The 113,281-nt window shown below is 67.6% G+C and carries 114 protein-coding genes, 3 tRNA genes and 1 pseudogene (1 of these 118 only partly in view); 45 read left to right on the top strand and 73 right to left on the bottom strand.

Annotated features, from left to right (window positions below):
• The 3 genes in view from ASD13_RS14000 to ASD13_RS13990 are tightly spaced (at most 26 nt apart) and all read left to right on the top strand, a layout consistent with a single transcriptional unit that may run on beyond the window.
• On the top strand, positions 1–1,019 hold the 3' portion of the coding sequence (locus ASD13_RS14000) for a flagellar hook-length control protein FliK (RefSeq protein WP_055870316.1). 427 nt of this gene lie to the left of the window's left edge; the window shows 1,019 of its 1,446 coding nt (coding positions 428–1,446); its start codon lies beyond the left edge, outside the window; the stop codon is at positions 1,017–1,019.
• Between the two features lie 14 nt (positions 1,020–1,033).
• Positions 1,034–1,477, top strand: a complete 444-nt coding sequence (locus tag ASD13_RS13995; protein WP_055870313.1) for a flagellar hook assembly protein FlgD — start codon at positions 1,034–1,036, stop codon at positions 1,475–1,477.
• A 26-nt stretch (positions 1,478–1,503) separates the two neighbouring features.
• Positions 1,504–2,664 (top strand): flagellar hook protein FlgE, encoded by a 1,161-nt coding sequence (locus ASD13_RS13990; RefSeq protein ID WP_055870310.1) that lies wholly within the window; start codon positions 1,504–1,506, stop codon positions 2,662–2,664.
• A 57-nt stretch (positions 2,665–2,721) separates the two neighbouring features.
• Here the strand turns inward: ASD13_RS13990 and ASD13_RS13985 are convergent, their stop codons facing one another.
• The 5 genes from ASD13_RS13985 to ASD13_RS13965 all read right to left on the bottom strand — a co-directional run bounded on the left by ASD13_RS13985 (position 2,722) and on the right by ASD13_RS13965 (position 7,818).
• A complete protein-coding gene (locus ASD13_RS13985) occupies positions 2,722–3,129 on the bottom strand; it encodes an arsenate reductase ArsC (RefSeq protein ID WP_055870308.1) in 408 nt (135 codons plus the stop codon).
• 24 nt (positions 3,130–3,153) lie between these two features.
• Positions 3,154–4,146: a metalloregulator ArsR/SmtB family transcription factor gene (locus ASD13_RS13980; protein WP_055870306.1), complete on the bottom strand. Its 993-nt coding sequence runs from the start codon at positions 4,144–4,146 to the stop codon at positions 3,154–3,156.
• A complete protein-coding gene (gene arsB, locus ASD13_RS13975; protein WP_055870303.1) occupies positions 4,143–5,240 on the bottom strand; it encodes an ACR3 family arsenite efflux transporter in 1,098 nt (365 codons plus the stop codon). Before arsB ends, ASD13_RS13980 begins: the two co-directional genes overlap by 4 nt.
• A complete protein-coding gene (gene trxB / locus ASD13_RS13970; protein WP_055870300.1) occupies positions 5,237–6,217 on the bottom strand; it encodes a thioredoxin-disulfide reductase in 981 nt (326 codons plus the stop codon). The genes arsB and trxB overlap by 4 nt, the downstream gene beginning before the upstream one ends.
• Positions 6,218–6,294: 77 nt before the next feature.
• A complete protein-coding gene (locus ASD13_RS13965) occupies positions 6,295–7,818 on the bottom strand; it encodes a SulP family inorganic anion transporter (RefSeq protein WP_055870298.1) in 1,524 nt (507 codons plus the stop codon).
• Between the two features lie 176 nt (positions 7,819–7,994).
• Between ASD13_RS13965 and ASD13_RS13960 the strand changes: the two genes are divergently transcribed.
• The gene (locus ASD13_RS13960; protein WP_055871188.1) at positions 7,995–8,348 is read left to right on the top strand and encodes a MerR family transcriptional regulator; all 354 of its coding nucleotides are present in this window, start codon (positions 7,995–7,997) and stop codon (positions 8,346–8,348) included.
• 101 nt (positions 8,349–8,449) lie between these two features.
• On the opposite strand, the gene ykgO is transcribed toward ASD13_RS13960, so the two are convergent.
• A complete protein-coding gene (ykgO, locus tag ASD13_RS13955) occupies positions 8,450–8,572 on the bottom strand; it encodes a type B 50S ribosomal protein L36 (protein WP_036311902.1) in 123 nt (40 codons plus the stop codon).
• Between the two features lie 84 nt (positions 8,573–8,656).
• On the opposite strand from ykgO, the gene ASD13_RS13950 reads away from it, so the two are divergent.
• On the top strand, positions 8,657–9,667 hold the full coding sequence (locus ASD13_RS13950; RefSeq protein ID WP_055870294.1) for a GTP-binding protein: 1,011 nt from the start codon (positions 8,657–8,659) through the stop codon (positions 9,665–9,667).
• A gap of 81 nt (positions 9,668–9,748) precedes the next feature.
• Here the strand turns inward: ASD13_RS13950 and aztA are convergent, their stop codons facing one another.
• Positions 9,749–10,402: a zinc ABC transporter ATP-binding protein AztA gene (gene aztA, locus ASD13_RS13945; RefSeq protein ID WP_055870292.1), complete on the bottom strand. Its 654-nt coding sequence runs from the start codon at positions 10,400–10,402 to the stop codon at positions 9,749–9,751.
• Positions 10,403–10,456: 54 nt separating this feature from the next.
• Between aztA and aztB the strand changes: the two genes are divergently transcribed.
• The 6 genes from aztB to ASD13_RS13915 all read left to right on the top strand — a co-directional run bounded on the left by aztB (position 10,457) and on the right by ASD13_RS13915 (position 16,836).
• Positions 10,457–11,305 (top strand): zinc ABC transporter permease AztB, encoded by an 849-nt coding sequence (gene aztB, locus ASD13_RS13940; RefSeq protein ID WP_268776189.1) that lies wholly within the window; start codon positions 10,457–10,459, stop codon positions 11,303–11,305.
• Between the two features lie 55 nt (positions 11,306–11,360).
• On the top strand, positions 11,361–12,587 hold the full coding sequence (locus tag ASD13_RS13935; RefSeq protein WP_055870288.1) for a hypothetical protein: 1,227 nt from the start codon (positions 11,361–11,363) through the stop codon (positions 12,585–12,587).
• A 1-nt stretch (position 12,588) separates the two neighbouring features.
• The gene (aztC, locus tag ASD13_RS13930; protein WP_082531515.1) at positions 12,589–13,515 is read left to right on the top strand and encodes a zinc ABC transporter substrate-binding protein AztC; all 927 of its coding nucleotides are present in this window, start codon (positions 12,589–12,591) and stop codon (positions 13,513–13,515) included.
• A gap of 29 nt (positions 13,516–13,544) precedes the next feature.
• Positions 13,545–14,762, top strand: a complete 1,218-nt coding sequence (gene aztD / locus ASD13_RS13925) for a zinc metallochaperone AztD (protein WP_200935189.1) — start codon at positions 13,545–13,547, stop codon at positions 14,760–14,762.
• Between the two features lie 94 nt (positions 14,763–14,856).
• Positions 14,857–15,561: a TetR family transcriptional regulator gene (locus ASD13_RS13920; RefSeq protein WP_055870285.1), complete on the top strand. Its 705-nt coding sequence runs from the start codon at positions 14,857–14,859 to the stop codon at positions 15,559–15,561.
• Between the two features lie 12 nt (positions 15,562–15,573).
• Positions 15,574–16,836, top strand: coding sequence for a glycosyltransferase (locus tag ASD13_RS13915; protein ID WP_055870281.1), 1,263 nt, complete (start codon positions 15,574–15,576; stop codon positions 16,834–16,836).
• An 82-nt stretch (positions 16,837–16,918) separates the two neighbouring features.
• Here the strand turns inward: ASD13_RS13915 and ASD13_RS13910 are convergent, their stop codons facing one another.
• Entirely contained in the window at positions 16,919–18,220 is a 1,302-nt protein-coding gene (locus ASD13_RS13910; protein ID WP_055870278.1) for an NAD(P)-binding domain-containing protein, read from the bottom strand.
• A gap of 143 nt (positions 18,221–18,363) precedes the next feature.
• Here ASD13_RS13910 and ASD13_RS13905 point away from each other — a divergent pair, with 143 nt between their 5' ends.
• On the top strand, positions 18,364–18,645 hold the full coding sequence (locus ASD13_RS13905; protein WP_055871175.1) for an ArsR/SmtB family transcription factor: 282 nt from the start codon (positions 18,364–18,366) through the stop codon (positions 18,643–18,645).
• 35 nt (positions 18,646–18,680) lie between these two features.
• Here ASD13_RS13905 and ASD13_RS13900 read toward each other — a convergent pair whose 3' ends face one another.
• Positions 18,681–19,046 carry a cupin domain-containing protein gene (locus tag ASD13_RS13900; RefSeq protein WP_200935188.1) on the bottom strand — a complete coding sequence of 122 codons (366 nt, stop codon included), beginning with the start codon at positions 19,044–19,046 and terminating at the stop codon, positions 18,681–18,683.
• 62 nt (positions 19,047–19,108) lie between these two features.
• Here ASD13_RS13900 and ASD13_RS13895 point away from each other — a divergent pair, with 62 nt between their 5' ends.
• From ASD13_RS13895 to csrA, 14 genes are all read left to right on the top strand, one after another.
• Positions 19,109–19,507: a hypothetical protein gene (locus ASD13_RS13895; protein ID WP_055870274.1), complete on the top strand. Its 399-nt coding sequence runs from the start codon at positions 19,109–19,111 to the stop codon at positions 19,505–19,507.
• Positions 19,508–19,550: 43 nt separating this feature from the next.
• Positions 19,551–21,251 (top strand): long-chain-fatty-acid--CoA ligase, encoded by a 1,701-nt coding sequence (locus tag ASD13_RS13890; protein ID WP_055870271.1) that lies wholly within the window; start codon positions 19,551–19,553, stop codon positions 21,249–21,251.
• A gap of 142 nt (positions 21,252–21,393) precedes the next feature.
• Positions 21,394–21,642: a flagellar FlbD family protein gene (locus ASD13_RS13885; protein ID WP_055870268.1), complete on the top strand. Its 249-nt coding sequence runs from the start codon at positions 21,394–21,396 to the stop codon at positions 21,640–21,642.
• The gene (locus tag ASD13_RS13880; protein WP_017828232.1) at positions 21,642–22,451 is read left to right on the top strand and encodes a motility protein A; all 810 of its coding nucleotides are present in this window, start codon (positions 21,642–21,644) and stop codon (positions 22,449–22,451) included. Before ASD13_RS13885 ends, ASD13_RS13880 begins: the two co-directional genes overlap by 1 nt.
• A complete protein-coding gene (locus tag ASD13_RS13875) occupies positions 22,448–23,257 on the top strand; it encodes an OmpA/MotB family protein (protein WP_055870267.1) in 810 nt (269 codons plus the stop codon). The genes ASD13_RS13880 and ASD13_RS13875 overlap by 4 nt, the downstream gene beginning before the upstream one ends.
• A gap of 48 nt (positions 23,258–23,305) precedes the next feature.
• Positions 23,306–24,238 (top strand): flagellar motor switch protein FliM, encoded by a 933-nt coding sequence (locus tag ASD13_RS13870; protein WP_055870264.1) that lies wholly within the window; start codon positions 23,306–23,308, stop codon positions 24,236–24,238.
• Positions 24,235–24,894 (top strand): flagellar motor switch protein FliN, encoded by a 660-nt coding sequence (fliN, locus tag ASD13_RS13865; protein WP_055870262.1) that lies wholly within the window; start codon positions 24,235–24,237, stop codon positions 24,892–24,894. The genes ASD13_RS13870 and fliN overlap by 4 nt, the downstream gene beginning before the upstream one ends.
• Before the next feature lie 32 nt (positions 24,895–24,926).
• Positions 24,927–25,391: a FliO/MopB family protein gene (locus ASD13_RS13860; RefSeq protein ID WP_235562600.1), complete on the top strand. Its 465-nt coding sequence runs from the start codon at positions 24,927–24,929 to the stop codon at positions 25,389–25,391.
• Positions 25,388–26,203 (top strand): flagellar type III secretion system pore protein FliP, encoded by an 816-nt coding sequence (gene fliP / locus ASD13_RS13855; RefSeq protein WP_055870256.1) that lies wholly within the window; start codon positions 25,388–25,390, stop codon positions 26,201–26,203. The genes ASD13_RS13860 and fliP overlap by 4 nt, the downstream gene beginning before the upstream one ends.
• Complete coding sequence (gene fliQ, locus ASD13_RS13850) at positions 26,200–26,472, top strand: flagellar biosynthesis protein FliQ (RefSeq protein ID WP_017828226.1); 273 nt, start codon at positions 26,200–26,202, stop codon at positions 26,470–26,472. The genes fliP and fliQ overlap by 4 nt, the downstream gene beginning before the upstream one ends.
• A gap of 4 nt (positions 26,473–26,476) precedes the next feature.
• Entirely contained in the window at positions 26,477–27,238 is a 762-nt protein-coding gene (locus ASD13_RS13845) for a flagellar biosynthetic protein FliR (protein ID WP_055870253.1), read from the top strand.
• Positions 27,235–28,326: an EscU/YscU/HrcU family type III secretion system export apparatus switch protein gene (locus tag ASD13_RS13840; RefSeq protein ID WP_055870250.1), complete on the top strand. Its 1,092-nt coding sequence runs from the start codon at positions 27,235–27,237 to the stop codon at positions 28,324–28,326. Before ASD13_RS13845 ends, ASD13_RS13840 begins: the two co-directional genes overlap by 4 nt.
• Positions 28,323–30,386: a flagellar biosynthesis protein FlhA gene (locus ASD13_RS13835; protein WP_031205350.1), complete on the top strand. Its 2,064-nt coding sequence runs from the start codon at positions 28,323–28,325 to the stop codon at positions 30,384–30,386. Before ASD13_RS13840 ends, ASD13_RS13835 begins: the two co-directional genes overlap by 4 nt.
• Before the next feature lie 4 nt (positions 30,387–30,390).
• Positions 30,391–30,642, top strand: a complete 252-nt coding sequence (csrA, locus tag ASD13_RS13830; RefSeq protein WP_055870247.1) for a carbon storage regulator CsrA — start codon at positions 30,391–30,393, stop codon at positions 30,640–30,642.
• Between the two features lie 13 nt (positions 30,643–30,655).
• On the opposite strand, the gene ASD13_RS13825 is transcribed toward csrA, so the two are convergent.
• The 8 genes from ASD13_RS13825 to coaA all read right to left on the bottom strand — a co-directional run bounded on the left by ASD13_RS13825 (position 30,656) and on the right by coaA (position 39,337).
• On the bottom strand, positions 30,656–31,792 hold the full coding sequence (locus tag ASD13_RS13825) for a hypothetical protein (protein WP_055870244.1): 1,137 nt from the start codon (positions 31,790–31,792) through the stop codon (positions 30,656–30,658).
• Positions 31,789–33,387: a sensor histidine kinase gene (locus tag ASD13_RS13820; RefSeq protein WP_055870241.1), complete on the bottom strand. Its 1,599-nt coding sequence runs from the start codon at positions 33,385–33,387 to the stop codon at positions 31,789–31,791. Before ASD13_RS13820 ends, ASD13_RS13825 begins: the two co-directional genes overlap by 4 nt.
• A gap of 213 nt (positions 33,388–33,600) precedes the next feature.
• Positions 33,601–34,428 (bottom strand): response regulator transcription factor, encoded by an 828-nt coding sequence (locus tag ASD13_RS13815; RefSeq protein ID WP_055870238.1) that lies wholly within the window; start codon positions 34,426–34,428, stop codon positions 33,601–33,603.
• Positions 34,425–34,910: a tRNA (adenosine(37)-N6)-threonylcarbamoyltransferase complex ATPase subunit type 1 TsaE gene (gene tsaE / locus ASD13_RS13810; RefSeq protein WP_371861308.1), complete on the bottom strand. Its 486-nt coding sequence runs from the start codon at positions 34,908–34,910 to the stop codon at positions 34,425–34,427. Before tsaE ends, ASD13_RS13815 begins: the two co-directional genes overlap by 4 nt.
• A complete protein-coding gene (gene alr, locus ASD13_RS13805; RefSeq protein WP_055870236.1) occupies positions 34,907–36,013 on the bottom strand; it encodes an alanine racemase in 1,107 nt (368 codons plus the stop codon). The genes tsaE and alr overlap by 4 nt, the downstream gene beginning before the upstream one ends.
• Positions 36,010–36,369 (bottom strand): holo-ACP synthase, encoded by a 360-nt coding sequence (locus ASD13_RS13800; RefSeq protein WP_017828216.1) that lies wholly within the window; start codon positions 36,367–36,369, stop codon positions 36,010–36,012. Before ASD13_RS13800 ends, alr begins: the two co-directional genes overlap by 4 nt.
• A 93-nt stretch (positions 36,370–36,462) precedes the next feature.
• The gene (gene glmS / locus ASD13_RS13795) at positions 36,463–38,310 is read right to left on the bottom strand and encodes a glutamine--fructose-6-phosphate transaminase (isomerizing) (protein ID WP_055870232.1); all 1,848 of its coding nucleotides are present in this window, start codon (positions 38,308–38,310) and stop codon (positions 36,463–36,465) included.
• A gap of 73 nt (positions 38,311–38,383) precedes the next feature.
• Complete coding sequence (gene coaA / locus ASD13_RS13790) at positions 38,384–39,337, bottom strand: type I pantothenate kinase (protein WP_017828214.1); 954 nt, start codon at positions 39,335–39,337, stop codon at positions 38,384–38,386.
• A 28-nt stretch (positions 39,338–39,365) separates the two neighbouring features.
• On the opposite strand from coaA, the gene ASD13_RS13785 reads away from it, so the two are divergent.
• The gene (locus ASD13_RS13785; RefSeq protein WP_055870230.1) at positions 39,366–40,310 is read left to right on the top strand and encodes a Ppx/GppA phosphatase family protein; all 945 of its coding nucleotides are present in this window, start codon (positions 39,366–39,368) and stop codon (positions 40,308–40,310) included.
• A gap of 123 nt (positions 40,311–40,433) precedes the next feature.
• Positions 40,434–41,363 (top strand): helix-turn-helix domain-containing protein, encoded by a 930-nt coding sequence (locus tag ASD13_RS13780; protein ID WP_055870224.1) that lies wholly within the window; start codon positions 40,434–40,436, stop codon positions 41,361–41,363.
• A gap of 36 nt (positions 41,364–41,399) precedes the next feature.
• Here the strand turns inward: ASD13_RS13780 and glmM are convergent, their stop codons facing one another.
• From glmM to ASD13_RS13740, 8 genes are all read right to left on the bottom strand, one after another.
• Positions 41,400–42,758 carry a phosphoglucosamine mutase gene (glmM, locus tag ASD13_RS13775; RefSeq protein WP_055870223.1) on the bottom strand — a complete coding sequence of 453 codons (1,359 nt, stop codon included), beginning with the start codon at positions 42,756–42,758 and terminating at the stop codon, positions 41,400–41,402.
• Between the two features lie 14 nt (positions 42,759–42,772).
• Positions 42,773–43,258, bottom strand: a complete 486-nt coding sequence (rpsI, locus tag ASD13_RS13770; protein ID WP_017828210.1) for a 30S ribosomal protein S9 — start codon at positions 43,256–43,258, stop codon at positions 42,773–42,775.
• A 27-nt stretch (positions 43,259–43,285) separates the two neighbouring features.
• A complete protein-coding gene (rplM, locus tag ASD13_RS13765; RefSeq protein WP_017828209.1) occupies positions 43,286–43,732 on the bottom strand; it encodes a 50S ribosomal protein L13 in 447 nt (148 codons plus the stop codon).
• Between the two features lie 185 nt (positions 43,733–43,917).
• Entirely contained in the window at positions 43,918–44,586 is a 669-nt protein-coding gene (locus tag ASD13_RS13760; protein WP_055870221.1) for an endonuclease/exonuclease/phosphatase family protein, read from the bottom strand.
• A gap of 137 nt (positions 44,587–44,723) precedes the next feature.
• The gene (truA, locus tag ASD13_RS13755; protein ID WP_055870219.1) at positions 44,724–45,572 is read right to left on the bottom strand and encodes a tRNA pseudouridine(38-40) synthase TruA; all 849 of its coding nucleotides are present in this window, start codon (positions 45,570–45,572) and stop codon (positions 44,724–44,726) included.
• Positions 45,573–45,615: 43 nt separating this feature from the next.
• Positions 45,616–46,083: a ribonuclease E activity regulator RraA gene (gene rraA / locus ASD13_RS13750; protein ID WP_055870216.1), complete on the bottom strand. Its 468-nt coding sequence runs from the start codon at positions 46,081–46,083 to the stop codon at positions 45,616–45,618.
• A 2-nt stretch (positions 46,084–46,085) separates the two neighbouring features.
• On the bottom strand, positions 46,086–47,627 hold the full coding sequence (locus ASD13_RS13745; RefSeq protein WP_055870207.1) for an APC family permease: 1,542 nt from the start codon (positions 47,625–47,627) through the stop codon (positions 46,086–46,088).
• Between the two features lie 99 nt (positions 47,628–47,726).
• Positions 47,727–48,092 (bottom strand): winged helix-turn-helix transcriptional regulator, encoded by a 366-nt coding sequence (locus ASD13_RS13740; RefSeq protein ID WP_055870204.1) that lies wholly within the window; start codon positions 48,090–48,092, stop codon positions 47,727–47,729.
• 93 nt (positions 48,093–48,185) lie between these two features.
• On the opposite strand from ASD13_RS13740, the gene ASD13_RS13735 reads away from it, so the two are divergent.
• Complete coding sequence (locus ASD13_RS13735) at positions 48,186–49,034, top strand: SDR family oxidoreductase (RefSeq protein WP_055870201.1); 849 nt, start codon at positions 48,186–48,188, stop codon at positions 49,032–49,034.
• Positions 49,035–49,101: 67 nt separating this feature from the next.
• Here the strand turns inward: ASD13_RS13735 and ASD13_RS13730 are convergent, their stop codons facing one another.
• From ASD13_RS13730 to ASD13_RS13710, 5 genes and pseudogenes are all read right to left on the bottom strand, one after another.
• Positions 49,102–49,467, bottom strand: a complete 366-nt coding sequence (locus ASD13_RS13730; protein WP_055870199.1) for a hypothetical protein — start codon at positions 49,465–49,467, stop codon at positions 49,102–49,104.
• Positions 49,464–50,087, bottom strand: coding sequence for an Asp23/Gls24 family envelope stress response protein (locus ASD13_RS13725; RefSeq protein ID WP_055870195.1), 624 nt, complete (start codon positions 50,085–50,087; stop codon positions 49,464–49,466). Before ASD13_RS13725 ends, ASD13_RS13730 begins: the two co-directional genes overlap by 4 nt.
• Positions 50,084–50,646 (bottom strand): annotated as a pseudogene (locus ASD13_RS13720) (RNA polymerase sigma factor). The gene ASD13_RS13725 and the pseudogene ASD13_RS13720 overlap by 4 nt, the downstream one beginning before the upstream one ends.
• 122 nt (positions 50,647–50,768) lie before the next feature.
• A complete protein-coding gene (locus ASD13_RS13715; protein ID WP_017828199.1) occupies positions 50,769–50,942 on the bottom strand; it encodes a CsbD family protein in 174 nt (57 codons plus the stop codon).
• Between the two features lie 62 nt (positions 50,943–51,004).
• On the bottom strand, positions 51,005–51,454 hold the full coding sequence (locus ASD13_RS13710; RefSeq protein ID WP_235562598.1) for an Asp23/Gls24 family envelope stress response protein: 450 nt from the start codon (positions 51,452–51,454) through the stop codon (positions 51,005–51,007).
• Between the two features lie 179 nt (positions 51,455–51,633).
• Here ASD13_RS13710 and ASD13_RS13705 point away from each other — a divergent pair, with 179 nt between their 5' ends.
• The 4 genes from ASD13_RS13705 (at position 51,634) to ASD13_RS13690 (ending at position 55,280) form a co-directional block, all read left to right on the top strand.
• Entirely contained in the window at positions 51,634–52,260 is a 627-nt protein-coding gene (locus ASD13_RS13705) for a TetR/AcrR family transcriptional regulator (protein ID WP_055870189.1), read from the top strand.
• Complete coding sequence (locus ASD13_RS13700) at positions 52,261–53,943, top strand: MDR family MFS transporter (protein ID WP_055870186.1); 1,683 nt, start codon at positions 52,261–52,263, stop codon at positions 53,941–53,943.
• Positions 53,944–54,050: 107 nt separating this feature from the next.
• Positions 54,051–54,350, top strand: coding sequence for a hypothetical protein (locus tag ASD13_RS13695; RefSeq protein ID WP_055870183.1), 300 nt, complete (start codon positions 54,051–54,053; stop codon positions 54,348–54,350).
• 105 nt (positions 54,351–54,455) lie between these two features.
• Positions 54,456–55,280: a CPBP family intramembrane glutamic endopeptidase gene (locus tag ASD13_RS13690; RefSeq protein ID WP_055870181.1), complete on the top strand. Its 825-nt coding sequence runs from the start codon at positions 54,456–54,458 to the stop codon at positions 55,278–55,280.
• Between the two features lie 32 nt (positions 55,281–55,312).
• Here ASD13_RS13690 and ASD13_RS13685 read toward each other — a convergent pair whose 3' ends face one another.
• A complete protein-coding gene (locus ASD13_RS13685; RefSeq protein WP_235562595.1) occupies positions 55,313–56,377 on the bottom strand; it encodes a zinc-binding alcohol dehydrogenase family protein in 1,065 nt (354 codons plus the stop codon).
• Positions 56,378–56,457: 80 nt separating this feature from the next.
• A complete protein-coding gene (locus tag ASD13_RS13680; RefSeq protein WP_055870175.1) occupies positions 56,458–56,793 on the bottom strand; it encodes an L-rhamnose mutarotase in 336 nt (111 codons plus the stop codon).
• Positions 56,794–56,932: 139 nt separating this feature from the next.
• Between ASD13_RS13680 and ASD13_RS13675 the strand changes: the two genes are divergently transcribed.
• Complete coding sequence (locus ASD13_RS13675; protein WP_055870173.1) at positions 56,933–57,145, top strand: hypothetical protein; 213 nt, start codon at positions 56,933–56,935, stop codon at positions 57,143–57,145.
• Between the two features lie 235 nt (positions 57,146–57,380).
• Here the strand turns inward: ASD13_RS13675 and ASD13_RS13670 are convergent, their stop codons facing one another.
• The 3 genes from ASD13_RS13670 to ASD13_RS13665 are packed head-to-tail and all read right to left on the bottom strand — an operon-like array spanning position 57,381 to position 60,953.
• The gene (locus ASD13_RS13670) at positions 57,381–59,345 is read right to left on the bottom strand and encodes a DUF3732 domain-containing protein (protein ID WP_017828190.1); all 1,965 of its coding nucleotides are present in this window, start codon (positions 59,343–59,345) and stop codon (positions 57,381–57,383) included.
• 4 nt (positions 59,346–59,349) lie between these two features.
• The gene (locus tag ASD13_RS17420) at positions 59,350–59,871 is read right to left on the bottom strand and encodes a three component ABC system middle component (protein ID WP_144052907.1); all 522 of its coding nucleotides are present in this window, start codon (positions 59,869–59,871) and stop codon (positions 59,350–59,352) included.
• Positions 59,871–60,953: an ABC-three component system protein gene (locus ASD13_RS13665; protein WP_055870170.1), complete on the bottom strand. Its 1,083-nt coding sequence runs from the start codon at positions 60,951–60,953 to the stop codon at positions 59,871–59,873. The genes ASD13_RS17420 and ASD13_RS13665 overlap by 1 nt, the downstream gene beginning before the upstream one ends.
• A 372-nt stretch (positions 60,954–61,325) precedes the next feature.
• Between ASD13_RS13665 and ASD13_RS13660 the strand changes: the two genes are divergently transcribed.
• Positions 61,326–61,862 (top strand): hypothetical protein, encoded by a 537-nt coding sequence (locus tag ASD13_RS13660; protein WP_055870167.1) that lies wholly within the window; start codon positions 61,326–61,328, stop codon positions 61,860–61,862.
• Between the two features lie 220 nt (positions 61,863–62,082).
• Here the strand turns inward: ASD13_RS13660 and ASD13_RS13655 are convergent.
• The 7 genes from ASD13_RS13655 to ASD13_RS13625 all read right to left on the bottom strand — a co-directional run bounded on the left by ASD13_RS13655 (position 62,083) and on the right by ASD13_RS13625 (position 67,002).
• Positions 62,083–62,156, bottom strand: a tRNA-Met gene (locus tag ASD13_RS13655).
• Between the two features lie 35 nt (positions 62,157–62,191).
• Positions 62,192–62,263: transfer RNA gene (locus tag ASD13_RS13650), tRNA-Thr, on the bottom strand.
• A 68-nt stretch (positions 62,264–62,331) separates the two neighbouring features.
• Positions 62,332–63,612 (bottom strand): M23 family metallopeptidase, encoded by a 1,281-nt coding sequence (locus ASD13_RS13645; RefSeq protein WP_055870164.1) that lies wholly within the window; start codon positions 63,610–63,612, stop codon positions 62,332–62,334.
• Between the two features lie 121 nt (positions 63,613–63,733).
• The gene (locus ASD13_RS13640) at positions 63,734–64,528 is read right to left on the bottom strand and encodes an inositol monophosphatase family protein (RefSeq protein ID WP_055870160.1); all 795 of its coding nucleotides are present in this window, start codon (positions 64,526–64,528) and stop codon (positions 63,734–63,736) included.
• A complete protein-coding gene (locus ASD13_RS13635; protein ID WP_157535644.1) occupies positions 64,525–65,544 on the bottom strand; it encodes a hypothetical protein in 1,020 nt (339 codons plus the stop codon). Before ASD13_RS13635 ends, ASD13_RS13640 begins: the two co-directional genes overlap by 4 nt.
• A gap of 119 nt (positions 65,545–65,663) precedes the next feature.
• The gene (locus tag ASD13_RS13630) at positions 65,664–66,464 is read right to left on the bottom strand and encodes an enoyl-CoA hydratase/isomerase family protein (protein ID WP_055870157.1); all 801 of its coding nucleotides are present in this window, start codon (positions 66,462–66,464) and stop codon (positions 65,664–65,666) included.
• A gap of 46 nt (positions 66,465–66,510) precedes the next feature.
• Positions 66,511–67,002: an FBP domain-containing protein gene (locus tag ASD13_RS13625; RefSeq protein ID WP_055870154.1), complete on the bottom strand. Its 492-nt coding sequence runs from the start codon at positions 67,000–67,002 to the stop codon at positions 66,511–66,513.
• Positions 67,003–67,528: 526 nt separating this feature from the next.
• Between ASD13_RS13625 and ASD13_RS13620 the strand changes: the two genes are divergently transcribed.
• From ASD13_RS13620 to ASD13_RS13610, 3 genes are read left to right on the top strand one after another with little or no spacing between them, the layout of a single operon-like run.
• Entirely contained in the window at positions 67,529–67,990 is a 462-nt protein-coding gene (locus ASD13_RS13620) for a hypothetical protein (protein ID WP_055870151.1), read from the top strand.
• A gap of 29 nt (positions 67,991–68,019) precedes the next feature.
• A complete protein-coding gene (locus ASD13_RS13615; RefSeq protein ID WP_055870148.1) occupies positions 68,020–68,637 on the top strand; it encodes an RNA polymerase sigma factor in 618 nt (205 codons plus the stop codon).
• Entirely contained in the window at positions 68,634–69,620 is a 987-nt protein-coding gene (locus ASD13_RS13610; protein WP_055870145.1) for a hypothetical protein, read from the top strand. The genes ASD13_RS13615 and ASD13_RS13610 overlap by 4 nt, the downstream gene beginning before the upstream one ends.
• Positions 69,621–69,644: 24 nt before the next feature.
• Here ASD13_RS13610 and ASD13_RS13605 read toward each other — a convergent pair whose 3' ends face one another.
• From ASD13_RS13605 to ASD13_RS13570, 8 genes are all read right to left on the bottom strand, one after another.
• Positions 69,645–70,751, bottom strand: a complete 1,107-nt coding sequence (locus ASD13_RS13605) for an ABC transporter permease (protein ID WP_162243060.1) — start codon at positions 70,749–70,751, stop codon at positions 69,645–69,647.
• Positions 70,752–70,825: 74 nt separating this feature from the next.
• The gene (locus ASD13_RS13600) at positions 70,826–71,500 is read right to left on the bottom strand and encodes an ABC transporter ATP-binding protein (RefSeq protein WP_055870139.1); all 675 of its coding nucleotides are present in this window, start codon (positions 71,498–71,500) and stop codon (positions 70,826–70,828) included.
• Positions 71,497–72,582 carry a hypothetical protein gene (locus ASD13_RS13595; protein WP_055870136.1) on the bottom strand — a complete coding sequence of 362 codons (1,086 nt, stop codon included), beginning with the start codon at positions 72,580–72,582 and terminating at the stop codon, positions 71,497–71,499. The genes ASD13_RS13600 and ASD13_RS13595 overlap by 4 nt, the downstream gene beginning before the upstream one ends.
• Positions 72,583–72,587: 5 nt before the next feature.
• Positions 72,588–73,565 carry a hypothetical protein gene (locus tag ASD13_RS13590; RefSeq protein ID WP_055870133.1) on the bottom strand — a complete coding sequence of 326 codons (978 nt, stop codon included), beginning with the start codon at positions 73,563–73,565 and terminating at the stop codon, positions 72,588–72,590.
• 77 nt (positions 73,566–73,642) lie between these two features.
• Positions 73,643–74,035 carry a hypothetical protein gene (locus ASD13_RS13585; RefSeq protein ID WP_055870130.1) on the bottom strand — a complete coding sequence of 131 codons (393 nt, stop codon included), beginning with the start codon at positions 74,033–74,035 and terminating at the stop codon, positions 73,643–73,645.
• A 331-nt stretch (positions 74,036–74,366) separates the two neighbouring features.
• The gene (locus ASD13_RS13580) at positions 74,367–74,678 is read right to left on the bottom strand and encodes a DUF2510 domain-containing protein (RefSeq protein WP_055870127.1); all 312 of its coding nucleotides are present in this window, start codon (positions 74,676–74,678) and stop codon (positions 74,367–74,369) included.
• A gap of 141 nt (positions 74,679–74,819) precedes the next feature.
• A tRNA-Tyr gene (locus ASD13_RS13575) sits at positions 74,820–74,904 on the bottom strand.
• Positions 74,905–74,990: 86 nt separating this feature from the next.
• A complete protein-coding gene (locus tag ASD13_RS13570) occupies positions 74,991–75,920 on the bottom strand; it encodes a PfkB family carbohydrate kinase (RefSeq protein ID WP_055870124.1) in 930 nt (309 codons plus the stop codon).
• Between the two features lie 86 nt (positions 75,921–76,006).
• Here ASD13_RS13570 and ASD13_RS13565 point away from each other — a divergent pair, with 86 nt between their 5' ends.
• Entirely contained in the window at positions 76,007–76,594 is a 588-nt protein-coding gene (locus tag ASD13_RS13565; RefSeq protein ID WP_055870121.1) for a hypothetical protein, read from the top strand.
• Between the two features lie 102 nt (positions 76,595–76,696).
• Here ASD13_RS13565 and rpoC read toward each other — a convergent pair whose 3' ends face one another.
• From rpoC to ASD13_RS13550, 3 genes are all read right to left on the bottom strand, one after another.
• Complete coding sequence (rpoC, locus tag ASD13_RS13560) at positions 76,697–80,572, bottom strand: DNA-directed RNA polymerase subunit beta' (RefSeq protein ID WP_055870118.1); 3,876 nt, start codon at positions 80,570–80,572, stop codon at positions 76,697–76,699.
• Between the two features lie 80 nt (positions 80,573–80,652).
• Positions 80,653–84,156, bottom strand: coding sequence for a DNA-directed RNA polymerase subunit beta (gene rpoB / locus ASD13_RS13555; protein WP_055870115.1), 3,504 nt, complete (start codon positions 84,154–84,156; stop codon positions 80,653–80,655).
• A 273-nt stretch (positions 84,157–84,429) separates the two neighbouring features.
• Positions 84,430–86,790: a PQQ-binding-like beta-propeller repeat protein gene (locus ASD13_RS13550; RefSeq protein ID WP_055870112.1), complete on the bottom strand. Its 2,361-nt coding sequence runs from the start codon at positions 86,788–86,790 to the stop codon at positions 84,430–84,432.
• Positions 86,791–86,884: 94 nt separating this feature from the next.
• Between ASD13_RS13550 and ASD13_RS13545 the strand changes: the two genes are divergently transcribed.
• Positions 86,885–88,003: an ROK family protein gene (locus ASD13_RS13545; protein ID WP_055870109.1), complete on the top strand. Its 1,119-nt coding sequence runs from the start codon at positions 86,885–86,887 to the stop codon at positions 88,001–88,003.
• A gap of 14 nt (positions 88,004–88,017) precedes the next feature.
• Here ASD13_RS13545 and ASD13_RS13540 read toward each other — a convergent pair whose 3' ends face one another.
• The 4 genes from ASD13_RS13540 to ASD13_RS13525 all read right to left on the bottom strand — a co-directional run bounded on the left by ASD13_RS13540 (position 88,018) and on the right by ASD13_RS13525 (position 93,486).
• A complete protein-coding gene (locus ASD13_RS13540; RefSeq protein WP_082524382.1) occupies positions 88,018–89,724 on the bottom strand; it encodes an ABC transporter ATP-binding protein in 1,707 nt (568 codons plus the stop codon).
• Positions 89,721–90,686, bottom strand: coding sequence for an ABC transporter permease (locus tag ASD13_RS13535; RefSeq protein WP_055870106.1), 966 nt, complete (start codon positions 90,684–90,686; stop codon positions 89,721–89,723). Before ASD13_RS13535 ends, ASD13_RS13540 begins: the two co-directional genes overlap by 4 nt.
• Before the next feature lie 34 nt (positions 90,687–90,720).
• Positions 90,721–91,725: an ABC transporter permease gene (locus ASD13_RS13530; RefSeq protein WP_017828176.1), complete on the bottom strand. Its 1,005-nt coding sequence runs from the start codon at positions 91,723–91,725 to the stop codon at positions 90,721–90,723.
• An 87-nt stretch (positions 91,726–91,812) separates the two neighbouring features.
• Positions 91,813–93,486, bottom strand: coding sequence for an ABC transporter substrate-binding protein (locus tag ASD13_RS13525; protein ID WP_055870104.1), 1,674 nt, complete (start codon positions 93,484–93,486; stop codon positions 91,813–91,815).
• Positions 93,487–93,649: 163 nt separating this feature from the next.
• Between ASD13_RS13525 and ASD13_RS13520 the strand changes: the two genes are divergently transcribed.
• Complete coding sequence (locus tag ASD13_RS13520) at positions 93,650–94,570, top strand: sugar kinase (protein WP_055870101.1); 921 nt, start codon at positions 93,650–93,652, stop codon at positions 94,568–94,570.
• 29 nt (positions 94,571–94,599) lie between these two features.
• Here the strand turns inward: ASD13_RS13520 and ASD13_RS13515 are convergent, their stop codons facing one another.
• From ASD13_RS13515 to ASD13_RS13495, 5 genes are read right to left on the bottom strand one after another with little or no spacing between them, the layout of a single operon-like run.
• Positions 94,600–95,466 carry a MurR/RpiR family transcriptional regulator gene (locus ASD13_RS13515; RefSeq protein WP_055870098.1) on the bottom strand — a complete coding sequence of 289 codons (867 nt, stop codon included), beginning with the start codon at positions 95,464–95,466 and terminating at the stop codon, positions 94,600–94,602.
• Positions 95,467–95,480: 14 nt separating this feature from the next.
• A complete protein-coding gene (locus ASD13_RS13510) occupies positions 95,481–96,998 on the bottom strand; it encodes a glycoside hydrolase family 3 protein (protein WP_055870095.1) in 1,518 nt (505 codons plus the stop codon).
• Positions 96,995–97,828 carry a carbohydrate ABC transporter permease gene (locus ASD13_RS13505; protein ID WP_017828171.1) on the bottom strand — a complete coding sequence of 278 codons (834 nt, stop codon included), beginning with the start codon at positions 97,826–97,828 and terminating at the stop codon, positions 96,995–96,997. The genes ASD13_RS13510 and ASD13_RS13505 overlap by 4 nt, the downstream gene beginning before the upstream one ends.
• On the bottom strand, positions 97,825–98,799 hold the full coding sequence (locus ASD13_RS13500; RefSeq protein WP_017828170.1) for a carbohydrate ABC transporter permease: 975 nt from the start codon (positions 98,797–98,799) through the stop codon (positions 97,825–97,827). The genes ASD13_RS13505 and ASD13_RS13500 overlap by 4 nt, the downstream gene beginning before the upstream one ends.
• Positions 98,800–98,814: 15 nt before the next feature.
• Entirely contained in the window at positions 98,815–100,104 is a 1,290-nt protein-coding gene (locus ASD13_RS13495) for a sugar ABC transporter substrate-binding protein (RefSeq protein WP_055870092.1), read from the bottom strand.
• Positions 100,105–100,254: 150 nt separating this feature from the next.
• Here ASD13_RS13495 and ASD13_RS13490 point away from each other — a divergent pair, with 150 nt between their 5' ends.
• From ASD13_RS13490 to ASD13_RS13475, 4 genes are all read left to right on the top strand, one after another.
• The gene (locus ASD13_RS13490; protein ID WP_055870089.1) at positions 100,255–101,523 is read left to right on the top strand and encodes an LCP family protein; all 1,269 of its coding nucleotides are present in this window, start codon (positions 100,255–100,257) and stop codon (positions 101,521–101,523) included.
• A 31-nt stretch (positions 101,524–101,554) separates the two neighbouring features.
• The gene (locus ASD13_RS13485; protein WP_055870086.1) at positions 101,555–102,415 is read left to right on the top strand and encodes a spermidine synthase; all 861 of its coding nucleotides are present in this window, start codon (positions 101,555–101,557) and stop codon (positions 102,413–102,415) included.
• Positions 102,416–102,564: 149 nt separating this feature from the next.
• Complete coding sequence (locus tag ASD13_RS13480; protein WP_017828166.1) at positions 102,565–103,092, top strand: hypothetical protein; 528 nt, start codon at positions 102,565–102,567, stop codon at positions 103,090–103,092.
• Between the two features lie 44 nt (positions 103,093–103,136).
• Entirely contained in the window at positions 103,137–103,625 is a 489-nt protein-coding gene (locus ASD13_RS13475; protein WP_055870083.1) for a SprT-like domain-containing protein, read from the top strand.
• A gap of 7 nt (positions 103,626–103,632) precedes the next feature.
• On the opposite strand, the gene ASD13_RS13470 is transcribed toward ASD13_RS13475, so the two are convergent.
• The 11 genes from ASD13_RS13470 to ASD13_RS13420 form a co-directional block, all read right to left on the bottom strand.
• On the bottom strand, positions 103,633–104,046 hold the full coding sequence (locus ASD13_RS13470; protein ID WP_055870080.1) for a DUF3054 domain-containing protein: 414 nt from the start codon (positions 104,044–104,046) through the stop codon (positions 103,633–103,635).
• Positions 104,047–104,125: 79 nt separating this feature from the next.
• Complete coding sequence (locus ASD13_RS13465; protein WP_055870077.1) at positions 104,126–104,785, bottom strand: 2-phosphosulfolactate phosphatase; 660 nt, start codon at positions 104,783–104,785, stop codon at positions 104,126–104,128.
• An 18-nt stretch (positions 104,786–104,803) separates the two neighbouring features.
• Positions 104,804–106,264 carry an ABC transporter permease gene (locus ASD13_RS13460; protein ID WP_055870073.1) on the bottom strand — a complete coding sequence of 487 codons (1,461 nt, stop codon included), beginning with the start codon at positions 106,262–106,264 and terminating at the stop codon, positions 104,804–104,806.
• Positions 106,261–107,022 (bottom strand): ABC transporter ATP-binding protein, encoded by a 762-nt coding sequence (locus ASD13_RS13455; protein ID WP_017828161.1) that lies wholly within the window; start codon positions 107,020–107,022, stop codon positions 106,261–106,263. Before ASD13_RS13455 ends, ASD13_RS13460 begins: the two co-directional genes overlap by 4 nt.
• Positions 107,023–107,127: 105 nt before the next feature.
• Positions 107,128–107,763, bottom strand: coding sequence for a response regulator (locus tag ASD13_RS13450; protein ID WP_055870070.1), 636 nt, complete (start codon positions 107,761–107,763; stop codon positions 107,128–107,130).
• The gene (locus tag ASD13_RS13445) at positions 107,760–108,938 is read right to left on the bottom strand and encodes a sensor histidine kinase (RefSeq protein ID WP_055870067.1); all 1,179 of its coding nucleotides are present in this window, start codon (positions 108,936–108,938) and stop codon (positions 107,760–107,762) included. Before ASD13_RS13445 ends, ASD13_RS13450 begins: the two co-directional genes overlap by 4 nt.
• A gap of 61 nt (positions 108,939–108,999) precedes the next feature.
• Positions 109,000–109,791, bottom strand: coding sequence for a class I SAM-dependent methyltransferase (locus tag ASD13_RS13440; protein ID WP_055870064.1), 792 nt, complete (start codon positions 109,789–109,791; stop codon positions 109,000–109,002).
• 26 nt (positions 109,792–109,817) lie between these two features.
• Positions 109,818–110,972, bottom strand: coding sequence for an AMP-binding protein (locus ASD13_RS13435; RefSeq protein ID WP_082531513.1), 1,155 nt, complete (start codon positions 110,970–110,972; stop codon positions 109,818–109,820).
• A 13-nt stretch (positions 110,973–110,985) separates the two neighbouring features.
• Positions 110,986–111,906, bottom strand: coding sequence for a 1,4-dihydroxy-2-naphthoyl-CoA synthase (locus tag ASD13_RS13430; RefSeq protein WP_017828156.1), 921 nt, complete (start codon positions 111,904–111,906; stop codon positions 110,986–110,988).
• 10 nt (positions 111,907–111,916) lie between these two features.
• Positions 111,917–112,885: a permease prefix domain 1-containing protein gene (locus ASD13_RS13425; RefSeq protein WP_055870061.1), complete on the bottom strand. Its 969-nt coding sequence runs from the start codon at positions 112,883–112,885 to the stop codon at positions 111,917–111,919.
• 1 nt (position 112,886) lies between these two features.
• Positions 112,887–113,219 (bottom strand): PadR family transcriptional regulator, encoded by a 333-nt coding sequence (locus tag ASD13_RS13420; RefSeq protein WP_055870057.1) that lies wholly within the window; start codon positions 113,217–113,219, stop codon positions 112,887–112,889.
• Between the last annotated feature and the right edge of the window lie 62 nt (positions 113,220–113,281).

Genomic DNA, 113,281 nt, shown 5'->3' with positions numbered 1-113,281 from the left:
CTGCCGCTGTCGCGGGAACGGCCGCACCGGCCAGCCCCGTCGAGACTGCCCCCGCCCAGTCCGCGGTCTCCGAGACGACGAGAAGCCTCCCGCTCGCGACGACGACGACTTCCGCCCTCGATGCCCCGACCGCTGCTGCTTCGCACCCCGCCGGGCCCACGGCGACGGCCGTGCGCGGTACGGCGGAGCCGGCCCTGCCCCGGACCGCCTCGACGGCCTCCCGCCTCGGCGTCAGCAGTGGTCCGATCAGCGGGATCCCCGTCGTCGCAGGAGTGCCGAGCGACCCCGTACCGACCGCTCACGCAGGAGCACAAGAGACGGACGCGGTGCCTCCCGCACTCTCCCCGGACGCCCCGACGACCCCGGCGCCCGCGATCTCTGCATCCGCTCCCGCCCCCGCGGCCTCGGCATCCACCGGTGACGCGCCCGTCCCGCCCGCGGCCGTCGGCAGCACTCCTCCGCCGACGCCCGTCGCCGCCGCAGCCCCGGCCGCTGCCGCCGCCCCACGGCCGGCACTGCTCCCGCAGATCACCGCACCCGTGATCTCGCTCGCGCAGGCTCCGGACGGAGACCACAGCCTCACCCTGACGGTGTCGCCGGAGAACCTCGGTCCTGTGACGGTGCGCGCACACATCTCGGGCGGGGCCATCCACATCGAGCTGCACGCCCCGAACGACCTCGGTCGCGAGGCGCTGCGCGCGATCCTCGTCGACCTGCGCCGCGACCTCGCAGCCGCGGCACCGCAGGCCTCGCTCCTGCTGTCGGCCTCGGACGACAGACCCGCATCCTCGAACCCGCAGCACTCCGCCCCCAACAGCACCGGAGGCGGGACCGGCTCCTCCAACGGTGCCACGACCGGAACGAACAGCGGTGAGCCGGGAGCCGCCGACGCGAGAGGCCGAGACGCAGCACATCCCTCGTCCGGTGACAGAGCGTCCACCGACCTGACATCGCCGACCGATCCGGCATCCCCCGTCCCCCTCATCTCGCCGCACGGCGGCATCGACGTCTTCGCCTGATCCGAGAGGAATCCATGACCACGGTCGACCCCATCTCCGGCACCATCCCGCCCTCCGGAGTGCAGACGGGCAGCACGACGCCCCCGACCGAGCGCAAGAAGACGCTCGACTCGGAGGTCTTCCTGAAGCTCCTGGTGACGCAGCTGACCAATCAGGACCCGAGCTCGCCCATGAACACCAACGAGATGATCTCGCAGACCACCCAGCTGGCCTCGATGGAGCAGCTCACCGCGCTCACGGCGACCTCGACCGAGAGCTTCGCGCTCAGCATGCGCCAGACAGCCGCCGCGCTGATCGGCCACGAAGCGCAGTACGTCGATGAGAAGGGCGTCACGCAGAAGGGCATCGTCACCTCGGTCTCCTACGCCGGCGCTGTCCCGCTCGTCACCATCGGCGACGCATCCATCCCTCTCGACGCCGTCTCCGGCGTCTCCCTCGCCCCCCGTTCGCAGTCCTGACCAGTCCCTTCCAGAAAGGCATCACCATGCTCCGCTCTCTGTTCGCAGGAATCTCGGGTCTGCGTTCGCACCAGACCATGCTCGACGTCACCGGCAACAACATCGCCAACGTCAACACCACCGGCTTCAAGGCCTCGGCCGTGCAGTTCCAGGATTCGCTCTCGCAGCTCGTGCGCAACTCGATGATGCCGCAGCAGGCCGTCGGCGGTCAGAACCCCGCCCAGGTCGGTCTCGGCGTGCAGGTCGCCGGCATCAGCACGAACTTCGCCTCCGGGGCGCCGCAGCCCACCGGTGTGCCGACCAACCTCATGATCGCGGGCGACGGCTTCTTCGTTGTCCGCTCGGGCGGCGAGACCCTGTACACCCGCAACGGCGGGTTCTCGTTCGACGCCAGCGGCAAGCTGGTCTCCGCAGACGGCGCGCTCGTGCAGGGCTGGACGGCCCAGAACGGAGTGATCGTCCCGGGTCAGGGCATCGGCGACATCCGGCTGCCTGTCGGCGCGCTGAGCCCCGCCACCGCGACCACCACCGCCCGCGTCACCGGCAACCTGCCCTCCGGGGCAGCGGTCGGCGAGCAGCTGGTGCGCGACATCAAGACCTACGACGCCGAGGGTACGGCCACGTCGCTGCGCCTCACCTTCACCCGCACCGCCACGGGCTGGAGCGTCACCGAGCCGGGCGGCACGAACACCGCTCTCACGTTCACCGACGGCAAGCAGGCGGCGGCCTCCTCCATCGTCTCCGGCGGTGTCACGGTCGACCTCTCCGCCGTCACCGGGTTCGCGGATGTCAGCGACGTCGCGATCAAGGAGCAGAACGGCAAGCCGGCCGGCACGCTGAGCTCGTACGCGCTGATGAACGACGGCAGCCTCGTCGGCACCTTCAGCAACGGCGACACCGAGGTGCTCGCCCGCGTCGCCCTGGCAGGGTTCGTCAACCCGGGAGGACTCGAGAAGGCCGGCTCCTCTCAGTACCGCCCGAGCGGCAACTCCGGCGAGCCGACGCTCGGGCAGGCGGGCACCGACGGCCTGGGCGGCATCATCAGCGGCGCGCTCGAGATGTCCAACGTCGACCTGTCGCAGGAGTTCACCAACCTGATCGTCGCGCAGCGCGGCTTCCAGGCGAACGCCCGCATCATCACCACCAGCGACGAGGTGCTGCAGGAGCTCACGAACCTGAAGCGCTGAGCCGTGGGACGGCGCGGCGGCGCGTGAGATCACGAGCCGCCGCGCCGCCGCCTGCGGTCAGAGCAGTTCGCTCACCAGCTGCTCGATGCGCGCCCGGATGTCGTCGCGGATCGGCCGCACGGCGTCGATCCCCTGGCCGGCCGGGTCGTCGAGCTTCCAGTCCTCGTAGCGCTTGCCGGGGAAGAACGGGCACGCGTCGCCGCATCCCATCGTGATGACGACGTCAGACGCCTGCACGGCCTCGGTCGTGAGCACCTTGGGCTGCTCGGCGGTGATGTCGATGCCGAGTTCCTGCATCGCTTCCACAGCGGTGGGGTTGATCTGGTCGGCGGGCATGGAGCCGGCCGAGCGGACCTCGATGCGGTCGCCCGCGATGTCGCGAAGGAATCCGGCGGCCATCTGGGAGCGTCCGGCGTTGTGCACGCAGACGAAGAGGACGGAGGGCGTGGTGGTCGTGTCGGTCATGGAGACTCCTGGTGAGAGATGTGGTCAGGGAAGAAGGTCGTCGACGAGTGCGCGCACGCGTGCGGCGATGTCGTCGCGGATGGCTTCGACGCCCTCCCGCGAAGCGAGGGCGGGATCACCGACGGCCCAGTCGTCGTAGCGGACGCCGGGGATGATCGGGCAGACGTCGCCGCACCCCATGGTGATGACGACGTCTGCCGCACGCACGGCGTCGTCGGTGAGAGGCTTCGGGAAGCGCTCGGCGGCCAGGTCGCCTTCGATCTCCGCGAGGATCGAGCGGACGTGCGGGTGGATGACGTCGGCGGGGGCCGATCCTGCCGAGCGAGCCACGACCTTGCCGGCCGCCAGCTTGTTGACGAGCGCGGCGGCGAGCTGCGACCGCCCCGCGTTGGCGACGCAGACGAAGAGCACCTGCGGGACCGCGGCATCGCGATCGCGGGTGAGGTCGGCGAGGCGCTGACGCGCGAAGCGCTCCGTGAGCGGCACGAGAGCCGAGGTGACGCGGGCGCTGCGCGCGAGCGCCGTGTACGACTCGCGGACGGTCGTGAGCACGACGTCGGAATCCAGCTCCGGAACCTCCGCGGCAAGCTCCTGGGCGAGACGGGTGACGCGCGCGTCGAAGTCGGGGCGCCGCCCCTCGTCGTCGGCGGAGACGCTCCAGGGCGCGACCGTGGCTGGTGCGAACGAGTCCAGCAATGCCGTGACCGCGCGGCGCCGGCCCGGGGTGATCCGGTACCAGACCCAGGTTCCTCGCCGCTCGGAGGTGAGGACATCGACGTCTTTGAGCACCTTGAGGTGGTGGGACACGGTCGGCTGCGACACCTCGGCGAGCTCGGCGAGGTCGCACACGCACGATTCTCCGCGCGGGTCGGACGCGATGGCCGACAGCATCCGCAGCCGCAGCGGATCCGACAGAGCCTTCAACGTCGCAGCAACCGAGGCGGCAGCCTCCTGCCCGATCGCATGCGTGACGACGGGACTGCAGGTGTCGTCTGCGGTCGTCGGGGTGACATTCATGACGAGATCCTCTCAGCGGTGTACGGGTCGGTGTGGAACCAGCGCCGGGCGGCCCAGAGCGAGACGTAGACGAGTCCGACGAGAACAGGGACTTCGATCAGCGGGCCCACGACCCCGGCGAGGGCCTGGCCGGATGTCGCACCGAACGTGCCGATCGCGACGGCGATCGCGAGCTCGAAGTTGTTGCCGGCAGCGGTGAACGCCAGAGTCGTCGATCGTGCGTATCCGAGGCCGAGCGCCTTGCCGGTGAACAGGCCGACGAACCACATGATCGCGAAGTACGCCAGCAGCGGGAGTGCGATCCTGGCGACATCCCACGGACGACTCGTGACCTGCTCACCCTGCAGGGCGAACAGCAGCACGATGGTGAACAGCAGGCCGTAGAGCGCCCAGGGGCCGATCGTCGGGAGGAAGCTGTCCTCGTACCAGTCGCGTCCCTGCGCACGCTCCCCGATGAAGCGGGAGGCGAAACCCGCGACGAGGGGGATGCCGAGGAAGATCAGGACATTGAGCGCGATCTGCCAGATCGAGATGTCCAACCCTTGTGAGTCGAGTCCGAGCCAACCCGGAAGGACGGTGAGGTAGAACCAGCCGAGCAGCGAGAAGGCGACGACCTGGAAGACCGAGTTGATGGCGACGAGCACGGCCGCGGCCTCGCGGTCGCCGCAGGCGAGGTCGTTCCAGATGACGACCATGGCGATGCAGCGCGCGAGCCCCACGATGATGAGGCCCGTGCGGTATTCGGGCAGGTCGGGCAGGAACGCCCAGGCGAGGGCGAACATCAGCGCCGGGCCGACGAGCCAGTTGAGCGCCAGCGACGAGAGCAGCAGCTTCTTGTCGCCGGTGACGGCGGCGACCTTGTCGTAGCGGACCTTCGCGAGCACCGGGTACATCATCACCAGCAGGCCGAGGGCGATCGGGATCGAGATCCCACCGACCTCGAGGCGGGCCAGGAGGTCGGAGACGCCGGGGATGAAGCGGCCGATGACGATGCCGCCGATCATGGCCAGGCCGATCCAGAGCGGCAGCCACCGGTCGAGGGTCGACAGTCGGCGCGCGGAAGGTGCGGTGGTGGGTACCGTCGCGGTGCTCATGCGAGGAGCGCCTCCCGCTTCTCGGCGATGACGGGCTCTGCCTCGTCGAGAGCCGCGAGGTAGTGCTGCGCGTCCTGCGCGGCAGCACATCCGGTACCTGCGGCGGTGATCGCCTGGCGGTAGGTGTGGTCGACCAGATCACCGGCGGCGAAGACTCCCGACACGTTCGTGCGAGTGGAGGGGTGCTCGACGAGCACGTAGCCGTCGGCATCCGTGTCGACGAGTCCGGCGACGATCTCGGAGCGCGGATCGTGCCCGATGGCGACGAAGACTCCCGTAGCCGGCAGCTTCCGCTCGGCACGGGTCACGGTGTCGCGCAGTTCCACCGCCTCCACCTTCTCCGCACCGATGAGGCCTGCCACCTCGCTGTTCCACGCGATCTCGATCTTGGGGTGGTCGAGCACGCGCTGCGCCATGATCTTCGAGGCCCGGAACTCACCCCGACGGTGCACCACGGTGACCTTCGAGGCGAAGCGGGTGAGGAACAGCGCCTCCTCCATCGCGGAGTCCCCTCCGCCGACGACGACGATCTCCTGCTCGCGGAAGAAGAAGCCGTCGCAGGTGGCGCACCACGAGACGCCGCGGCCGGTGAGTCTCTCCTCATCCGCGATGCCGAGTTTCCGGTAGGCGGAGCCCATCGTCAGGATGACGGCGCGAGCGAGGAAGGTCTCACCGGAGCCCGTCTCCACGGTCTTGAGGGGGCCGTCGAGGTCGACCAGGACCGCGTCGTCGAGAAGGATGCGGGCCCCGAAGCGCTCCGCCTGCGCGCGCATCGACTCCATCAGCTCGGGCCCCTGCACGCCATCGACGAACCCGGGGAAGTTCTCGACCTCGGTCGTGGTCATCAGCGCGCCGCCCGCGGTCACGGACCCGGCGAGCACCACAGGGGAAAGACCCGCCCGCGCGGCGTACACGGCCGCGGTGTAGCCCGCAGGGCCGGAACCGATGATGACCAGCTCAACCTGTTGAATCGACATGTGTCTATATTGACACTCATCGATACCCCCTGCAATCTCCGACGGAGGAGTTCACCTGTTCGTCACCTTGCCGCCTGCTAGTGCCCTGTCCCAAGATTGCCCGTGAGCCGTTGACGGAACGCCGCCGCGGTGTCGTTGAGGCCATGGATCGTGACGGACTTGCCGAGGCGCTCGTACTTGGTGACGACGGCATCGAGAGCAGCAACGGTCGAGGCGTCCCAGATGTGCGACCGGGTCATGTCGACGACGACCCGGTCCGGATCTTCCGCGTACGCGAATTGGGTCGTCAGGTCGTTGCTCGACGCGAAGAACAGCTCCCCGACGACTTCGTAGCGAGCGGCAGCGATCCCCTCCTCGTCCACCACAGTGCGCGTAACGGTGACGAAGTGTGCGACCCGTCGGGCGAACATCACCATCGCGGCGAGCACTCCGAGGATGACGCCGATAGCGAGGTTGTGCGTCCACACCGTCGCGATGACAGTGATGAGCATGACGGCCGTCTCGCTCTTCGGCATCCGACGCAACGTCGAGGGGCGGATGCTGTGCCAGTCGAAGGTCGCGACGGAAACGAGGATCATCACAGCCACCAGCGCCGCCATCGGGATGATCGCCACCACGTCGCCGAGCGCGAGAACAAGGACGAGGAGGAAGACACCTGCGAGGAACGTCGAGATGCGCGTGCGCGCGCCCGAGGCCTTCACGTTGATCATCGTCTGGCCGATCATCGCGCATCCGCCCATTCCGCCGAAGGCACCGGAGAGCACGTTCGCCACGCCCTGGCCCCACGCCTCGCGCGTCTTGCGGGAGTGAGTGTCCGTGATGTCATCGACCAGCTTGGCCGTCATGAGCGACTCGAGCAGGCCGACGACCGCCATGGCGAGAGCGAACGGGCCGATGATCCCGAGTGTCTCCAAAGTCAATGGCACCTCCGGGATGAAGAGTTCGGGCAGACTCTGCGGAAGCTCACCCTGGTCACCCACGTTCGGCACATTCCAGCCGAACACCACGACGGCCGCTGTCAGCAGCACGATCGTCACCAGCGGAGCCGGGACCACCTTCGTGATGCGCGGCATCAGGAACAGGATCGTCAACCCCACGGCGACCAGCGGGTACACCAGCCACGGCACGCCGAACAGCTGCGGCAGCTGAGCGGTGAAGATGAGGATCGCGAGCGCGTTCACGAAGCCCACCATGACCGAGCGAGGAATGAACCGCATGAGCTTGGCGACGCCGAGGAGGGCCAGCACGATCTGGATCAGCCCACCCAGCAGCACCGTGGCGATGAAGTAGTCCATCCCGTACTCTCGGGCCACCGGGGCGATCACGAGTGCGATGGCCCCCGTCGCCGCGGTGATCATCGCCGGACGGCCACCGAGGAACGCGATGGCCACGGCCATGACGAAGGAGGAGAACAGGCCCACCCGGGGGTCGACGCCGGCGATGATCGAGAAGGCGATCGCCTCGGGGATCAGTGCCAACGCGACGACGAGGCCAGCGAGGACCTCGCGAGTGAGCAGCCTGGGGCTGCGCAGCGCCTGCAGGACGGTGGGTTCGATCCGATAGCGCGATGCGCTGTCCCTGGCGGGAATGACAGCAGTCAATGTGCTCTCCTGAGTCGGGCTCGCGAACGAGCGGCGATACGCGCGCGGACACGCAGGCGCCGAACAGCTCGACGCGGAAGAATGGGGATGCCGAAGGGGCACACTCGCAGACTCTAACGTAACGTGAGGTTTGCTGACGAATTGACGAAGGCGGATCAGTGGAGAACGTGCAGACTATGCGCATCGGCGAAGTGGCCGAACAGACTTCCCTGTCGTTCCGCACGCTTCGCCACTATGAGGACGTCGGACTGGTGATTCCCTCCGGTCGCACGGAGGGCGGGTTCCGGCTCTACACGCCGAGGGACGTCGCACGACTCATGATCGTGCGACGGATGAAACCCCTGGGCTACTCGCTGGACGAGATGCGGGCGCTCCTCGACGTTGTCGACGCCCTGGTCAATGCACCCGAGGATGAGCAGCTGCGCGCAAGACTCAGCGCGCTCCGCGACGAGGCCGGCGCTCGTCGCGCGAAGCTCGCGAGCCAGGTGGCGATGGCCGACGAGTTCCTCGCACAGCTCGCCCAGATCTGAGACGCCCCGCCTCATCCGTTCGGCACCGTCGCGATCACGTCGACGAGGCGCACGGCGAAGGGGCCCGGCGGATCATTCCGCCGGGCCCCTTCGCGTCGCACTCAGCCCTGTCGCCCCTTGAAGCGCGGGTTGAGCTTGTTGATGACGAACACTCTGCCCCGGCGGCGCACCACTTGGGCGCCCGGCTGATTCTTCAGGGACTTGAGGGATGCACGAACCTTCACGGGGATCTCCTTATTGATAATCTTTCTCATTAACAGGTTAGGGTGAGACGAGAGTCTCGTCAATGTGAGGAAGAGCAGGTCGTCGTGGAGAGCAGGAACCCCCTCGTCGTGGTCGGAGTGTGCACGCCGGAGAGGCGGTCATATGCCGCAGAGCTGGCGCAGGGCATCGGAGGTCATCTGATCGCACTTGTCGAACCGATGCCAGGACGAGGCCCGCAGCACATCGCGCTCTCGCCGGAACGCCCCTCCCTGCCCCAGAGCACTTCTCCCCTCGTCGTGGACGTCGACAGCGAGCTCGATCTCCCCCACCTCGCCCTGGCGAACGCGCCGCGCTCCTCGGTGATCTGCGTCGTCGATGCACTCCACTTCTCCCACGACCTCGGCGACGGCAGACCTCTCTCAGAGGTGGCAGTCGAGGGCGACGACCGGGGTGACTTCGGATCGCGAGCACGCCGTGCGGTATCGCACGTGGAGAGTGCGACGCTTGTCTCCTTGGTGAACTGGGAAACAGTACCCACGGCCGAGTTGTCTTTGCTCATGGCGATCACCTCGCACCTGAACCCCACCGCTCGCGCACGACTGTCGCGTGGCCCGGTCGAGGATCTCCGAGCCTCGTTAGACGGCGGGTGCGAACCGCTCCCCTTGCTCGAGCGGGCCGGATGGGTGCATGCCCTCAACGACGAGCACGATCCCCACATGACGGATCCGCGGGTGACGACACTGCGCTACGAACAGCCCCGGCCACTCCATCCGGGACGGCTGGCCGCGGCACTGGATGACATCGACTCCGGCCGCTGGGGCATCGTGCTCCGATCAGCCGGCTTCTGCCGTCTCGCCACCCGCCTCGGCATCCTCGCACGGTGGGACCACGTCGGCTCCGCGATCTGGATCGATCCGCAGTCGACAGGACAGGAGGACGCGACGACCGCACAGGATCTGGCCCTCACCGGACTCGACCTCGACCATGAGGGAATCCGTCTGGCCCTCGACGCCGCCGCCGTCGACGACGACGAGCTCATCGCGGGACCACACGCCTGGCGACGATTCACCGACCCTCTTCCGACCTGGCCGGCAATCGTCGAGGAACACCCGTGACCGACGATTCCATCGCCCGCCGCGGATCGCTCCCCCTCACAGCGCCACCCGACACTCCGCAGCGAGCGACACGGTGACCGATCAGACGTCGGAGCAGACCCGCCCCTCCTGAAGCGAGATCCTCCGCTCGGCGTCGCCGATCACGGACGGGTCGTGCGAGACGCACACGACGGCGACCCCGCGCTCCACCTCCTCGCGCAACACAGCGCGGATGCGAAGCGCACTGGCAACGTCGAGCCCCGTCGTCGGTTCATCGAGCAGGAGCAGATCAGCTCCGCGCGCCAGCCCCTGGGCGAGGAGTGTCCGCTGCTGCTGACCGCCGGAGAGCAACGCGAACGGATGCCTCGCCAGCGCGCTGATGTCGAGACGCTCCATCGATCGCGCGACGACCTCTCGGGCCGCGGCATCCATGCGCCGCCACAGACCGAGTCTTCCCCACGCTCCCACGCTGACGACGTCCTTCACCGAGACCGGAAGCCCGGACGGAACGGCGGCCCGTTGCGGCACGAAAGCGACGGTTCCACTGATGATCCGGCGCCCCGAGGTAGCGACTCTCGTCCCGCCCAGCACTTCGAGCAGCGTCGACTTCCCCGCACCGTTCGGACCGGTGATGACCGTGAGGGACGCGCGCGGAATCGAGACGTCGACGCCGACGAGCGCCGGTCGACCGCCGAAGGACACGTGGACGTCGGTCAGACAAGCGACGATGTCGGGGCGGAATCGGGTCTCGAGCATGTCCCCAGTTTATGAGTTTGATAATCATTCTCATAAACCCCTAGTCTCGACACCGTGCCCCGCCACCCATCTGACCTCTTCGCCCCGTTCGCCCTGGACTTCCTGCAGCGGGGCATGCTCGGCGGCGCGCTGGTCGCGATCCTCTGCGCGATCGTCGGCACGTGGGTGGTCGTCCGGGGGATGGCATTCCTGGGCGAAGCGCTGGCGCACGGCATGCTTCCCGGCGTCGCCCTGGCGACCGTGCTCTCGCTTCCGGTCCTGATCGGCGGCGCGCTCAGCGCCATCGCCATGAGCCTCGGCATCGGAGCGTTGCAACGACGCGCACGCCTCTCCTACGACACGAGCATCGGCCTGCTGTTCGTCTCGATGCTGGCGCTGGGCGTCATCATCATCTCCCACTCGGGCAGCTTCGCCACCGACGCGACCGCCATCCTGTTCGGCGACATCCTCGCCATCAGCGCCGTCGATCTCGTCCTGCTCGCCGCCGCGGCCGCTGTCGGGCTGATCGTCGCCATCCTGTTCCACCGCTCCTTCGTCGCCCTCTCGCTCGACGTGCGCATCGCCTCGGTTCTCGGACTGCGCCCGCAGCTCGCGCAGGCCGCGCTGGTAGGACTCGTCACCCTGGCCGTCGTCGCGTCCTACCAGGCGGTCGGCTCGATGCTCGTCGTCGGCCTCCTGCTCGCGCCGGCGGTTGCCGCCGGGCACTGGACCACCCGCATCCCCACACGCATGGCGCTCGCGGCCGTCTTCGGCGTGACCGCGGTCATCCTCGGCCTCCTCGCCTCCTGGTACGCCGCGACGGCGGCAGGAGCCTCGGTCGCGGCATGCGCGATCCTGCTCGCCTGCCTCTCGTGGGCTGTGCGCACCCTCAGCTCTCGCGGAGCCCGGACGCCGCACGTCTGAGCCCACCGTCGCGACGACGCGAACTCTCGAACGACCACGACAAAGGAAGGACACCGTGCGCTCTCGCATCGCCCTCTTCGCCCTCAGCGGCGCTCTCACCGTCTCCTTGACGGCCTGCGTCACGACGCCGGCCACCACGGTCCCGTCCGACGACTCCGCCGACAACGGGCACGGCGCCGTCGCGGGCGCCGCGGAACTGGCCGAGCCGCCGCTCGGTCTCACCTGGATCGGCCCGGAAGGAACGGTCTCCCACCTGGACCTCCTCGACGAAAGCACCACCGAGATCGGTGAGATCCCGGCCGTCACCGGTGTGACGACGGATGGACGCTACCTGTTCGCACAGACCGACGACGGTATCGAGATCGTCGACAGTGGCGTGTGGACCTGGGATCACGTCGATCATTTCCACTACTACCGGGCAGCCCCCGCTCTTCTCGGTTCCGTGACGGGGGCGGGGCCGGCGACGATCGCGACGACGAACCTGTCGACGACAGGCGGGACCGGTATCTCGTTCGCCGATTCCGGAGATGCCGTGCTGCTCGATACCGAAGCACTGTCGAAGGGCGAGATCCGCGAGCTGTTCCGACTCGAGCGCGAGCCCCACTCCGGACTCGTGGTCCCCGTCGGATCGTTCGCTCTGGTGTCCGAGGCTTCGGCCGGGGCGGACTCGACCGTCGCCGGGTACACGTCCGACGGAGAGGCGACCGGTCTCGAGGAGCCGTGCACCGATCTGGCCGGGACCATCACGACCCGCGTCGGCGCCGTCATCGGATGCCGAGACGGCGCCCTGCTCGCGCATGTCGACGGCGAGGAGCTGCAGGTGGAGCGCATCCCCTACCCCGCGGGGACGACAGCGCCCGCCGCGCGATCGTTCGACAACCGCGAGGGCCGTCCCACGGTCGCCGGCCTCGCCGGAGCGGAAGGGATCTGGCTCCTCGATACTCGCGAGCGGTCCTGGACCCTGCTCCCCTCCCCTGTTCCGCTCGTACACGTCACCGCGGTGGACGATGAAGCCGGTCATCTGATGGCCCTCGCTCGGGACGGACGCGTGCTGGTGTTGAGCGACGAGAACGGCACCGTGCTCGCCGAGACCGAACCTCTCGTCGCCGAGTCGCTGGCCGCGGGCACGACCCCGTCTCTGATCGCGGATCAGCACCGCGCCTATGTGAGCGCCCCGACGGAGCACCGTCTCTACGAGATCGACTACGCCGACGGTGCCCGCATCGCCCGCACCTTCGAGACCGCCACCGCACCGGCCTTCGTCGCCGAGACAGGACGATGACATGCCCTCCCTGCGTTCCCTCGCGACCCTTGCTACTCTCGCGCTCTGCGGGCTCACCCTGGCGAGCCTCACCGGCTGTTCGACACCGGTCGACTCACGTCCGACGATCGTCGTCTCGACGAACATCCTCGGCGACGTCGTCGAAGAGCTGATCGGTGACCAGGCGCAGGTCGTGACCCTCATGAAGCCGAACGCCGACCCGCACTCGTTCGAGATCTCGGCGCAGGAGGCTGCGATGCTGCGCAACGCCGACCTGCTGGTCTCGAACGGTCTCGGGCTCGAGGAGGGACTGCAGCAGCATCTCGATGCCGCTGCCTCCGATGACGTGCCGATGTTCGTGGCCGGGGATGCCATCGACGTCCTCGACTACAGCGAGGGGGATGCCGCCGGGATGCCGGACTCCCACTTCTGGACGGATCCCGCTCGCATGCTCGACGTCGTCGACGCCGTCGAGCCGGTCCTCGCCGATGTCGACGGGATCGATCAGGATTCCCTGGCCACGACCGTCCGGTCGTATCGCGCCCAGCTGCAGGCGTTGGACGCCGAGATGAGCGAGGCGTTCGCTTCCCTCCCGGTGGCACACCGCGCCCTGGTGACCAACCATCACGTCTTCGGCTACCTCGCCGATCGGTTCGACTTCGACGTCGTCGGCACGGTGATCCCGGGCGGGACGACTCTGGCGGCCCCCTCGGCATCCGACCTGGCCGACCTGGTCGACGCGATCGAAGAGACCGGAGTGCGGGCGATCTTCGCGGAATCCTCCTCACCTGATCGCCTCGCCCAGGCCCTGGCGAGCGAGGCGAACGTGCAGGTCGAGGTCATCGAGCTCTTCACCGAATCGCTCACCGGACCCGATGAGGCCGCCCCCGACTACCTGACCATGATGCGTGTCAACACCGAGCGCATCACCACCGGTCTCACGCCGTGAGACCTCACCACAGAGAAAGAGGCATGCATATGCGATCCCCCTCCCCCCTGCGTCGCGCGCTGATCAGCGCGGCAGCCATCGGCGCGGTCATCACCCTGACGTCGTGCTCGACCGGCGGTGACGCCGCTGCACCGGCTTCCACCCCCGGCAGCAGCGCGTCCGACGCTGCCGGAACCTCCCGCGTCGCCATCTCCTACGAGGGCGGGATCCTGGTCCTCGACGGCAAGACGCTCGACACGCTCGCCGAATTCGACTCCGAGCCGTTCACGCGCCTCAACGCGGCCGGTGACGGACGGCACGTGATGGTCACCATGAGCGAGGGCTTCCAGGTGCTGGACACGGGAGCCGGCTCCAGCGACGAGCCTGAGCTCACCGACACGATCTTTGCCGCTGACGCCCCAGGCCATGTCGTGCGGCACGCCGACAAGACGGTGCTCTACGCCGACGGCACGAGCGACACCACCATCTTCGACTCCGCCGACCTGGCGGGCACCGACGGGTTGCCCGAGGTCAAGACCATCGCGGGTGTCGAGGCGCACCACGGCGTCTCCGTCGTACTGGAGGACGGCACCTTCCTCACCACGGTCGGCAACGCGGACGGCCGCAACGGGATCGTGGCGAAGGACGCGGAAGGCACCGAGATCGCGTCCTCGGACCAGTGCCCCGGTGTCCACGGCGAAGGCACCGCGAAGGACGAGGCGGTCGTCTTCGGCTGCGAGAACGGAGCCCTGGTCTACCACGACGGCGAGATCACCAAGCTCGATGCCCCCGACCAGCCTTACGGCCGCATGGGCAACGCGTACGTCAGTGAGACGAGCCCGATCGTCGTCGGCGACTACAAGGACGACGTCGACGCGGAAGGCTACCTGCTGAGCGCCGTGACGCTCATCGACACCGCGGCCAAGACCCTCGAGGTCGTCGATCTTCCCGAGGGCGTCGAGTACACGTTCCGCGACATCGTCCGCGGACCGAAGGACCTCGCCTACATCCTCAGCAGCGACGGTGCCATCCATGTGCTCGATCCGGAGTCCGGTGACATCACCGACAGCTTCCCGGTCGTGAAGGCGTGGGAAGGTCCGGCCGAGTGGCAGGACGCCCACCCCGCCATCGTCGTCGCCGGGAACATCGCGTACGTCACCGAGCCTGCCGCCAACAGCGTTCATGCTGTGGACCTCACCACCGGCAAGGTGCTCGCCAGCACCGAGCTCGACGTGACGCCCAACGAGATCGCCCCCGCCGCGGGCTGACCCCACGACGGTCGAGGAGTGGAGGGCGTCTCGGCGCTTTCCACCCCTCGCATGGTGGTTGGATTTCGCTGAACATTCGTTTAGCATTCTGAATATGCGTTCAGCATCCGCAGACCTCACGACCAGAGCGCGCATTCGCGACGCGGCGATCACACGGTTCGGCCAGCAGGGTTTCGCTGGCACCAGCCTGCGTCAGATCGCACAGGACGCTGCCGTGAGCCCGGCTCTGATCCTGCACCACTTCGGAAGCAAGGATGGGCTGCGGGAGGCGTGTGACGCGCACGTCGTGAGCGAGTTCCTCTCCGAGCGCGACGGCATGACCGGTGCGGACGCTTCACGCCTGATGCGAGAGGCGCTGGATTCGCTGGAGAAGCGCAGCGTCGCCCTGGACTACCTCGCCGGGATGCTGGTCGACGATTCCACCGCGTCCGACCGGCTCTTCGACACGTTCCTCGCCGGTACCAGAGAGATGCTCCGCGAACAGGTCGCGGCTGGAACGATGCGCGAGCAGTCCGATCTCGAAGCGACAGCCGTGTACATCACGCTCTACGGCTTGGGGCCGGTCATCCTGCGTCGCCACCTCGCCCGGGCCTTCGGAGAGAGCTCGCTGACGACCTCGTTGCTGGAGCGCTCGACCATCCCTGTGCTGGAGTTGTACACGCACGGTCTCTACTCGGACGATCGTCTGCTCGTCGCTGCGAAGGAAGCGCTGGGCGGGCACAGCGGCCCGAGCTCGGACAAGGGAGAGAACGACCCGACATCGCCACATGAGCGCGTGCGCTCCGCCACCGCGACGTGAACGGCTGAGTCGATGCGCGCACTCATCTTCACGTTCGGCACCCGAGGTGATGTCGACCCCTACGTCGCCCTTGCATCACGGCTTCAGCGGGAGGGGCATGCGGTCACCCTGTCCGCGCCCGGCGTCTACCGAGAAGACCTCGAGCGACGTGGCATCCGGTTCGAACCCATGGGCGACGCGATGCACGATGAAATGCGAGCACTGATGGCGGACTCACGGGGTCCTGTCGAAGCAGCGACGCTCGCCCGGCGCATGTCACAGGCGATGCGACGCTCCCTCTCCGAGCAGTGGACGGTGGCGCAGAAGGTCGATCCGACCGTCATCGTGTCTCACCCGAAGGCGCTGGCCGGAGTCCACATAGCCGAGCGACTCGGCATTCCCTTCGTCGCCTCGCTCCCACTCCCCTTCCTCACTCCGACGCGCGACTTCGCCATCCCGTTCGTGGCTCGCCGATTTCCCGGACCCGTCAACCATCTGAGCTATCAGTTCAACCGCTTCACGGCCCTCGCCTATGGGGGGATGATCAATCGGTTCCGCACTCAGACGTTGGGGATGCGACGAACCAGCCGGATGAGCGACTATCTGCACCGTGATGGCGAACGCGTACCGGTCCTCTACCCCTTCAGCCCCCATGTGGTTCCGCCGCCTGCCGACTACCCGGATTCCGCTCACATCACCGGCTACTGGTTCCCTGAGAACGACAGCGACGAGTGGACGCCACCGCCGGCGCTGAGGGAATTCCTCGAAGCCGGTCCTGCGATCTACATCGGCTTCGGGAGCATGGGGTTCGGAAAACCCTCAGCGGAACGGAGCAAGACGGTCCTCGAGGCTGTCCGGCACGCCGGGGTCAGAGCCGTCGTCGCGAAGGGGTGGGGCGGCCTCGACGACATCTCCGACCCGCGCATCCACGTCATCGACGAAGCCCCGCACCGCTGGCTTTTCCCCCGCGTCACTGCCGTCGTGCATCACGGCGGGGCAGGGACGACGGCGGCCGGTCTCAGGGCGGGTCGACCCAGCCTGATCTGCCCGGTGCTGGGAGACCAGCCGTTCTGGGGATCCAGGGTGCACGCGCTCGGGGCCGGGCCGCGCCCTCTTCCGCTGCGGAGAGCCACAGCGGCGGCTCTCGCAGCGCGCATCGACGAGCTCGTCTCGACAGAAAGCTACGCCGACAGTGCAGAAACGCTCGCGCAGAGCATCTCCGGCGACGACGGCACAGGTGAAGCAGTGCGAGTGCTGGAACGGCTCGATGCTGGCGGGGCGCCGCTGACGAGGTGAACTCCGGTGCCGGGTATCTGCCTTCTCCTCGAGCGACGAGTCCCGGGAGAGGCCCCCTCGTCGCCGCTCCCTCCGAGCTCGATCAGCCGACGACGACGGGCCGCGCACCGATCTGAAGCGTGGAGGGGGCGGCGCAGCAGCTGCCCGCGTTGTCATCGAAGTCGCCGGCCCCTCCGCACACCCCGGTGTCCGGAAGCCTGAGTTCGCGGCGATCAGCTGCCTCGTGATCGCCGGCGAGGTGAGCGGCGACACTGCGCACCTGCTCGAAGCCCGTCAGCGCGAGGAAGGTCGGCGCCCGACCGTAGGACTTCGCGCCGACGATGAAGAATCCTCGCTCCGGCTGCACGAGCTCACGCGCCCCGGTCGCACCCACGGATCCGCAGGAGTGGATGTTCGGATCGATCTCGGATGCGATACCGGCGACGGCTTCGAGCGTGGGATCCAGTTCGGTCCGGAGCTCGCGCAGCATCTGCAGGTCGGGTCGGAAACCCGTGAGCGCGAACATGCGGCCGACGCCCCTGACGAAGCGCCCGTCTTCGGCGATGACCGTCAACCCTTCGGCCTCCTGCCGGAACTCGGCGACGCGGAATCCGGTCACCAGGTCGACGATTCCGTCGTCGATCACCTTTCGTGCGCGAGAGCCGAGAGCCGCGCGCTCCGGCAGTTCGTCGCCGGCACCGCCACCGAACACGTTCGCGGCGCTCCCCCGGCGCAGCATCCACGTCACCCGTGTTCCCGGGGCTCGCCGTGCCAGCTCGCTCAGGCGCAGCACGGCATGCGTGGCGGAGTGCCCGGCCCCCACGACGACGACGTGCGAACCCGCGAGTTCCGAGACATCGGCCGGGATCCGATAGGAGATCGCACCGGCCGCCGCGGCCTCTCCGAGAGCCGAGTAGCCATCGGCCCCGGCCGGGTTGGGAAGACCCCAGGTGCCGCTCGCGTCGATCACGGCGCGAGCGAGGAGTCGGGATTCCCGACCATCGGCGTCGACCGTATGCACGACGAACGGCTGGCTCCTGCGCCCTCCCTCGACGACCTTGTCGCGTCCCTGACGTGCGACTCCTGTGACTGTCGTCGCGTACCGGATCCGCTCGCCCAGAACCTTCGCGAGCGGCGCGAGGTAGCCGCTCACCCACTCCGCCCCCGTGGGATACCCCGCCGCGGGTGCGGTCCAACCGGTCGGCTCGAGAACGCGGCGCGCGGCCGCGTCCGTGAGCTCCGGCCATGACGAGAAGAGGCGCACGTGACCCCACTCGGATACGGCGGCCGCGGGACCACGGCCGCGCTCGACGACGACCACGTCCTCCTCGCGTTCGACGAGATGCGCCGCGGCGGCGAGGCCTTGGGGGCCGGCTCCGATGACGACGACGGGAAGCTCAGACATCACATCTCCTCGGATTGAGAATCTTCAATATGAAGACTGTCTCCCACCTATCGAAGATTGTCAATACGTGACAGGATGGGCGAGTGACCCTGCCGACGACGATCGAAGCCCGCACCTGCTGCGTCCCTCCTGTCACCGCGACCATGACCGTCGAGGATGCGGAGCGCGTCGCCCGGGTGTTCAAGGCGCTGGGAGACCCCACTCGGGTCAGACTGTTGTCCCTCATCGCCGCCGGGTCCGGCGGTGAGGCCTGCATCTGCGACCTGACCGAGCCCGTCGGCCTCTCGCAGGGAACGGTCTCCCATCACATGAAGCTTCTGACCGAAGCCGGTCTGGTCACGCGAGAGCAGCGCGGCAAGTGGGCGTACTTCGCGCTGAACGCCGACGCGATGGAGGCCGCAGCCGACGCGCTCCGCGCGGTCTGAGCACCACCGCACCGCCGCAGGTCGTGCCCCGCGACCTATCCGAGCTCCCGGAGCTCCGACGTCATCTCTCCCCCGGCATCGCCCGTGTTGACGGTGCCCTTCGGCTCGAACAGGATCGCCTGCACCTCCTCGTCGGCTCGCGGGCAGTGCTCGACACCCTTCGGAACGACGAAGACGTCGTTCGGCCCCAGCACCACATCACGATCGCGCAACTGGATCGTCAGACGCCCGTGCACCACCATGAAGAGCTCGTCGGTGTCGGGATGGGTGTGCCAGACGAACTCTCCGAGCAGCTTCACGACCTTGACGTCGTAGTCGTTGACGCTGGCCAGCCGGTGCGGCTGCCAATGCTCGGTCATGGTCGCCAGCGCCGCCTGCACATTCCGCACATCTTCATTCACATCGTCAGCTTAGGACGCCCGACTTCGCCGGTACTGTCGTCTCTGGGAGAAAGGAGGCGGTCATGAACGCGGTCGATGCTGTCGGAATGATCGCCGAGATCCTCTCATGGGTCGGACTCGGTGTCGGGCTCCCGCTGCTCACGATCGTGCTGCTGGTGAAGGTGCACGACGGTCCCTGGCTGCCCCACGAGGTCGTCATCCTCGAGGAGGAGGACGGCCGGGCGCGCGCCCGCTGGTTCACCGCCGGCGACTTCTGGGAGCGGCCGCTCCGGGCGGAGGAGTCCGTCCATTGGCGTGGCAGGGAGGACGCCGACGCGTTCATCAGCGCCCGACACCCGCGCCTGATGAGGTTCGAACCCCGACGCCCCCTCCTCCATGCGCTCCAGGTGCTCGGGATCACCCTGGCCGGCGTCGGCGCGGCCGCGGTCGCCGTGTCGATCATCCTGCTGTTCGTCGGCTGAGGCACAGCGCCCGCGAAACGCGATCCCGGGGGAGGATGGAGACATGCCCGACTCTCCCCTCGCCTCCCGGCCCTGGCTCGATTCCTACGCCGAGGGCGTCCCCGCCCAGATCGAGGATCCGTCGCAGACGTTGCCGGAGATGCTGTCGGCGAGCGTGAAGGCCTTCGGTCGACGCCCGGCGCTGGACTTCTTCGGAGCGGTGACCACGTACCGGGAACTCGGAGAGCAGGTCGAGCGCGCCGCTGAGGGCCTGCGCCGGCTCGGGGTCGGTGCCGGCGACCGCGTCGCTCTGGTGCTGCCGAACTGCCCCCAGCACGTCGTCGCGTTCTACGCGATCCTCCGACTGGGTGCGATCGTGGTCGAGCACAACCCGCTCTACACCGCGCGCGAGCTGCGACACCAGTTCGAGGATCACGGCGCACGCGTCGCCATCGTGTGGGACAAGGCCGTCGACACGATCGCCGGATTCCCCACCGACGTCAGGGTCGAGCACATCGTGAGCGTCGACATCACCGCGGCGATGCCGCTGTCGAAGCGCCTCGCCCTGCGACTGCCCCTGCCGCGGGCACGCGAGGCCCGCGCGAAGCTCACCGGCACCCCGAAGGCGCGGCACCTCGTCACCTGGAAGAGCCTCGCCGATCACCGGCGGATCTCGCGGCGGGTGGCAGGACCGGGCCTCGACGACACTGCGCTCCTGCAGTACACCAGCGGGACGACGGGCGTCCCGAAGGGAGCGATCCTCACGCACGCGAACCTCCGCGCCAACGCGATGCAGGGACGAGCGTGGGTGCCGGGACTCGTCGACGGCGAGGAGACGTTCTACGGTGTGCTGCCGCTGTTCCACGCGTACGGGATGACGCTGTGCCTCACCTTCGCGATGAGCATCGGGGCCCGGCTCGTGCTCTTTCCCGCGTTCGATCTGGGACTGGTCACAGCGGCGGCGCGCTCGACGCCTCCCACCTTCCTTCCCGCTGTGCCGCCGATCTATGACGCTCTCGCCCGCGCAGCCTCCCGGGGGACCATCGACCTCTCGACCGTGCGCTTCGCGATCTCCGGAGCGATGAGCCTTCCGGTGGCCACCGTGAAGCGCTGGGAGGAGGCGACGGGCGGTCTGCTCGTCGAGGGTTACGGCATGACCGAGAGCTCGCCGGTCGCGCTCGGCAATCCGATGGGTCCCACCCGCCGTCCCGGCACCGTCGGCGTGCCCTTTCCGAGCACGGAGATCCGCGTCGTCGACCCCGCTGACCCGACGGTCGACGTGCCCTCCGGCGAACCCGGCGAACTCCTCATCCGCGGCCCGCAGGTCTTCCAGGGGTACTGGGGGCGTCCCGGCGAGACGGCCGACGCTCTGCTGCCGGACGGCTGGCTCCGATCGGGCGACATCGCCCAGGTCTCCTCGGACGGGTTCGTGAGCATCGTCGACCGCCTGAAGGAGCTCATCATCACCGGCGGCTTCAACGTGTCGCCGAGCGAGGTGGAAGGCGCCCTCATCGCGCACCCCGATGTCGTGGCCGCGGCGGTCGTGGGTCTTCCGCGACCTCATGGCGGGGAAGAGGTCGCCGCCGCCGTCGTGCTCCGCGACGGAGCCGCCCTCGACGTGGACGCGCTGCGCGACTTCTGCCGCACCCGGCTCACCCCGTACAAGGTGCCGCGCCGCATCACCGCCGTCGACGACCTCCCCCGCTCCCTCATCGGCAAGGTGCTGCGTCGACAGGTGCGGGACCAGCTCCTCGCCGAGCGCTGATCGTCCTCCCTCACGGGATCCTCCCCCACGGGCACGACTAACGGCTGACGCCCCCCAGCCGACAGTCACCTCCGACAGCCCAGGACGGGCCGTCGGGTCCGCGCTCCCCGGAACGCGGACGGATCTTTCCAGGATGGAGCCCATGATCATCCTCACGCGCCTGAACCGTTCGCGGTTCGCGGTGAACCCCGACCTGATCGAACGTGTCCAGGCAACGCCGGACACGACGCTCATCATGGTTGACGGTGCGACCTTCGTGGTCACCGAGACGATGGATGACGTGATCGCGCAGATCACCCGGTTCCGCGCCGGAGTGCTCGCCACGGCCGCCGCTCTGATCAGCACCGCCGGAACGGATTCAGACGCCCCCGCTTCCGAGGTCGGTCTCTGATGGATCCGTCTCTCATCCTCGGACTGGTCCTCGCGTTCGGCGCCCTGATCGCCATGATCAACCTCGAAGGCGCGACCATCGGATCGCTGCTGATCCCCGCCCCGATGGTGCTGGTCTTCGGAGCCACGATCGCCGTCGGCATCGCGAGCGGTACTGTGCGCGATGCGCTGCATGCGGTCAAGTCGCTCCCCCGCGCCTTCCGCGGCGAGCGCCGCACCGCGTCGAGCATGATCGACACGGTGGTCGGCTACGCCGAGAAGGCGCGCGCCGAAGGGCTCCTCGCCCTCGAGCAGGGACTCGAGGACGAGAAGGACCCGTTCCTGCGCCAGGCACTGCAGAGCATCGCTGACGGCACCGACGCCGAAGACCTGCGAACGCTGCTGGAGGATGAGCTCACCTCGACCGCCGCCCGCAACCGCACCGCCTCACGCTTCTACATGACACTCGGCGGCTTCGCGCCCACGGTCGGCATCATCGGCACCGTCGTCTCCCTCACGCACGTGCTGGAGAAGCTCGACAAGCCCGACACGCTCGGTCCCATGATCGCGACAGCATTCGTCGCGACGCTGTGGGGTCTGCTCTCGGCCAACTTCATCTGGCTGCCCATCGGTGGACGCCTCCAGCGTCTCGGCGAGCTCGAGCTCGAACGCATGACCGTGCTCATGGAGGGCATGCTCGCGATCCAGGCCGGCGCCCCGCCGCAGTTCGTCGGAGAACGCCTGCGAGCCCTCGTGTCCGAGCGCTCCTCCGCCCGCTCTGGCCGTCGCGCCCGCACCCGAGCAGCCGAGGAGACGGAGCAGGCGTCATGAGCGTCCGTGCCCGTCGCCGCGTGCCGCAGGAGGAGCACAGCGGTCCGGATGAGCGGTGGATGGCGTCGTACATGGACATGGTGACCGTGCTGATGTGCATGTTCATCGTGCTGTTCGCGATGTCCACGGTCGACCAGGAGAAGTTCGAGGCTCTCAGCGCCTCCCTCGCGACCGGCTTCGGGCAGGAGCCGTCGGATGAGATCGACGCCACCACGGGTGTGGTCGTGCCACCGGAGCTGGTCGATGAGAAGGGCGAGGACTTCGCCGACGTCGACCTCGCCGCGGCGCAGACCGAGTTCGACGAGCTGTCGGCCCTGCGGGAGCGGCTGCGTCAGGTCCTCGCCGAGAACGGGCTCGAAGCCGACGTCACCTTCACCATCGACGAGCGCGGCCTCACGATCGGCCTCGTGAGCGCCGAGACCTTCTTCACCACGAACAGCACGACGCTCAGCTCGACGGCCGTCCTGGTCCTGGACGCGCTCGGCTCGGTGCTGGTCACCACCACCAACGAGATCTCGGTCGAGGGCCACGCCGACGTACGCGGATCCGTCGCGCCGTACCCCACCAACTGGGAGCTGTCGGCCGGACGCTCCACGCAGGTGCTGCGGCATCTCGTCGAAGCCTCGGGGCTTCCGCCGGCGCACCTGAAGTCGGTCGGCTTCGGCGACACTCGCCCGGTCGCAGCGGGTGACGCTCCCGAGGCGCTGGCCCAGAACAGACGGGTCGACATCGTCGTGCTCTCCGACGCGAACGAGGAGGTGCGCGCGCTCATCCCCCAGGCACAGGCGGGAAAGCCGTCCTCCTGAACCGCCTCTCGCCTAACGCACGCCGATCACCGCCCGATAGTCGGGTTCGTGGTGATCGAGGACAGCGTGCGCTCCGAAGCGCGCGCAGGGACGGTGGAGAGGACCGCCGAAGTCGAGGTGTACGACTTCGGCCGTTCGGCGACCCTCTCGCGTGAACACACCCGTGCCCTGGAACTGGCTTTCGAGACGTTCTCCCGGCAGTGGTCCGCGCAGCTGTCGGCGAAGATCCACGTGCGTGCCACCATCGCGGTCGAGCATGTCGGGATGATGACCTACGGCGAGTACGCCGAGTCCCTGCCGACCACGACCACCATGATCGTGTGCGCGCTTCCGGATTCGGAAGAGCGTCTCATCGTGCAGCTGCCGACATCGGCCGCGACCGCCTGGATCGTGCAGATGGTGGGCGGACGGGTATCCGCCGCGTCCGAGGAGCGCACCTTCACCCCGATCGAGCAGGCGCTGATCCGCTCGCTCATCGTCGATGCGATCGACCATCTCACCGGAGCGCTCGACGGGCTGCTCCCGACCGGGGTCTCCTTCAGCGGCATCCAGTACAGCTCGCAGTTCGCCCAGGTCGCGGCCTCCGGAGAGCCCGTCATCGTCGCGCGCTTCTCGATGCGCCTCGCCGGTCGCACGGTGCCGACGAGTGTGATGCTGCCGGCCTCCGTGCTCGCCGGTTTCACCGTGCGCCCCTCCGAGGACGAGCGCACAGCCGCCCCTGCCCGGATCCGTCGTCAGGTCGATCTCGCCCCCGTCGAGCTCGCGCTGCGACTCGCGCCGCGCGCCGTGCTGCCCCGTGAGGTGCTGGATCTATCCGTCGGCGACGTGATCGCGTTCCCGCACTCCGCCGACCGACCGATGACCCTCGTCGTCGGTGATCAGACCGTCGCCACGGCGGCCGTCGGCACCGCAGGCGCGCGACTGGCCTGCGTCGTGACCACCATCGTCCCCGATCCCGCTTTCGCCGAGGAGCCCGCGTGACCAGCACCACCACCTACGAGTCCGCCGTCGCCGCCGCGTTCGCCGCGTCGCTGCCGACGGCCTCTCCTCTCATCGCGCGCGCCTCGCAGGTCTCCGGAGACACCGGCGACGCCCTGATCGTGCCGTTCGTGGGCGAGGCGAGCGCGCACCTGGCGGTGCAGCTGTTCGAGCCCGAGATCCTGGTCGACGGGCTCGGCGGCACACCCCTGGCCGACCGCCTGCGCGACGCCCTCGAGACCGCGACCAGCGCACTGGGTTCCGGCGCCCTCGGTGAGGCGACGACCGGCGACGCCTCCGCGCTCTTCGCCGATCCGGCTGTGCAGCTCTTCGACCTGCAGGACGATGCCGGTCACACGGTCGGCCGTCTCGCCGTCGTCGTCACGCGCGCGCCGGCGGGCGCCTCCCACTCCTCGCGCCGACTGCACCGCATCGCGGGAGTGGAGATGGAGCTCACGGTCGAGATCGGACGCACCAGGATGGCGGTGCGCGACGTGCTCGATCTGGAACCAGGGCGCATCGTCGAGCTCGACCGCTCCGCCGGCGCCCCCGCCGACATCAAACTCAACGGACGCATCATCGCGCACGGCGAGGTCGTCGTCGTCGACCAGGACTACGCGGTGCGCATCACCCGCATCCTCGAGAACGTCGAGGCCTGACCCTGGACGACCTCCTGCTCGGCCTGCGGGTCGTGCTCTCGCTCGCCGCAGTGCTCGGGGTGTTGTGGTTCCTCCAGCGCCGCGTCGCACGCACGCAGGCGCGTCGTCGCGACAGCGAGGCGATCACGGTGCTCGGTCGCCAGGGAGTCGGTCCGAAGGCGCAGATCGTCGTGATCCAGACGGCGGATGCCCGGTACGTGCTCGGTGTCACCGAGCACGGCGTGAACGTCGTCGACCGTCTGCCGGTCGTGCCCACGGAGGAGCAGGACGACCCCGCGCTTCCGACGTGGTCGGCGGCGAGCGCCGAAGCAGCGTCAGACGCCGAGGAGTTCGACCGGATCCTCGCGGCCACCGCCCTGACCGCGTCGACGACCGTCTCACCCGCGTCCCCGACGCCGCAGCGTCGGGTGCGGCACCGCAACGATCCGCTGCGCGGCTCCATCCTCTCCCCTGAAACCTGGCGGCAGACCGCCGAGGCCATCCGGCGCACCCGATGAGCGTCGCCCGCGTGATCGGCGACGCTCGCGCGCTGCGACGGATCGCCCTGCTCATCGCCGCGGCGCTCGCGCTGGTCGTCGTCATCACACTCGTCACGGGCACGGCCGCCCAGGCACAGGTGACCCCGGACGACCAGGGCGAGGGCGTCACGATCGACATCAACGGCGTCGACGGCGGCCCCTCGGGCTCCATCCTGACGCTGCTGGGCATCACGCTGCTCTCGGTCGCCCCGGCGCTCCTGCTGATGATGTCGTCGTTCACGAAGATCTTCGTGGTGCTGGCGATGACCAGGAACGCCCTCTCACTGCCGACCATCCCCCCGAACCAGGTGCTGGCCGGTCTCTCCCTTTTCCTGTCGCTGTTCATCATGTGGCCGGTGCTGACCGAGATCAACACGGTCGCGGTGCAGCCCTACATCGACGGCGGCCTCACCTTCACGCAGGCGATCGACGTGGGCCAGCTCCCGCTGCAGGAGTGGATGCTGCGCTTCACGCGCGAGGAGGACCTCGCCCTGATGACCCGGATGGCGGGTCAGCCCAACCCCGAGGATCCCTCGAGCGTCCCGATGTACACCCTCATCCCCGCGTTCATGATCTCCGAGCTGCGGGCCGCGTTCATCATCGGCTTCGTGATCTTCATCCCGTTCCTGGTCATCGATCTCGTCGTGGCCGCGGCGCTGATGTCGATGGGCATGATGATGCTCCCGCCCGTCATGATCTCGCTCCCGTTCAAGATCCTGCTGTTCATCCTCGTCGACGGTTGGGGGCTCATCATCCGGGCACTCCTGGAGAGTTACGGAGGGGTCGGATGAGTCCCGAAGCCGTCATCGACATCGGCACGCAGGGGTTGATCATCGCGGCGAAGCTCGCCGCGCCCGTGCTGGTCACCGCCCTCGTGGTGGGCTTCGCCATCTCGCTGCTGCAGTCCATCACCCAGGTGCAGGAGGTGACGCTGTCGTTCGTGCCGAAGATCGTCGCCGTGGGCATCGCGCTGCTGATCGCCGGCAACTGGATGATCGCGGAGATGATCGCCTTCACGAACGAGATGTTCGCCCGTATCCCCTCGCTGCTGAGCGGATGACCCCGTGTACATCCCGATCGACTTCGCCTGGCTGGAGGCCACGATGCTCGCCGCCGTGCGCATCACGGCGTTCATCATGATCGCTCCGCCGTTCTCCTACGGGGCGATTCCGGCGCGGGTGAAGGCGATGCTCGCGATCGGCCTCTCCCTCGCGGTGGGCACGGCCGTCGCTCCCGGCTACGAGAACCTCGACACCGGGCCGTTCCTCGGCGCCCTGGTGCTGCAGCTGGTCACCGGCGCCCTGCTCGGGTTCCTCGTGCTGCTGTGCTTCTCGGCGCTGCAGGCCGCCGGAAGCCTGATCGACGTGTTCGGCGGGTTCCAGCTCGCTCAGGCGTTCGACCCGCATTCGCTCGTGAACGGCGCCCAGTTCACCAGGCTCTTCCATCTGACCGCGCTGACGCTGCTGTTCGCCTCCGGCGGGTACCAGCTGATCCTGGCCGGGCTCGCCCGCAGCTTCGAGGCCGTGCCGGTCGACGGCGTGTTCTCGGCGGCAGGACCGGCCGAGCTCCTCGTCGACGGGGTCTCCCAGATGGTGCTCGCGGCCGTGCAGATCGCGGGGCCGCTGGTGCTCGTGCTGTTCCTCGCCGACGTCGGGCTCGGACTCATCACCCGCGTCGCCCCGGCCCTGAACGCGTTCGCGATGGGCTTCCCGGTGAAGATCCTGCTGACGCTGCTGCTCGCCGGCGCCGTGTACGCCGTGCTCCCCGGCATCGTCGATGCCCTCGCCGCGCAGGCGCTGCGCATGATGCAGGGGGTGCACCAGTGAGCGGCACCGACAGCGGCGAACGCAGTGAGAAGGCGACCGACAAGCACCTCGGCGAGGCCCGCAAGAAGGGACGCCTCTCCCGCAGCCAGGACCTCACCGCCTGGCTGGGAGTCGGTGCGGCGGCGGTCACCATGCCTGCGGCCATCGCCCTGGGCGCATCGGCCGGCAGCGAGCAGATGCTCACTCTGACCTCTCTGGTCGATGCCCCGACGCCGCAGGCGGCACTCGCAGCCCTCGGTCGCGGCCTCGCCTCCGTGCTCCCGACGATCACCGTGATGCTGGCCGCCGTCGCGATCGTCACCCTGCTCGGAGCCATCGTCCAGGGCGGCGTGCACCTGAAACCGCTCACCGGCCGCTTCGAGCAGTTCAACCTCGTCAGCGGCATGCGCCGGGTGTTCGGCATGCAGGCCCTCTGGGAGGGCGCCAAGGCGCTCATGAAGACCGCGGCCATCGGCATCGCGCTGTGGTTCGTGATCGCCAGCCTGATGCCCGTGCTGACGGCGAGCGGCGCGCACTCGATCTCCCGCCTGCTCGGCACCGCGAGCGAGGGCACCGCCGCCCTGCTGCAGACCGCGATCGGCGTCGGGCTCGCCCTCGCCGCGATCGACATGTTCGTGGTGATGCGACGCAACCGCAAACACACGCGCATGACCAAGCGCGAGATCCGCGACGAGAGCAAGAACTCCGAAGGCGACCCGCTGATCCGCCAGCAGCGGCGCTCGCGGCAGCTCGCCGTCAGCCGCAACCGGATGATCGCCGCGGTCGCCGGCTCCGATGTCGTCGTGGTCAATCCGACCCACATCGCGGTCGCACTGCGGTACGAGCCGGGTCGTGCCGCCCCCAAGGTGGTCGCCAAGGGCAGCGGTGTGATCGCGGAACGCATCCGTGACGAGGCCGTGCGCGCCGGCGTGCCGCTCGTGCGCGAGATCACCCTGGCCCGGGCCCTGCACGCCGCCTGCGAGCTCGGCCAGGAGATCCCCGAAGACCTGTACAACGCCGTGGCGCGCGTGCTCGTGTTCGTCGACTCGCTGCGACGACGCGGAGCCGCGCGCGGCATCCACTCCCTTCCCTACCGGAGGACCGCATGAGACAGCTGATGACCAAGCTGATGGTGCCGATCGGAGTCGTGGGCATCATCATGCTCCTGGTCGTGCCGGTGCCGCCGTTCCTGCTCGACATCCTCATCATCCTGAACATCATGTTCGCGCTGGTGATCCTGCTCACGTCGATGTTCGTGAAGAAGCCGCTGGACTTCTCGGTGTTCCCGTCGCTCCTGCTCGTGGCGACCCTGTTCCGGCTCGGACTCAACGTCGCCTCGACCCGTCTCGTGCTCGGGGAGGCGTATGCGGGGCAGGTGATCGAGGCGTTCGGTGCGATCGCCGTCGGCGGCTCTCTCATCATCGGTGCGGTCGTCTTCCTCATCCTCGTCGTCATCCAGTTCGTCGTCGTGACCAAGGGAGCCGAGCGTGTGGCCGAGGTCGGCGCGCGGTTCACGCTCGATGCCATGCCCGGCAAGCAGATGGCGATCGACGCCGACCTCAACGCCGGACTCATCACCGACGCCGAGGCGCGAGAGCGCCGCGCCGAGGTGGCGGCCGAAGCCGACTTCTACGGCGCGATGGACGGTGCGTCGAAGTTCGTGAAGGGCGACGCGATCGCCGGTCTCGTCATCATCATCATCAACGTCGTCGGCGGCATCGCGATCGGCATCGTGCAGCACGGGATGACCATCGACGAAGCGGTGAGCACCTACAGCCTGCTCACGATCGGCGACGGGCTCGTGACGCAGATCCCCGCCCTGCTCATGGCCGTCTCCACCGGCATGATCGTCACCCGCTCCACGGCTGAGGTGGAGATGGGCACGGCGGCATCGGCCCAGCTCGGCCAGTCCCGCAACGCGCTGATCATCGCCGGATGCGCCGCGATCATCATGTCGCTCATCCCGCACATGCCGATGCTGCCGTTCGTCGCGATCGGGGCGCTGCTCCTGCTCATCGCGCAGCGCATCAAGGCGACCCAGAAGCGGGAGGAGGCCGCCGCGGCCGCGCAGAGCCCTTCGAGCGTCCCGACCGACCAGCCGGAGGAGCTCATCGAGAAGATGCGTGTGCATCCACTCGAGATCCTGCTCGCCCCCGACATCGTCGATATGGTCACCGGGGGCCCTGACGACCTGCTCGCGCGTGTGAAGGCCCTCCGGCGCCGGATCGCCCTCGATCTCGGCCTCATCACGCCGCCGGTGCGCACCCGCGACAGCATCGAGCTGCCGCAGGCGACCTACGTCATCCGCATCGCCGGGGTCGAGACCGGCCGTGGCACCGCACCGGCGGGGTCCGTGCTCGCTCTCGGCCAGGGCCTGGACACCCTCCCCGGCACCGCGACGCTCGACCCGGTCTTCGGGCTCGAGGGCAAGTGGATCCCCATGGAGATGCGCCACAGCGCCGAGTTCTCCGGCGCCACGGTGATCGACCGTGCGAGCGTGATCATCACGCATCTGTCCAGTGTGATCCACGCCCACGCCGCACGCCTGCTGAGCCGCGAGGACGTGCGCCAGCTCACCGATGCCCTCAAGCAGGTCTCCCCCGCTGCGGTCGAGGAGCTCACACCGGCGCTGCTGTCGTTGGCCGAGGTCCAACGCGTGCTGCAGGGACTCCTCGCGGAACGCGTGCCGATCAACGACCTCGGTCGCATCTACGAGGCTCTCGCACTGCGCGCCAGGGCCTCCACCGACCCCGAGGGCCTGATCGAGGCCGCCCGAGCCGCGCTCGGTCCCGCGATCGCCGCCCGGTTCGCAGATGCCGGCACGCTGCGTGTGGTGATGATCAATCCGCTGCTGGAGCAGGCGATGCTCGAGAGCCTGCGTCCGGGCGACGAGGGCAGTCAGATCGTGTTCGATCCGCAGCGCATGGAAGCCGTGGTCGAATCGGTGAAGCAGGCCGTGTCCTCGGTGCGCGAGGGCGGCGAGCCGGTGCTGGTGTGCGCGCCGTCTCTGCGGCCGGCCGTGCGACGCCTCGTCTCGGCGCAGACGGACGGCCTTCCCGTGCTCTCCTACACCGAGGCGACCGCCGCCGCCCTCACCATCGAGACGGTCGGGGTCGTGCGGGACATCCCCGCTCCTGCGGTCGGCGTCGTCCCCGCAGCACTAGGCTGAACGAATGCTGGTTTTGACGAGGCGGATCGGTGAGAGCGTGCGCATCGACGGCGACATCGAGATCACGCTGCTCGAGATCAAGGGCGACAGCGTGCGGATCGGTGTGAAGGCGCCCCGCGAGACGCGCATCCAGCGCACCGAGATCATCGAGGCCGTCGTCGCCGAGAACGTGTCCGCCGCTGCCGAGACCGATGCCGGTGCGGAAGAGGCCATCGCCGCTGCCCTCGCTCGGGGCCGGGAAGCCCGACCCTCCTAGTCGAAGGTCGACCTCAGGCGGATGCCAGGTCCGCCACCGTGGCCCGCTTCCATTGGTCGCCGCCGGCAGCTCGCGCCCTGTCCGCCGCACTGCCCGCCGCGGTGACGAGGGCGTCATAGTCGTAGCCGAACACCGATGCAGTCGCCCAGCCGATGCTCGCCGACGACCGGATGCCCCTCACCGCGGTCTCGGTGTCGATCACCGAGATGCGCGTCAGGATCTCTCGCAGATGATGGCGAACCGACTCGTCGCTGCCGCGGATGATGACCATCGCACGGCCGTCGGCGACCCGATCGGCATCGGCCGACGCCGGCAGGGTCTCCTCGATGTCCTGGTGGAAGCGATCGACGATGAGGGCGAACGCCGCACCCGTCGACGCCTCACGGAGGTCGGCGGGATCGTCCAGCCGGATGTCGAGGATCGACCATGGCTGGTCGCTCTGCGCCTCGGCCTTGCGCAGCCGTCGACGCGCGCGTTCGGCGATGTCACCGGCAGAGTCCTTCTTCTGCTCCGATCGCACCAGCAGCACCAGCGTGAATGCCGCACAGGTGCTGACCACGACGGTGCCGACGGCATTGAGACCCCGCAGTGCGCTCAGCTGGGCCTCGGTGCCGGCACCACCGGAGATCAGTGCGATCGCGGCGCTCACGAGCGCGACCACCACGAAGCCGCACGAGGCGAGAGCCAGCGGCAGCACGATGTCCCTGACGGCTGATCCGTCGCGCAGCAGCTCGTAGGCCACCAGGCCTGCGAAGACGGCGCTGCCGAGGAAGACGAGCTGGAACGCGGGCATGTACCAGCCGGTGCCGGCTGTGGCCACCAGGAGACTGGGAGAGGCCAGGACGAACAGGACGATCGGCCACCGACGGGCCCGCCGCCCGAAGTGCATCCGCAGACCGATCCAGACCAGAGGTTCGAAGCACAGCAGGAGCGCGGACGCCGCCCCTCGCAGCATCGCGACGTCCGTCTGCTGGCCGGCGAGCCAGAGGTAGGCCCCGAGCATCCCCAGGCCGAAGGCGCCGCCCCAAGCGACCGTCGCCCTGCTCGGACGGGCGAGCGTGCCGAGCCCCACGACCATGACCGTGAGCACCGTGACCACGGCCACCATGCTGGTGGTGATGTCGACGTTGACGGGAACGAGAGGGTTCACGCCTGTACCTCCTCGGGGGAACGCGGCGGGAATCGAAGTATCACGCGGGTGCCGATCCCCCGCTCGCTCGAGACGTCGATGCTGCCTTCGTGCGCAGCCACGATCTCCCGCACGATCCCCATACCCAACCCTGTGCCGCTGATGCCGGCGCGCACCGCCCGCTCCGCGCGGAAGTACGGCTCGAACACCCGTGACAGCTCCTCCGGCGTCATCCCGAACCCGTTGTCGATGATCGAGACCTCCGCCTGACCGGTGGCGGCCGTGTCGATCGCGACGTCGATGCGCCCGCCGGCCGGGGTGTACTTGGCGGCGTTGCTGAGGAGGTTGTCGAGCACCTGTCGCAGCCGGAAGGGATCGCCGGAGATCACGAGGCTCGTCGCTCCTGCGATGACCAGCTCCTGCCGGTTGCCAGAGAAGACCGGTGCGTACGAGGCTGCGGCCTCGTCGACGACCTCTCGCAGGTCCACGGGGGCGAACGGCTCCTGCGCGGTGCGACTCGTCTGCTGGAGGATGCTCGCGACCAGGTCCTGCATGCGCTCGCCCGCGTGCGCGATGATGTCCAGCTGCGCCGGCACGCGCCCGGGGAGATCTTCGCGCTCACGGAGCAGGTCGACGTGCCCGATGATCGCCGTGAGCGGATTGCGCAGCTCATGGGAGACCACGGCGTTGAAGGCGCGCCGCTCCTCATCGGCCTCGAGCAGGGCCGTCACGTCGTCGATCACGACGAGCGTGATGTCCTCCCCCTCGCCCGCACTGGCCATCGACTGCGTGCTCACCTCGAGTGCACGCCACTGCCCCCTGCCGTCGAACAGCCATACCCTCTCGGCCTGCAGCTGCTCCCCGCTGGCGGCCCGCGCCAGCGAGGTGCGCGAGGGCGGCAGCGCAGTGCCGCGCCGCGCGTCGTACTCGACGGAGGCCGAGGGCAGCGCCGCGCCGAAGCGGTCGCGCCCGTAGAGCGCACGGTAGGCGTCGTTCATCTGGAGGATGCGCCCGCCGGTGGTCACGACCACGAGCGCGACCCTCAGCGCATCGACGATCTGTACGACCCGTCGCTGATTGGCCTCGGCCCGCTCGGCCGCACGATTGACCTGCTCGGAACGACGCTGCAGCAGCCGTCGCGCGGCGCGGGAGCGCTGTGAGCCGATGCGGATCGTCACCCCGAGGAAGCCCAGTGTGATCACGAGGGTGAGCAGTCGCAGCAGGATGTCGGCCGGAGCGCCGTTGTGGTCCGCGAACGCCACGAGGGTGGCGCTGATGAAGGCGATGCCGCCGAGCACCCACGGCAATGTGAAGTAGGTGGCCAGCCAGACGACGGGGAAGACCCAGAGGAAGCCGAGCCTGATGTCGGGGGCGTTGGTGGTGAACCCCACGGCGAGCGCATCCAGAAGCGGCACGGCGGTCGCCGCGGTGCGCGGGAGTCGATGCCACGGCACGGCGAGGGTCGCCACCGTGGTCAGAATGACGAGACCGAATCCGGCGACCACGAGGGGGTTCGCGAAGGTCTGGGGCTTGAAAGCGGTGATCATGACGACGATCGCCACGATGCTGCCGGTGAAGACGAGCTGCCAGCGCCAGATGGACACCGTGCGGACCATCAGTGTCCACCCTCCCCTTCGAACCTCAGCTTTGCCGCAAGATTACTCAAAGATCGTTCGAGCCCGCTCTTCAGGCGGCCTCTCGCCCCTAGCATTCTCAGTGGGGGCCGATACTGCGACTGGGGCACAACGCAGACGCTGGGGCCGCGCGAGTGGGGATTCGCAGGCGATCGGGGCCGTGGTTGGGGAACCACGGCCCCGCCCCCTCGGTCTTCACGAGCCCTCGTCCGACGTGAGCCGGTAGCCGACGCCGCGCACGGTCTCGATGTAGCGCGGCTGCGTCGTGCTGTCGCCGAGCTTTCGTCGCAGGTTCGCGATATGCGTCTCGATCGCCCGCTTGTCCGGCTCGCTCACGTAGTCGTTCGACCCCGGCGGCGCAGCGCGCAGGCCTCGGGCGAGATCGGCCTTGCCGCACACCCGCTTCCCGGCCTCCAGCAGCATCGCGAGCAGGTCGAACTCGGTCGGTGTGAGTTCTATCCGTCGCTGCCCGATCAGGACCAGTCGCGTGTCGAGGTCGAGGCTGAGATCGCGGTGCACTCGGCCGCGCCATGTCAGGACCGTCGCTCCGTCCGGCGCCTGCTCGGCGCCGGGATCGGACCGGCCGTTGTCCGGCAGTCGAGGGCTGGGCACGCGGGCGTCGGCGACACCGGGGGCCGGAAGCCGCGGACGCCGCAGAAGAGCCTCGATACGGGCGCGGAGCTCGCGCGGGCGGAAGGGTTTGACCAGGTACTCGTCCGCTCCCGAGGTGAGCCCGAGGACCACGTCGGACTCTTCGGAGAGTGCGGAGAGCATCATGATGAAGGTGTCGCTGACCCGCCGGATCCGTCGGGCGACCTCGAAGCCGTCGATGCCGGGAAGGTTGATGTCGAGGGTCGTGATCACCGGATGGTGCTGTTCGACGGCAGCGAGCCCCTCGACGCCGGAGCCCGTGAGGATCGTCTCGAAGCCGGCCGCGAGGAACACCTCGTCCAGGAGTGATCGCACGTCGGGATCGTCTTCGATGATCACGGCGACGAGTGCGGGCGTCGACGTCGAGGTCATGCGGCGCTCTCGCGCACGATCGTGACGATCCTCGGCGCATCCGAATCGAGCTCCGAAGGGTCGAGGTCGTCCGACGACCCCACAGGCCGCTCCACCTCGATGTCCCACCAGGAGTCGGCCAGCTCCTCGGCCATGCCTCTGCCCCACTCGACCACCACGACGGAGCGCTCGAGGTCGAGGTCGAGGTCGTCGAGCTCCGCCGCCGAACCGAGGCGGTAGGCATCGACGTGCACCAGTGGCGCTCCGCCGACCAGCGAGGGGTGCGTGCGGGCGATCACGAAGGTGGGGCTCTGCACGGGACCGCGCACCCCCAGCCCTTCGGCGAGCCCGCGGGTAAAGGTGGTCTTCCCCGCTCCGAGCGGACCCGTCAGGACGAGGAGGTCGCCGGCTTCCAGCTGTTCGCCGATGCGCAGGCCCAGCTGCTCCATCTCCTCGGCGGTCGCGATCTCCCGACGACCGAGGAACGCAGGGTCCACGCTCACGAGGCCCGCCGGGGCACGCGGGGACCGATGCGGGTGACGATCTCGTAGTTGATGGTGTCGGCGGCCTCGGCCCAGTCCGCCGCTGACGGCACGCCGAGGGTGGGGTCGCCGAACAAGACGACCTCGTCGCCGATCGAGACCGGGGTGTCTCCGACGTCGACGACGAACTGATCCATCGCGATGCGTCCGACGTTCACGAACCGGCGTCCGCCGATGGAGACCGGGAGCTTCCCCGACGCGTTGCGCGGCACGCCGTCGGCGTATCCGAGAGGCACGAGGACCAGCGTCGTGTCGCGGTCCGTGCGATGGTCGTAGCCGTAGGAGACGCCCGTCCCGGCCGGCACTCTGCGCACGGCGGCGATCGCCCCCCGCAGCGTCATCGCCGGACGCAGGCCGAGCTCGGCGGAGCTGCGATCGTCGAACGGCGAGAGGCCGAAGAGTCCCACGCCGATGCGCACCGCATCCAGGCGCATCTCCGGCAGGTCGATGGCAGCCGCGGTCGCGGCGATGTGCCGGACCTCGGGGTGGATGCCGAAGGACGCCGCCGCAGCGACCCCCTCTTCGAACTTCGCGAGCGCTGCTCTGTCGTCTTCCGCCGAGGTGTTGGAGAGGTGACTGAACAGTCCGACGATGCGAAGGCGTCCGATGCGTTCGAGGCGCGCGGCCTCGGCGAGCACACGCCCCCAGTCCGCCGGGGCGATGCCGTTGCGCGACAGACCGGTCTCGAACTTCAGGTGCACCCCCACCGGGCGGTCGACCGCAGCAGCGGTCGCGGCCGCCTCGAGCTGATCGAACGACGAGATCCCGACTTCGATATCCTGGGCAGCCGCCTGCTCGAACCGCTCCCCCGGAGCATGCAGCCACGCCATGATCGGTGCATGCACACCCTGCCGGCGCAGCTCGAGCGCCTCGGGGATCTCGGCGACGCCGATGCGGGTGGCACCGGCCGAGAGCGCCGCGACTGCAGCCATCGCCGCGCCGTGGCCGTAGGCATCGGCCTTCACGACAGCGATCACCTCGACGCCGGTCAGGCGTCGGAAGTGCCGCACGTTGTCGGCGATCGCGTCGAGGTCGATGCTCGCTTCACGGAAGGGGGCGGTCACAGCGGTGCTCCTTCGGCGACGACGAACGCCGCGGCGAGACCGGCGTCGTGGGTGAGGGTGAGATGCAGCGTGAGGATGCCCCGTTCTTCGACGACCGCGGCCGTCGACCCGGACAGCACGAAGTGCGGTCGCCCCGAGGGCTCGGAGGCGATCTCGATCTCGGTCCAGTGCACGCCGTCCGAACCGCCGAGCGCCTTGATCAGCGCCTCCTTGGCGGCGTAGCGCGCGGCGAGGGAGGGAAGACGGAGAGTGCGCTCGGAAGGGGCGAAGAGCCGCTCACGCAGCCGCGGAGTCCGCTCCATCGTGCGCTCGAACCGTGGGATGTCCACGAGGTCGATGCCGGTGCCGATGATCACCCGTTCAGCCTACCGAGCGTGCGTTCGGTTGAAATCGCCCAAATGGCTCCGTTCCCGTGGAAACGAAGCCATTCAGGTGATTCGAGAAGAGCCTTACTCGACGGTGACCGACTTGGCGAGGTTGCGCGGCTGGTCGACGTCGAGGCCCTTGGCCGTGGCCAGTGCCATCGCGAAGATCTGCAGCGGCACGACGGCGAGCAACGGCTCGAACATCGCCCCGGCGAGCGGGATGTGGATGACCTCGTCGGCGAACGGCAGCACCGCAGCGTCGCCCTCCTCGGCGATCACGATCACCCGGGCACCGCGCGCGCGGATCTCCTGGATGTTCGAGACGACCTTCGAGTGCACGAGTGCCGAGTGACGCGGGGAGGGGACCAGCACGAACACCGGCTGCCCCGGCTCGATGAGCGCGATCGGACCGTGCTTGAGCTCACCGGCGGCGAAGCCCTCGGCGTGGATGTAGGAGATCTCCTTGAGCTTGAGCGCACCCTCGAGCGCGATCGGGTAGCCGACGTGGCGCCCCAGGAACAGCACCGAACGCGTGTCCGCCATCCATCCGGCGAGCTGGGTGACGTGCTCCTGCTCGCTCTCGAGCACCTTGGCGATCTTCTCCGGAAGCGCCGCGAGCTCTGCGACGTCGACCGAGGCGTCGGTGATCGCGCCGCGCACCCGACCCATGTGCAGGCCCAGCAGCAGGAGCGCGGTGATCTGCGCGGAGAAGGCCTTGGTCGAGGCCACAGCGACCTCGGGTCCGGCGTGGGTGTAGACGACGGCATCCGACTCGCGCGGGATCGTGGCGCCCTGCGTGTTGCAGACCGACAGCGTGCGTGCGCCGCGTTCGCGGGCGTACTTCACGGCCATCAGGGTGTCCATGGTCTCGCCCGACTGGCTGATCGACACCACGAGCGTGTCGGCGCCGATCACCGGGTCGCGGTAGCGGAACTCGTGGGCGAGTTCGACGTCGACGGCCACGCGTGCCCACTGCTCGATCGCGTACTTGCCGACCAGCGCCGCGTAGGACGCAGTGCCGCAGGCGGTGATGATGACCCGGTTGATCCCCACGAAGAGCTCGTCCAGTCCGTCGAGCTCGGGGATGACGACCTGGCCGTCGTGGATGCGCCCGCGGATCGTGTTGGCGACGGCCTCGGGCTGCTCGGCGACCTCCTTGGCCATGAAGCTCGACCATCCGCCCTTCTCGGCGGCGGCGGCATCCCAGGACACGTCGAACGGCTCGGGCTCGACGGGCGTGCCGGCGAAGTCCATGACGGTGACGGACTCCGGCGTGATCGAGACGATCTGGTCCTGGCCGATCGCGAGCGCCTTGCGCGTGTACTCGATGAACGCGGCGACGTCGGAGCCGAGGAAGTTCTCCCCTTCGCCGAGGCCGATCACGAGCGGGGAGTTGCGACGGGCGCCGACCACGAGGCCGGGGTGGTCCTGGTGCATCGCCAGCAGGGTGAACGCGCCCTCGAGGCGGTTCACGATGCTGCGGAAGGCCAGCTGCAGGTCGCCGCCGTTGCCGGCGTACTCGCGTCCGAGCAGGGCAGCGGCGACCTCGGTGTCGGTCTCGCTGCGGAACACCACGCCGTCGGCGAGGAGCTCGTCACGCAGTGCGGAGAAGTTCTCGATGATGCCGTTGTGGATGACGGCGAGCTTGTCGTCGTCTGCCAGGTGCGGGTGAGCGTTGCCGTCGGTCGGTCCGCCGTGCGTCGCCCAGCGGGTGTGTCCGATCCCGGTCGACCCATCGGGCAGAGGCGCGTCGGCGAGCGAGTCGCGCAGCACGGCGAGCTTGCCCGCCTTCTTGCGCATGCCGAGCACGCCGTCTCCGTCGATGACGGCGACACCCGCGGAGTCGTATCCGCGGTACTCGAGGCGGGCGAGGCCTGCGAGAAGGATGTCCTGGCTGGGGCGCGGGCCCACGTATCCGACGATTCCACACATGGGATCAAGAGTAAGACGGTTTTTTTGCGAGTCGTCCGTACATTCTTCGGACAGCGACGGTCCGGCTGCGGCCTCAGAGTTTGCGCAGCAGCACCGTCTCGACATCGTGGTCGGCGCCCTTGCGCAGCACGAGCCGTGCGCGGTGCCGCGTGGGCATCACGTTCTCGACGAGGTTGGGCATGTTGATCTCGTTCCAGTAGCCGAGGGCCGTGGTGATCGCCTCCTCGTCGGTGAGGTGCGCGAACACGTTGAAGTACGAGGACGGGTTGCTGAAAGCGGCCTGACGGAGCGCGAGGAAGCGGTCGACGTACCACTTCTCGATGTGCGAGGTGTCGGCGTCGACGAAGATCGAGAAGTCGAACAGGTCGCTCACGGCGACATCGTTCGGAGCGGGCGGCGGCTGCAGCACGTTCAGTCCCTCGACGATCACGACGTCGGGCCGGCGCACGACGACGTTCGCATCCGGCACGATGTCGTAGCGCATGTGGGAGTAGAACGGGGCCCGCACCTCGGTGGCGCCGCTCTTGACCTCGGTGAGGAACTCGATCAGCGCTCGACGGTCGTACGACTCGGGGAACCCTTTGCGATCCATGATGCCGCGGCGCTCGAGCTCGGCGTTCGGGTACAGGAATCCGTCGGTGGTGACCAGCTCCACCCGAGGCGTTCCCGGCCAGCGGCTCATGAGCTCGCGCAGCAGACGGGCGATGGTGGACTTGCCCACAGCCACGGAACCGGCGACGCCCACGACGAACGGCGTCGTGGTGTCGTCTTCCTGGAGGAACGACGAGGTGGCAGCGCCCAGTCGCTTTGTCGCGGTGGCGTACAGGCTGAGCAGACGGCTCAGCGGCAGGTACACCTCGCGCACCTCGGTGAGGGAGAGACGGTCCCCGATGCCGCGGAGCTCGACGACCTCGGTCTCGGTGAGCGGCTGGTCGAGCCCGGCCGCCAGGCGCGCCCACTCCGCGCGTCCGATCTCCCGATAAGGCGACAGTGGCAGCGTGGGGTCGGCGGTGGTCACGGAGTACATCGTATCGGGGGGCGAGTAGTCTCTTCCCGTGCGCCTGGGAGTCCTCGACATCGGATCCAACACCGTCCACATGCTGGCGGCCGACGTCCGCCCCGGCGGACGGCCGCTCGCGACGACGAGCGACAGGACGGTGCTGCGCCTCATGCGCTACCTCACGCCCGACGGCTCCATCTCGGAAGAAGGCGTCGTCGCCCTCGTCGCCGCGGTCGCGCAGGCGCGGCGCGTGGCGGAGAGCGAGCGCGTCGACGCGCTGCTGGCCACGGCGACGAGCGCCGTCCGCGATGCGCGCAACGGAACCGAGGTCATCGCCCGCATCGAAGCGGCTCTCGGCCAGCCCTTGCAGGTGCTCGATGGGGAGACCGAGGCCGAGCTGACGTTCCTCGCGGTGCGACGCTGGTTCGGCTGGTCGGCCGGACAGATCCTGCTCCTCGACATCGGGGGCGGTTCACTCGAGATCGCCGCAGGAGCGGAGGAGATGCCCGACGCTGCGGCATCCGTTCCCCTCGGCGCCGGGCGAATGACGGTGCAGTTCCTGCCGAACGATCCTCCGGGCGAGAGCGATGTGGAGCGGCTGCGCGCCCACGCGGCGACGACTCTGGCCGATGTCCTCCCGCGGTTCGTCGCGCTCCCCCGGCCCGATCACGTCGTGGGGTCGTCGAAGGCCATCCGTTCTCTGGCCCGACTGGTCGGTTACCCGGCACCGGGGTGGTCCGGAAGCGAGCGGATGCTGCTCCCCCGGGCGTCGCTCGGATCGTGGATCCCACGCCTCGCACGCCTTCCCGCTTCCGCGCGTCAGGAGCTGCCGGGCATCACACCGGATCGCACGTTCCAGATCGTGGCGGCCGCCGTGTCGTTGCACGCCGCGATGACCGCCTTGGACGTCGACGAGCTTGAAGTATCGCCGTGGGCGCTGCGTGAAGGCGTGCTGCTGCGGTACATCGAGCAGCTGGGTTGGAACGACTCCCGACGCTGAGCGACCGGTCGCACGGAGTGACAGGCTCTGTTGCCGCCTCCGTCGCCGCCGGTATCCTCTGACCAAGCGAGCACCGGCCCAGGGTCGGGGCCGCCCCATGGTCATCGGCGTCGGGGAGGCTGTGTGAGTCCGGGAGATGTGAGAGAGATCGGCTCAGGAGAGCTGCTCTCACACGGCGTGCATGTCGTCGACGAACGCACGACGATCACGTCGACGCAGCGAACGACCGGCCCCGTGCTCCTGCTGTCGATGCAGGGCGCAGCCCACGAACTGTCCATCGACACCGTCACCGTACGCCCCGACCACGCCGTGTTCGCCTTCGTCGATGCACCCGGACTCGTGGCGAAAGAGCACAACGGCCCGTGGATGCCGGTCGGGAGCGGGCTCGTGATCGCGCCGTCCGGGATCGCCCAGCACGTGCGCTGCGCAGGCTCCTGGAGCATCACCGCCGCGTGTGTTCCCCGGGCCGCGCTCGGAGCATTCGTCGCGGCGCTGCCCGCCACCGCTCAGGTCCTCGAGGAGCGGCGCCCGCTGGACCGCGCGATGCAGGCCTTCGTCGAGCAGGTCTTGGCCGTCGACGACACGGCGACCGCGATCGAACGCTACGCGATCGAGCGCCTGATCGTGGAGATGAGCGGAGCCATCCTGCTCGACCGCATCGACGGGGCATCCGGGCACCGTTCCCCCCACGCCGCTCTGCGCGACAAGGCGGTCGCTGTCATCGCGCACCAGTGCAGCGACCCTGCGCTGAACCCCGCACGGGTCGCCCGCGAAGTGCGAGCGTCGCTGCGTCAGCTGCAGCTGGTCTTCGCGGAGGCGGAGAACAGCGTGGCCTGCGAGATCAGGCGTCAGCGGGCGCGTCTGGCCAAGTCGCTCCTGCTCGACAGCCGGTTCGACTCGCTGAGCATCGAGCAGATCTCGCAGCGTGCCGGCTTTCCCTCACCCATCAGCCTGCGTCGCGCGCTCGAGGAAGAGTACGGCGCCACCCCCCGTGCGCTTCGCGCGCACCGCGAGGCCGCGCAACGCCCCCAGAACGAGACGGCCGACCGCTGAACACAGCGGTCGGCCGTCACTGAATCTGTGCGGACGTCAGAGCGACAGGCGCTCCTGCACCACCGCCGCGAGGCGTCCGGCATAGGCATGCACCGACTCTGCGTCGGCCGCCTCCACCATCACACGCACCAGCGGCTCGGTGCCGGACTTGCGCAGCAGCACGCGTCCGGAATCACCCAGCTCGATCTCGACGTCGCGTACGGCCTGCTGCACGACCTCGTCGTCGGAGACGCGGTCCTTGTCGACATCGCGCACGTTGATGAGAACCTGCGGGTAGATGGTCATCACCGATGCGAGCTCGGCGATCGACTTCTTCTGCCGCGCCATCTCGGCCACCAGGTGCAGGCCTGTGAGGATTCCGTCACCCGTGGTGGCGTACTCGCTCATGATGACGTGACCGGACTGCTCGCCGCCGAGCGCGTAGCCGCCCTCGTTCATGTCCTCGAGCACGTAGCGGTCTCCGACAGCGGTCTGTCGGACGGTGATCCCGTGCTCGCGCATCGCGACATGCAGACCGAGGTTGCTCATCACCGTCGCGACGAGGGTGTCGTCGGTGAGGTGACCGCGCTCCTTCATGGACACCGCGAGGATGGCCATGATCTGGTCACCGTCGATGTGGTTTCCCTCGGCATCCACCGCGAGGCACCGGTCGGCGTCGCCGTCGTGGGCGATGCCGATGTCGGCGCCCAGACGCACGACGGCCTCGGCGAGGTTGTCGAGGTGGGTCGAGCCGACACCGTCGTTGATGTTCCAGCCGTCGGGGTCTGCCCCGATGACGGTCACCTCGGCGCCGGCGTCGCGGAACGTCTCCGGTGAGACGCCGGATGCCGCGCCGTGGGCGCAGTCGAGCACCACGTGGATGCCGTCCAGGCGGTTCGGGAGCGATCCGAGCAGGTGCACCACGTAGCGGTCCTCAGCGTCGGAGAACCGATCGATGCGACCGACTCCGGCACCCGTCGGGCGCAGCTTGTCGCCGGCCATGGCCTCTTCGATGCGCTGCTCGACCACGTCGGGAAGCTTGCGGCCTCCGCGGGCGAAGATCTTGATCCCGTTGTCGGGCGCAGCATTGTGCGACGCCGAGATCATCACGCCGAAGTCGGCGTCACGGTCGGCGACGAGGAATGCGAGCGCGGGCGTCGGAATGACTCCCGCCTCGAGCACGTCGACTCCGGAGGAGGCGAGACCTGCGGCGACGGCCGCGGCGATGAAGTGTCCAGAGACCCGGGGGTCTCGGGCGACCACTGCGGTGAGTCGCTTGCCTTCGGCCTTGCGAGCCTCCGCAGTACGGCCCTGGCCCAGGACGACAGCAGTCGCCTGGGCCAGGGTGAGCGCCAGGTCGGCGGTGAGGATGCCATTGGCGAGTCCTCGCACACCGTCCGTGCCAAAGATCGGCATCGGAGCAGTTGACCTTAACGCTTCGAGTACTGAGGCGCCTTACGGGCCTTCTTGAGTCCAGCCTTCTTGCGCTCCTTGACGCGAGCGTCGCGCGAGAGGAAGCCGGCCTTCTTCAGGGTCGGGCGGTTGTTCTCCTCGTCGATGCCGTTCAGCGAACGGGCGATACCGAGGCGAAGCGCACCGGCCTGGCCCGAGGGGCCGCCGCCGGAGATGCGCGCGATGACGTCGTATGCACCGGCGAGGTTCAGCACGGTGAACGGGTCGTTGATCAGCTGCTGGTGCAGCTTGTTCGGGAAGTAGTCCTCGATCGTGCGGCCGTTGACCGTGATCGTTCCCGAGCCGGGGACGATGCGCACGCGGGCGATGGCCTGCTTGCGACGGCCGACAGCGGCACCCGGGACGCTGAGGACGGGGCGGGGAGCCGCCTCGACCACGTCGGTCTCGGGAGTCGACGTCGAGAAGTTCTGGGGGGTTTCGGTGGTGTCCTGGATGTCAGCCACGAGTATGTCCTTTAAGTCTTACGGCGCTTACTGGGCGACCTGGTCGAGGGTGTACGGCGTCGGCTGCTGCGCGGCGTGCGGGTGCTCGGCACCGACGTACACCTTGAGCTTGGACAGCTGCTGGCGGCCGATGCTGTTCTTGGGGAGCATGCCACGGATGGCCTTCTCGACAGCGCGGACCGGGTTCTTCTCGAGGAGCTCGGCGTAGGTGACCGACTTCAGGCCGCCCGGGTAACCGGAGTGGCGGTAGGCCATCTTCTTCTGGAGCTTCTGACCGGTGAGCGCAACCTTCTCCGCGTTCACGATGATGACGAAGTCACCCGAGTCGATGTGGTTGGCGAAGGTCGGCTTGTGCTTGCCACGCAGGAGCGTAGCGGCGTGCGAGGCCAGACGGCCGAGAACGACGTCGGTGGCGTCGATGACGACCCAATCGCGCTGGACTTCGCCAGCCTTGGGGGTGTAAGTGCGCGTCACGATAGTGCTGCTTTCTTGTGTCGAACGGAGAAGTTCGTGAATCCCACTCCGGGGTGGTTCTTCCCGACAGGGAGGAACACGCCAGTGGAGGGCTCACGTTCGGACGATGCCCCTTCTCCGCGAGCGGGGAAAGGCACCAAAGAGAAATCATACGCCACGCCGTGCCGTATGCCCAAACCACGGGCTCAGTCGGGCTTGACCGTCACGAGGATCGGCCGGTGATCGCTCGCCCCCTGCGGCAGGGTCGTGATGCGCTCGATCTCGAACCCCGTGGAGGTGGCGAAGTCGTAGTGCCCGCGGAAGACGCGGTAGCGCGTGTAGGTGTGGTCGTCGCTGAGAGAGAGCGCGTACCCGTGGTCGCGCACGGCCTGGCCGAGGTTCTCCTTGAAGATCGGGTAGTTGTAGTCCCCCACCATCAGCTGGGGCAGACCTTCGCCGAGTGCCGCGAGCTCGGTGAGCGCGGCACGGATCTGGTGGCGTCGCAGGGAGTTCAACGCGGTCAGCGGTGCTGCGTGGAACGAGGCGACGATGAAATCCTGGCGGTCGTCGATGTCGCTCAGCCGCGCACCGAGCACGCGCTCGTGCGCCGGTTTCGCGATGCGGTCGTGCAGCGACTTCTTGAGGCCGAGCATGCGGATCGCCTGCAGGCGGAACGTGCTCGCGCGATAGAAGAGCGCGAGTCCGAGGCGGTTGCCCTGGGTGGCGTCCGCGAGCACGAGATCGCCGATCTGCGCCGGCAGCTCGGGCACGTCGCACTCCTGCAGGCAGAGGATGTCGGGATCGTGCTCGCGCACCAGCGCCGCGAGTTCGCCGGCGGCCCGGTGCTTCTGGAGGTTGTACGAGATGACCTTCATGACCGTTCCACGCTACTCGCCCCTGCTGTGCCCCGGCTCCGGATCGTCACCGTATCCCCAGCGGATTCCGATAACGCCCTCACCGAGAGCACGCGCACATCACGATGTCTGCGACGCTGCCGGGCGGCGCCGTCATCTCAGCCGCTCGCTCCATCGCGACGGGCGCGGGTCTGAGTGGCACGGGACGAGAGCAGCTCGTCTGCGGGGTAGCCGACCTCGGTGAGGATCAAGCCGCGAGCGGCGAGCACCTTGAACTCGCTGGTCCTGGTGAGCGCATCGCGCAGCACCACGAGGTCGTCGACGTCGAGGCGCCCCTCGCCCACGGCCACGCAGGCGCCCACGAGCGCGCGCACCATGCTGTGGCAGAACGCATCGGCCTTGACCTCGGCGACGAGCACGCCGTCGGCATCGCGCTCCCAGCGGTAGTCGAGCAGGGTGCGGATGGTCGTCGCCTCCTCACGCGGCTTGCAGTACGCCGCGAAGTCGTGCAGTCCGATCAGGGTCCTCGCCGCGGCATCCATCGCACGTTCGTCGAGGCGACCGCGGACGACGGTCGTGTCGTGGCGGCGTAGCGGATCGTAGCCCGCCTGACCATCGGCGAGACGGTAACGGTAGCGTCGCCAGACGGCGGAGAACCGCGCGTCGAACCCCTCAGGAGCGATCGACGTGCGGGTCACGGTGACATCGGAGTAGGCGCCGAGCACTCCCCGCATGCGCCCGGCGATGGTCTCGGCTGGTTCCAGCGGTGCATGCCCCTGCCTCGCTTCGATGCGCGACCACTGCTTCTCGTCGAGGTCGACGTGCGCGACCTGGCCGCTCGCATGCACTCCGGCGTCGGTGCGGCCGGCCACCACGAACTGCACGTCGGAGCCGACGATGCGCGCGAGCGCCGCTTCCAGCGTCCCCTGCACCGTGCGGAGAGTCGGCTGCTTCGCCCACCCGCGGAAGTGGGTGCCGTCGTAGGCGATGTCGAGACGGATGCGCACGCAGCAAGCCTAGGACAAGCGCCCCGATACCACCGGGCGACCCTCAGCGCTCGACCAGGATGCCGTCCTCATCGCTGTAGAGATGCGCCCCGGGTCGGAACACCACTCCAGCGATCACGAGCGTGACGTCGAGCTCGCCCGCACCGAGCTTGGCGCTCTTGCGCGGATTGGTGCCCAGTGCCTTGACGCCGAGGTCGAGCGCATCGATCGCGACGCGGTCGCGGATCGCCCCGTTGATCACGACACCCGCCCAGCCGTTCGCCACCGCTGACGCCGCGATCAGGTCGCCCATGAGCGCCGTCTCGAGCGAGCCTGCACCGTCGACGACGAGCACGGCGCCCGCACCGGGTGTCGCCAGCACGGACTTCACGAGCGCGTTGTCCTCGAAGCAGCGGACGGTGCGGATCGGACCGTCGAATGTCGACCGGCGGCCGAACGATCGCAGCTGCAGCGAGAGCGACTGTATCCCCTCTTCGAGCTCGTCGTAGAGATCCGCCGTCGCGACCGGCATCCTCAGATGCCTCCGTCGATGGAACGGATCGTCACGGCGGGCTCGTCCGGCACCATCACCTGGGTCTCCCGGTTCAGGCTCTCACCGCGGAAGAACCGCTTCGATCGAGGGAACAGGTACCAGAGGAACATCAGCACCAGGCCGAAGGCCAGCGAGCCGACGCCGATCACGAACGTGCCGCCGATGCCGAACAGGACCGTGTAGCCGTAGTCGACGTCCCACATGTCGATCGCCGACTGGATGAACGCCCAGGCCAGCATGAGCCCGCCCAGCAGCGGGAACAGGCCCTTGAAGAAGAACTCGCGGGCGGAGGAGGTCAGATCCTTGCGGAAGTACCAGACGCAGGCGAACCCGGTGATGGCGTAATAGAACGCGATCGCGAGCCCCAGCGAGAGGATCGAGTCCTGCAGGATGTTGTCGCTGATCAGCGTCATCCCGACGTAGTAGAGCGACGCGACCACGCCCATCACGATGGTCGAGAACGACGGGGTCTTGTAGGTCGGGTGCACCTCCTTGAACCGGGCGGGCAGAGCGCGGTACACACCCATCGCGAGCGTGCCGCGAGCGGTGGGGAGGATCGTGGTCTGGGTCGACGAGATCGCCGAGATGATCACCGAGACCACCAGCACCCAGCCGAACGGTCCGAGCAGCCCGTCCTTGATCGCCAGGAAGAAGTCGTCGGCGTTCGCCTCGTTGCCCAGGCCCGTGCCGTCTTCTCCGAGACCGGCGTACATCATGGCCGCGATGGTCACGGCGACGTAGGTGAACAGCAGGATCACGGTCGTCAGGAGCGCTGCGCGACCCGGAATGCGCTTCGGGTCCTTCGTCTCCTCGTTCAGGGCGAGGCAGGTGTCCCATCCCCAGTAGATGAAGAGTGCGAGCAGGATGGCCTCGGTGAACCCCGACCAGTCGGTGAACGCGAACGGGTTCATCCACTCCCAGTCGAACGGGGTCGGATTGGGTGCGGTGCCGGCGAAGAACTGCCAGAGCGCGGTGACGACGAAGATCGCGAGCGCGAGGTACTGGATGCCGAGCAGGATGTTCTGGATGCGCTCGCCGATCTCGACCCCGCGCCAGCTGACCCAGGTCATGGCCGCGATGAAGAGCACGGCCACCACGACGACCCGCCAGTCGTTGTTCTCCAGGTCCTGCCCGATCAGCGACCAGAAGTAGACCGAGGCGATCTGGGCCAGGTTGGCGAGCACGACCATGCCGGCCACAGCAACACCCCAGCCGCCCATCCAGCCGACCCACGGGCCGAAGGCCTTGGTCCCCCAGGTGAAGGTCGTCCCGCAGTCGGGGACCGCGTTGTTGAGCTCGCGATAGGCGAAGGCGATCAGGAGCATCGGGACGAAGGCGATGATGAAGGCGATCGGCGCCTGGGCGCCCACAGCGAGCACCACGAAGCCGAGCGTCGCGACGAGCGAGTAGACCGGCGCCGTCGAGGCGAGACCGATGACGGTCGAGCCCCAGAGCCCCAGTGTTCCCGCAGCCAGACCCTTGCCGTCGGGTCGTTCCAGATGAATCGGCGTCGTTGCTGCCATGTCAGAACAGTAGAGCCACCACGGTTATCGCGTCAACGGGTTTCTTCGACCGTCTGAATCCGAAGCGCGGAATGGACCTTCACGACGGAATCCGTGGAATCAGGGCCTTTCGAGCATGCCGTCAGCGTGCTCGGCCACCCACTCCATCAACGGCAGCATCCTCTCCATCAGGTCACGCCCGAGCGGGGTCAGGCTGTACTCCACGTGGGGCGGCACGGTCGGGAGGGATTCCCGGTGCACCAATCCGTCGTCGGCGAGCGTACGCAGGGTGGAGGCGAGCATCTTCTCGCTGATGCCGTCGACTTCCCGTCGCAGCGCGCCCCAGCGGTGGGTGCCGTCGGACAGGCAGGAGAGCACGAGAACGCCCCACTTGCTCATGATGTGATCGAGGATGACGCGCGTGCCGCAGTTCTGATCGAAGACGAACGGAGTGGATTCCTTTATCTGCGCGAAACTAACCGTCATGTGGGTACCTTACTTCAAAGTGGGTACCCGCTGGATGGAATGCGGGATGCCCGCTCTCGGGTTGTCGAGGATGTCACTTACGAAAGGACCCTCATGACCATCCTCGTCACCGGTGCGACCGGCAACCTCGGCCGTCTCATCATCGCCGGCCTCCTCGAGCGCGGCGCCGACCCGCAGTCGATCGTCGCCGGAGCTCGCAACACGGCCAAGGCCGCCGATCTGGGCGTGCGTGTCGTGCACCTCGACTACACCGACGCCGCCTCGGTCGCGACCGCCGTCGAGGGTATCGACACCGTCGTGCTGGTCTCCGGCTCCGAGGTCGGTCAGCGCGTCGCCCAGCACCGAGCGGTCATCGATGCGGCGAAGGCCGCCGGCGTCTCGAAGCTCGTCTACACGAGTGTGCCGAAGGCCACCACGAGCGACCTGGTCCTGGCGCCGGAGCACAAGGCGACGGAAGAGCTCATCGCCGCCGCAGGTGTGCCCGCGGTGATCCTCCGCAACAACTGGTACACCGAGAACTACGTCGCCGACCTCACCCGCTCCGCCGAGACGGGCGTGCTCGCCGCCGGTGCCGGGGACGGACGCGTCGCCTCGGCGAGCCGCAGGGACTTCGCCGAGGCTGCGGCCGCAGTGGCGCTCGAAGACGGGCACATCGGCGAGGTGTACGAGCTGGCGGGCGACGTCGCCTGGACGTACTCCGACCTCGCTGCGACCTTCTCCGAGCTGACCGGACGCGAGGTCTCGTATGTGCGTCTCGGCTTCGACGACCAGGTCGCGGCGCTGCGTGAGGCCGGCCTCGACGAGGGCACGGCCGGATTCGTCGCCGCGCTCGACGCCGGCATCAAGGACGGGGCACTCGCCGACACCGACGGCACGCTCGCGCGTCTGATCGGTCGCCCGACGACCCCGCTCCTCGAAGGACTGCGCGCCGCCTCCGCCTGATCGCTTCCGCAAGACCGAGTGCCGCCGTCCCCCCGGACGGCGGCACTCGGTGGTCGTAGGCACGGGGTCAGGAACCCACGTGCGCCTGCCCGTGCGCGCCGGCCTGCACGTGCGCGACCGTGAGCGTGATGCTCTCCCGCTGTATGCCGCGCGCCCCGAGCAATGCGTCGATGGCCGCGTGCCCAGTGCGGAGGATCTCCGCCGACTTCGCGCCGGAGTCCACACCGAGCGTCGCCTCCACTGCCACCCCGTCGCCCACGGCGACCACCGACACGATCGGCTCGTCGTCCTTGCGCACACCGATCGCCTCGGCTCCCGCGCGCAGCAGGTTGGAGATCAGGGAACCCGATCGGTAGACGCTGCGAACGCCCGGCGTCGACCGCAGCGTCGCCTCGATCGCCGCGGCGAGCTCGTCGCGCTCCTCCGCCCTCATCGGCTCTCTCCCGCCCACGACGACACCTCCCGGACGTCCTTGATCGCGATGTCGATCGCGATCACGTTCAACTCGGTATGCGCGCGAAGGCCTCGATCGACCTCGGCCCGCAGCTCAGCGGCGACCTTCGGGATCGACTGACCGTGCAGAGCGCTCGCGTCGATCTCGATCCGGATCGGCGCACCCGCCTGCGTCACGTCCCCGTCGAGTCGACAGCGCCCGACGAGGAGTCCCGGCACGGCATTCTCCGCAGAGCGGATGAGGCCGCGCACCGCTCCCTCGGTGATCGCGAGATCCACGTGCGGATCCGGTGACTCGAAGGGGATGCGGCGTCCGGCGCGCGCATCCATCGCGATGCCGCTGAGGATGCGATCGACCCAGTTCTCGTCGACCGGGGGTTCGGCTGCGGCTTCTGCGGCGATGAGCTCAGCACCGAGCCCCTGCAGCCGTTCCAGTGCGTCCAGCGCCAGCTGACAGCCGGGCGACTCGTCGATCGAGCGATCGGCGGGCTGTCGCCCCGCGTCGAGATAGTCGGTGAGCTCGTCGAGCGTGTGCCCGTCGAGATCGGTCGGTTCCAGGCCGAGCCGGCGGACTTCGCGAGTCTCTCTCTCGTCGGTCATCGCCACTCCTCCATCCGTACGATCATGTATTTCCGGGCCCGCGCGAGCAGGCCGCGCGCGGTCGAGACGGGGATGTCGAGCTCCTCGGAGATCTCCTCGTAGGAGTACCCGCCGATCTCCCGCAGCACCCAGCATTCGCGCTGCGCATCCGGCAGCTCTCGAAGCGCTGCCCCGAGGGCGGCGACGCCCGCACGCGCCTCGACGACCGCGGTCGGTGAGGCATGCAATGGAGCCGGACGATCGAATCGATGTCGACGGCCGGGCGGATCGCGCGGATGCGATCCACGGCCTTCCGGCTCACGATCCTCATCAGCCAGCTCTTGACCTTGGCCGGATCCTCGAGTTCGCCGAACCGCTGCCAGGCGGTGACGAAGGACTCCTGCACGATGTCGTCCACATCCGCGGATGCATTCAGCATCCGCTGTGTGTACGCGCGCATCATGGGCGTGTACCTGCGCACGAGCACCGCGAAGGCCTCGACGTCGCCGTCCATCGCGCGTCCGGCGACGATGCCGTCGTCCGCGTGTTCGAGCGCTGTGCGAAAGCGTTCGTCTTCCATCTACCCCACCCCTCGATCCGATCCCCTGAGGGATTCGGAACAGATGCCCCAACGGATCGGATCATTGTTCACCCGCCTGTGAGGGATCGGGGAGAGGCCGTGCGGGCCTCTCCCCCGCCTCGTCACTTCTTGAACGCATCCTTCACGTTCTCGGCGGCATCGCGGACGTTGCCCTTGGCCTGCTCCGCCTTGCCCTCGGCGACGAGCTTGTCGTCATCGATGACCTTGCCGACGGTCTCCTTCGCCTTGCCGGCGATCTTCTCGGCTGCGGCCTTGATCTTGTCTTCAGCGCTCATGGCTTCTCCTTCTCCTTCTCCACCGACCCCGCGTCTCGGGGCCGAGTCCTCGACGAGGCGGCTTATGCCGTCGGCGCCTCGTCCGTGTCTGCGGTGTCGCCTTCGTCATCCGAGGGGACGTGTACGTCGTCGATGGTGACGTTGACCTCGACCACGCCCACCCCGACCAGATCGACCATGTCCCGGTGGATCGCCGCGCGGACGTCATCCGCGACCTTCTGCAGCGAGACGGGGTACTCGGCGACGATCGTCACGTCGACGGTGATCTGTGCTTCGCCGACCGCGACGCTGATCCCCTGCGAGAGGTCGGTCGTGTTGAGCGCGTCCCGAATCGCGCCCACCATGCGTGCGGCGCCCCCGCCGAGCGCATGGACTCCGCTGACGTCACGCGCAGCGATGCCGGCGATCTTCGCGACCACCGCATCCTCGATCGTGGTCGTCCCCACCGCAGCCCCCTGCGGCGGGGTGACGACCTGAATCTCGGGCTGGGTGCCACCTGTCGTGTTCGTCATCGTGAGCTCCTTCTTCCTCATGCCGCTCGCAGTGCGAAGCGCAGGTCGCGGTCGGCGACGCCACCACTAGGACGTATACCGAACGGCAGATGTCACAGATCCGTCGAAAGAAATCTCTGAAGACCCCCGACGAACCGCTCACGGTGCACTCAAAGGTTGAGAGTGCAATATTGCACTCCATGGCCGACAGTGCAGATTCCTTGCGAGAACAGCGCAAGCGAGAGACCTCCCGCGCCCTCACCGACGCCGCACGACGTCTGACGACGGAGAAGGGGTTCGCCGGGTTCACGATCGAGGAGGTGTGCGCCGAGGTCGGAGTCTCCCGCCGCACGTTCTTCAACTACTTCGAGAGCAAGGAGAATGCGGTCTTCGGGTTCGCGACGATCGACTCGTCCCAGGAGGCGCTCGAGGAGGAGTTCGCTGCCCGACGCGGAGACCTGCTCGACGACTTCCTCCGGTTGACGATCCGCCGCTTCGAGCTGTTCAACCCGGTCGAGGACGCCCCGGCGATGTTCGCCGTGATCGAGCAGGAGCCGCGTCTGCTCAAGGCCGCCTTCGAGCATCTCGCGAAGAACGAGAGGCGCGATGTGGGGCTGATCCTCCGCCGAACCGCCGAGACCGATCGCACCTCCGACGACGCCGCCGAGCTGCAGGCCGAGGTGGTCGTGCACACCGTCGGCGCGCTTGTGCGCATGAGCATGGACGAGCTGGTGCATCGCCAGTCGACCGAGCCGTTCGCCGATCTCCTCACCCGACGCCTCGACGTCGCCCGCTCGCTCTACGCACCGTCACAGAAAGCGCACTGAATGTCCGCCACCGCCACGAAGGACGCCCCCTTCCTGCTCACGAAGCGCCGCATCTGGATCATCTTCAGCGCCCTCATCGCGGGCATGCTGCTCTCCAGCCTCGACCAGACGATCGTGTCCACCGCCATGCCGACGATCGTCGGGCAGCTCGGCGGCGTCGACCACCAGGTGTGGATCACCACCGCCTATCTCCTGGCCACCACGATCGTGATGCCCATCTACGGCAAGTTCGGCGACGTACTGGGTCGACGCACCCTGTTCCTCGTCGCGATCGCCCTGTTCACCCTGGCCTCGGTCGGCTGCGCATTCGCCACCGATTTCTGGATGTTCGTCGTCTTCCGCGCCCTGCAGGGCTTCGGCGGTGGCGGCCTGATGATCCTGTCCCAGGCGATCATCGCCGACATCGTCCCTGCCAACGAGCGCGGCAAGTACATGGGGCCGCTCGGTGCGGTCTTCGGGCTGTCCGCCGTCGCCGGCCCGCTCCTCGGCGGCTACTTCGTCGACCACCTGACCTGGCAGTGGGCGTTCTACATCAACATCCCCGTCGGGATCGCGGCATTCATCATCGCGCTGGTCGCACTCAAGCTGCCGAGCAAGAAGGCCGAGAAGCCGATCGATATCTTCGGCGTCATCTTCCTCTCGATCGCGACCACGTGCCTGATCTTCTTCACGGACTTCGGCGGAGACAAGGAATTCGGTTGGGACTCGCTCGCGACCTGGGCCTGGGGCGCCGGGCTGGTCGTCGCCGCGACCGCCTTCGTGATCACCGAATCGCGGGTTCAGGACCCGATCATCCCGCTGAGCCTGTTCCGCAATCCGATCTTCGTCAACGCCACCGCGATCGGGCTGGTGCTCGGAATCGGGATGTTCGCGGCGATCGGCTTCGTGCCGACGTTCCTGCAGATGTCCTCCGGCACGTCTGCGGCGGAATCCGGACTGCTGATGATCCCGATGATGGTGGGGCTCATGGGCACGTCGATCTTCTCCGGAATCGCGATCTCGAAGACCGGCAAGTACAGGATCTATCCGATCCTCGGCACCATCATCACCGGCATCGCCATGGTCTCGATGACCACCCTGTCGGCGTCGACGCCGATCTGGCTGATCTGCGTGTTCCTGTTCGTGTTCGGCGCCGGGCTCGGCCTCATCATGCAGGTCGTCGTCCTGGTCGTGCAGAACGCGGTCCCGGCCGACGAGATCGGCACCGCGACGAGCACGAACAATTACTTCCGCGAGGTGGGAGCATCTCTGGGAACCGCGGTGTTCGGGACGATCTTCACCACACGTCTGACCGAGAACCTGCTCGGCGTCTTCACCGGCGCCGGCGCCTCCCCCGAAGGCGCCTCCGAGGCCGCATCGACGATCGATCCGTCGACCCTCAACTCGCTGCCGGACGAGGTGCGGGAGGGCATCGTCACCGCCTACGCGGACGCTCTCGCGCCGGTCTTCTGGTACCTCGTGCCGTTCATCGTGCTTGCGCTGCTGCTCTCTTTGTTCCTCAAGCAGATCCCGCTGTCGGATCAGGCAGGACTCGTCGCACGCGGCGAGGCCGTCAGTGGCGAGGAAGCCGAGAGGTTGGAGGCCGCACAGCGCGGGGTCGGGCGCGCAGACGGCGTCTCGGCGACCGCCGTCGCGGCCGATGCCGACCCGACGGACACCGACACGACACCGCTCACGCGCTGAGACGAGCGGCCCCCGCCCCGACGTGGGCAGGGGCCGCCGTCTGTCAAGGGGCTCCCCTTCCGGGCGTGGATCCCGCATTCTTCACCGTGGGGACAGCGAGGAGAATGATGGAGCACGATCCTGATCGCAGGTTCACGCTGGTCGAGGTCAGCGCGACCGACTGGACCATCCACGATCTGCAGTACCCGGAGAACGACCACCGTCGCGTCGTCTGCACGATCTTCGAAGACGCCCCGACCGAGGTCGAGGTCCTGTGGCGACGCGACCTGCCGCTCGCTTTGCGCTATTCCTCGGCTGCCGACGTTCTCGAGGCCGTGCGCAGGTTCCAGGACACCTCACGCGCCACACGTCCGATCCCGATCCCACATATGCCTCCGGCGCGTGGCCCGAGGGGGTTCCGCGGGTGAGCCGTCCGACACCCCCCGGATTCTCCGGATGGACGCTGACCGCCGTCGTGCGACAAACTGACGGATAGTCGGCCGCCCCCACCCGCCGACGGTCTGGAGCATCCCATGTCGACCCCCACGGACGCGTCCCCCTGGAAGAGGTTCTGGGAGAAGGGCGGCTGGTGGTGTGCGCTCGTCCTGGCTGCTGTGTACTTCGTGCTCTACGACCTGCTCTCGCTCGCGTTCACGCCCCTCGCCCTTCAGCTCGACGATCCGACCGGTGCCGCTGCGGTCATCGTGTACTACGTCCTGCCGCTCGTCGTCGGCGGCCTGCTGCTCGTCGGCTTCATCGCCTCGGTCGGGTGGTGGCGCGACGTCTTCGGTCCGCAGCCGATCCGAGGACGGGGATGGATGTGGATCGCGATCGTCGTCGTGCTTCTGTTCAACATCCTGCGCTTCGCCACGATCGACTACGGCGACGTCGGATGGGACGTCGTGGCCAGCTGGCTGCTGGCCGGACTCCTCATCGGGTTCGCCGAAGAGGTTCTCACCCGGGGGCTGGTCGTCAACCTCGCCCGCAAGGCCGGATACCGCGAGATCGTGGTCGCGGTGCTCTCCGCCGCCGTGTTCGCCGGCCTGCACGCCGGGAACCTTCTGAGCGGGCAGTCGGTGTTCGCGACCGCGTTCCAGCTCGTGTACACCTTCGCGTTCGGCATCCTGATGTACCTCGCACTCCGGGTCACCGGGACGATCCTCGCGCCGATCCTGCTGCACGCCAGCACCGATCCGAGCATCTTCCTCCAGACCGCGCACCCTGCCGAAGGCGCTCTCACCGCGTTCGCCGGCTTCGGGAACATCGTCGTCATCGCCGCTGCGGCCGTGCTGATCTTCTTCATCCGCGGCCGCGTGGGCGACGCCGCCCCCTCCTTCACCGAGGACCGCGCCGCCTGACGGATGCCGAGCGGCCGCGGTCCCGTCGATCCTCAGGCTGATCGATCCCCCTCCGGCCAGTCGGTGACGACCACCTTGCCGATGGTGCGCGACGCCTCGACGATCTCGTGCGCCTGTCGCATGGTCGCCGCATCCAGCGGCGTGAGGTGGGTCGTCACGGTGGTGCGCAGCGTGCCGTCGTCCACAAGCGCGGCGACGGCCTCCAGCAGATCGTGCTGGTAGTGGTCTGCGGGGTCGGTGACGGGCCTGGTGAACATGAGCTCCCAGTGCCAGGTCACGCTCTTCGCCTTGAGCGCGTCGATGCTGCCACCGGTCTCGTCGATGGAGACGACCTGCCCGCGTGGACGGATGACGTCGGCGATCGCCCGGACGTTGCCAGGAGTGAACGACGTGAACACGTAGTCGACGCCGGCGGGAGCGATCGCCGAGACCTCGGAGGCGAAGTCGCGACCCACGACGTGGTCGGCCCCCATCTGCCGCACCCACTCCGCGGTCTCCGGCCGGGAGGCCACCGCGATGACTTCGAGACGCGTGAGCGCCTTCGCGAGCTGGATGATGAGCGAGCCGACGCCGCCTGCGGCCCCGATCACGAGGAGCACGCCCTCGCTCTCCTGGGTGAGCGCGAGCCGGTCGAAGAGACTCTCCCACGCGGTGATGACGGTGAGGGGCAGAGCGGCCGTCTCGGCGACCGAGAGTGTGCGTGGGGCATGCCCGACGATGTTCTCGTTCACGAGGTGGAACCGGGCGTTGGTGCCGGGGCGGTCGATCTGACCCGCGTAGTACACGCGGTCCCCCACCGCGAAGCGCGTGGCCTCGTCGCCGACGGCCACCACGACTCCTGCCGCGTCGTACCCGAGGACCCGAGGCGCCCCGGTGGTGGCGGCTCCCGCACGCACCTTCACGTCGACGGGGTTCACCGAGACGCCCTGCACCTCGACGAGCACATCCCGTCCGGCAGGTCTCGGCACGGGAAGGAAGATGTCGCTGAGAGCGTCGGGGGCCGACACGGGACGCCTGCCGCGGGCGCCGATCGCGGGCATCCGCTCAGGGAGGGACAGCGGGGTGGAAGAGGATTCCGGAAGGTTCGTGGTTGCCATGCGCGCCACGCTATCCGAAGCCCTCTAGTTACCCGCAAGCGCACCTAGTATCCAAAAGATACCGACCGGTGGCGCAGATCTCAGCCTTCGTAACTCCGCTGCGTCGACAGCGCCCACACCTGCTCGATCGGAGTGAACCCGTCCTCCCCGTCGGGCCCGTGGAACCCCTCGACGAAACGGCCGATGTCGGCCTGCCACGCATCGTTCGCCGGCGAGGCGTTGACCACCCGCATCGCCGCGTCGAAGTCCTCGCACTCGACGATGTGGAACAGGTTGCGACCGGAGCGCCAGATGGTCCAATCCTCGATCCCGGCGACCCCGAACAGGTCCCGCAGCCCATCGGGGACGCGGGCGTGGTGGATCCGGTAGTCGTCGATCGCACCTTCTGCGATCACCGAGTGCAGTGCGATGCGCATGCCGCTCCTTGTTCGTTCTCAATCGATTCCCCTGCCACGATAGGCCCCCGGGCCGGTCTGCCGCGGGCGGGCGCGCGACACCACCGACACGCCCCGGCACTTGCGGGGGGTGTCGGAACACCGACGTAGCCTCGAGGGCATGACTGTCGAGTACCTCGGGACCGTCGTGTCGTCCATGTGGCTGACCGTCGCCATCCTCGCCGGAGGATTCGCCCGGACGCGCAACAGGTCCGCGTGGGCGTGGTTCCTTCTGACGCTCCTGTTCGGCCCGATCGCCGCTTTTCTGCTCGTCGTGTGGCCTTCCGTCGCGAGAGCGCCCAGGGTGCAGCCCTCGCACTCGCCCGCGGAATAGGTCGCAGGTCGCCGGGAAAGTACCGCCGGAAAGCAGAAAAACCCCGGCGAACCGGGGTTTTCATCTGTAGCAGGAGCGGGGCTTGAACCCGCGACCTCACGATTATGAGTTAGATTCCGTGGGCTGACGAGTACTTGTTGGTCACCGTTTGCCGCGTGATTCCGCGGGAGAGGTCACAGTTGGTCGCGGCTGAGTGAGGGTGGTTTCAGCAGAGCTACCGGCACAGAACCGGCACTCAGTACTCTTCAACCCAATCGGCAGGCACAAGCGCATCTCCGCGCCAGTTGTAGGCGATTGAGTCCTGGAACCACGGCTCTTCCGTTAGATCGACGTGATCGCTGACGATCACTTGGAAGTCTGGCGCGAGCTCCTGCACGAAGTCGTGCAGCAACCTAAACATGCGCGTGACCGATTCATGATCTTCGTCTGCCGGCACGCCGGTTTCCTCGATCTCGTCTCTAACAACCTTGGGCTTCGACTCGTAAAACACCTGTGTTGGCTGATCGAGCATCAGTATTCGAGGAACGGACGCGTTCTGTTCCACGAACGTTTTGTGGAGCGCCAGATGGGTAGCAAGATGATACCCGAGCCAGTTTGCCCCGGAGCCCAACGACGACAGCTGAACAGGGCCTTCTGGCGTGTCAGTCGCCACTGTTAGCTTTGCCAAATCTAGGCGCACACTCTCCTCGGAGTTCTCGAGGTTCAGTTCTTGGGCGAGCTTGGTCATCTTCCGCCCCAAGGAGATGAGCGCTGACATCAGCCGCTCACGGGCAGCGTCATCATCCAGTTCGCGTTCCAAAGCTTCGACTCGATACCGCGCGGTCGCGGCCGCCTCACGCAATTGGTCAATGCCGAGATCCCGACGCATCGCTAAACGACCAACGGTCGCATCGATACGCCCGCGTACAAATTGCTGCCTCTTGGCATCGACTACCGGTCCATCCAGCGTCGTCGCAGCTTCGGTTGCGGCCAAAGCCTCCTCGACAGCAGTCAGACGCTCACGAGCTTCTTGAATCTCTACACCGAGCTCAGACAGCGCCCGCTCTCGTCCGGGTTGCACCGACGCCATCGTTTCGAGCTCGTTGGAGAGGTCCTTGAGACGAGAGGTTAGCTGGCTGACTGTGGGATCAGCGTCCGCGAGTGTCTGATTGCAGACGGGACAAATGTCAGCAATCGTATCGTGCGGAGCAGGTATGAGCTCCACGCTTCGAAGACGTTGGAGTTGCTGAGCGATCGCTGCTTCGTAGCTGCCCTCAGTCGCGGTTGATTCCAAGAGCGCACTTCGGTCGTCAAGAAGGCGACCAATGTCCGCACGAAGTCGAAGTCGTTCTGACCTCAGCTTGCGGTGATGGTCCTGGGTTCGGAGGTCAATATTCGGCTCAGCGTCTACAGGTGCAGCAGTTAGCACACCTTGCAAGACCTCCACGGCAATCTCGGTGGTCGGCGCCCTGTCCACATCAACGAGTCCAGCCGCGAATGCTTCAGCTAGGAGTGATTGCATCTGGCTGTCATGCTCGGATGCCTCGGCTTCGGCCGCTTCGAGCGCAATCTCTGATCGTCGTAGCAGGCGTCTTGCTGCGCGAAGCTGCTGGTGCTTCTCTGCATGGTCACCCTTGACGGCCCCCAGGAAGAACGGCAATGAGTCCTTGATCGAATCCCGCATCCCAGACTCGTCCTGGCGGTGGAACAGGAGCGACTTGTTAGCAATCTCGTTCTGCGTCTGGAAGAGAAAGATCGCTGCCTGACCGAGGCCAACCTTGAACGGGGTCTTCGTCGACCCTTCAGGCGGACTGAGGCGTGCACCGTCGATGCCGAGTCTCGCGGAGATCTGATCGCGCATACTGTTCGAATCCGTGTTCGCCCATAGGTCCTCGAAGGCTGGCAAGCCAAGCTCAGGCCCGCCGAGCTGCAACATAGCTTGAGTAATCGAGCTGTTGCCGGGCTTAATCTTTGGGCGCGCGAGCATCGCCCGTGAGCCGTCGGCGAACTCCCACAGCGTCGAATACCATGCGACCGAACGGAACACCTTCGTCCGCGGAATCGGAGCGTCGTCGCGCCCGAGGCAGAAGTCAACAATGTCCAGAAGCGCGCTCTTTCCAGTTTTCGAGAACCCGGTCACGATGTTCAGGCTTCCGGGTTTGAAGTCGACGGGACGACGACGACCATCCGAGTGGTACAGAGCGAGACTGATCAGTTGCACAGCATCATGGTGTCACACCGAACAGCGCATACAGGGTTGCGGGAGATCCAGCCGCTGCAAACCAACGTCCAAGAAAGGCTGCTCGCTGGATGATGTAAGCAAGCTCTGCGTCGCGATCCTTGTCTAGCTTCCAGGCCGACCGACCACGCAATCGATCGCCCTCAACCACTTCGAGCGATCCAGCGCGGAGCGCGTAACGCAAGCCCTCTCTCGTGTAGGGACGCATGCTCACAACACGCTTGGGAAGTGAAGCCAGCAGCGCACTGTTCTCAGTGACCCACTTTGATGCGTACGAGTTGATACGGATCGGCAAAGCTTCTCGCGTGTCGCGATGCAACGCCATCGGCGCTGCAAGAAACACAAGCTCCCAGGGCATGCAATCGCCCGATTCGTTCTCGTACATCTCAGTCGCGGCTACGAGGATTGTTGCGACAAACGCAGGGTTGATCATGTTTGCGGTGACCCACGATCGGTTCTCCCAGTTCGCGAGTTCCATAGTCGAGGGGCCACTAGAGGCGTTGGCCATTAGTCGTTCCCTATCGTCAGGGCCTGGACGAGTTCTTCAAAATCTGGGTGCCAGCCCTTCCTGCACCCGTCCGCCAACTCGTGACGGATGCCCCGCGCATAGAACTCCTCCGTATAGCGCGGACGCACTTGCACCGCAGTCGAATCCCGCAGACGTCGATACAGCGCAGCGCCGGCCTTTTTCTTGTCGCCCTCGCTGGCCTCCTCAGGCAGATCCTGCATCATGTCGTCAAATGCGAGCTCCCATTCGTCCATTAACGCGTCCTTGAACTCATCAAATTCAGACATCTCTAGGAGATTTCGATCTACCCAGTGGGTCGTCTGCGTCACCGCGCGATGGAAATCAGCCACCGCACGCTTGAGCGCCACCGGTGTGGCATCAATCCAGTACAGCTGGGTCACAAACGCTCGTTCCCCGTACTGATCCATGACATCAGTACCGTCGACACGAGGAACCGTGGTGACAAGGTTGTCGGGGTGGAACCCGTCCCGTATGTCATCGAGCTTCGCCTTGAGCTCATCTGCGCGTATTGACCTGCGCGCCTTGCGCAACAGATCGATCGCGACTCCCATCCACCATGAGTCCAGCACAGCGAGAAAATCGGCGGTACGCCCCTGTGGAGCAGCAAACCAGAGGGCGTCTTCGAGGGCAGCGTCTAGCTGTTCGATCGGTAGATGGCCGTCGAGCACGTAGATGCGCTGGACGATTCCTATCCGGTCAGCATCTGAGAGTCTGAGCCATTGTGCCCGCGCAGCGGACGTGTGGTGTTTCTCCTTGGAGCTTTTTGCGGCTTCATCTAGGAGCTCCACCGCTTTGGCGACATTTCGTCCGTCGCGTCGAAGGTACGACGCCGCCGTACCCACGGGCGCAATGGCGGTGGTCACGATCGACAGATCCGGTCCGCTGACATCACGAAGTTGCGGGTCATCCATCCACACCTTCAGCGTCCGCCAAACGTCAGCACTCTTGTCCGTCAGTGAACCGTTGGAGTGCTTGTGGTGCTTTAGCTGAAGGAGCGCTTGGGGATCCCCTCCCGAGTCCTCCCACGCTACGTCGTCGAACTTCTCCAGCGTAAGCGCCATGTCTGGCCGTTCGCGTGCCCCGCGCAGCAACTCTAGTAGTGCCCAGCGAACTTGGTACAGGTAACCTATTGCGCTGCTTGAAGCATCATGCGAAACCATGGCTCCTCCAATCGGCGCTGGCCGGTGTGCGCTTGATTATGGTGGTTGCTTCGGACATTAGATCGCAATAGGCCGCGGCCATGGAAGCGCCTTGCCGAGGAGCGCCCGGACCGCAGCGAAGCGAGGACCGGACGCACCGCAGGCGGGGCGCATCCCGCCGCAGGCGGGCCTTGAAAGAGTAAAGAAAGTTCTCACAGCTCCCGACTCCGTAGGTATCAACAAGTCGCGCACGCCGCCACGAGCAAGGTCAGACTTGCAGTTTACGGTTGAAGTGTGACCTTCCGCCCTGCTGACCGTGTCTACGTCGATGAGTCGAAGGCGCGAGGCTACTACGTCGTTGCGACCGCCTCTGTGGTCGGAGATGTGCAAGCCTCTGATCGGGCGCTGCGAGATCTCCTCAAGCCCGGCCAGCGACGCATCCACTTCAAGAGTGAGAGTGACAGTCGACGCCGCCAGATCCTCTCGCGCATGTGCGGTCTCGACGTCCGCGTGTCCGTGTGGGTCGTCAAGCAGCGGTCAGACAAAGAGTCGCGGCCACTGACCCTCGGCGCACTCGCCGAAGCAGCCGTGAGCGCTGGAGTAGCGCAGCTGATCATCGAACGAGATGAGTCCCTCGAACGTGCCGATCGACGTCTGCTCGCCGATGCGATCCGCCGTGCTGGATCATCAGAGATGCAGTATCGGCATGTCGCGCCGCACGAGCATCCGCTGCTCTGGGTGAGTGATGCCGTCGCCTGGTGCTACTCGAACGGCGGTGACTGGATCCGTCGCGTCGATGCGATCGTGGAGTCCCGGGTCACCCGGCTCTAGAAACACGTGAGCCTGGCTCGTCTACCGTCCGGAAGACTGCCAGGCTCCGAGGGCTACTGCCCGCCGTGCTATAAGTGTACCTCGGCGGATCCATGACGGGCCAGTGCGATCTGTTCTCGACGCCTCAACCGGCACAAACCCGGCACGGTGGCAGCCGCCACCGTGCCAGTACGTCGCCCGCACATGACAAAACCCCCGGAATCCCAGGGGTTTTGATCTGTAGCAGGAGCGGGGCTTGAACCCGCGACCTCACGATTATGAGTCGTGCGCTCTAACCAGCTGAGCTACCCTGCCGCGAGGCATCCGTCCGCGTGAGAAGAATGCTTGCGAGCCCCGAGTCAGGATTGAACTGACGACCCCTTCCTTACCATGGAAGTGCTCTGCCACTGAGCTATCGGGGCGTGCTGCCCCTCGCGGGGCAACCGTACGAGAATACCATCACTGTGGCGTCCTCATGAAATCGAGCCGGTCAGTACGACGTTCGACCGGCATTCTCCTTGAGCCACGGCATCGGGTCGATGGTCGATCCGTTGACGATGAGCTCGAAGTGCAGGTGCGCGCCGTAGGAACGGCCCGTGTTGCCGGTCTTGCCGACGATGGTGCCGACCTTCACCGTGTCGCCGGCCTTGACGTTGAGGGAGCCGTACTGCATGTGCGAGTAGTGGCTCGTGATGACCTGGCCGTCGATGACGTGGTCGATGTAGACGGTGACACCGAAGGCGCCGCCCTGCTCGGTCGCGATGCGCACTGTGCCGTCGGCGATGGCCTGGATGGGGGCACCGTCGCCGGGCACGAAGTCGATGCCTTCGTGGAGACGGCCACTGCGCATGCCGTACCCGTAGCTCATGCCCACGCCGACGAGGAACGGCCACTGGATCGCGGCGTCCGGATCGTTCGTGAAGATCTCACCCGAGTAGTTGATGCCCTGTTCCGCCGCGACCTCGGCGAGCGAGACCGTGCTGAAGTCATCGGCGCGAGTGAGCGATTCGCTCTCCACACCGGACGGGGCGACGAAAGCCTGGATCTCGTCGTCGGCGGCGTCCTTCGCGGCGGCCGCGGAGGAGGAGACCAACGACATCGATGCCGCCGAGGCTCCCTGAACGCCGGCAACGGCCTCAGCGGGGAGCGTCATGGACACCGCGAGGAGACCGGCGAGGCTCATCACACCGACGGTCGCGCCGAAGGTGACGGCCTTGCGGATGCTGCGAGGACGACGAGGCGCCACGTGCGCGGAAGCGACAGGCTCGTCACTCGACCCCTGCTCCGGCTGCGACGGGTCGGCGGCGGCGGAAACCGTCGGCACCGAACCGGTGACACGGAAGGCGCGGGATGCGCGCTCGAAAGCATCGACCTCGTCGTCATTCCCGGAAACGGGATACGGGGCTTCTTCGGGAGAGGCTGAGGGTTCGATCGACTCGGGAGCCTCTTCGACTTCGGCGTCGACGAGCTCGATGCCCTCGTCGAGGTTCTCTGCCGCGACGGGCACGGCGGGAACATCGGCGATGATCGGCTCGGGGCTCGCCGCCGTGAAGGGCTCGATCAGCGCTTCGGCCGCGACATCGTCGGGTGCCTGGCGCTGGCGGGCGGCGCGTCGGGAAAGAGGAGCGACGGCAGCGAGGGCGATAGCGGTGGACTCCGCGGCAGAAATGGGTGCCGTCGGTCCCGCCGCGGGGGCCTCAGAGGCCGCAGTGCGGAGTCGGCTGGACCGGCGCGTGGGCGCAGAGGCAGCCTGGGAATTCTCGAAGGGCAAAACGTTTCTCTCGGTCGTGCGTCAAGCTCGGGGGGCGCAAACTTTGACTTTCACCTTCGGGTGGCGAAAGTAACGATCCCGTAAACCCTACCCTGACCAGGCTGGGAATGCCATGAATCGTTCACGGTTTCTCGTCGAGGATCGCGAGCAGTCGGGCGTGCACATCGGGTCCACCCGCGATCAGCATCGGACGCGGGGAGTCGACGTCGATTCGCGAAACGACGCCACCCGCCTCCACGACCAGGAGGGCGCCGGCGGCGAAGTCCCAGGGGCGGAGTCCTCGTTCGAAGTACCCGTCGAGTCGTCCGGCCGCGACGAAGGCGAGGTCGAGCGCCGCAGCGCCCATGCGACGGAGGTCACGGGCCATCGGCATGACTCGGGCCACGGTCGCGATGTCCCCCTCGTGGGTGGTGGGGTCATAGCCGAACCCCGTCGCGAGCAGAGCGCCTGCCGGGGTCGCGGCGGTCACCGCGAGCCGGCTCCCGTTCACCCACGCGCCGTGGCCGCGGGCAGCCGTGAACGTCTCGCCCAGTGCCGGCGCGTTGACGGCCCCGGCGAGCGCTTCCCACGTCGCCGGGTCGGGTTCACCCCGGACGGCGGCGATGCTCACGTTGTACGCCGGGATGCCGTAGGCGTAGTTGACGGTGCCGTCGATCGGATCGACGACCCAGGTGATCCCACTGCTGCCGACCTCGGCGCCCGACTCCTCGCCGAGGAAACCATCGTCGGCTCGTGCTGCGCGAAGACGTGCGCGGATCAGCGCCTCGACCTCTCGGTCGGCTTCGGTGACGATGTCGGCCAGGGACGATTTGGTGGCCGCCAGGCGCACACCCTCCTGTCGACGTGTGCGCGCGAGTTCTCCTGCCTCCTCAGCGATCTCGGTGGCGAGTTCGCGGAGTTCGAGTTCGAGCGTCACTGCGCAGGCTGCTGCGGGGCGGGCGGAGGCGGCGGGAAGGCCGGCGACGGCTCCTGAGGAGAAGCCGTCGGCTGCGCGGCGGTCGGCGCCGGTGGCACCGGGTGCTCTCCGGAAGCGACGGGTGCGGGCACGACAGGCTGCGCGAACTGCGGGGCGGCCGGGAGCGGCGGGGCAGGCTGCGGGGGCAGGGGCTGGGGCGCGACCGGGAAGGCCGAGCCGGGCACCTGACCGAGAGCCTGCTGCGGCGCGACGGTCGGATACCCGGTGTAGTAGGCGTTCCAATCCGGAGTCGCGTCGGGGAGGGCCGGGAGCGGCGTGATGCCGTCTGCGTAGGTGGGCCACGCCGGCGCCGCCGCCACCGCACGATCGGCAGGCGTCTTCTTCTTCGGTGCGAAGAGCGCGTTCAGCAGCGGGATCAGCGTCGTGCCGACGGCCACGAGGATCGTGAGCGCGACCACGATGCGCCAGTACAGCTCGCCGTACTCGAAGGTGTTCGGGAAGGCGAGGAAGAACACGAGCATGCCGACCAGGCCGACGAGGAACGTGACGGTGACGATGTAGATGATGCGCGTGAACGTCGTGACGTGTCTCTGCGCGGCCGGAGTGAACAGGCGGACATGCAGCAGGGCGAGCTGGAGGATTCCGATGACGAGGAGCAACTGGAAGAACCGCTCCGCGCCGAAGTAGAAGCCGTCCTCCGGCAGCCAGATCTTCACGGCGCCGACGAGGAGAGCGACGATCCAGCTCACCATGCTCGCCAGCTGCAGCCAGTCGGGGCGATTCGGCGCCAGCCCTGCTTCGAGGATCGCGATCCCCGCGAAAGCCGCCAGCAGGAGGATCGTGAGGAAGGCCCGACCGATCAGACCGTCCTGATCACCGATGAGCACCCAGACCACGCACACGAGAGCCGCAGCGATCAGAGCCCCGATGGCGATCCACAGAGAGCCCCTGATGAGCAGCGACATGTTCTTCTTCTCACCCTGCGTCTGATGCGTGGTGATGTCCGGATGGGACATGGCGATCCTCTCGTCGAGCGGCGATGCCTTCATCCTGCCACGCGCGTCGACGGTTGCCACGGCTCCCGCCCCATCCGGGGGAAGCTCACTCCTCCCCCGCGCCTGGGCAGGAGAGGTCGTCAGCCCGCCTTCTTCGCCGACGCCGCGGCGAAGGCTGCGACCCTGGCCTGCGCGTCGGGCGTCTCCAGAGCCGCACCGATCGAACGCGCCTCTTCACTCAGCTGCTCGACGAAGGAACGCTCGGGCTGGGAGCGCACCAACCGCTTCGCCTGGCCGTAGGCCTCGGCCGCTCCTGCCAGCCAGAACCGCGCGATCTCCTCACCGCGTGCTCGCACGCTCTCCGCCTCGGAGACGGCATCCGCGCCCTCGACGGCTTCGGCGACGAGCCCCCATTCCACGGCCTCCGCCGACGAGAGCAGTCGGTCCTGCAGCACGAGCTGCAGGGCGCGGCGCTGGCCCACGGCGCGGGCGAGTTGAGCGGAGACGGACAGATCCGGAGTCAGACCGATGTTCGCGTAGAGGCTGCCGAGCTTCGACCGTGAGCCGACGACGGCGTAGTCGCTGCACAGCAGGATGCCGAGGCCGCCGCCTGCGGTCGTGCCGTGGGCAGCCGCGACGACGGGCACCGCAGACTCCGTGAGCGAGCGGATACCGGCGTTGATCACCTCGGCGAGCGCGGTGATCTCCCCACCGGACGCCCCCATCGTCGTCGCCATGTCGATCACGTCGCCACCGGCGCAGAACGCGGGGCCGACGGCATCGATGAGAATCGCCTTCACGTCGGCCCTCGAGGTCGCCTCGGCCGTCGCATCCTTCCAGGCGTGCGCCAGGTCGGCGTTGAAGGCGTTGAGGCGAGCGGGGCGGTTCAGCGTCAGCCGGGCCATTCCCTCTTCGACGGCGAACAGGATGGCATCACTCATGGCTTCTCCTTCGAGCGCAGGACGTGTGGGACCAGCGTAACCGCGATCAGACCCGCTCCCAGACCTGCGAGACGAAGCTCTCCATACGCCGACGGGTGCCGTCGAGGCGGAAGTCGACCTGCCCCGGAGTGCGCACCTCGTTGGGCGCGAGCGGGTGGGCGAGGCGCACATTCTCGTGGCAGGAGAGGTCGGCGCACATGTAGGTGCCGAACGAGTCCCCGCGCGTGCCCGCTTCACCGGCCCGACGTGCGGAGAGGAGCGCGACCTGGTTGCCGGGCTGCATCGTGTGGCAGATGTTGCACATGCCCGAACGGGCGCGGCCGGGCTCCGTCGCGCGCAGCACGATGCCGACCACCTCGTCGTCGTGAGGGATCACCACGTAGCCTCGACGGCTCGCACCCGGATCCTGCCAGGCGAAGAAGTCGAGGTAGTCCCAGTCGACGAGCAGGAAGTCGTGCGGCATCTCCATGAGGCGCAGCTCGTCAGCATCCGCATTGACGAACGATGCGCGGACGTCGGCTTCGGTGAGCGGTCGCATCGCTCCAGTCTATGAATCGTTCGCGGTCGCGGGGCCACGTCACATCTGCCGCGTCGTGACCATCCAGAACACGGTCTCGAACGTCTGGACAACGAACACGGATGCCCAGACGGATGTCGCACCCTTGTCGTCGACATACCAACCCGCGGGCGCGGTCACGAACGATCTCGGAGGTCGGTGCGAGCACACGTCGTCGTGACCACGCTATTCATGGTGAGGGCCACGGTGACGAGAGAACGCCCCCGCCCAATCTTCTCGGTGGGAGTCACCCATCGCGCGACCACGAAAGTGAGACCTGACACCACGAGCACGTCGCGCGAAGACAGCTGTGAACTTAGCTGGGCTCAGTCATCGAACAGGTGTGTCAGGAATCGCCCTCAGCCGCAAAGAAGGAGCGGATGGGACCGCTATCCCGTGCGGATACTGAAATCGGAGGGCACCCGTACTGAGATCGGAGGCCATTCGCGCCCCTCGGCGGGGTGCTCGGTTGGCCCCGGTTCCCTCGCATCCTGAGCCTGGGGGCAACATGAAACGCACCATCACCACCATCGCGGCGCTCGTCCTCGCACTGGTTCTCACACCTGCCACAGCCAACGCAGACTCCGACGAACTCCACCCGGATGTCGAGTACGCCTTGGAGGCGTTGCCCGGCGGCTTCGCCGTGAACGACACCACCGCCGTCTGGCCGGCACTCGGGATGATCCTCGAAGCGGGGTCGGAGTCCGCGTCGCTGCGCGCTGTCGGCAGTTGCGCCACCGGGACATACTGCGCATACGCCTCGCCCAATCTTCAAGGCTCGAAGTTGACGTTCACCATCTGCACCACCGTCAGCACAGCCGCATTGCAGTCCGTCGGATCCATCGCCAACGGCCGCTCCTTCGGCAGCGTTCGCGCGCGCAACTCCTCAGGCACAACGCTCGCGACGGCCGGGGCGAACGGTTCCGCGAACGTCGGCGCTGGCACCACCAACTTGCTCTGCACGCTCTGAGCACCCGATAACCTGAGGAGACGAGCGAGATGAGCGGGGCGTCTTCGATGGTGAGGCTGGGGCTATTCGATACCGTCCGCGTCGTTCTTGCCGGAGCTGAGAGCTTTCCCCTTCCGGCTGAGGCGCATTCCAGCACCTCGACGAGCGCCCCGGCTCTCAACAAGGCCGTCGTCTTCCGCCGATTGTTCGATGAGTATTGGCCTCTCGTGCACCACCACCTGTCGTGTTTCCTCGACAACCAGGAAGAAGTCGACGAGATCACTGCGGAGGTGTTCGTCGTCGCATGGAGGAAACTGCGTCCGGAGACGCCGATGGGCTTGCGCTGGTTCATCCGCACCGCAGACAACAAGGTCCGCGATGTCGACCGAAGTGCCCGTTCGCGAGGGAGGGCGTTTGACGCGATGAGCCGGGGCTTGGAGAACGCCGCGGAGCGGCTTCATCCGCTGGAGGCGCTCGCGCTGCGTCAGGCTATGAAGAAGTTGAACGCCCGTGAGCGTCAAGTGGTGGTACTCACATACTGGGACGAACTCACCGCCGGTGAGGTCGCGGCTGTGCTGCGTTGCAGTTCTGCGGCGGTATGGACCACACTCACCCGCGCGAGGACGAAGCTGCGTATCCAGCTTGAGGTGAAGGAGGACGGGCGATGAACGTCTCCGACGAGGAGCTGGACCAGCTGTTCCGAGCAGTGAGCCCTGCGCCGGGCGCACGCTTCGCTCCGCTCACCGCGCGCGACATCGCTATCCGCGAGGGCATCATCCGCGGGACGTTCGAACTATCACCGGAGCCTCGCCGTCGCGCAGGGCGGGTCTGGGGCGGCGTGACCGCCGTGGTGGCATCCATCGCTGCGGTCACCATCATCGCGGTCAACGTACTGGGTCCGACGCAATCCGCTGTCGCGCTCACGCCCCCGCCACTGCAATACGCAAACGCGCAGCCGCTGTCTGCCGTCGTCACAGCCGCTGAGCTGAAACTCGATCTGCCAGACGACGTCGTCCAGGAGTCGCGGGTGCAGACGCTGAGCTGGGGGTGGAACATCGACATGGCGAAGGGGCGGGTGGAGGTCGTGCCGCAAAAAACAACCTTCGACTGGTCGCCGGAGACTGGCTCCATCAGCACGGTCGTCGCCGCCGAATCGTATTGGTCTGGCGATGCGCGGCCTGAGGGCATCGCTGAGAGTCCGTATCGACCTGGTGACATCATCAGCGAACTCACGACCAGCGCCGCAGACCTCGACATCCCGCCCGGGGTTGTGAGCCTGAAGGGGTCGAGTCGCGAGGAACTGTTTGCAGCGCTGGGAGAGCTTGGCGCGTCAGCCGACTCTTCATCCGGAGACCTCCTCGTGGCCATCAGCCAACTGCTGAGCTACTGGACCTTGACCGACGAACAGCACGCGACCTTAATCCACATGCTCGTCGATGCAGGCGATGTCACGGTTCTCGGCGAATCGACCGACCGACTGGGACGAGCGGTCGTCGGGCTCCGCACAACCATCGACGACCGCGGTTATCAGAACACACTCCTCATCTCTCGGGATACGGGGCGGATAGTCGGTACCGAGAACGAACTGACCAAGGCGATGGAGTTCATTCCTGCTGGTGTCGTCGGGTACACGCTGTGGGACGTCAAGTGAGACAGAACGAAATCGAATAGACGTTCAGCGACGGAACGCCTCTACCGGTTCGATCCTCGTGGCTCGAATCGCCGGATAGAGCCCCGCGATCGATCCGATGGCCACACCCATGACCGGCCCCATGATGAGCGACCATGGTTCGATGACGGCCGTCCACTGCTGACTCACTGCGATGGCGGTCACGGCTGCCATCGCCAACGCCGTACCCACAAGCCCACCCAGGAGCCCGCGCACGACTGACTCTCCGAGGAACTGCATCGCTATATGTCTGGGCAAGGCGCCGAGCGAACGCCGAAGTGCGATCTCTCGCGTGCGGGCGATGACGCCGAGCAATGACACGTTGGCGATTCCGACACCACTGACGAGAACGCAGATGCCTGCGAGTGCGAAGAAGAGCGCCTGCGTCGACGTGTTGACCCGGTCTTTCACGACCGTCGGCTTCGGAGGTGGGACGATCTGAAACGCGGTGAGTTCCGCGGGGTTCAAGGCGACCGCGAGCTGGTCGGCGACAACCTCCGATGCCCCCACCTCGGTGGCTACGACCATCGTCTCCCGCTGTCCTGGTGCAGTGAAGTGTGTCCGAGCGAACCCGTCGGGGATGATGACGCTTGTCAGCGCAGCGCTCGAGCCGGTCGTGTCATCGATGACGCCGATGACAGTGACCCGAAGGTCGTTGAGCACGATGACGGGTTGATCAGCGATGTCGCTGATACGGAGGTCGCCGGCCAGCTTGTCTCCGATGACCGCAACCGGCTGATCCTCATGGAACTCATCGAATGTGCGGCCGCTGGACACCTCAGCGCCGACGAGATCGAAGTACCCCGGTGTCGCTGCCAGCAACGAAGGTTGGGAGGAGCCGGGGTCGATCGACGGAGGATTTACGCTGATGGTGACGCCGGGGACGTTCCACCATCGTCCGGTCGCGGTGACCCCGTCGATCTGACCGACACGGCGGTCGGCGTCCGTAGCGAAGAGAGGTTCGGTCCCGGTTCCCCCAGTGCGGGGAGTCACCGTGATCTGGGTGGCTTCGACTCTCAGGAACTCGTCACTGATCTGTCCGTTGGCGCTGGCGGTCACGCCGAGCACCGCCACGAAGGACGCGACGCCGATCGCGATTCCGACAATCGTCATCCCCGAGCGAGACGAGCGTTGCACAACACCGGCCATCGCCTCGTTGAGCAACCGCCTGCGCACCGGGTGACGGGTCATGACTCCTCGCTCAACGCGCCATCAAGCATGTGCAGTGTTCGATTGCCGTGGCGGGCGACGTCGGCGTCGTGGGTGATGAGCACGACCGTGCGGCCGACGGCGTTGAGGTCGTCGAAGAGGGTGAGGATGGCCGATGCGGTTACGCTATCCAGGTTTCCGGTCGGTTCATCGCACAACAGCACCGCGGGGTCGGATGCCAACGCTCGGGCGATGGCTACTCGTTGTTGCTGTCCGCCCGAGAGTTCGGTCGGCAGCCGGCGGTCGAAAGCCCCGAGTCCGACTGCCTCCAACGCCTCGTATGCGCGAGCGCGAGACTCTCGCTCCGTCGTTCCGTTGTACAGGTCGCTGAGCATCACGTTCTCTAAGCAGGTACGTTGTTCGAGCAGGTGGAAGGACTGGAAGACGAACCCGATGTCGGTGCCCCGCACACGCGCCCGCTCGTTTTCCGAAAGCGGCGTGACGTCCTGGCCTCTCAACGCGTAGGTTCCCGCCGTCGGCTTGTCGAGAAGGCCGAGAAGGTTCAGAAGAGTCGATTTCCCAGAGCCGGACGGGCCGACGATGGTGACGAAATCGCCTTCATCGATGGTGACGGAGGACGTTACCAGCGCGTGCACCTCGGGTGGCCCAGGGTAGACACGCGAGACGTCTCGCAGTTCGACGACAGCTGTCATTGCACGCCCAGCACGACCAGGCCACCGACAGCGAGATCTCCGTCGCTGGCGGTCACTCGCGCCTGTCCGCCTCCCGTCTCTTCGACAGTCACCATGACGCGATGAGGGTTCTCCCCGTGCACGTGCAGTACATATGTTCCGCCGGTCGCGTTCGAGCGGATAGCGGAGAGCGGAACGATGAGACCGACCTCAGCGTCCGCGCCGGTCAAGACGGTGATCTCCACCTTTCGGTCAATAGCCGCGGCTGGCAACGCAACATCCGGCTGGACTGTGACGGTGGCCCGGCTGACTCCATCGTCTCCCGTGACCAAGCCGCCCACCGCGGTGATCGTGCCGTCCTGCGCACCGCCGATGGCACTGCCTGTCACGGATACGCGGTCACCGATGTGAACAAGCTGCGACGTCGCATCGGCGACTTCTGCTATCACTGTCGGATCGGATGTGGTCGCCCGAATCAGCGGACTCTCGACCGCTCCTCCGAGCGGGGACGCGACACTGAGAACCGTAGCCGTGGCCGCGGCGCCGAATACGAGCTCCGCCTGGAGAGCGGCGCTGTCCACAGGAGCCACATACCCTGCAGCTTTGTAGAGGGCCTGCAGAGCACGGGTCGTCGCCGTCCCCCACGTGCCATCGGGCTCGCCGCTCAGCCACGGACGCAGCCCTTCCTGCAGGCGCCGAACATCCTCACCCTTGTCCCCGGGGCGCAGGTCCCGCAGCAGCGGTATAGAGCCTTGCAGGTAGATCACGGGCCTGTCGTTCACCTCGGCGATGACGGTACCGGCGGTGAACTGCGCTCCGAGGGCTACCGGCAGACCTGTGACAACACCTCCCCCGTTTGGCGTGAGGTCGGTCACGCTGCCGAGAGCAACGACTCCGGACAGGAGAAGCGGGTCGGTGATAGTGCCCTCTTCGACGGCAACGGTCAGCTCACTGTGCGCGGGCGGGGCAGCATCCGCCGCAACTTGTGCGGGCGAGCGCACGAAGAAGCCGGCCGCACCCCCGATGGCCGCAGATACGAGAGCTGTGACGAGGATCAGGGTGCCTACTCGACGTGTCGGCGTCGTCCGGGGCTTGTCGTCCATCGTCTCTATTTGCCCAGGAGTGTGTTCACGGCCTCGAGTCGCTTCCGCTCTCCGTCCAGCGCTGATTGGAACGTGTCCGGCTGCTTGTCTATCGCTTGCTGCTCGTAGTCGGCGAGGACGTAGTAGAAAGTGTCCGGCCAGCGGCTTTCCTTCGTGCACTCGACATCTGCCAAGGCCACGGCGATAGTGTCCGCGCTGATCGCGCCCGCATTCGCAGTCGGAGCTTCCTCGAAGCGTGCGTAATCGAAGCCGGCATCCTTCATGCATGCCGACCAGGCGCTGGCTTTCTCTTTCACCGCATCGTGACTGAACGTGAGGCCGTAGACGTCGGACGTCAGGTCGCGGAGGTCGACGAACGGAACTCCGATCTCGTCTTCGACGACTCCGTAGCACCCCTTCGCGGATGGCGCATTGCCTTCGACGTCTGTCGGGATGAGCTCTGAGGAAAGTACCTGGTCATCGCCCCCCTCGCCGGGGATCATTCCTTGCTCGGGGCCGTACATCACCGCCGCCAGCTGCGCGGCCTCCGTCGGATCGCTCGGCATAACCGGGTTCAAGTTCTCCGCGCTGGACAGGTAGATGCCGGCCCCATTCGACCACTCGCCTCCGGGAGGTGCTGCGTAGCCGTACTCTTCGGCCTGGTCACGCGGGAGAGTACCGAGCCTGCCTCCCCATTGGTAGATGAGAGGCACGTCCGGATCTTCACTCAGCTGCTGGATGTAGTCGCCGCTGAACGTCGCAGAGAGACCGAAGTCGGCGATGCACCGGTTCAGTAGAGCGGCCGTGCCCTGTTGCAGCTGCTCACGTTCGGAGTTGCTCATCGCGAACGAATCGAACGGCAACGCTGCGAGCGCCTGCGTCGCGGAGAGTTCTGCAGGAAGGTCCGGGGTGGTCCATCCCTCTTCCGACGACGCGTTGGAGCATCCCGAGATGACGAGTGCGGCAATGGCGAGCAGGGGCAGTGTAGGCGCGAGGCGTTTCATGGGTTCGGGGCGTTCCTAATCTCGAGACGGTGGGGACGTGAGACCGGGCACGCAGTAGGCCCGGTCTCACGCGTGGGTCAGACTCCCGAGAACCCCGACCAGGACCCGCAGCCGAGCTGCGTGCCGTTGTTGATGGAGCACGCCTGGACGCGGAACTCCCAGCCAGGAAGCACCCACAGGGTGCGCGACTCGGTCGTGCCGGCGCCCTTGATGTTGTCAACGTACTGGTTGCTGGTATTGCCACGGAGGTTGTACGCGGTGCGGGAGCCCCACCCGTCGTTGTAACGGTCGGTGCTGGACATCGTGTCCGAGGATGCATTCCAGTACGCGGTGGCGCGCGCCTGGCCGCCTGTCGTGTACGTCGCCGTGGCGTCGGCCATCGCCGCAACCGACGGCGTGACGATCAGGGCGGCGGACACTGCCGTCGCGGCGGCGAACTTCGCCAAGCGCTTCTTCGTGCTCAACTTCATTTTCTCTCCTCATGGATGCGAGGCCTGGATCAGTATTGACCAGTTTCACCTCGGTTCCCCCTGAGTGTGAAAGACAGCGTTTCGGAGTGTCTGTCCCCCTTTCGGAGGACACGATGGTGGCCTTTTGCAGGCACAAGGAACACCTGACACACATCTTTCCTGCCCTCACTTCGGCGTATTCCTGCGGCCAAATGCGGACGATGAGCGGGCGCCGTGCTGCCGTCGCCGCAGCCGCCGTCACCGCTTCTCTCTGCGCCTGTCGCGTCGATCAGAAAAATGTCTGTCAGGATTTTCCGTCTCGCGCAAACACCACTCCATCGACGTATGTCGCTCAGCGGGGCTCGAGAGTCTGACATCCGAGCAGTGAGTTCTTCTCCACCGACACCACCCAGTCGCGCAGCGGGAGCTTGCCGCGCGTCTGTCCGGCTCGCCGTGCGGCCGACGGATCTCGCAATTGCGCGACTGGATCCGTGAAGCCAGCGACACCCGGCCACACCCACACCGTGGTCGTGCTCGTCCCCTCCGGGACCGATGGGAACTCCGTCGATGGCGCTGCGACCGGAGAGTCCTCACCCCACCGGGAACCGTCCCACCACCGGGTCGCGCCCTTGTCGTCGACATACCAACCCGCGGGCGTGGTCACGAACGATCTCGGAGGTCGAGGCGAGCACAAGTCGTCATTGGCATGTGACCACCCTATTCATCGTGAGGGCCACGGTGACGAGAGAAGGCCCCCGCGGTAATCGCGTGGGCCTTCGAGTTCCGCGGCGTTCCGCGGATGTGGTGGTGGCGAGTGAGGGATTCGAACCCCCGAATGCTGAGCAGTCTGATTTACAGTCAGATCCCTTTGGCCGCTTGGGTAACTCGCCAGAGCGCACCCGTCCGACTTGGACAGCCAACCGGGGGCACGAGAGACAAGCATACCTGCCGAAGGCGGGTGCAAGAAATCGAACGGTCAGCTGCCGTTCACGCCGCGCCTGGAGTCCTCCAACGACTCGGGTGTCCGCAGCAGACCACCCTCGGCGCGACAGGTCGCGGCGGCGACGTCCATCGCGCGCAGCAGCAGTGCGCGCCACTCCCCCAGGTCGGACGGAGACGCTGTGACCAGGCCCTCCGAAACTGCCGCGAGAGTCGCGTCCCCCGCGCCGACGGTATCGATCACGGCACCGGGAAGCTGCGCGATGGGAGCGGAGACGATGCCGGCATCCGCATCGATGGTGGCGCCGTCGGCACCCGCGGTCGCGAGGACGGCAGCAGCGCCGAGGGCCCGCAGACGGGCGCGCAGGGCGTCGAGGTCGCCGTCGTAGAGGATCGTCGCGTCATCCGCGCCGACCTTGACGATGGCGGCCGAAGCCGCGAGCCGCTCGAAGCCGCGGACGAACTCCTCACGATCGCTGAGCATTCCGGTGCGCGGGTTGGGGTCGACGGCAACGCGCGCGTCCCCCAGGGCATCGGTCAGGGCGTCGACCTCGACCGGCACGTCGAAGGGGAAGCAGCTGATCGCGACGAGCCCGGCGTCGGCGATCGCCTGTCGAGCCTCGTCGGAGTACCGGATGCTGCGCTTCTGTGCGGCGTCGTTGAAGACGTACTGCGGCTCACCGTTCGCCGCCCGTTGCACCATCGCCCGCGAGGACCCGAGCGGGGCCTCACTCCCGATCAGCCGCACGCCGTGGTCGGAAAGGTACTCGCGGATGTGCGCGCCGGCCTCGTCATCTCCCACCATCGCGATCAGCGTCGTCACGACTCCCAGGCGCCGCAGTCCGACGGCGACGTTGAGTGCGGCACCGCCGACGAGCTCGCGCACCCCCGAATCGTCGCGGATCTCATCGATCAAGGCATCGCCGATCACGACCACGGAACCGGCGGAAGAAGTCTGGTTGCTCACCCGCCGACACTATCGCGGCACGGGGAGCCGACGGCAACACCGCGCTCCTCTGCCATCCCGACACCGATGCGCAGTACGGTGTGGCCATGAAGCCCCGACTCACCGGCGCTGCCGCGGCACTCCTCCTCCTCGTCGCACTGACCGCCTGCACCCCGCAGACGGGCGGCGCGAGCGCTTCGCCGAGCCCGGCAGGGAGCGAGACGGCCGACCCCGAGCAGACCGGCTCGCCGTCGCCCAGCCCCACGCCGACCAGCGCACCCGTCGCGCTCCCGACCGACTGCCGTGCGATCCTGTCCGACGCCGTCCTGGCCGAACTCGGGGAGACACCGCTCAACGACGCCGCCTTCGGCCCTTCCGGCGTGGGCTCCGACGGCACTCTGACCTGCATCTGGGCCGACCCCGGCGCCGACACGACCGGTCTCACGACCACGATCTCCCGGATGAACCGCGGACCCGCGCTCGACATGTTGAACGCTCTCGCGAACGATGAGGGCTTCTCCTGCTTCACCCCGGACGGCGGCACGCGCTGCGAGAAGACGTGGCCCAATGCGCAGTACCCGGTGACAGACGGCCGCACCCTCTTCTGGCGGGAGGATGTGCTCATCGACACGCGCTACTCGAACCTGGCGCCGAGCGGGTACACCTCGAGCATCGTGGAGCACCTCTTCGGCTGACCTCGTCCACCGCGCGGCTGCCAGGCGCCACGCGACTGCACCAGGGCACGAAGAAGGCCCCAGGCGAATCGCCTGGGGCCTTCTCAGTCACTCAGCACTCAATCAGTTATAAGTGCCGGGGGTGATGTCGTCCGTCGAGAACGCGTCGAAGTCGACGTAGCCGAAGTCGCCGTCAGCGTACGCGCCGTCGGATGCGAAGATCCGGTTCGGGTAGCGCTCGCTCTTGGCTTCCTCGGTGGCCTCGACCGTGACGTCGCGGTACTTCGAGAGACCGGTTCCGGCGGGGATGAGCTTACCGATGATGACGTTCTCCTTGAGACCGACCAGCGGGTCACGCTTGCCCTGCATCGCAGCCTCGGTGAGCACGCGGGTCGTCTCCTGGAAGGAGGCGGCCGACAGCCACGACTCGGTCGCGAGCGACGCCTTCGTGATACCCATCAGCTCCGGACGGCCCGACGCGGGGCGCTTGCCCTCTGCCACTGTCTCGCGGTTGATCGACTGGTAGCGCTTGAGGTCGACCATCTCACCCGGCAGCAGGTTCGTGTCGGCGTGATCGACGACGGTGACCTTGCGGAGCATCTGACGGACGATGACCTCGATGTGCTTGTCGTGGATCGGCACACCCTGCGAGCGGTACACGCCCTGGACGCCGCCGACGAGGTAACGCTGCACCTCGCGAGCACCCATGACGCGCATGATCTCCTTGGGGTCGAGCGTGCCCACCAGGATCGGCTGACCGACCGTAACGTGCTGCCCGTCCTCGACGAGAAGCGTCGCACGCTTCAGCACCGGGTAGATGACCGGCTCGTCACCGCTGTCGGGCGTGAGGATGACCTTCTTGCCCTTGTCGGTCTCGTCGATCGTGATGCGGCCATCGGCCTCGGCGATCGGCGACGCGCCCTTGGGGGTACGCGCCTCGAAGAGCTCCTGCACACGGGGAAGACCCTGCGTGATGTCATCCGCCGATGCCGAACCACCCGTGTGGAAGGTACGCATCGTCAGCTGGGTACCGGGCTCACCGATCGACTGGGCCGCGATGATGCCGACGGCCTCTCCGATGTCGACCGTCTTGCCGGTCGCGAGCGAACGGCCGTAGCACTGCGCGCAGACACCGACAGCGGAGTCGCAGGTCAGGACCGAGCGCACCTTGATGCTCTCGACACCGAGTCCGACGAGCTTGTCGATCAGCACATCACCCACGTCGTCGCCGGCCGAGGCGAGAACCTCGCCCGACTCGTTCACGACGTCGGAGGCCAGCGTACGAGCGAACACCGAGTTCTCGACGTTCGCGTCGCGCACGAGCTCACCCTGCGAGTTCGGAGCGGCGATCGGGAGCTCGAGGCCCTTCGACGTGCCACAGTCCTCTTCGCGGATGATGACGTCCTGCGAGACGTCCACCAGACGACGGGTCAGGTAACCCGAGTCGGCGGTACGCAGAGCGGTGTCGGCCAGACCCTTACGGGTACCGTGCGTCGCGATGAAGTACTCCGCAACCGACAGACCCTCGCGGTACGAGGAGATGATCGGACGCGGGATGATCTCACCCTTGGGGTTGTTCACCAGACCACGCATACCGGCGATGTTCCGGATCTGCAGCCAGTTACCACGAGCACCCGACGACACCATGCGGTTGATGGTGTTGTCCTCGGGGAAGTTCGCCTTCATGGCGGCCTGAACCTCGTCGGTCGCCTCGGTCCAGATCTTGATGAGCTCCTGGCGACGCTCGGAGTCGGTCGTCAGACCCTTTTCGTACTGCGACTGGACCTTCGCGGCCTGCTTCTCGTAGCCGGCGACGATCTCCGCCTTGTTCGGCGGGGTGAGGATGTCGCTCAGGGCGACGGTCACACCGGAGCGCGTGGCCCAGTAGAAACCGGCGTCCTTGATGCGGTCCAGCGACGCAGCCGTCTCGACCTTGGGGTACTCCTCGGCCAGCTTGTTGACGATCTGCGACAGCTTGTTCTTGTCAGCCTGCTCGCGGACGAACGGGTAGCCCTTGGGCAGCGTGTCGTTGAAGATCGCCTGACCCAGCGAGGCGTCGACGAGACCGTGACGCTCGTAGCCCTCGGGAGCTTCGCCCTCGAGGAAGGTCAGACCGGGGATGCGGATGCGGATCTTCGCCTGCAGGTCGAGGGAACCCTCGTCCTTGGCCAGGATCGCCTCGCCCACAGAACCGAACGCACGTCCCTCACCGGCTGCACCCTCCTTGACCGTGGTCAGGTGGTGGAGGCCGATGATCATGTCCTGCGAAGGCAGGGTGACCGGACGACCGTCAGACGGCTTCAGAATGTTGTTCGACGCGAGCATCAGCACGCGGGCCTCGGCCTGAGCCTCGACCGACAGCGGCAGGTGGACAGCCATCTGGTCACCGTCGAAGTCGGCGTTGAACGCCGCGCAGACGAGCGGGTGCAGCTGGATGGCCTTGCCCTCGACGAGCTGAGGCTCGAACGCCTGGATGCCGAGGCGGTGCAGCGTGGGTGCACGGTTGAGCAGAACCGGACGCTCACGGATGATCTCCTCGAGCACGTCCCAGACCTCGGGACGGGTGCGCTCGACGGCACGCTTGGCCGCCTTGATGTTCTGCGAGTGACCGAGGTCGATCAGGCGCTTGATGACGAACGGCTTGAAGAGCTCCAGAGCCATCTGCTTGGGCAGACCGCACTGGTGCAGCTTCAGCTGCGGGCCGACGATGATGACCGAACGGCCAGAGTAGTCGACACGCTTTCCGAGCAGGTTCTGGCGGAAACGACCCTGCTTACCCTTCAGCATGTCGCTGAGGGACTTCAGGGCACGGTTGCCGGTACCGGTGACGGGGCGACCACGGCGACCGTTGTCGAACAGTGCGTCGACGGCCTCCTGCAGCATGCGCTTCTCGTTGTTGACGATGATCTCGGGGGCACCGAGGTCGATCAGACGACGAAGACGGTTGTTGCGGTTGATCACGCGGCGGTACAGGTCGTTCAGGTCACTGGTCGCGAAGCGTCCACCGTCGAGCTGGACCATCGGGCGCAGCTCCGGCGGGATCACCGGGACGACGTCGAGGACCATCGCGGCCGGGCTCATGCCGGTCTCGAGGAACGAGCTGACGACCTTGAGGCGCTTGATCGCACGGATCTTGCGCTGGCCCTTGCCCTCGGAGATCTGCAGACGCAGGTTCTCCGCCTCGGCGACGAGGTCGAAGGCCGCAAGGCGGCGCTGGATCGACTCGGCACCCATGTAGGCCTCGAAGTACTGTCCGAACCGGTCCTGCAGCTCGTGGAAGACGTCGTCCTCCGGGCGCAGGGCGCCGACCTCGAGGGTGCGGAAGTCCTCCCACACGCGCTCCAGCTTCAGGATCGCCTCGTCGGCACCCTTGCGGATGAGCGACATCTCCTTCTCGGCGGCGTCCTTGACCTTCTTCTTGGCGTCGGCCTTGGCACCCTCCGCCTCGAGAGCGGCGAGCTCCTCCTCCAGCTTGGCCAGGCGCTCCGCGATCTTGGAATCGCGGCGGTCGCCGAGCGTCTTCAGCTCGAGACGGATGTTGTTCTCCTGCGTGCCCAGGTCGCGGTGACGAGCTTCCTCGTCGACCGAGATGACCATGTAGGCGGCGAAGTAGATGACCTTCTCGAGGTCCTTCGGCGCCATGTCGAGCAGGTAGCCCAGACGCGAGGGCACGCCCTTGAAGTACCAGATGTGGGTGACGGGAGCGGCGAGCTCGATGTGACCCATGCGCTCACGACGGACGGAGCTCTTGGTGACCTCCACGCCGCAGCGCTCGCAGACGATGCCCTTGAAGCGGACACGCTTGTACTTGCCGCAGGCGCACTCCCAGTCGCGGGACGGGCCGAAGATCTGCTCTCCGAAGAGACCATCCTTCTCCGGCTTCAGGGTGCGGTAGTTGATGGTTTCGGGCTTCTTGACCTCGCCGTAGGACCACGCGCGGATGTGGTCTGCGGTCGCCAGGCCGATGCGAAGCTCATCGAAAGTTGTGGACTCGAGCACTAGTTCTCCTGTGTCGGAAATTCTTTTTGAGAAGTCTGCTGGGGTGTGCCCGGGAGTTGGATCCCGGGCACACCTGCGGATTAGATCTCGTCGATCGAGGCGGCCTCGAAGCGGCTGGAGATGTTGATACCGAGCTCTTCTGCGGCGCGGAACGCCTCATCGTCGGTGTCGCGGAGGTTCACCAGCGTGCCGTCGGCCGAGAGGACCTCGACGTTCAGGCAGAGCGACTGCATCTCCTTCATGAGCACCTTGAAGGACTCGGGGATGCCGGGCTCCTGGATGTTCTCGCCCTTGACGATCGCCTCGTACACCTTGACGCGGCCGAGGATGTCGTCGGACTTGATCGTGAGGAGCTCCTGGAGCGCGTATGCGGCGCCGTAGGCCTCGAGGGCCCACACCTCCATCTCACCGAAGCGCTGTCCACCGAACTGCGCCTTACCACCGAGCGGCTGCTGGGTGATCATCGAGTACGGACCCGTGGAACGCGCGTGGATCTTGTCGTCGACCAGGTGGTGCAGCTTCAGGATGTACATGTAGCCCACCGAGATCGGCGCCGGGAACGGCTCGCCGGAGCGGCCGTCGAACATCTGGGCCTTTCCGGTGGAGTCGATCAGACGCACACCGTCGCGGGTCGGGATGGTCGCGTCGAGGAGACCTGCGATCTCCTCCTCGCTCGCACCGTCGAACACCGGGGTGGCGACCTTCGTGCCGGGAGCTGCCTCGAAGGCCTGCTCCGGCAGACGGGATGCCCACTCCGGGGTGCCCTCGACCTTCCAGCCCTGCTTCGCGATCCACCCGAGGTGGGTCTCGAGGACCTGACCGAAGTTCATTCGACCGGGGATACCGAGCGGGTTGAGCACGATGTCGACCGGGGTACCGTCCGCCATGAACGGCATGTCCTCGATCGGGAGGATCTTCGCGATGACACCCTTGTTGCCGTGACGGCCGGCGAGCTTGTCACCCTCGGTGATCTTGCGCTTCTGGGCGATGTAGACCACGACGCGGCGGTTGACGCCAGAGCCGAGCTCGTCGTCGCCGTCCTCGGCGTTGAACTCCTTGACCGCGATGATCGTGCCCTGCTCGCCGTGAGGCACCTTCAGGGACGTGTCGCGGACCTCGCGGCTCTTCTCGTTGAAGATCGCACGGAGCAGACGCTCCTCGGCCGACAGCTCGGTCTCACCCTTCGGCGTGACCTTGCCGACGAGGATATCGCCGGGGCGGACCTCGGCACCGATGCGGATGATGCCGCGCTCGTCGAGGTCCTTCAGCAGCTCCGGGCTGACGTTGGGGAGGTCACGGGTGATCTCCTCCTTGCCGAGCTTGGTGTCGCGAGCATCGACCTCGTACTCCTCGATGTGGATCGAGGAGAGGGTGTCGTCCTTCACCAGGTCCTGGCTCAGGATGATCGCGTCCTCGAAGTTGTAGCCCTCCCACGTCATGAAGGCGACGAGGAGGTTCTTTCCGAGGGCCAGCTCACCGTTCTCGGTGGCGGGGCCATCGGCGATGACCTCTCCGACCTCGACGCGCTCACCGGCGTTGACGACGACCTTCTGGTTGTACGACGTGCCCTGGTTCGAGCGGTCGAACTTGCGGAGGTGGTACTCCTGCGTTCCGCCCTCGTCGAGCATGACGACGACGCGGTCTGCGGAGACCTCGGAGACGACACCGGCCTTCTCGGCGGTGATGACGTCACCGGCGTCGATGGCCGTGTAGCCCTCCATACCGGTTCCGACGAGCGGCGAGTCGCTGCGCAGCAGCGGCACAGCCTGACGCTGCATGTTGGCACCCATGAGGGCGCGCTGTGCGTCGTCGTGCTCGAGGAAGGGCACGAGCGAGGTCGCGACCGACACCATCTGGCGCGGCGAGACGTCGATGTAGCCGATGTCCTCCGGGAGGAACATGTCGACCTCACCGCTACCGCCCTTGGGACGGGCCAGGACGTGGCTCTCGATGAAGCGACCCTTGGCATCGAGCGGGGCGTTGGCCTGCGCGATGTTGAAGTCGACCTCTTCGGAAGCGGTCAGGTAGTCGATCTGGTCGGTGACGACGCCACCCTCGACCTTGCGGTACGGGGTCTCGATGAAACCGAACGAGTTGATGCGCGCGAAGGTCGCGAGAGCACCGATCAGACCGATGTTCGGGCCTTCAGGAGTCTCGATCGGGCACATGCGGCCGTAGTGCGAGGGGTGGACGTCACGGACCTCGACGCCGGCGCGGTCACGCGAGAGACCACCGGGGCCGAGCGCGGACAGACGACGCTTGTTCGTCAGACCCGCGAGCGGGTTGTTCTGGTCCATGAACTGCGACAGCTGCGACGTTCCGAAGAACTCCTTGATCGCGGCGACGACGGGGCGCACGTTGATCAGGGTCTGCGGGGTGATCGCCTCGATGTCCTGCGTGGTCATGCGCTCGCGGACGACGCGCTCCATGCGGGACAGACCGGTGCGGACCTGGTTCTGGATCAGCTCGCCGACCGCGCGGATGCGACGGTTGCCGAAGTTGTCGATGTCGTCGGTCGCGAGACGGATCTCGGCCTTCTTGCCACCGCGGATGCCCGTGAAGGTCTCCTCGGTACCGGCGTGCAGACGCACGAGGTACTTGATCGTGGCCACGATGTCCTCGACGGTCAGCACCGAAGAGTTCAGCGGCTGGTCCAGGCCCAGCTTGTGGTTGATCTTGTAGCGACCGACCTTGGCCAGGTCATAGCGCTTCGGGTTGAAGTAGAAGTTGTCCAGCAGCGCGCGCGCGGCCTCGGCAGCGACCTGCTCGCCCGGACGGAGCTTGCGGTAGATGTCGCGGAGCGCATCTTCCTTGGTGACGATCGTGTCCTTCGCGAGCGTCTCCTCGATCGAGGTGTAGCCGGCGAACTCGGCGAGGATCTCCTCGCTGGTCATGCCCAGCGCCTTGAGGAAGACCGTGACCGACTGCTTGCGCTTGCGGTCGACGCGCACGCCCACCTGGTCGCGCTTGTCGATCTCGAACTCGAGCCATGCTCCACGGCTCGGGATGACGCGAGCCGACACGATGTCCTTGTCACTCGTCTTGTCGGGGGTCTTGTCGAAGTAGACACCCGGCGAGCGCACGAGCTGCGACACGACGACGCGCTCGGAGCCGTTGATGATGAACGTGCCCTTGTCGGTCTGCAGCGGGAAGTCGCCCATGAAGACCGTCTGGGTCTTGATCTCACCCGTGAGGTGGTTCATGAACTCGGCCTCGACGTACAGCGGAGCGGCGTAGGTCTTGCCACGCTCCTTGCACTCCTCGATCGAGTACTTCTCCGGCTCGAGGTAGGGGTTCGTGAACGACAGCTGCATCGTCTCGCCGAGGTCCTCGATAGGAGAGATCTCCTCGAAGATCTCGCCCAGACCGCTGTTCTCGTTGACGTCGGTGCGACCCTGCTTCTTGGCCTCGGCCACGCGCGCCTTCCAGGCGTCGTTGCCGACCAGCCAACCGAAGGATTCGGTCTGCAGGGCGAGAAGGTCAGGGACCGTCAGCGTGTCGGAGATCTTGGCGAACGAAAGACGGGATGCTCCGCGTCCGTTCTTGGTGGTGGTGGATGTGGATGCGTTGCGAGCAGCAGCCAAGGGAATAACCTCCGTGAGCCCCGCAGGGCTTCTCGATTCCTTTGTCGTCAGGTGGAGTGTGCGCCCGGGAACTCAACAGATGCCGACCACCATATGAGGGCAGGGAGAAGCGAGCGCAACTACCTACTATACGCACGATTATGCGACATGGCAAGCGCAGTCCTTGACCAATCTCGGAAGCTGCGGTATGAGTACGCGATCACCGGGTTCCGCGTCCGCTCGGAACCCCGGCTGGGCGGTGGGATACCCGCGCGCACCCCACCGCCCAGGTGCTCAGGAGCGCCGACGTCGCAATCGGGCCCCGACCACGAGCAACACCGCAGCGAGCAGGATCGCGGCGATGGGCATCTCTGCGCCGGTCGCCGGAAGAGTGCCGTCCGATCCGCCTCCGCGACCCCCCGCACCCGAGGACCCTCCGGCATCCCCCGGCGCACCGCCGTCATCCCCTGATCCCGCGCCGTCTCCGCCGCCGGTCCCCGGCCCCGTCCCCGGCCCAGGCCCGGGGCCACCCGGATCGGCCGGGGTGATCCGCAGCACACGCAGAGATGCCGATGACGCGGTGCCACCGATGTACAGCGCCTCCCCCGACGCGGCGTGCGCCGAGGCCGGGTTCTGCCCCGCGGTCGGAGCGGGCCCCAACGCCAGGTAGGAGATCTCCTCCCCGGGGGCGCTGAGCACTCGCGTCTTCATCCCGTCGGGGTCGACCTGCACGAGCCGACCGGCGACGTTCATATAGAGGAAGCCACTGGAGTCCCAGCGGGTGAAGACCGGCCGCCACATGCCGAAGCGGGTGACATCCGGGAACACGTTCGCGCCCTTGACGTACGCCATGGTGTCAGGGTCGAGAGCGAAGACCCACCCGTCGGCCGATCCCCAGAGCAGACCGTCGGCGCCGATGTCGAGGCCGCCGATGAGCGTCGGCCGCTGCCCACTGGGGAGCTCGAGCGCGAACTCCCCCGTCTTCTCCAGAGTGGTCGCATCTACCGTGAACAGCTTGGCCTCGCTCGCCGTCGGCTCCACGCCGAGACCGCCCCGGATGGTCGTCGAGCCGTAGATCACGTTTCCTCGCTGCGCGACACCGACGACCGATTGGTCCTTGACGACGTCACGCAGCACGGTCTTGTCGCCGTCCGCGAGGTCGATGACCGTCAGCGCCCCGCCAAGTGCACCGTAGTCAGGGATGGAACCGATCAGGAGACGCCCCTCGTGCTCGCGCATCGCATAGGGGCGATCCTGATGCTCCCCGAGGACGTATGCGGGAACAGCGCGTGTACCCGACTCGGTCGTCTCCAGCCGCACGATGGCTCCACCGGGGTAGACGCCGCCGTAGGTCACGCCCTGTGCGGTCGTCGCCATCGCCTCGAGCTGATCGAGGCGGAACGACGTCCGCTGACCCGTGGCAGGCACGTACCGCGCCCCCGTCCCACCCGGGTACCCGCTCATCAGCAGGCTGCCGTCTCCGGCGAACTCCAGGGTGTGCAGCGGACCGGGCTGCCCCGACATGACCGTGGGGTAGGCGACCACAGCCCCCGTGTCGACATCGAAGAGCGTGACCTGGCCGCCGCTCTGGATCGTCGCGAGCGCCGATACCGGCTGACGCGGGTCATCGACGTGCACCCAGCCCGCTCCGCGCAGCGAGGTCCCGAACGCCGCGACATCGCGTACGGAGAGGTCCGCCAGGTCGACCTCGATCAACCGACGGTTCACGGGGACGTAGATGCGGCCGTCCCTGACGGGAAGCTGGCCGAAGTTGAACGCGCCCACGTCTCCGGCGACGTTCTTGCCGATCGTCGTCTCCCGCCAGACGCCGGTGTCGAGATCGTAGAACGCGAGGCGCATGAGCGGATCGTAGAACTGCACGACCAACGTGCGGTCCGCGACACCCATCGAGTAGGCGAACGGCATCTGCTCGGGCGTCACACCGAGGATGGCTGGCAGATCATCCGAGATGACCCGGGTGACGCCGGACTCGGGGTCGAGCGCGAGGACGTTTCCGCGCGCCCCGGTACCGACGAAGACGGTTCCGTCGGCGAAGGCCAGCGACCTCACATACTCCTGCCCTTCGACGATGCGTCCGTAATCGCGGAGCTCGTCGGTCGCCGGGTCGAATCGCACGACGTTGCCCGTCGGATAGTTCCCGACGTACACTCGACCCGCGTCGTCGAGGGTGAGCGCCCAGACCGACTTGACGCCACCGGGCATGATCGCTCTCTTGTGCAGTTCATCGCGCACGGGGTCGTAGGACCACAGCTCCCCCGTGCCCGCTCCGGTGAACACGCCGATGAAAACGGTTCCGTCCGGGGCGATGACGTGTCGCCACGCCTGCACGACGCCCGGCATCGGATGCGCCGCGACGAGCTTCTGACTCGTGACGTCAATCACGTTGAAGACCGCGTTCTCCCCGGACGCCGTGGTGTAGGCGACAGACTTGCCGTCGTGCTCGCCGATCGCGGAGTCGTTGAGCGAGACGGTCTGGATCGGAGCCCCCAGACTCTCCTCCTGACCGATGACCGGGAAGACCGCCTCGCCCGTGGGCGAGGTACCTTCGCCCGCGAACGCGGGCCCGGGGGCCGCGATCAGCAGGACTGCCGCGCAAAGCGCGCCGATGAGCGCCGCTCCTCTTCGTCTGGACATCATTGTCCTTTCTCCGCGAACGCGCGGATAGTTATCACAGAAGTTGTGATAACTATACTGATAGCACACAGCACCTGGAGCACGAGGAGTGCGCATGACCGATCGGGGACCGGCCCGCCTGCGGCGCCTCAACGCCGCCCGCGTCCTTGACGCACTGCGCACGCCCGACAGCCCGCTGACCCTGACCGCGCTCAGTGCTCGCGCCTCCGTCTCCCGCGCCTCCATGGAGTCGCTAGCCGCCGAGCTCGTCGACCTCGACCTGATCGCATCGGCGGCCGCAGCGCGGGGAGCCCCCGGGCGACCGGCGCGCGAATACTCTCTCAGCCCCACGGCGGGTGCCGTCGTCGGCATCGACATCGGCGCCCACGGAACGACGGCCCTGGCATCCGGACTCGATCTTCGCGTCCGTGGCCGGGCCCACGTGTCGAGCGGACCGACGCTCCCTCCCGGCGAACGGATCGCCGGAGCGATCAGAGCTGCAGAAGCCGCGCTCCAGCAGGCGGGGCTCTCCTCCGCGCGAGTGCACAGGATCCACGTGGGCACGGCGGGCATCGTCGACAGCGAAGGGGTGATCCGTCGCTCCGGGGCGCTGGAGGGGTGGAGCGGAGCACCTGTGGCCGAAGCACTCGTCGCGTCCTACCCGGCCGCCGGGGTCAGGATCGACAACGACATCCGTCTCTCCGCGATCGCCGAGCAGCGCGACGGGGTCGCCGCGGGACTCGATGACGTGATCCAGGTGCACCTCGGTGCTCGCACAGGTGCGGCCATCATCATCGGCGGCCGCGCGCACATCGGACGCGGCGGAGCAGCAGCCGAGATCGGCTTCCTGCCAGCGCCCTCGATGGAAGCGACGCCGGGACCTGCCGGACCTGCCCCGGCGGCGGTCGCAGCCCTCCTCGCCGCTGCCGAACGCGGCGACCCGGAGGCACGATCGCGCATCGATGCTTACGCCGACGCCGTCGTCGAGCGCATCCACCCACTGATCGTCGCCGTCGCGCCCCAGATGGTCGTGCTCGGCGGCGGTTTGACCCGTGCGCGCGACGTGGTGCTCCTCCCCCTCGCCACCCGCCTCTCCGAAGCGCTCCCCGACGAGATCCCCATCGAAACCGCGAGGCACGGGGATGACGGGGTTGCGTACGGAGCACTGCAAGACGCCGCCGCGGCCCTGCCGAGCGTCGAGCTGCTCGACAGGGCACGCGCGCGCGGACGCTGAGGCGCAGGCCGTCGTCAGGAGGCGATGCCCAGCTCGTTGCCGGGAATCGACGCCAGCAGACGCCGGGTGTACGGGTCGCGGGGGTTCGTGAAGATCTCCTCCGAGGTGGCGGCCTCGACGAGCTTGCCGTCCTTCATCACGCACACGTAGTCGCTGATCAGTCGCACCACCGCGAGGTCGTGCGAGATGAACAGATAGCTCAACCCGTACTCGCTCTGCAGGTCGCCGAGCAGCTTCAGGATCTGGTCCTGCACGAGCACATCGAGCGCCGACACCGGTTCGTCGCACACGATCAGATCCGGCGAGAGGGCGAGGGCACGCGCGATCGCGACGCGCTGCCGCTGCCCACCGGACAGCTCGGACGGGTACCGACGCAGCATCGACTGCGGCAGAGCCACGTCATCCAGCAGCTGACGCACGCGCCTGCGTCGGTCGGCGCCACTTCCCCTCTTGTAGAACTCCAACGGTTCGGCGATCAGGCGCTCGATCGTGAACATCGGGTTCAGGCTCGAGTACGGATCCTGGAAGATCGGCTGCACCTGCTGCCGGAACTCCTTCGTCTCCGCCCGAGTCAGCGACGCGATGTCCTTGCCCTCGTAGCGGATCAGCCCGCTGGTCGGCTCGATCACCTTGAGCAGCATCCGTGCCGTCGTGGTCTTGCCCGAGCCGGACTCGCCCACGATCGCCACGGTCTCGCCGCGCGGGATCACCAGCGACACGTCGTCGACGGCCACGAAGTCCTCCCCGCGTCCGCGCACCGGATACACCTTGGTGAGGTTCTCGATCTCGACGATGTTGTCGGCGGGAGCCGTCTCGGCAACGGTGCTCGCCTCCGCTGCCCTCTCCTGCACGCGGAACGCCTCCGGCTGCAGGCGGGCCGCGGCGACCGAGGGGGCCGCCTTCACGAGCGACTGCGTGTACGGATGCTGCGGGTCCTCCAGGATCTGCCGGGCATCGCCCTGCTCGACCACCTTGCCGCGATGCATAACGATCACACGCTCCGCACGCTCTGCCGCGAGCCCCAGGTCGTGTGTGATGAGCAGCACGGCCGTTCCCAGCTCGCGAGTCATCTGCCCGATCTGGTCGAGGATCGTCTGCTGCACCGTGACGTCGAGGGCGCTCGTGGGCTCGTCGGCGATCAGCAGTCGGGGCTTGCACGCCAGCCCGATCGCGATGAGCGCGCGCTGACGCATGCCGCCGGAGAACTCGTGCGGATACTGCTTCGCACGTCGTGCCGGGTCGGGAAGGCCCGCAGCGGTCAGAGCCTCGACCACCTTGGTCTGCACGTTCTGCCGTGTGGCGAGGCCGTGCGCGAGCAGCGTCTCCGCCACCTGGGTGCCGATCTTCGCGACCGGGTTCAGGTTGGACATCGGGTCCTGCGGCACGAGACCGATGTCACGACCGCGGATCGCGCGCATCTCATGCTCCGACGCGCGCGAGATCTCCTTCCCGTCGAGGCGGATGCTGCCGGAGGCGATCTTGCCGCCCCCGGCGAGCAGCCCGATGATCGCCATCGCGGTGGTGGACTTGCCCGAACCGGACTCCCCCACGATCGCGACGGTCTCGCCGGGGCGGATCTCGAGGTCCACGCCCTCCACGGCGTGCACGACACCGTCCATGGTGGCGAAGTCCACGGCCAGCCCCTGGACCGACAACAGCGGTTCGGTCGACATCTGCTTCTCCTTCGCGGCGCTCACGGCGCCGTCTTCCCGCGCGTTCATCGTGCCCTCGTCCGGGGATCCATCGCCTCGCGCAGCGCCTCACCCAGCAGGGTGAAGCCGAGCGCGGTGACCGCGATGCAGATACCGGGAAGGAAGGCGAGCCACGGCGCGATGGCCAGCTCGGACTGCGCGTAGGTGAGCATGCGGCCCCACTCCGCCGTCTCCGGGCGTCCGCCGCCGAGACCGAGGAACGACAGGGCCGCCGCATCGATGACGGCGGTGGCCAGCGTCAGGGTCCCCTGCACGATCACCGGACCGATGGCGTTGGGCAGCACATGCGACATGGTGATCTTGCCGCGACCGAGACCGAGGGTCTGCGCGGAGAGCACGTAGTCGCTCGAACGCTGCTGCAGCATCGACGCGCGCAGCAGGCGAGCGAAGATCGGCACCTGCGATGCCCCGATCGCGATCATGATCGCGAACGGGGTCTGACCGAGGATCGCGGCGATCGACACCGCGAGCAGAAGATTCGGCACCGACAGGATGATGTCGACGATGCGCATGATGAGGGTGTCCACCCACCCGCCGAACGTGCCGGCGAGCAGGCCGAGGATCATGCCCCCGACCAGACCCATCGCGGTGGAGATGACGCCGATCATGAGCGACGCCTGCGCGCCCCAGATGAGCTTGGACAGCACATCGCCGCCGAAGCGGTCCAGGCCCAGAGGGAACTGCGGCAGCTCTCCCGGACCCGGGATGTAGGTGGGCGTGATGTACTTCGCACCCGGCAGCGCCGTCTCCGGATAGGGAGCGAGCAGGGGCGCGAGGGCTGCGATGAGCAGGAACGCCACGACGATGGCCGCGCCGATCCACGCTGTCGGATTGCGACGGAGGCGACGGAACACGTCCCGCCAGAATCCGCCGGAACCGTTCTTCAGATCGGCCTGGGCGATCGCGACGGTGTCGATGCTGCCGCCGCTCTCTGCCGAAGGGCCCTGGGCGGGCGGGAGGGCGATGCTCATACGACCGCCTCCTTTCGCACGGTGGGGAGTGACATCACTGCACCCTCACTCTCGGATCGATGAAGCTGTAGGAGACGTCCACCGCCAGGTTGATCAACGCGTATGCGATCGCGATGAAGATGATGAACCCTTGGAGGACGGGGAAGTCCCTGGTGAAGATGGCTCTCGCCAGGAACGAGCCGATGCCAGGGAAGGCGAACACCGTCTCGGTGAGCACCGCCCCCGAGATCAGCAGCCCCGTCTGCAGGCCGATCGTGGTGATCACCGGGAGCATGGCGTTTCGCAGGATGAAGCGGTTGCGCAGCGTCGGCGACCCGACGCCCTTCGCCCGACCCGTGCGCACGTAGTCCGCGTTCTGCACCTCCAGGACACTCGCCCTGGTGATGCGGACGATGATCGCGAGTGGGATGGTGCCCAGCGCGAGCGCCGGCAGGATCAGATGCAGGATCGCATCCCATGCGGCATCGAACTCTCCGGTGATGATGCCGTCCCACACATAGAACCCGGTGGGATGGGTGGCATCTATTCGTGGATTCTGGCGTCCGTCCGACGGCAGCCATCCCAGCTGCACCGCGAAGACGTACTTCAGGATGAACGCGAGGAAGAACACCGGGATGGTGATGCCGATCAGGCTCAGCACGACCGAGGCATGGTCGGTGAACTTGCCGTGACGGCGAGCCGCCCAGTACCCGAGCGGGATGCCGATGCCGACGGCGAAGATGAGCGCCATGACGCTCAGCTCCAGCGTCGCGGGGAACCGGCGGAGGAACTCCTCCGTCACCGGCCTGTTGGTCTGGATCGAGGTGCCGAAGTCTCCCTGGAGAAGGCGTCCGATCCAGATGAAGTACTGCTCGATGAGGGGCTTGTCGAAGCCGTAGAGCTCGTTGACTCTCGCGACAGCCTCTGGCGTGGCCTTCTCGCCGAGCAGGGCGACCGCGGGGCCGCCGGGGAGGGCCCTGACCCAGGCGAACAGCAGGATGCTGAGCCCGAACAGGGTGGGAATGAGGAACAGCAGTCGCCTGCCGATGGTGCGCAGCACGAAGATCTCCGTCGATCAGAAGGTACGCCGTTCCCCCGGTCCCGCCGAATGCGCGGGACCGGGGGTCGACATATCAAGTGGTCAGGCCTACTTGGTGAGGACGATGTCCGTGAAGACCTCGTCGTTCACCGGGCTGGCGGGGTAGCTCTTCACGCGCGGGTCGAACGCCAGGGTCGGCGCCGGGTGCGCGAGCGGGACTCCAGGGATGAACTGGGCGACCATCTCGTTGATCTCCTCGTACAGCGCCGTCTGCTCCTCGAGGTTGGAGACGCCGCGCGCCTCGTTCAGCTTCTGGAACAGCTCGGGGTTGTCGAAGCCCCACTCGGAGCTCTGCTGGCCGAAGAAGACGCCGACGAAGTTGTCGGTGTCGTTGTAGTCGCCGGTCCAGCCGAGCAGGTGGATGCCGTGATCCGCGGTGCCGGTGGTGCGGTCGAGGTATTCGACCCACTCCTCCGAGACCGGGGTGGTCTCGACGCCGACCTCGGACAGCTGGGACGAGAGCACCGTGAAGATCTGCTCGGGGTCCGGCATGTAGGGACGCGAGACGTTGACCGGGTAGTTGAAGGTGAGCTTCAACGGGTTCGCCTCGGTGTACCCGGCCTCGGCCAGCAGCGCCTTGGCCTTCTCCGGGTCGTAGTCGTAGGTCGTGACATCGGGGTTGTAGCCGTTGACGACCTCGGGCACGAACTCGATCGCCTTCTGGGTGCCCTCAGGGAGCACCTGGCTGATCAGCGCGTCCTTGTCGACCGCGTAGGACAGAGCCTCACGGACCTTCGGGTCCTGCAGCTCCGGGACCGCCTGGTTGAAGGCGAGGTAGAGGATCGTGAACGGCGGGCGCGACACCATCGTGAAGCCGTCGTCTTCGAGGGCCTTGGTGTCGGCCGGTCCGACGAGGTCGTACCCGTCGATCGAGCCGGACTCGAGCGCCTGACGGCGAGCGGTCGGGTCGTCGATCGTGCGGAAGATGATCTCGTCGATCTGTCCGGCGTCTCCCCAGTAGCCGTCGTAGGCCTTGAGCGTGACCTGCTCGCCCGGTGCCCACTCGTCGAACGCGTAGGGACCGGTACCGACCGGGTGACCCATCGCGTACTCGGACAGCTGCGGGGACTCCGCCGAGCCGCTGACCTCGTCCGCACCGAACTCCTGCATCGCCGAAGGGCTCTGCATCGAGAAGGACGGGAGCGAGAGGGAGGCGACGAAGCCGGCGAACGGCTTGTTGAGGTCGATCGTGACCGAGTAGTCGCCGTCAGGGGTGCAGGACTTGTACACGGCGTCGGCCGGGTTGGAGGCGTACCCCTTGAAGAGCTTGTTGTAGTAGTAGCCGAACGCCTCGGACGCGGCGAGGCCGGTCCAGTTGAACCAGCGGTCGAAGTTCACGCAGACGGCTTCGGCGTTGAACGGCGTTCCGTCCTGGAACGTGACGTCCTCCTTCAGCGCGAAGGTGTGGGACATGCCGTCCTCCGACGACTCCCACGACTCGGCGAGCAGCGGCGCAGGGTCCGCGGTGCCGGGTTCGGTGCCGACGAGACCTTCGAAGATCTGACGCGAGACGCGGAAGCTCTCGCCGTCCTGAGCGAAGGCGGGGTCGAGGCTCGCCGGGTCGGAGGAGGCGGCGAAGACGAATGTCCCGTCGACGTCGCCCGAGCCTTCGGACCCTTCATCGCCACGCTCGCTGGCGACGCAGCCCGCGAGAGCGAGCGCCGCGATCGTGGCTCCGGTTACGGCGATGAGTCCTCGCCGACGCTTGACTGATTGGTGCATTGTGTGACCTTCCCTGTCGGGCGCTTCATTGCGCGTCCCGAGGCTTCTTCGCCTCGGGGACGGTGATGACTCGACGGTACCCAGCAGATCCTCAGATGCCAAACGCATCCAGGTTGCAATCCGATATCGGCGCGACAGACATCGATCCGGTAGTGTCCAGATCGTGCCCGACACCACCCCGCTCGCCGTCTGCTTCGGCGAGGGCATGGTCGCCCTCGTCGCCGCCACCGCCGGTCCTCTCGAGGGATGCCGGACCTTCCACCGCTCCCTGGCAGGGGCCGAGTGGAACACCGCGATCGCCCTGGCATCGGCGGGCATCCGCACCTCTGTCCTCTCCCGGGTGGGAGACGACGGCTTCGGACGCTTCCTCACCGCCGAGCTGCGCGACCACGGCGTCGACGACTCCGCGGTCGAGGTCGACGGAGATGCGCCCACCGGCCTGTATGTGAAGGAGCTCTCGGCTCGAGACGACGGCGCGGTCGACGGAACCATGCACTACTACCGCGCCGGCTCGGCCGCTGCGGCGATCTCGCCGCAGACCTTGACCACGCCCGTGGCATCCGCTCTTCTCGCCGAAGCGGCGCTCGTGCACACCTCGGGGATCACCCCCGCGCTGTCTGCCTCGGCGCTCGCTGCGCAGGAGGCCCTGTTCACGCAACGGCACCCCGACCGGCTGCTCAGCTTCGACCTGAACTGGCGACCCGCGCTCTGGCGAGGCCGCGAAGAGGAGGGTCGGAGGATCGTCTCCGATTTCGCGGGTCGCGCGGACATCGTGTTCTGCACCCGCACCGATGCGGAGGTCGTCTTCGGAACGAGCGACCCGCACCGGCTGCGCTCGCTGTTCCCCCGGCCGCGGCACCTGCTCGTGACCGACCCGAATGGTGCGGTCGCCTTCGACGGCACGGAGACCGCCGACAGCGACGCCCTCGACGCCCCCGTGGTGGAGACGATCGGAGCAGGAGACGCCTTCGCGGCCGGCTTCCTCGCCGGCATCCTCACCGGGCTGTCGCTCACGGGAAGCCTCGCGCGCGGGCACCGCATCGCGACGCGCGCGCTGGTCAGCACCCGCGACCACGTCGACTGACGCCCCGGCCGGACGGAGAATCCGGAAGGTCAGGTGCGGCGGCGCGCGGGGACCGCGTCGTGGGTCCGTTGCAGCGAGACCGCGACCGGCTCGCCGCGGTGCTGCACGACGCGCACGAACAGCACGTCGACGAGGGCGAGCTGAGCGATGCGGCTCGACATCGCGGCCATCCGGAACGGGGATTCGTGCGCATGCGTGAGCAGCACGACATCCGCCGCCAGCGCCAACGGCGAGTCGGGGGCGCTGGTGACTGCCACTGCGAGGGCGCCGGCATCGCGGGCGACCTCGAGCGCGCGCAGAGTCTCGGCCGTCTCGCCGCCGTGGGAGAACGCAATCGCCACATCGTCCGCAGTGCGCAGCGAGGCCGTGGTGACCGCGAGGTGCGGGTCCGACGAGTGCGAGACCGAGCAGCCGATGCGCGACAGCTTCAGCAGCAGGTCCTGAGCCGTCAGTGATGACGCCGCCTGTCCGAAGAGATCGATGTGACGGGCGTCGACCACCGCACGCGCGACCCTGTCGAGGGCGACCGCATCGAGGGCGAGCGCCGTCTTCTCGATCGCGTCGATCTCCTGCGCGGCGAGCTTGGCGGCGATCGCCGTCGGACCGTCGTCGGGGTCGATCGCCGTGGTGTCGAGACCGAACCGGGCCTGCTGCGCCTGTTCCAGCGTGACCGCACGTGCCACAGCCACCCGCAGCTCGCGGTATCCGCTGTACCCGAGTGACTGGGCATAGCGGGCGACCGTCGAGAGCGAGGTGTGGCAGAGCTGGGCGAGATCGTTGATGGCCAGATCGACGACGAGTGTCGGGTCTCCCAGGATCGTCTCCGCGACGCGCGCCTCGGCAGCGCTCACCTTGGGGAGCGAGCGTCGCACCCGAGCGAGAACGTCATCGTCCATGAGGGATCCCTGTCTCAGCCGGCGCTGGTCATCCTCTGCTGCACAGTGAAGCACCCCAGGAGTGCTTCACGCGCCGTCTGCGCACCGAGCCTACTGGCTGCGGCGACCTCCACGGTCGGCAGCGGCAACGGACTCACGGTGGGAAGACCCACGTTGACGACGACGGCGCGGGGATCACGCACAGCAGCGCGTTCGACGAGCGCACGCTGCGCGGCATCCGTGTCGGGCCGATCGATCAGGAGCACGGTGGTCCCTGCCGCCGCGGTGACCTCGTCGAGCACACGATCCTGTTCGGACTCCGGTGCGGATGCCACGTCGAGGCGCACGCGCAGCCCCTCCTCCGCGAGCGCGCTCGCGACGTAGGAACCGGCGCTGTCGACGGCGAGCGTCGATCGGCGACGCGCATCGATCACGGCGAGCTCGGATGCCGTCTCGAGGGCGCCGCCGGAGATCGTCACCACACGGCGCACGATCTCGGCCGCGTCGAAGTCGTCCGTCGGCTCCTCCTCGTCGGCGGCAACGGCTGCCGCACGGAGCTTGGTCGCGAGAGCCGCGACCCGGCCGGCGGCCTCCTCGACGCGCGCCCGGGAGAGCGAACCGTCACGCAGCGCGGCGATGATGCCGTCTCTGGCCGCACGGAAGTCCTGCTCATCCTGATCGGGAAGAGCGGCATCACCGGGGTTGGTGGGGTTCCCGATGCAGAGGAGGTCTGCTCCGCCGGCGAGTGCCAGGGCTGCTCCCCCACCGAGTCCCACCGTCTCTCGGATCGCGGCCATGTCGAGCGCGTCGGTGATGATGACGCCGTCGTAGCCCCAGTCGCGCAGCATGCCGAGCACCCGCGGGTTGAGCGTCGCGGGCTGCTCCCCCCACGCCGGGACCACGATGTGCGCGGTCATGACGGCGTCAACTCCGGCGTCGATCGCCGCACGGAAGGGCTCCAGGTGCACCCGCTCGAACTCCTCGAGATCGAGCGTGATCTCGGGGAGCGAGTGATGCGAATCCATGTGGGTGTCGCCGTGGCCGGGGAAGTGCTTGACGCAGGCGGCGACCGCCCCGTCCTGGATGCCGTCGATCGTCGCGACCACGTGCCGGGAGACCAGCGCCTCGTCATCGCCGAACGCCCGCACGCCGATCACCGGGTTGCGGGGGTCGGTGTTGACGTCGGCGACCGGACCGAGCACCACATTGGCGCCGACCGCCCGCACACGTCTGGCCAGCTCCGCACCGGTCTTCTCGGAGGCGACGAGGTCGTCGAGCAGACCGAGCTGGGCGGCTCCGGGGACGGTCGATCCGGTGGCCGACTCGAGCCGGGTGACGCTGCCGCCCTCTTCGTCGATGCCGATCAGGGCGTCGGGGTTCGCGTCGAGGATCGCGGCGCTGAGAGCCGGAAGCCCCTCGCCGACGTTCTGCCCGAAGTACACGACTCCGGCCAGGCCCTCACGCAGTTCGTCACGCAGCCACTGGGGCGCTTCGGTGCCGAAGAAGCCCGGCCACAGCACGCCGTTGGCGAGACGTTCGAGGTCGTCGGTCATCCCTTCACCGCTCCTGCCACCATGCCGGAGGCGAGCTTGCGCTGCACCAGCACGAAGAAGATCATGACGGGGACGGTGATGATGGTCGACGCGGCCATGATGCTGCCCCAGTCGTTGGAGTGCAGTCCGAAGAACGACTTCAGACCGATCGAGACCGTGTACTGGTCGGTCTGAGCGCCGAGGATCGTCATCGCGAAGATGAACTCGTTCCACGCCGTGATGAAGCTGAAGATGCTGGTCGCCACGAGGCCGGGCATGACGAGCGGCAGCAGCACCGAGCGGAACATGCGCCACCAGCTCGCACCGTCGATGTACGCGGCCTCTTCGAGCTCGACCGGGACGGCGGCCACGAAGCCGCGCAGCATCCAGATCCCGAAGGCGAGCGACAGTGCGACGTAGACGACCATCAGGCCGAGGATGCTGTTGAGCAGCCCCAGGCTCTTGACCTGCAGGAACAGCGGGATGACGAGCGCCTCGAGCGGCACCATCTGCACGATCAGGATCATCATCAGGATCGTGGTGCGGAACTTGAACTTGAACCGTGCGACGGCGACGGCGGCGAGCAGACACACGAGCGCACTCACGAGCACGGTGACCAGCGCCACGATCGCCGAGTTGCGCAGGTACGTGCCGAATCCGCCGTCGGTGAGCACGAACGCGAAGTTGTCCCACGTGAACTCCTGCGGGAGCAGGGACTGCCCACCGCTGGAGGCCTTGCCGTCGAAGGCACTGGAGACCATCCAGTAGACGGGGAACAGCGTGAAGATCAGGACCGCGGCGACCGCGATTCCGATTCCGATGCGGGAGCGGAGCCTCGGGCGCGGGTTCACAGCTCGTCCTCCTTCATGAGGGAGCGGATGTAGACGATCGTGATGCCGATCAGGACGAGCGTGAGCAGCACGGCGAGCGCCGCACCGAAGCCGTAGCGGTTCTGACCGAAGGACTCCACGTACGACCAGACGCCGAGGTTCAGCACCTGACGGTTGCCACCGCCACCGCCGGGCATCAGGTACACCTGGGCGAAGACCTTGAAGTCCCAGATCGTCGACAGGATGATCACGACCGAGAAGACGGGCTTGAGCGTGGGGAAGATGATCTTCCAGAATCGGCGCCAGGCGCCGGCGCCGTCGAGGGCTGCAGCCTCGAGCATCTCCTTCGAGACGCCGAGCAGTCCCGCGAGCACCGTGATGGCGACGAACGGGAATCCGTGGTGCACCACGTTCAGGAGCACGATGGCGTAGAACGACCACTGGTTCGTGAACCAGTTGACCGGGTCGTCCATGAGACCGAGGTCACGCAGCACGGCGTTGAAGATGCCGCGGTCGGCATCGAAGATGAAGGTCCAGACATAGGTGCCGGTCACGGCGGGCATCGCCCAGGCGACCATGATGCAGCTGGAGACGATGACGCGCCAGGTGGTGCCCAGACGCGCGAGCAGCAGAGCCACGAGCGTGCCCACGGCGACGGTGACGAACACTGCCACGGCGGCGAAGCCGACCGTGTTGGGCAGCACCACCGTCCAGAGAGTCGGGTTGGTGAGCGCCTCGACGTAGTTGTCGAGACCGATCCAGTTGTTCTCCCCGGTGTTGATCTCGCGCAGGCCGTAGTCCTGCAACGAGTAGATGAACACCTGGATGAGCGGCCAGAGCATGAGCACCGCGAGGATGGCCAGCCCGGGCGCGAGAAGGAGCCAGGGGCGGGCCGCGACGATCGAGAGACCGCGTCGCTTCCGGCCGCCGGCCACGGAGGCGGAGGTGGACTCCGCCTTCGTGGCCGGCAGTGGCGCTTGCACCATCGACATGGAAGGGGTGCTTCCTTACTTCTGGTTGAGCAGTTCGGTCATCTCGGCTGCGGCGTCCTTCGTCGCGGTCGCGACGTCCTTCTGCCCGCTGAGGATGGCCTGAATCATGGAGTTGGTCGTCTTCTTCGCCTGCACGGCGCCGAAGTTCGGGGTGACCGGGACGGATGCGCCGCCATCGACCATCTGCTCGGCGAACGGTGCGACCAGCGGGTCGGTCGAGGCCAGTGCCTCTTCCATCGCGGACTGGACGCCCGGGAAGTACCCGGTCTCGTTCGACCACTGCTCGGCGAGGTCGCCCGTGGTCACGAGCTTGACGAACTCCCACGCCAGGTCGGCGTTCTTGGTCGTGTTGAAGATCGAGAGGTGCGATCCGCCGAGAACGGAGGGAGCGATGCCGCCGTCTTCACCCGGGATGACTGCTGCACCGATCTTGCCCTCGAGGTCGGGGTTGGTCTCGAGGAGCTTGTTCGGCGTCCAGGAGCCGGAGAGCATCATGGCGACATTGCCCTGCGTGAACGCGTCGCTGAGGTCGGTCTCCTTCCAGGTGGTGGCACCTGCGGAGGAGAAGCCGTGCTCGGTGGCCAGGCCCGTGTAGAACTCGATGCCCGCCTGCGATTCCTTGCTGTCGAGCTCGCTCGTCCAGGTCTTGCCGTCCTTCGTGGCGATCTCGCCGCCTGCGCCCCAGACCCAGGGGTAGACCTGGAACTCGGCGTCACCGGGGACGGGGAAGGGGAGCATGTCGGGCTTGGCGGCCTTGATGGCCTCACCCGCTGCGACGATGTCGTCCCACGTCTTCGGAGCCTCGAGTCCGAGCTCCTCGAACACGTCGGCGCGGTACACGAGCGAGCGGACGCCGGCGTACCACGGCATGCCGTACAGCTCTCCGTCGTAGGTGCCGGCGACTTCGAGACCCTCGACGAGGTCGCCGCGGAGGCCCTTCTCGGCGTCGACGTACTCGTCGATCGGCAGCAGCGCGCCGGCATCGGCGAACTCGGCGGTCCAGGTGGTTCCGGTCTCGGCGATGTCGGGAGTCGTGCCACCGGCGATGGAGGTCACGAAGCGGTCGTGGGCGTCTGCCCACTGGATCTCCTCGATCTTGACCGTCGCGCCGGTCTCCTCCTCGAAGGCGTCGGACACCTTGTCGTAGAAGGCGGAGGCGTCGGGGTTGGTGCCCTTCATGATCCAGACGGTGAGCTCCTGGCCCTTGCCGTCGGTGGAGGCGGCGTCGGTGCCGCCGGCGCAGCCGGCGAGGGCGAGCGTGGCCACGGCGCCGAGCGCCACGGCCGAGAGAATGCGCTTGTGCATTGCGGGGATCTCCTCTTTGAAAAGTCCTGGCAAGCATCGGGTACTCACCGGGGGTTAGGAAAAAGTATCCACGACTAACTAATTACCTGCAAGTTCCTCTCACAATCGTCATGCGGCCGTAACATCAGGTTCCCCCGGTAGGCTCCCCGGATGGTTCGCCGCACCCCTGACAAGGACCGTTCGACGGTCGCCCGCCACGCGACGCTCCCCTCCCCCGGGCCCGCCAGAGGATTCCTCAAGATCGCCGGGATCACGCTGGGTGTCGTGCTGGTCTCCGCGATCGCTGTCGCCGCGTTCGTCGTGACCGACTACTTCAACCGCTTCAACGAGGGCGCCGTCACGCTGGAAGACGCTCCCGAGGTCGAACCCCCCTCCATCAGCGCCTTCCCCGGCGAGTTCAGCGTGCTGCTGATCGGCACCGACGAGTGCGGCGAAGTGTCGACGGGCCTGCTGGGCGAGCGCTGCTCGGAAGCGGACGGCGGGATCCTCAACGACGTGAACCTGCTCGTGCATGTGTCGGCGGAACCGCGCAAGGTCACCGTGATCTCGTTCCCCCGCGACCTGATGCTCGAGACCCCCGAGTGCACCCTGCCCGACGGCTCCGTCGCCTCGGCGACGCGCAAGACCCAGATCAACTCGATCTTCCAGCGCGCAGGCATCTCATGCGTGGCGAAGACCGTCACCGACCTCACCGGCGTGGAGATCCCCTTCGCGGCCAAGATCGACTTCGACGGGGTGATCGACGTCACCGACGCCATCGGCGGGGTCGAGGTGTGCATCGGTGGCGAGGGCATCCGCGACGACCAGACGGCCATCGACTGGGAGCCGGGACCGCGCACGGTCTCGGGCTACGAGGCGCTCCAGTTCATCCGCACGCGGCACGGCGTCGGCGACGAGAGCGACATGGCACGGGTGTCGAACCAGCAGCAGTACATGTCTCGTCTGGTGAAGAAGATCATGAGCGACGAGGTGCTCTCCGACCCGGGCAAGGTGCTGGGGCTCGCGAACACCGTCGTCGACAACATCGACCCGAGCGACAAGCTGGCCAACCCGGTCCGGCTCGCCCAGCTCGCACTGTCGGTCAAGGATGTGCCGTTCTCGGAGTTCGTCTTCCTGCAGTACCCGGTGTTCGCCGACCCCGACGATTCCGACCGCGTGATCCCGAACCGCGACGCCGCGGCCACCATCTGGGACGCCCTGAAGGCGGGCCAGCCCGTGCAGCTCACCGGCGATGTCAGCAACAACGGAGGCGTCGAGCTCGTCGAACCGGCACCGGGCGCCGAGGCGGAGGTTCCGGCGACGGATCCCGCGACCGACGCCCCCGCGACGGAGGCTCCGGTGCCGCGCGCGACGCTCGACTCCGCCATCTCCGGGCAGACGGCGGAGCAGGAGACCTGCGCGAACGGCAGGCAGCGCTGACGCTGTGCCCCCAGCGCGTAGGCTCGTGCCCATGGGCCGGACGAGATCGCGAGACACCGAGCACCCCCAGACCCGACTCGATCACGGCGGCATCGCCAGCATCATTCCGTCGGAGTTCACGAGCGGTTTCGAGCTGATCGTCGACGGCACCCCGCAGTCGCACGTCGACCTGGACGACCCGACGCACCTGCACTTCGAGTACATCGTGCGCATGGGAGCGGTGATCGACCAGCTCGCACCGGGTGCGCTGACGGCCGTGCACCTCGGTGCCGGTGCACTGACGATCCCCCGCTATATCGAGGCCACGCGCCCGGGCTCGCGTCAGCAAGTCATCGAGCTCGAAGCCCCGCTCGCGCAGCTGGTGCGGGAGCACCTCCCGCTGCCCAAGGGCGCACCGATCCGGATCAGGATCGGTGATGCCCGCGAGGGTGTCGCGAAGCTGCCGAGCGCGCTGCGGGCGCAGTGCGACCTCGTCGTCTCCGACGTGTATTCGGGGGCGCAGACGCCCGCCCACCTCACCAGCGTCGAGTTCTACCGCGAGCTGTCGGAGCTGCTGTCGACCGACGGCGTGCTCCTCGTCAACGTCGCCGACGGTCCCGGGCTCGCGTTCGCCCGCCGTCAGGCCGCGACGATCGCGCACGTACTCCCCGAGATCGGCATCCTCGCCGACACCCAGGTGCTCAAGGGGCGACGCTTCGGGAACCTCGTCATCGCCGCTTCGGCCACTCCCCTGCCGACGGAGTGGCTGCCGCGCATCCTGGCCGCGGGTCCCCACCCCGCGAAGATCGCGCAGGGTGCAGAGGTCGACGCGTTCGTTCAGGGCGCACGGATCGTCACCGACGTCGACGCCGTCGCCTCCCCTCGGCCGGACGCTTCGCTCTTCCTGCGCTGAGCCACGACGCGGTCATCCGGCACCCCGGGAAGAACCGACGCAGCGGGGCGACGGCGTGTCGAGGACAGGATGCCGCGACCAGGGCGCGCCGCCCCCACGAGCCCGCGACCGGAAGGCAGACTGAGGGGGGACGCTGCGGAAGGAGAGCAATGAGTTTCATCCGGGGATACGACCAGGAGACCCTCCGCGAAAAGGTCGATCTCGATGAGTGCGAGACACGTCTCGCGGAGATCGATTCGCAGCGCAGCCTGCCCGCTCTGCTGGAGCGCGTGTGGCTGCTGAAGGTGCTCGACCGCCTCGACGAGGCGCTCGATCTGGCAGATGAGACGGTGCGCCAGGCACGCATGGCCGGCACTCGCAAGGACGTTCTGCGCGCCCGCGTGCTGCACGCGACGATCCTGCAGTACCGTGGCGCGCATGCCGCGGCCGAACAGGAGCTCTCGACCTGCGCGACCGAGGCGGAAGGGCAGCGTTGGCTGTCGATCGCCGCCTTCGCCTATCAGCACCACGGCAAGAACGCCTACGACGCGGGCGACTACGAGACCGCCAGGGAGAGCTTCAAGCAGTCGCTGTTCCTTCGCCGTGAGTCCGGCGCGCAGGACAGCGAGCTCGAGACCGCGCTCCTGGCCATCGAGGCCGTCGAGCGGCGTCGCCCGCCGCAGCTCATCGCGGGCTGACCCCGTGCCGCGACGATGTCGGCGGCATGGCTTAGCCTGATCGCATGGCGGAACTTGACCGTGTGCGCGTCTGGGGCGAAGCACTGATCACGCTGCATCTCGACGACAGCTGGTCCTTCGGCTTCGACAATGCCAAGCGTCGGGCCGGCCAATGCGACTACACGAAGAAGCGCATCACCGTGTCGCGCTACCTCGCCGCACGCTTCGAAGACGACGACATCCACCAGGTGCTGCTGCACGAGGTCGCGCACGCCCTCGCCGGCCACGCGGCAGCGCATGGACCGGTATGGAAGCACGTCGCCCGCGACCTCGGCTACGTCGGCGGCACGACCCATCACGGTGAGACGGCCGTGGAGCTCGCGCCCTGGGTGGGCAGCTGCCCCGCGGGGCACGTGACCTACCGGCACCGTCGCCCCACGAGACCCACATCGTGCGCGCGCTGCTCGCGGACGTTCGATTCCCGGCATCTGTTCGCCTGGACCCGACGCGAGATCTCGACCGACGTGCGCCTCGCTGCGCAGATGCCGCGCTGACGGCGACTCAGTCGTTCGGCTCGTCGAGGCTTTCGGACCGCGTGGCCTCCGCCGCATCGGGGGAATTGCGCCGGCGACGCAGCAGCGCGGTGATCGCGCGCCAGCCGACCAGGAAGGCCCCGAGCACGAGGGTCGCCACGATGATGAACGGCACCTCGGCGGTGTCGCCGCTGAGCACGCGGATGAGCATTCCTCCCGCGACCGTCACGATCCAGACCACGGCACCCCACAGCACGGACCAGGGGCGGCGTGGCCGACCGGGCAGCAGCGCGGCGAGGAGATGCCCGATGAGCAGGGCGATCAGGAAGGGCCACGCCGTGAGCAGGAAACCGGCAGGGTTCTCGTCATGGGAGGCGCGGCCGATCGCGGCGAAGATCAGCACGAGCACGACATCGACGACGACAGCGGGAAGGTACCTCATGCCACGACCCTACGTGCCTCGAACCGAAGCAGCGCCCGCCCCGCGGCATCCGGCGGAATAACCGCACCCGAAGCGGGCGTCACTCGAAACGGGTGAACGATCCGTCGCGCAGCACCGGTACGAGATCGACCGCGTCGAGCACGGCGGCGTCCGCCACCGATGTCGGCACCAGTCCCGACGCTTCGATGCGGGCGGTCGCCATGACTCCGTCGGCGAGCTCGCGGCCGGAACCGCTCGCACCGACCATGTGCCGCACGGCGCCGCGGAGAGCATGGAAGCCCTCCGCGGCCACCGCAGCATCCGGAGCCGTGTGATCGATGCCCCGAGCAGAGAGCGCCGACACGATCGCTCCGGCTCCGAGCTGGTCCTCGACCGCAAACCGCAACGTCCCCGCGGAGTCGAGCTCACCCGCCGCGATGACGGCGACCGAAGTGCGTGCCTGCCGTCGTTCCTGGATGGTCTGCACCGCCCGCGCGACAGCCGCCGCGTTGCGGATGCCTCCCACGAGCACCGTCGAGTCCGTGGAGGCCGCGGCGACCACGGCTGCACCGTTGCGGGACCAGCGCTGCGCCTCTTCCAGTGCGACGGTGACACCCGAGGCCGTGGCATCGATGACCGTGGAGGAGAACCGCAGCACATCGACGACCACGACGACATCGGCGGTGGCGAGACGGGCGAGCCCCGCAGTGCCCCAGTCGAGGCGGACCTGGTACGTGGACTGATCGAACGGCGACGGCATCCGACCAGCCTAGAGGCGTCAATCCGCTGCGAGCGCCTCGACCGGAGCCACCCTGGTGGCCAACCTCGTGGGCGTCGCCGCCGCCACCAGCGTGAGCACCGCCGTCGCGACGACGATGATGGCGACCGGGATCCACGGGATCTGCGGAGCCACGAGCCCCGCCGGGGTGAACTCCGGCAGCGTCGGCACCGAGCCCAGCAGCGACTGCGCGGCGATCCAGCCGTACGCGACGCCCAGCACGAGCCCCGTCAGAGTCGCCGCGACCGTGATGTGCGTGGCTTCGAGCAGCACCATCCGTCGCACCTGGCGGTTGGACAGACCGATCGAGCGCAGCAGTCCCAGCTCCCGGCGCCGCTGCACCACCCCGATCGTGAGCAGGTTCACCAGACCGACCGCGGCGATCACGGCCGAGACGGCGACCAGCACCATCATCACCGCAGCGAACGCATCCATCGGGGCGAAGAACTCCTCCGGGACCTCGCCCGTGACCTGGCTCATCATCAGACGCTTGGCCGATTCGAGGGCCACGGCGAACATCGTCACCAGGGTCACCCCCATCACCACGCCGATCGCCATCCGCGACGAGCGCTCCGGGTAGCGCAGTGCGTTCTCGGCGGCGAGGCGCGCGGTCGCACTCGACCCGAACATGCGTCCCACCAGGCGCAGGACCGGCGGCATGAACAGGACGGATCCGAGAGCGAGGCCCGTGAACGAGAGCACGCCCCCGAAGAAGGCGACCACGACGCCGAGCGGCGTGAGGAGTCCGACCAGCACGCCCCCCACCAGGAGCGCGGCGCCGGCGATCAGCAGCACCCAGGCGCCGATGTGCCGCCCCGCCTTGCCGGAGACCTCGTCGTGCGTGCGCTCGACCGAACCGCCGAGTGCCTGCAGCGGGGTCACCGACAGCACGCGCCGGGAGCCCGCCCACGCCGCCGCCCAGGTGGTGAGGGCGACACCGATCGCCGGCAGCGCCACGAACGGCTGGGCGAGCGAGAAGTCGGAGGGGGCGTTGTCGATCAGCTGCCCGCCGATCTGCACCCCGATCACCGCGAGCAGGAGGCCGGCGAGCAGACCGATCGCCGCGCCGAGAAGCCCGACGACGAGTCCCTGCTTTCCGACCTCCGACCGCTGCGAACGCGCGGTCGCCCCGATCAGACGCATGAGCGCGATCTGACGGGTGCGTCCGGCGATGATCGTCGAGAAGGTGTTCGCGGTGACGATGGCGGCGACATACATCGCGACCACGGTCAGCAGCACCGACAGCAGGGCCACCACGAAGGCGAGCGTCCCGCTGTCACCGATGAAGGGGTCGGCCTGCAGCACGGCGCCGATGTAGGCGGTGATCTCGACGAGGAGCACACCGAACGCGGCAGACAACGCAGCGACCAGGATGCTCGCGCCCATCCCCCGATCGCGCAGCCACGCCAGCCGAGGGCCGGTCGCCCGCGATTCGGGGACGACCGTGGCGACGGCGGTCATGCCGCCACCTCGGCGGCGAGCATGTAGGCCGAGATCTCCTCGGCGCTCTGGCGCGGGTGGTCGGCGACGATGCGGCCGTCGCCGAGGTAGAGCACGCGGTCGGCGTGGCTCGCGGCGATCGCGTCGTGCGTGACCATCGCGATGGACTGGCCGTGCTCGCGGCTCGCAGTGGCGAGCAGTCGCAGCACCTCGCGCCCGGTCTTCGAGTCGAGGTTTCCGGTGGGCTCGTCGGCGAAGACCAGATCCGGTGCGGTGGCGAGGGCGCGGGCGATCGCCACGCGCTGCTGCTGACCGCCGGACAGCTGGTGCGGACGATGAGCGAGCCGCGAACCGAGCCCGAGCGTCTCGACAAGTCCGTCGATGCGCGCCCGCTCGATCGCACTCGGCCGACGACCGTCGAGCTCGAACGGAAGCATGATGTTGCCGAGCGCATCGAGCGTCGGGACCAGGTTGAACGCCTGGAAGATGAAGCCGACGCGTCGACGCCGCAGGATCGTGAGGTCAATGTCACCGAGGCCGGTGATCTCGGTGTCTCCGATCCAGGCACGTCCTTCGGTGGGACTGTCGAGTCCCGCCATGATGTGCATCAGGGTGGACTTACCGGAACCGGACGGCCCCATGATCGCGGTGAACTGCCCACGGCGGATGCCGACGCTCACATCGTCCAGCGCACGGACGGTGCCCTCGCCGGAGCCGTAGGTCTTCTTCAGGTGCTGGACGCGGGCGGCGAGCCCGAGGTCGGTGGTCGTGATCTCCATGACTCCGACGTTATTTCCGCGGCCCCGCGCGGGTCATCGCTCCCGGGGACCCTTCCGCATACATCGCAAGGATGATCTGCGGGGCGCCCCGGAGCGCGCAGGGGATCAGGCGAGGCCGTGCTCGAAGGCGAAGACCACCAGCTGCACGCGGTCGCGCAGCGCGAGTTTGCTGAGGATGCGACTGATGTGCGTCTTCACGGTCGCCTCGCTCAGATACTCGCGAGCGGCGATCTCGGAGTTCGAGAGCCCGCGGGCGGCGAGCGCGAAGATCTCCCGCTCACGGTCCGTGAGGTCGGTGTACTGCGCGGGCACAGGTTTGGGTGCCTCGGCGAAGTGCTCGAACAGGTCGCGCGTCGCCGAGGCGGCGATCACACTCGACCCCGAGTGCACGGTGCGGATCGCGGCGAGCAGGAACTCGGGGTCGGCGTCCTTGAGGAGGAAGCCGCTCGCCCCCTGACGGATGGCCCGCGCCGCCGCCTCGTCGAGGTCGAACGTGGTGAGCATGACGATGCGCGGCGGCTCCGGGCGTGCCAGGATCTCGGCGGTCGCGGTGAGCCCGTCCATGACGGGCATCCGGATGTCCATCAGCACCACGTCCGGCCGGGTCATGCGGACGACGTCGAGCGCCTCCTTCCCGTCGCCGGCTTCCCCCACCACTTCGAGGTCGGGCTGGGAGGCGACGAGCATCCGGATGCCGGCACGGAAGAGCGCCTGGTCGTCGACGAGCACGACTCTGATCATTCGGAGACTCCGATCGGGAGCGTGGCGTGGACGACGAACTGTGTCCCTCGGCGCTCGGCTTGCAGACTACCGCCGACGAGCTGCGCGCGTTCACGCATGCCGATGACTCCGTGTCCGCCCGGCGCGACGGTCGCCTCGCCCGTGACCGTGTTGCGCACGTCGACGTCGACGCGATCCGGCAGCCAGGCGAGGTTCACGTCGACCGCGCCGTCGCCGTGTCGGATCGCGTTCGTGAGTGCTTCCTGCAGGATGCGGTAGACCGCGAGCTGGATGGCGGCGGGCGGCTCCCCCGGCGGCGTCGGATCGACCGTGACCCGCGGTTCGATGCCCGCCTGTCGCACCTGCGCGAACAGCGCTTCGAGATCGGCGAGCGTGGGCTGCGGACCGTCGCCCTGCCGGTGCCGCAGCTGCGTGAGGAGCATCCGCACGTCGCTCAGAGCGCCGCGTGCCGTCTGGGCGATGGTCCCGAGTGCCTCGGTCGCGACCTCGGGTTTCACGGCGGCGGCGTATCGGGCGCCATCGGCCTGCGCGATCACGACCGCGAGCGAGTGCGCGACCACGTCGTGCATGTCGCGCGCGATGCGCACGCGCTCCTGCTCCTCCGCGGCGAGCGCCTCCGCCTGCAGCTGAGCCGACCTGGTGCCGCGAGCGCGCAGCACCACACGCCACAGCAGTCCGCACACCCAGGCGAACCCGAGCGCCATGACCGAGACGACGAGGAGGAGCGTGCCCGCGGTGACCTTCTCCCAGCCGGACCCGGTTCCGAAGGCGACGCCGTTCACGATGATCATGAAGACGGCCGCGACGAACCCTCCGAACAACGCGGATCCGAAGCCCCACCAGAGCACGCGGCGCGTGCCCCACGCCGAGGTGGCGTAGAGCACGAGCAGGATCGCGAAGTTCACCGGGAGCGGCCCGAAGCCGGACAGCATCTGCAGCACGGCACCGGCCCACGCAGCGGCGAGGGCCCACCCCGGGGCGAGCCGGCCGATCGCGACGCCACCGCACATCAGCACGCTCGCGATGAAGACACCCACGACCGCGAACCCCCCGATCGCGTCGTTGCCCGTCCCCGGCCCGTAGAACACGAGCGAAGTCGGTACGAGCACGAGGAACAGCAGCGCCGCCCCGACGATGTCGAGGATCAGCGCGGTGCGGGAGAGCGGGCGGATCACTCCCCCACGCTACGCGAGGGCCTGGCCGCGGGCATCCGTCGCGGGATGTATCTCCGCCGTGTCAGGCCCGGGCGATGATCTCGCCGTGCGGCACCAGGTACCACCCGTCACCGTCGTCGGCCCAGCGCTTCCAGGCGTCGCTGATCTCCTGCAGATCGGCCCGCGTCGCCATGTCGCTGTCGACGAGCTGCCGCGCGAGCGCCGACTCGAGGATGCGGTCGGCCCACATGCCGCCCCACCAGGCCCGCTCGGCGGGAGACGCGTAGCACCAGGTGGATGCCGTCGCGGTGATGTCCGTGAATCCCGCGGCGCGCGCCCAGGACAGCAGCCGGCGTCCCGCATCCGGCTCCCCGCCGTTGGCCCGTGCCGCCGTGCGGTACAGGGTGAGCCAGCGATCGAGCTCCGGCAGTTCCGGGAAGCAGAGGAAGCCCGCGTAGTCCGCGTCTCGCGCGGCGACGATCCCCCCGGGAACGGCGACGCGGCGCATCTCGCGCAGGGCCGTCACCGGGTCGCCGACGTGCTGGAGCACCTGGTGCGCGTGCACGACATCGAACGAGTCGTCGGGAAAGCTCAGCGCGTGCACGTCCTCGATCGAGAACGAGAGGTTGGTGAGCCCGCGCTCGGCCACGAGTCCCTGCGAGAGCGACAGGGCGCTCTCATCGATCTCGGTGGCCGTGACGTGCGCGACGATGCCGGCGAAATCGGCCGTGATGCTGCCCGGCCCCGCACCCACGTCGAGAAGACGGGTCGTGGCGGTGAGGTGCGGGCGAAGGTACTCGGCGGAGTTCGCGATGTCGCGCACGTTGTGCGAGCGGAGGACGGATTCGTGATGTCCATGCGTGTACGAGGCCATGCGGCCCAGTCTGGCAGAGCGTGCGCTCAGTGCAGGTCGGCGACCATGCGACGGATGGCCTCGCGGTCGGGCTTGCCCGAGGGGAGCACCTCGATCTCGTCCACCATGATCAGCCGGACGGGACGGGCGTGCTTGCCGAGTTCGTCCTCGACGGCGTCGCGAGCGTGCGCGAGCTGCTCCGACTCGCTGCGGCGGAGCACCTCGCCCCGAGCCGCGACGATCACGGACGCCTCGCCCCAGCGCTCATCCTCCACGCCGACGACCACGGCCTCATGAAGGCCCGCGATCCGGCGGACGATCCGCTCCACACGGTCGAGGGAGATGTTGATCCCCCCGGACACGATCACGTTGTCGGCGCGGCCGTGCACACGGACGACACCGTCTTCGACGAGGCCGAGATCGCCCGTGCGGTACCAGCGGATGCCGTGCTCATCGCGCACGAACGTGCGGGCGGTCAGCGACCCGTCGCCGAGATACCCCTCGGCGAGCATGGGACCGGCGATGCGCAGCTCACCGTCGACCGTCCGCACGCCGACCGTGTCGAGGGGCACACCGTCGTAGACGCATCCCCCACTGGTCTCGGTCGAACCGTAGGTGCGCACCAGTCGCACACCGAGGTCGGCCGCCCGTTCCCGCAGCGGCTCCGGGAGGGCCTGGCCGCCCGCCAGGATCGCCCGATAGGCCTGCAGTGCCGCCCGGACGGCGGTGTCATCCGCCGCGTCGAGCAGGGTCGCGACCTGAGCGGGGACGAGGGAGGTGTACAGGTCGGGGATCCCCGCGTTCGACGCCGGCCGCAGCATCTCGAGAGTCGCCTCGGCGAACGACACCGGCGAGAACCGGCCCTCGATCCGTGCCGGTCGCGTGTCGGCGAGGATCGACCGCACCAGCACCTGAAGCCCCGCGACATAGCCGGCCGGCAGCGCGAGCAGCCAGCGTCCGCTGCCGATGCGCGCCGCCGTGGCCTCGGCACTCGCCCGCAGGGCCTCCCCGCTCAGGGCGACCCGCTTCGGGATGCCGCTCGATCCCGACGTCGCGATCACGGCGGCGAGGCCGTCCGCCACGTTCTCCGGGGCGCCGTCCACCATCCCGAGTCCCAGAGCAGGGCCCCCGTCGAGCGCACGCCGCAGGGCTTCCCGCAGCAGAACCGGATCTTCGGCATCCGTGGGGATCAGGGCGGTCATGCGGGTCTCCGACTCAGTAGTGCCAGGGGAAGGAGGACCAGTCGGGGTCGCGCTTCTCGAGGAACGAGTCGCGACCCTCGACGGCCTCGTCGGTGCCGTAGGCGAGGCGGGTGGCCTCTCCCGCGAAGACCTGCTGGCCGACCAGCCCGTCGTCGACGGCGTTGAAGGCGAACTTCAGCATGCGGATCGCCGTCGGCGACTTGGTCAGCACCGTGCGCGCCATCTTCAGCGCCTCGCGCTCGAGCTCGGCATGCGGCACCACGCGGTTCACCGCGCCCATCTCGTACGCACGCTGGGCGGAGTACTCCTCGGCGAGGAAGAACACCTCGCGGGCGAACTTCTGCCCCGTCTGGCGGGCCATGTAGGCGGAGCCGTAGCCGGCGTCGAAGCTGCCCACGTCGGCGTCCGTCTGCTTGAAACGCGCCTCTTCCGCGGAGGCGATCGTGAGGTCGCAGACCACGTGCAGGGAGTGTCCGCCGCCGGCCGCCCATCCGGGCACGACCGCGATGACGACCTTCGGCATGAAGCGGATGAGCCGCTGCACCTCGAGGATGTGCAGACGGCCGACGGCGGCACGGCCCGCGCCGTCGACGATCGCGGTCTCCGTGTCGGAGTACTTGTAGCCGTCGCGACCGCGGATGCGCTGGTCACCGCCCGAGCAGAACGCCCAGCCGCCATCCTTCGGGCTCGGGCCGTTGCCCGTGAGCAGCACCGCACCGATGTGCGCATCCTGCCGAGCGATGTCGAGCGCGCGGTAGAGCTCATCCACGGTGTGCGGACGGAACGCGTTGCGCACCTCCGGCCGGTTGAACGCGATGCGTGCGACTCCGCCGTCACGTGAGACGTGCGCGGTGATGTCGGTGTAGTCCTCAGCACCGGGCGCGAGCACCCATTCGGCCGGGTCGAAGAGGTCGGAGACGAATGCGGTGGTCACGGCATCCAGCCTATTCCTCGCGCCCGCGGCGAGCGCGCCAGGCCTTCATCCAGCCGTCGATGATGGTCCAGGTCTGGACGGCGATGATGCCGACTCCGGTGATTGCCGCGAGGATGCGCAACGTGTCGGCGTCCACCCCGTTGTCGGCGAACACGAACTGCACGAACTCCGGGTTCAGCAGCTCGTCCCGCACGAGAAGTGTCACCGCCCAGGTGGCGAACGCGATCGAGAGCGCCGTGTTGACGACGGCGAGACCGACCGTCCACCGGCGTCGGCGGTACACGGCGACAGCCAGGACGGCGTCGGCGAGCATGATGGCGAGGAGCACGGTCATCCCCCACGGCCAGAGCCCGGAGTTCAGGATCGGGATCGGATCGCCGCCGGTCGGGAAGAACCCGCGGGTCGCATCCCACACCACCGCGGCGACGCCGATGCCGAGGAAGACGAGAGTGGCGATCATGTCGCTGCGCGCGGCGCCGTTCTCGGTCGGCACGGGCAGCTGGTCGACGCCCCACTTCTCCCCCGTGTCGGCACCGGTGCGCTCGAGCACGACGAACACCAGCGTCACCCAGAAGCACACGTGAACGACGACCGAGAGGGTGACAGCGACGATTGCGCCGATCACGTCTCCGACCGGTGCCCCCTCGATCAACTTCGCGATCGCGACACCCACGGCGGCGCAGGCCGGAACGATGATCAGCAGCAGCTTGAGCAGCCGCCACCAGGTCAGGTAGTAACGGGGGCCGATGAGGTGCAGAGGGCGATCCGCATACCCGGCAGCCAACACCCCGGGGTCGCCGAGATCGGTGAGGACCGCGCGCTCGGCGGCCTCTGGCGCCTCACCCTGCTCGACTCGCGCCTCGACCGCATCGGCGATGGAGGCTTCGAGCTCGGCGCGGACATCGTCCTGCGCATCCGGCCGAAGACTGCGGATCGTGGCGCTGATGTACCGCTCGGTGAGCGTGGCTGTGGTGGTCATGTCAGTTCTCCTCTGCAGTGAGGGACGCGATCGCCGTGGTGAGCGATCGCCATTCGTCGGTGAGGGTGTCGGCGAGGCGGATGCCGGCGTCCGAGGTGCGGTAGAACTTGCGCGGCCTCGCCTCCTCGGTGTTCCACTCGCTCGTGAGGTACTCCTGCTTCTCCAGGCGGCGCAGCAGCGGATACAGGGTGTTCGCATCCGTCGCGAAGCCGCGCTTCTCGAGCTGGTCGAGCAGCGAATAGCCGTAGCCCGGCGTGCGCAGCAGCTGCAGGCAGGCCAGCACCACGGTGCCGCGCCGCAGCTCCTGCAGGTGCGTGTCGAGCGTCTCGTTCATGCAGCCCACATTACTGTGCGTCACACACTATTGTCCAGCGTACGTTTCGGACAGTCCCGGGG

Origin of the sequence: Microbacterium sp. Root1433D1, from assembly GCF_001426835.1 — a bacterium.
Taxonomy (GTDB): domain Bacteria; phylum Actinomycetota; class Actinomycetes; order Actinomycetales; family Microbacteriaceae; genus Microbacterium; species Microbacterium maritypicum.
This window is presented reverse-complemented; position numbering and strand designations above follow the sequence as displayed.

Bases quoted from the DNA above. Each gene is read 5' to 3' on its own strand.
- ASD13_RS13995 (WP_055870313.1), top strand. From the start codon at position 1,034: ATGACCACGGTCGACCCCATCTCCGGCACCATCCCGCCCTCCGGAGTG.
- ASD13_RS13990 (WP_055870310.1), top strand. From the start codon at position 1,504: ATGCTCCGCTCTCTGTTCGCAGGAATCTCGGGTCTGCGTTCGCACCAG.
- ASD13_RS13985 (WP_055870308.1), bottom strand. From the start codon at position 3,129: ATGACCGACACGACCACCACGCCCTCCGTCCTCTTCGTCTGCGTGCAC.
- ASD13_RS13980 (WP_055870306.1), bottom strand. From the start codon at position 4,146: ATGAATGTCACCCCGACGACCGCAGACGACACCTGCAGTCCCGTCGTC.
- arsB (WP_055870303.1), bottom strand. From the start codon at position 5,240: ATGAGCACCGCGACGGTACCCACCACCGCACCTTCCGCGCGCCGACTG.
- trxB (WP_055870300.1), bottom strand. From the start codon at position 6,217: ATGTCGATTCAACAGGTTGAGCTGGTCATCATCGGTTCCGGCCCTGCG.
- ASD13_RS13960 (WP_055871188.1), top strand. From the start codon at position 7,995: ATGCGCATCGGCGAAGTGGCCGAACAGACTTCCCTGTCGTTCCGCACG.
- aztA (WP_055870292.1), bottom strand. From the start codon at position 10,402: ATGCTCGAGACCCGATTCCGCCCCGACATCGTCGCTTGTCTGACCGAC.
- aztC (WP_082531515.1), top strand. From the start codon at position 12,589: ATGCCCTCCCTGCGTTCCCTCGCGACCCTTGCTACTCTCGCGCTCTGC.
- aztD (WP_200935189.1), top strand. From the start codon at position 13,545: ATGCGATCCCCCTCCCCCCTGCGTCGCGCGCTGATCAGCGCGGCAGCC.
- ASD13_RS13920 (WP_055870285.1), top strand. From the start codon at position 14,857: ATGCGTTCAGCATCCGCAGACCTCACGACCAGAGCGCGCATTCGCGAC.
- ASD13_RS13915 (WP_055870281.1), top strand. From the start codon at position 15,574: ATGCGCGCACTCATCTTCACGTTCGGCACCCGAGGTGATGTCGACCCC.
- ASD13_RS13910 (WP_055870278.1), bottom strand. From the start codon at position 18,220: ATGTCTGAGCTTCCCGTCGTCGTCATCGGAGCCGGCCCCCAAGGCCTC.
- ASD13_RS13905 (WP_055871175.1), top strand. From the start codon at position 18,364: ATGACCGTCGAGGATGCGGAGCGCGTCGCCCGGGTGTTCAAGGCGCTG.
- ASD13_RS13895 (WP_055870274.1), top strand. From the start codon at position 19,109: ATGAACGCGGTCGATGCTGTCGGAATGATCGCCGAGATCCTCTCATGG.
- ASD13_RS13890 (WP_055870271.1), top strand. From the start codon at position 19,551: ATGCCCGACTCTCCCCTCGCCTCCCGGCCCTGGCTCGATTCCTACGCC.
- ASD13_RS13885 (WP_055870268.1), top strand. From the start codon at position 21,394: ATGATCATCCTCACGCGCCTGAACCGTTCGCGGTTCGCGGTGAACCCC.
- ASD13_RS13880 (WP_017828232.1), top strand. From the start codon at position 21,642: ATGGATCCGTCTCTCATCCTCGGACTGGTCCTCGCGTTCGGCGCCCTG.
- ASD13_RS13875 (WP_055870267.1), top strand. From the start codon at position 22,448: ATGAGCGTCCGTGCCCGTCGCCGCGTGCCGCAGGAGGAGCACAGCGGT.
- fliP (WP_055870256.1), top strand. From the start codon at position 25,388: ATGAGCGTCGCCCGCGTGATCGGCGACGCTCGCGCGCTGCGACGGATC.
- fliQ (WP_017828226.1), top strand. From the start codon at position 26,200: ATGAGTCCCGAAGCCGTCATCGACATCGGCACGCAGGGGTTGATCATC.
- ASD13_RS13835 (WP_031205350.1), top strand. From the start codon at position 28,323: ATGAGACAGCTGATGACCAAGCTGATGGTGCCGATCGGAGTCGTGGGC.
- csrA (WP_055870247.1), top strand. From the start codon at position 30,391: ATGCTGGTTTTGACGAGGCGGATCGGTGAGAGCGTGCGCATCGACGGC.
- ASD13_RS13820 (WP_055870241.1), bottom strand. From the start codon at position 33,387: ATGGTCCGCACGGTGTCCATCTGGCGCTGGCAGCTCGTCTTCACCGGC.
- ASD13_RS13815 (WP_055870238.1), bottom strand. From the start codon at position 34,428: ATGACCTCGACGTCGACGCCCGCACTCGTCGCCGTGATCATCGAAGAC.
- glmS (WP_055870232.1), bottom strand. From the start codon at position 38,310: ATGTGTGGAATCGTCGGATACGTGGGCCCGCGCCCCAGCCAGGACATC.
- coaA (WP_017828214.1), bottom strand. From the start codon at position 39,337: ATGTACTCCGTGACCACCGCCGACCCCACGCTGCCACTGTCGCCTTAT.
- glmM (WP_055870223.1), bottom strand. From the start codon at position 42,758: ATGCCGATCTTTGGCACGGACGGTGTGCGAGGACTCGCCAATGGCATC.
- ASD13_RS13760 (WP_055870221.1), bottom strand. From the start codon at position 44,586: ATGAAGGTCATCTCGTACAACCTCCAGAAGCACCGGGCCGCCGGCGAA.
- rraA (WP_055870216.1), bottom strand. From the start codon at position 46,083: ATGCCGGTCGCGACGGCGGATCTCTACGACGAGCTCGAAGAGGGGATA.
- ASD13_RS13745 (WP_055870207.1), bottom strand. From the start codon at position 47,627: ATGGCAGCAACGACGCCGATTCATCTGGAACGACCCGACGGCAAGGGT.
- ASD13_RS13740 (WP_055870204.1), bottom strand. From the start codon at position 48,092: ATGACGGTTAGTTTCGCGCAGATAAAGGAATCCACTCCGTTCGTCTTC.
- ASD13_RS13735 (WP_055870201.1), top strand. From the start codon at position 48,186: ATGACCATCCTCGTCACCGGTGCGACCGGCAACCTCGGCCGTCTCATC.
- ASD13_RS13730 (WP_055870199.1), bottom strand. From the start codon at position 49,467: ATGAGGGCGGAGGAGCGCGACGAGCTCGCCGCGGCGATCGAGGCGACG.
- ASD13_RS13725 (WP_055870195.1), bottom strand. From the start codon at position 50,087: ATGACCGACGAGAGAGAGACTCGCGAAGTCCGCCGGCTCGGCCTGGAA.
- ASD13_RS13715 (WP_017828199.1), bottom strand. From the start codon at position 50,942: ATGAGCGCTGAAGACAAGATCAAGGCCGCAGCCGAGAAGATCGCCGGC.
- ASD13_RS13710 (WP_235562598.1), bottom strand. From the start codon at position 51,454: ATGACGAACACGACAGGTGGCACCCAGCCCGAGATTCAGGTCGTCACC.
- ASD13_RS13705 (WP_055870189.1), top strand. From the start codon at position 51,634: ATGGCCGACAGTGCAGATTCCTTGCGAGAACAGCGCAAGCGAGAGACC.
- ASD13_RS13700 (WP_055870186.1), top strand. From the start codon at position 52,261: ATGTCCGCCACCGCCACGAAGGACGCCCCCTTCCTGCTCACGAAGCGC.
- ASD13_RS13695 (WP_055870183.1), top strand. From the start codon at position 54,051: ATGGAGCACGATCCTGATCGCAGGTTCACGCTGGTCGAGGTCAGCGCG.
- ASD13_RS13690 (WP_055870181.1), top strand. From the start codon at position 54,456: ATGTCGACCCCCACGGACGCGTCCCCCTGGAAGAGGTTCTGGGAGAAG.
- ASD13_RS13685 (WP_235562595.1), bottom strand. From the start codon at position 56,377: ATGGCAACCACGAACCTTCCGGAATCCTCTTCCACCCCGCTGTCCCTC.
- ASD13_RS13680 (WP_055870175.1), bottom strand. From the start codon at position 56,793: ATGCGCATCGCACTGCACTCGGTGATCGCAGAAGGTGCGATCGACGAC.
- ASD13_RS13675 (WP_055870173.1), top strand. From the start codon at position 56,933: ATGACTGTCGAGTACCTCGGGACCGTCGTGTCGTCCATGTGGCTGACC.
- ASD13_RS17420 (WP_144052907.1), bottom strand. From the start codon at position 59,871: ATGGCCAACGCCTCTAGTGGCCCCTCGACTATGGAACTCGCGAACTGG.
- ASD13_RS13665 (WP_055870170.1), bottom strand. From the start codon at position 60,953: ATGGCGCTTACGCTGGAGAAGTTCGACGACGTAGCGTGGGAGGACTCG.
- ASD13_RS13635 (WP_157535644.1), bottom strand. From the start codon at position 65,544: ATGTCCCATCCGGACATCACCACGCATCAGACGCAGGGTGAGAAGAAG.
- ASD13_RS13630 (WP_055870157.1), bottom strand. From the start codon at position 66,464: ATGAGTGATGCCATCCTGTTCGCCGTCGAAGAGGGAATGGCCCGGCTG.
- ASD13_RS13625 (WP_055870154.1), bottom strand. From the start codon at position 67,002: ATGCGACCGCTCACCGAAGCCGACGTCCGCGCATCGTTCGTCAATGCG.
- ASD13_RS13620 (WP_055870151.1), top strand. From the start codon at position 67,529: ATGAAACGCACCATCACCACCATCGCGGCGCTCGTCCTCGCACTGGTT.
- ASD13_RS13615 (WP_055870148.1), top strand. From the start codon at position 68,020: ATGAGCGGGGCGTCTTCGATGGTGAGGCTGGGGCTATTCGATACCGTC.
- ASD13_RS13610 (WP_055870145.1), top strand. From the start codon at position 68,634: ATGAACGTCTCCGACGAGGAGCTGGACCAGCTGTTCCGAGCAGTGAGC.
- ASD13_RS13605 (WP_162243060.1), bottom strand. From the start codon at position 70,751: ATGACGATTGTCGGAATCGCGATCGGCGTCGCGTCCTTCGTGGCGGTG.
- ASD13_RS13600 (WP_055870139.1), bottom strand. From the start codon at position 71,500: ATGACAGCTGTCGTCGAACTGCGAGACGTCTCGCGTGTCTACCCTGGG.
- ASD13_RS13595 (WP_055870136.1), bottom strand. From the start codon at position 72,582: ATGGACGACAAGCCCCGGACGACGCCGACACGTCGAGTAGGCACCCTG.
- ASD13_RS13590 (WP_055870133.1), bottom strand. From the start codon at position 73,565: ATGAAACGCCTCGCGCCTACACTGCCCCTGCTCGCCATTGCCGCACTC.
- ASD13_RS13585 (WP_055870130.1), bottom strand. From the start codon at position 74,035: ATGAAGTTGAGCACGAAGAAGCGCTTGGCGAAGTTCGCCGCCGCGACG.
- ASD13_RS13565 (WP_055870121.1), top strand. From the start codon at position 76,007: ATGAAGCCCCGACTCACCGGCGCTGCCGCGGCACTCCTCCTCCTCGTC.
- ASD13_RS13550 (WP_055870112.1), bottom strand. From the start codon at position 86,790: ATGTCCAGACGAAGAGGAGCGGCGCTCATCGGCGCGCTTTGCGCGGCA.
- ASD13_RS13545 (WP_055870109.1), top strand. From the start codon at position 86,885: ATGACCGATCGGGGACCGGCCCGCCTGCGGCGCCTCAACGCCGCCCGC.
- ASD13_RS13540 (WP_082524382.1), bottom strand. From the start codon at position 89,724: ATGAACGCGCGGGAAGACGGCGCCGTGAGCGCCGCGAAGGAGAAGCAG.
- ASD13_RS13535 (WP_055870106.1), bottom strand. From the start codon at position 90,686: ATGAGCATCGCCCTCCCGCCCGCCCAGGGCCCTTCGGCAGAGAGCGGC.
- ASD13_RS13525 (WP_055870104.1), bottom strand. From the start codon at position 93,486: ATGCACCAATCAGTCAAGCGTCGGCGAGGACTCATCGCCGTAACCGGA.
- ASD13_RS13515 (WP_055870098.1), bottom strand. From the start codon at position 95,466: ATGGACGATGACGTTCTCGCTCGGGTGCGACGCTCGCTCCCCAAGGTG.
- ASD13_RS13510 (WP_055870095.1), bottom strand. From the start codon at position 96,998: ATGACCGACGACCTCGAACGTCTCGCCAACGGCGTGCTGTGGCCGGGC.
- ASD13_RS13500 (WP_017828170.1), bottom strand. From the start codon at position 98,799: ATGTCGATGGTGCAAGCGCCACTGCCGGCCACGAAGGCGGAGTCCACC.
- ASD13_RS13495 (WP_055870092.1), bottom strand. From the start codon at position 100,104: ATGCACAAGCGCATTCTCTCGGCCGTGGCGCTCGGCGCCGTGGCCACG.
- ASD13_RS13490 (WP_055870089.1), top strand. From the start codon at position 100,255: ATGGTTCGCCGCACCCCTGACAAGGACCGTTCGACGGTCGCCCGCCAC.
- ASD13_RS13485 (WP_055870086.1), top strand. From the start codon at position 101,555: ATGGGCCGGACGAGATCGCGAGACACCGAGCACCCCCAGACCCGACTC.
- ASD13_RS13480 (WP_017828166.1), top strand. From the start codon at position 102,565: ATGAGTTTCATCCGGGGATACGACCAGGAGACCCTCCGCGAAAAGGTC.
- ASD13_RS13475 (WP_055870083.1), top strand. From the start codon at position 103,137: ATGGCGGAACTTGACCGTGTGCGCGTCTGGGGCGAAGCACTGATCACG.
- ASD13_RS13470 (WP_055870080.1), bottom strand. From the start codon at position 104,046: ATGAGGTACCTTCCCGCTGTCGTCGTCGATGTCGTGCTCGTGCTGATC.
- ASD13_RS13465 (WP_055870077.1), bottom strand. From the start codon at position 104,785: ATGCCGTCGCCGTTCGATCAGTCCACGTACCAGGTCCGCCTCGACTGG.
- ASD13_RS13460 (WP_055870073.1), bottom strand. From the start codon at position 106,264: ATGACCGCCGTCGCCACGGTCGTCCCCGAATCGCGGGCGACCGGCCCT.
- ASD13_RS13455 (WP_017828161.1), bottom strand. From the start codon at position 107,022: ATGGAGATCACGACCACCGACCTCGGGCTCGCCGCCCGCGTCCAGCAC.
- ASD13_RS13450 (WP_055870070.1), bottom strand. From the start codon at position 107,763: ATGATCAGAGTCGTGCTCGTCGACGACCAGGCGCTCTTCCGTGCCGGC.
- ASD13_RS13440 (WP_055870064.1), bottom strand. From the start codon at position 109,791: ATGGCCTCGTACACGCATGGACATCACGAATCCGTCCTCCGCTCGCAC.
- ASD13_RS13435 (WP_082531513.1), bottom strand. From the start codon at position 110,972: ATGACCGCCCTGATCCCCACGGATGCCGAAGATCCGGTTCTGCTGCGG.
- ASD13_RS13425 (WP_055870061.1), bottom strand. From the start codon at position 112,885: ATGACCACCACAGCCACGCTCACCGAGCGGTACATCAGCGCCACGATC.
- ASD13_RS13420 (WP_055870057.1), bottom strand. From the start codon at position 113,219: ATGAACGAGACGCTCGACACGCACCTGCAGGAGCTGCGGCGCGGCACC.